Raw genomic sequence first — 115,343 nt, 5'->3', positions numbered from 1 at the left:
TGAAAATGGCACCTATCAAATTGATTTTGAAGATCTTGAAAAGAAAGCAGCACATCAAAAAGTGAAGCTCATGCTGCTTTGCAACCCGCAGAACCCGGGCGGCAGAGTGTGGACAAAAGAAGAACTCGAGAGAATCGGAGAAATATGCGCAAAGCATCATGTCATTGTTGTTTCGGACGAAATCCATTCAGACTTGATGCTGTTCGGCCATAAGCATGTCCCTTTTGCTTCCCTTTCCAAAGAGCATGCCCGAAACTCTATAATATGCATGGCACCAAGCAAGACATTCAATCTTGCAGGGCTGCAGTCTTCAGCCATTATCATTCCGAATAAAGAAATCCGGACAAAATATGAGGAATATCAAAAGCGGCAGGGGTTCTTTACCCTTAATACCTTTGGCATAGCCGGCTTAACTGCAGCCTACACACATGGTGAAAATTGGCTGGATGAGTTAAACAGCTACCTTGAAGAGAACGTGAACACAGTGATTTCATATATTCAAGAGCATTTGCCCAAGCTTAACGCGATCCGGCCTGACTCGACATACTTAATCTGGATTGACTGTACGCAATTGCAGAAAACAGATGCTGAAATAAAGGAATTGCTGCTTCAAAAAGGAAAGCTTGCGCTTGAGGATGGGACCAAATACGGCCCCGGCGGAGAGGGTTTTGTCCGCATGAATATCGGATGTCCCCGCTCACTAGTCCTTGAGGGACTGGAACGGTTAAGAAAGGCGTTCTCATAATCTGAAAAATCCGCGGTTCACAGCTGCGGATTTTTTTATTATTTAGAAAATTATAAAAGTAAAAGGCTGTGGATAACATAACAAAGTTATCCTCGGCAAGCGTAAGCGCCTAAATCCTCTGTCAGAACAAATCCGTCAAAAAAGGCGGGACCCGGACTTTTCCGCCGGATTCTTATCTGCCTATCGGAGCGGGCCTTGACGCTTGCGCTTTTGTTCTTGCACGCAAACAAAAATTGTCATTTCAGGAGTTTTTTGAATGTTCTGATGGTATAATGGACTCAGAATATAGCAAAGGTGAGAATCCGTTGATTATTCCTATAGAATCTGTAAAAGAACTGATACTTCATATAACCTTTCTTTTGTTTCCTGTTTTTCTCTATCAGACCGTTTGGCTCAGCAGGCCGTTCAAGTCCCCTCCAAGCAGGAACAAAATTCTTATTTCCCTTCTGTGCATCCCTTCTGCCCTGCTTTGCCTGACTTATCCGCTTCACACAATTGAAAGTGTAAGCTTTGATCTTCACGCCATACCTGTTATTGTCAGCATCCTTTATGGAGGACCTATTTCAGGTGCTGCGGTCATTGCCTCCGTGGTTGCCTACCGGTTTTATGCAGGAGGCTACTGGCTTCTTCTCAGTCTTGTGACCATTCCTTTTTACACCCTTTTATCCTTCTACTTTCAGCGTTCCTGGTTTTCCTTTAATAAACGGCGAAAAATGATGGTCATTCTTTTAATCGGCAATGCCAAAACAGCTATCACCTATGCTTCCCTGTATCTTTTTCATTCCTTTGGATGGGTCCCTGATGTTTTTTCAGGGGAAGACCGGAAGTTTTTAATTACCGGCTGGATTCTTCTGAACTTCGCTTTATTTCTAACCTACTATGCCACCGAATACATTCGTGAAAATGCCATCATGAGATATCAGATTATCCGAAATGAAAAGCTGTCCATACTGAGCGAGCTTGCTGCGAGCGTTGCCCACGAAGTCAGAAATCCGCTGACAGTTGTAAGGGGATTCATCCAGCTGATGGGCCAGGAAATGCGTGACAATGAACATAAAAACAAGGATTATCACGAATTAGTATTATCAGAGCTTGACCGGGCTCAGGATATTATTACCGATTATTTGAGTCTTGCAAAACAGCACTATATCGAAAAAGAGAATGTGTCCCTGACTTCTTTGCTTTATGAAGTGGATCAGCTGATGCGCTCCTATGCCAATTATAAAACAGTTGCGATTGAAACGAGCATTCAGGACGGGCTGATGATTGTGGGGGACCGCTCAAGACTGAAACAGGTATTTATTAATCTGCTTAAAAATGCAATTGAAGCCGTTCCTGATTTAGAGGGACAAGTGGAAATCAGGGCTTATTCGTCCCATGAATTTGTGAGAATCAAACTGACGGATAATGGCTGCGGAATGAGTGCAGACCAGCTTCAGAGGCTTGGTGAACCCTATTTTACTTTAAAAGAGAAAGGAACAGGTCTCGGACTTACGGTGACGTTTTCAATCATTCAGCATCATGGCGGGACGATCCGCTATCAGAGCACATTAGGCGGAGGAACAGCTGTGACCGTCTCTCTCCCTATCGAAGCTCTCAAATGAATAAAATCGAATGTTTCTCTTATTTTGTTAATAAACTGTTTATAGGACATGGACGAAATGAACGTAAGGAGGGGGTACTCCTGAAAAACCGATTTATGCTGATTTTTCTGCTGACCCTGTGCCTGTTGACTGCAGCTTTTTCCATCCCAAAACAAATGGGCAATGGTGCAAGCGCCATTCCAAACGAAACCATGCAGCAGGAAGCTTCCCTTGCAATTGATACGGTTTTGACCATTCATTTCAACTCTTTTCAGAGGGCGCTGACGCTGAATGAAGAAGTTTTGAGCATTAAGCCTGTTAAAGACAGCGGGCAAAAGTGCTATGAAACAACCATTCAGTTCTACACATTTTTTGGACTGCCCCTGTCAAAAGTGAAGGCTGACTGCAATGAGATTGAAGAAGTAAATTAGTACGACCAAAAACGGCCAGCTCGGCCGTTTTTCATTTTCAGGAAATGCCGGAGTCACATTGTAACCCGCAATGCCCAAAGCCTGCTAATAAAAAAACCAATCCCGAAAACAGCGGAATTGGATTCTGAAGTTACTTGTTCTTATCAGCTGCTTTTAGGCTTCTTTCAAACTCTTCTGCTTTCAATTCCTCTTTTCTGGATACCTTTTTAATCAGCATAAAGGCTGCAATGGCCAAAAGGAAGAAGATGAACATTGTGATGCCGGCAGGAAGGTACTCAGACTTGTCTTCCGGAAAATATAAAAAAAGCCCCATAATGAAAGCGTTTAACAATTTAATCACTCCTTGTCCCCTTTACTATAGCAAGAATTCATGGCTTCCTCTACTTTTGATAAAAATTTTTCTCAAGGACTTTGCTATAATGGACGTAAGAACGTTAAAAAAGAAAAAATGGGGATTTGCACCATTTTTTATGGGAGGCATAAACTTGAAAGAAGAACTTAGTACCGGAGAGATCGTGACAGGCATCTATAAAACCGGCAAATATATCGGCGTGATTACAAACGTGCGTCCTGAACATTACTTAGTGAAAGTAAAAGCCGTTCTTCGGCACCCCGCTCAAGGCGACCTGCACATGCCAAAAGAAGCGGACGTTCCTCTTTTTCATGAACGCAGAGCTCTTGCAGAAAACGAACAAACCAATATCCCGAAAAACATGGTGCGCAAATATGACGAGCCCGTACCTGCATACAAAGATTCCCTTGTTTCCGCAGTGGCTGCGATCGAAAACGAACTAAAAGAGGATGCTCGCCCCTGGGCAGTCAAGTCTCTTGAGAAAATACAGCTTCTTAAAGCGGATTATTTTAAAATCAAATGAGCCAAATCACTTGCTAGTGATTTGGCTCTAAGTTGCAAACTTGTTCATAACTTTTGAAAAATCAATTCTGTCTCCAATGGTTGGCGGGGCAGGCTTTTGCAAATATCGCTTGTCATTTTCTACCAGGTTGTAAATATTGCAGGTTGTAAGAGCATCATCGAGTGCACAATGATGTCTTCCTGTTCCTTTTTTGCCGTATTCTTCAACAGCCTTCCACAGACCTGTCTGGTTTCTGTCACCAAAAAACTTTTTGTATTCCATGGATAAGTCTCTGAACTTCGCATGAAACGGGAATTCCACATTGTTCTTAAGGCAGTTTTGGCGCAGTACCTTCATGTCCATATTTCCCCATGTAATGACTGTGGTGTTGGGATAATTTCCAAAATCTTTTAAAATGGCGATCAGGTCAAGAAACGAAATGCCTGAGTTGACTTGAGACTGGGATATGTTTAAAAAGGATTTGCAGCGGTTTGTTAAAAAGGGAAACTGTACGGGTCTTACATAAGAGGAAAATTGTCTGTGAGCAGTTTGATTGATGACGGAAACGATTCCTACTTCGATTATTTCAGGATAAAATCCGCGCGGGTTGGCTTTTCCTTCGGGCATAGTAAATTCAAAATCAACGAAAATTAATTGCTGAGGAGCTTCCATTTCTCCCCCCTCCTTTCTCCAAAAATTCATCATTTCCTTTTTATTACTATTATATCACCTTACGCGAAAATATAGCTTCATTTTTCGAAAAATAATGAATATGCCTCCATAAATATTTCAAAAAACGAAAGGATTGATTTATAATATTAAGGGACACGAAATAAATATGGGTATTCTACCAGAGAAGGTGTTTTTATTTCTATTCAGAAACGCAATTTTCTCATCATGTGGACGGCTAATTTCTTTGTTGCAGCAAGCGCGACAATGATTATGCCATTTTTGTCTTTGTTTTTGAGTACATTCGGTGATTTTTCAGATGACTATATTCGCAGATGGTCAGGATATGTGTTTGGTATTTCCTTTTTAATGGCCTTCCTTGTTTCCCCGCTGTGGGGCAGATTCGGCGATAAATACGGTTATAAAAAGATCCTGATCATGACCGGAGCAGGAATTGCCACAAGCATCTTTCTGATGGGGTTTGTTCAATCCGTGCATCAGCTGTTTGTTCTCCGTCTGGTGATGGGGGCAGTGACCGGGTTTATTCCTACATCTCTTGCCCTCATATCCGCCCAAACCAAAAAGGAAGAAGCCGGCCGCACCCTCGGCACTCTGCAGATGGGAACCGTGTCAGGGGGACTGTTCGGACCGCTGATTGGAGGTCTCCTCGCTGATCAATTTGGCTTTACCTACACATTCTTCATTACATCCGCCGTCATTTACATATCTGTTTTGCTTGTAGCCTTCGGCATCAAAGAAAAACCGCTCAGAACAAAAGAAGAAGGAAGAAAATCCTACTCGCGCAAACAGGTTCTGCAGCATATTTTCAAATCTCCGCTGCTTTTGACCATTATGTTTCTGACGCTGCTGATCCAAATTGGAAACTTCAGCATTCAGCCCCTCCTTGCCCTTTATGTAAGCGAACTTCACGGTCCTGTCAATCTAGCGTTTTTCTCAGGCCTGGCTTTTTCCGCAACAGGAGCAGGCAATTTGCTGGCTTCCCGAAAATGGGGCGCTCTCGGTGACCGCATCGGACATGAAAAAGTATTGATCGGCCTGCTGATTGCATCTGTTTTTTGCTTTATTCCCCAAGCCCTTGTAACCACACTTTGGCAGCTGATGATTTTCCGCTTCCTTTTCGGCCTGGTGATGGGCGGCATCATTCCCTGTATCACAGCCTTTATCAGGCAGACCGCGCCCGTTTCTATGCAGGGAGAAGTGCTCGGCTACAACACAAGCTTCAAATTCCTCGGGAATGTCGCCGGTCCTGTATTAGGAGGAACCATTGCAGGCGGGTTCGGCATTTCAGCCGTTTTTTACGTAACAGCAGGACTCTTTTTATCCGGAGCGATCCTCTTATGGAAAAGTGTCCGCACAGAACAAAAGCAGCTGGCAGAAGCCAGCTGAAAGCACGCTGTCCATGACAGCGTGCTTTTTTCGCAGGAAAAATATTCTAATATAAGAGGGGAAATGGTAATATGAAAAGAAAAGCGGAGCCGACCGTTTAGCCCTGACAGGCAGAAAAGAAATCACACGAAAAGTCCGGTTTTGACTTTTTGGGGGATTTTGTTCTGACGGAAGGGCTGGGAGGCGGAGCTGGACAACGTGAAAAGCCGAGCCGACCGTTCAGCCCTGACAGGCAGAAAGAGTCGGGCCATTTATCATACCAATAAACTTTAAAGGCGTGTGACATCATTGCGTTCAATTACAGGCTGGATATGTCTTCTGGCAATGTCCCCTCTCCTCATTTTCTTATTTATGCTCTCAGGGGAAGAAGTAAAACAAGTAAAAGCCGTTTCGACTGTTTTAGATGAACGGATTCCTTTAACAGACATTCCCATGATTCAAAACAGCTACATTCTTGACCAAAATGGAAGCATCGCTTCAGAAATTGTCAACTCACGGGAAAACAGAAGATTTGTTCCTTTAGAAGAGATACCTGAAGCAGTAAAAACGATTTTCATTGTTTCAGAGGATCAGCGTTTTTATGAGCATATCGGATTTGACCCGGCCGGCATGACGAGGGCAGTCCTTGTGAATGCCAAAAACCAGTCAGCCGATCAGGGCGGAAGCACCATTACACAGCAGCTTGCAAGGAATGTCTTTTTAACTCATGAAAAATCATATAACCGCAAACTGAGTGAACTTTTATACTCGTACCATCTTGAGCGGACCTTTTCAAAAGAGGATATCCTTGAAGGGTATTTGAATGCTGTTTATTTTCACAATGGTGTTTACGGCGTAGAAATGGCAAGCCAGTATTATTTCAGCAAGCCAATCGGGAAATTGACTCTTGCCCAGACAGCCTTTATCAGTGCCATCCCGAACAACCCTGCCCTGTATGATCCCATTACCAATTTTGAAAATACGAAAAAGCGGCAGGAACGGCTCCTTAACGAGCTTCTTGAAGGAAAGTACATAACGGACGAACAATACCTCGCTGCTGCAGAGGAAAAAATCCGGTTAAATACCCAGATGAGAACAGACCGCTATCCGGATTACATCACGTATGTTCATGATGAACTGAAGCAGCTGATCGCTGAAGAAGAAGGGTACACCATCAAGCTTTCAAAAGCGGACAGTGCAGAAAAAGAGCGTTTGAACGAGCAGCTTAAAACCCGCTTGCAGGATCTGCTGAAGAGCGGAGTGCGTATCCAAACTGCTCTCGATCCTACTCTTCAGATACAGGTTTCGGATGCTTTTAAAAATCATCTGACAGATCCGTCTGTACAGGGGGCAAGTGTGGTTATTGACCACCGGTCTCATGAAATTAAAGCGATGTACGGAGGAAAGGACTATAAAAAGTTCGACTTTAACCGCGCCTATCAGGCATACCGCCAGCCCGGATCGGCCATAAAGCCTCTGCTTGACTATGTGCCGTATCTTGAAACCACAGGGGCAGGCCCGGATTCCATGATCAGCGCAGAACCATTTTGCGACAAGGAGTATTGTCCAAAGAATTACGATGAAAAAACGTACGGCCGGGTAACGCTAGAGACAGCCTTTAAGCGCTCCTATAATACACCGGCCGTAAGAATGATGAATGAAGTCGGGGTTGAAAAGGCCTTTTCATACTTAGAGCCTTTCAAATTCAGCCGAATTGTCAAAGAGGATTACAGACTTCCTGTTTCAATCGGAGGATTCACATACGGCTTCTCCCCTCTTGAACTCACACAGGCCTATTCTGCTTTTGGAAATGACGGTGTTTTTTCTAAAAGCCGTGCTATTAAAAGTGTGACGGACCTTGAGGGAAACCTGTTATATGAATGGAAGGACGAGCCGGTTCGTGTTTGGCAAAGCGAAACGAACACGAAAATGCGGGCGCTTTTTACTTCAGTGACAGAGAGCGGAACTGGAACGAAAGCAAACCATTCAGCTGCCTATACAGGAGGCAAAACCGGCACGACGAATGATTACAATGATTTATGGTTCGCCGGATTAACGGATGCCTATACAGCTGCTGTCTGGATTGGAAAAGACAAAGCAGAAAGCATTGAGAGCCTTTCAACAGCAGCACCGCATCAGCTGATTTGGAGAGATATCACAAAGAACCGCTAGTTTTTTCGTTTTATGATTGGGGAATAGAAAAAGAAACAGCTAAAAGCAGGTGAGTAACATGACACACAGCAAAATTCTTTTATTTGACGGTGTCTGCAATTTTTGTGACGGAACCGTTCAATTCGTCTTAAAACACGACAAGAAAGAAGCCTTCTCCTTTGCTTCCCTCCAATCGGAAGCCGGCCAGAGCCTGCTCAGGAAACACGGACTCCCACTTGAAGATTACGACAGTTTTGTCTATCTGGATGAAGAGAAGGTTCATACAAAATCCACTGCAGCTCTGCGCGTTCTCAAAGAGCTCGGCGGAATATATAGAGCGCTTTATTTTTTGATTGCCGTTCCAAAACCGATAAGAGATGCCGTCTACATGATGATCGCAAAAAACAGATACAAATGGTTCGGAAAAAAAGACGCCTGCACATTGCCGTCTAAAGAAGTCAGAAAAAGATTTCTGTAAAATTTGCCCGAAGCAAACGAAAGCCCCTCAAAACTGAGGGGCTTTCGCTTTATATCGGCAGACTCGCCAAAAGGCTGTTATACAGCTTCATGCAAATAAAAAGAATACCGAACAAAAAAACCGACCAGAACAGTACGTGAAACAGAACAAGGCCAATCAGCGAAAAGGATGTCAGGAAAAAACTGAACTGATACACGGCAAAAATGAAGTAGCAGATCGTTGCCAATAGAAAAACCGCAATAATCGCTGCTCCAAATTGAACAAGCAGCAGGGATACCCCGCCTCCTGCAAGGTAAAAGGCAGAACCGAGCCTGATTTTCTTCAGGCTTTCCCCCTCAGCATCCTTTGAGAAAAACAGAAGTGAAAGCTCTGTCACGGTATCAGAAATCAGCTTAAGTGCAGAAAAAACCATAAAATAAATAAGGGCAAAAACCGTGAAAAGAGCTAGCTTGATGCCGCTCTCTGAAAAGAATTCCAGCATCCCGCCGTATACGCCAAGCCTCTTTAGAAGTCCTACAATTTCAGAAACAGTCGAAATTGAAAGCGATGTGCTGAACAGAAGAATAGCGATAAGGGGGAAGTAGCTGGTGAAATACGTATTTTTCATTCCATAATCTCCTAATCCGTCAGAATACTCATTTAGTATGAACGAATGAGGTCCGGGTGACAAGAAGGAAATGGAAAAAAGAGAAGAGGCGTCATTTTGGTGTCTGATTGATACATAGGTCAGCAGCGGAATACGGGGCTGGCAGTCATATTTCGGCTGTTGGGAGCAGAATAGTCGGTTGTAATTTCGCGATAGTTGGTTGTAATAAAAACAATGTTGGCTGTAAAACTGTAATAGTTGGTTGTAATCTCACAATTGTTGGTTGTAAAACTATGATTGCTGCCAGGTATCCCATAATAGGGGGCAGCAATACCACGAATGTTTGCCAGAGCAGATGAATTGATTCACCCATGAGCCAAATCCGCCCTACACACGCAAACGAAACCGCCTGATCCAGACGGTTTCGTTTACTTATTTACGATTCTGATATATTCTCTTGGTTTGAATTTTTCAAGCATCCATTTTTCTTCGTTGGATAAATAGAACGGCTCCTGTTTTTCAGACCATTCAGAATCGCTCTCGGATTGGTATCCTGGATTGTAAAAAGGCTGTTCTGCTGATTCGTTTGCAGCCCATGCGGCGGCAAAAAGAACGGAAAACAATGCGGATGCCGTGATGATCTTCTTTTTCAGCATATGGATCACCTCAGCAATAGGTTTCTCATTCTCTCCCCATGCTATACAAAAAAATCCCGTTATTTTTTGCCTGATTTAGCTTTCTCTTCTTATTTAATAGAACGATAAAAGCTGGTCAATACTAGATGTGTGAGAAATGCACGATCGAAATTTTTACGTTATAATTGCATTTAGGGTCTTATGACCGTGAAATTTTATTGTAAGGAGGTTCAAAAATGACGTTATTGCATGCGGCTATCATCTCACCATTTCTTCTGGCCATTCTGATACCCTTCCTTTATAAATATTTCAGAAACATACATACAGGCTGGTTCGTCCTTATTCTGCCTGTTGTTTTATTTGGCTATTTTCTAAGCTTTATCGGTGAGACAGTGACATCAACCGTGAAATGGATTCCGTCTCTTGGAATTAATTTTACGGCGTATGTGGACGGGCTTGGATTGCTTTTTGCTTTGCTGATTACAGGAATCGGAGCGCTCGTTGTCCTGTACTCCATTTATTATTTATCTAAAGAAAAAGAAAAATTAAATCATTTTTACGTATATTTGCTGATGTTTATGGGGGCCATGCTCGGTGTGGTTCTATCTGATAATGTCATCGTTCTTTATACGTTCTGGGAATTTACGAGCCTTTCTTCTTTCCTTTTGATCGGCTATTGGTACCACAGAGAAAAATCAAGGTATGGTGCACTGAAGTCGATGCTGATCACGGTATTCGGCGGTCTTGCCATGCTTGGAGGCTTTGTGCTGCTCTACTTAATGTCCGGCACATTCAGTATTCGCGGGATGATTGATGCTGTTCCTCAAATGATGGAGAATCCGCTTTTCATTCTGGCACTGGTTCTTGTGCTTCTCGGGGCGTTTACAAAATCGGCACAATTCCCGTTTTACATCTGGCTGCCTGATGCGATGGAAGCGCCGACTCCGGTCAGTGCTTATCTGCACTCAGCCACGATGGTAAAAGCGGGTATTTATCTTGTCGCAAGGTTCAGTCCCGTTTTTGCGCTTACTCCCGAATGGTTCTGGCTTGTTTCCCTGTTTGGAATCGTGACTCTTTTCTGGGGATCGCTGAACGCGGTCAAGCAGACAGATTTAAAGGCCATTCTTGCGTTTTCAACGGTCAGTCAGCTTGGATTAATTATGTCTCTGCTTGGAGTCGGTGCAGCGGCGCTGCATTATGACTCGCTTGATGATAATTACTTTACAATTGCAACGGTTGCGGCCATTTTCCACTTAATCAACCATGCCACGTTTAAAGGCAGTTTGTTCATGGTCGCAGGTATTGTTGACCATGAAACAGGCACCCGCGACATCCGGAAACTCGGCGGCTTGATGAGCTTTATGCCGATTACATTTACAATTGCGGTTATTGGTGCCTTCTCGATGGCCGGCCTGCCGCCGTTTAACGGGTTCCTGAGCAAAGAAATGTTCTTTACGGGCATGATTCATGTGACGAAGATGGATCTTTTCAATGTGGACACATGGGGCCTGCTATTCCCTGTCCTCGCCTGGGTTGCAAGCGTCTTTACATTCCTGTACAGCATGGTGCTTGTATTTAAGACGTTTACCGGTCCTGTTCAGCTTGAAAAACTTGAGCGAAAACCGCATGAAGCGCCGATCGGCATGCTGATACCGCCGATTATTCTAGCTTCACTCGTTGTTATCTTCGGTTTTTTCCCGAACCTGCTTTCCTACACGTTAATTGAGCCGGCAGTGGAATCCATTCTGCCTTCGCTTCTTCCGGAGGGAAAACAGTTTAAAGTGCATATTTACTTCTGGCACGGTCCTACGCCCGAGCTGTTCATGACTATCGGCGTGATTGTGATTGGAACCCTTCTCTATTTAACTCTTGGAAAATGGCGAAAAGTCTATGATCTGTTCCCGAAGAAGCTTGCACTCAACAAATTGTATGACGCGTCTTTAAACGGAATGGAACGCTTTTCAAACCGTTTCACCCGCTTTTATATGACCGGGTTTATCCGCGACTACCTTGCGTACATCTTTGTGTTCCTGATTGCGATTACACTTGGAACGATGGCTGTTAAAGACGGATTTGCGTTTACGCTTGACGGCACTGCTGAAATCGGAATCTACGAAGTTGTTCTTGCGCTTGCCATGGTGCTTGGAACCGTGACCATCCTATTTTCAAAATCAAGACTTACAGCGATTATTGCACTCGGTTCTGTCGGATACAGTCTGGCGTTATTCTTTGTGCTGTTCCGCGCACCTGATCTCGCACTGACTCAGCTTGTCATTGAAACGGTTTCTGTTGCTCTCTTCCTGCTTTGCTTCTATTTCCTTCCGAAATTTAAAAAGCAGGAGAAAAAGCTCAGCTTCAGACTGGTTAATTTCCTGATTTCGCTTGGTGTAGGCCTTACTGTCACACTGGTAGCTATTTCTGCAAACAGCAGCAGAGCAGGAGAAACGATTTCAACCTACTTTATTGAAAACAGCTACAAGCTTGCCGGCGGAAAAAACATGGTCAATGTTATCCTGGTGGATTTCCGCGGATTCGATACGCTGTTTGAAATAACCGTTCTCTGCATTGCAGCACTCGGAATCTATGGAATGGTAAAACTTCGCATGGCAAAGGGGGAAGAAGGATGAATTCAAAGCCAAAAACAAATGATGTGATCCTTCAGACCATCACAAAAGTCGTGTTTTTCATCATTGTCATCTTTGCGATTTACCTCTTTTTCGCAGGTCATTACACGCCTGGAGGAGGATTTGTGGGAGGACTCATGACATCCTCTGCGATTGTTCTCCTTCTGCTTGCGTATGATGTTAAAACCGTTTTAGGCATACTGCCGGTCAACTATATTCACATGGCGGCGGCAGGACTTCTGATTGCTGTTCTGACAGGTGTCGGCTCTTTCTTTTTCGGAGTGCCGTTTTTGTCCCATACGTACGGGCATGTTGACCTCCCGCTGCTCGGCGATACAGAGCTTGCCACTGCCGTTCTGTTTGACCTTGGAGTGTACCTCGTTGTTATCGGAGTGACTCTGACCATTATTCAGACGATTGGAGAGACGGAATAATGGAAATTTTAATGTCGATCGTCGCTGGCATATTGTTTATGGCTGCAACGTATTTAATGCTTTCAAAAAGTCTGCTGCGGATTATTATCGGCACAGGGCTGTTAAGCCACGGCGCCCATCTTCTGATCCTGACCATGGGCGGGCTGAAAAAAGGAGCAGCTCCTTTGCTCGGCGAAGAGGCATCCTCCTATGTCGATCCGCTGCCGCAGGCATTGATATTGACTGCAATTGTCATCAGTTTTGGTGTTACTTCCTTTTTCCTTACAATGGCGTACAGAGCCTATCAGGAGCTTGGAAGCGATAATATGGATCAGTTAAGGGGAAATGATCATAATGAATAATATCGTGATGCTGCCTCTGATTGTTCCATTATTGGCAGGCATTCTTTTAATCTTTTTCAACAAATATATCACCATACAAAAGTGGCTGAGCGTGATTGCTTCCGTTTTGGCAGTAGTCATATCCGCTCTGCTTGTTCAGGAAGTCAGAACGAACGGAATCCTCACAGTTGAGATTGGAAGCTGGGCTCCGCCTTACGGAATTGTTTTTGTTGCGGACATGTTCGCAAGCCTGCTGGTACTTGCGACAAGCATTATTGGACTCACTTCCATTCTGTTTGCATTCCGCTCAATTGGACCTGAGAGAGAACGCTTCTATTTTTACTCGGCGGTGCAGTTTCTTTTAACCGGAGTTACAGGCGCCTTTTTGACTGGCGACATTTTCAATCTGTTCGTTTTCTTTGAAGTGATGCTGATGAGTTCTTATGTTCTGATTGTGCTCGGAGGAACAAAGCCGCAGCTTAGAGAATCAATTAAATATATTCTGGTTAACATTGTTTCATCTGCTTTGTTTGTCATTACGGTGGCTTACCTTTATGCGGTGACAGGAACGCTTAATATGGCGGACCTCGGGCAGAAAATTGCAGAGAACGGGCAGACAGGGCTGCTGACAGTCATTGCGATTCTATTTTTAGTCGTTTTCGGAATAAAAGGCGCCATCTTCCCGCTCTACTTCTGGATGCCTGGGTCCTATAAAGCACCTCCGGCTGCCGTTACCGCTCTGTTTGGAGCGCTTTTGACGAAGGTTGGCGTATATTCCATTACAAGAGTCTATACCCTGATCTTTATTCACGATACAGGCTATACACACCAAATCCTGGCCTGGCTTTCCATCCTTACGATTCTGTTTGGCGTAATAGGAGCCATTGCCTATTGGGACGTAGATAAAATTGTCATTTACAATATTATCGTTGCCGTCGGCGTTATCCTGTTCGGTGTAGCTGTCTTCAATTCTCCAGGAATCGAAGGGGCCGTCTATTATCTTATTCACGACATGATTATCAAAGGCGCACTCTTTATGCTTGCAGGTGTCATGATTGTTATTACCGGCACGAGCGATCTGAGGAAGATGGGCGGACTGCTGAAACATCATCCCCTCCTTGGATGGCTGTTCTTCATCGGGGCTATTTCCCTGGCAGGCATTCCTCCGCTGAGCGGATTTGTCGGAAAGCTGAAAATTGTCCAGGGCGGATTTGAGGCCGGAGAATATGTCTTCGCTTTATTTGTTCTTCTGTCGAGTCTGCTTGTCCTCTACTCCGTCATGAAGATTTTCATTCATGGATTCTGGGGTGAAGTAAAGCTTTCCAAAGAAGAAGAGAAAGGGTCCACAAAAGGACTCCTCTATCCAATTGCCATCCTGATCGCTCTGTCCGCTGCATTCGGACTCGGTACAGAAGCTGCTGCACCTTATATCACTCAAGCTGCAGAAACGCTGCTTGATCCGTCAATCTATATTCAAGCCGTGCTGAAGGAGTAGATGATATGGCCTTTCAAATTTTGCTGAATTTTTTCGTAGCGTTTCTCTGGATGTTTTTAAAAGGGCAATATGCAGCACAGGACTTTTTCAACGGCTATTTCTTCGGTCTGCTTATGATTTTTGCGCTGCGGCGCTTTTTTTCCCGCCGTTTCTACTTATGGAACGTCGGTGCGGTTTTAAAGCTGATCTACATTTTCAACCGTGAGCTGATTATGTCCAACCTTGCTGTTTTAAAAGTGGTGCTGGCACCGAAAATAAATGCCCGTCCCGGCATTTTCAAGCTTGAAACAGAGCTGAAAAAGGACTGGGAAATTACCATTCTTGCAAATTTAATTACGCTGACTCCCGGAACACTCGTTGTAGAGATTTCAGATGATAACCGCTTCCTTTATATCCATGCAATGGATCTTGGAGATGCGGAAGAAGCAAGAAACGATATTAAGAATACGTTTGAAAAAGCGATACAGGAGGTGAGCCGCTGATGCTTGATATGGTGCTCAGAATATCCCTGCTCATCATTGCCGTTTCAACCATCCTGTATTTGTACAGGCTGATTAAAGGGCCGTCTGTGCCTGACAGGGTCATCGCCCTTGATGCAATCGGCATTAACCTGATCGGCATTACGGCCATCATCTCTGTCATGCTGCGTACAAATGCCTTCCTGGAAGTCATTCTGCTGCTCGGCATTTTGACCTTCATAGGCACTGTGGCTTTTGCCAAGTTCCTTGAGAAGGGAGAGATCATCGAAAATGACCGCAATCGTCATCGCTAAGTTCATTACAGGCTATTTTGTGCTGCAGGGTGCTCTATTAAGCCTGGTAGCTGCATACGGTGTTGTGCGCCTGCCTGATGCCTATACACGCAATCATGCCGCTTCCAAAAGCGCCACACTTGGAGTAATCAGCATTCTTCTTGGCGTGTTTTTCTACTTCTGGCTGATTGAAGGCCATATGAATGCCCGGATCATTCTCGGGATTATCTTTGTCTTTATGACAGCACCTGTTGCAGGCCATCTCATTATGCGGGCTGCCTACAATACGAAGGTGCCGCTTTGGGAAAAAAGCGTTCAGGATGACCTTGAAGCAGACAGAAAAAAAGAAGGGGTTAAAGGATGAGAAACTCTCATCCTTTTTCTATAGGGATACACGATGAAGTATGCTGAAGACCTGCGGAAACTCTTCCAGGAGCATGCCGACGCGGAAAAAGCTCTCATAATGTCAGCTTATATGCGCGGCCAATTTCAATTTTTTGGAATCAGGTCTCCTGAGAGGAAAGAACTGACGAAACAGTTTCTTAAAAAACACGGAAACCCAGCCTCTCTTGAAGATGCCATTTTAAAGCTTTGGGCATTTGAAGAGAGAGAACTCCAGTATGCAGCGGTGGATATTCTGGAGCGCAATAAAAAGCACCTATGCGAAAGAGACATGCTGTGGCTTAAAACGGCAATCACGACTGAACCATGGTGGGATACTGTGGATTTGATTGCATCAAACATCATCGGTCCCCTTGTAAAGAAAGAGCCTTCCTTACGTGCAAGATACTTAGATGAATGGGCCGAATCGGAAAACATCTGGCTGGTCAGAACCGCTATTCTGCATCAGCTGAAATATAAAACAAATACAGACGAAACCTGGCTCTATCATGTGATTGCACAAAACGCATCTTCGAAAGAATTTTTCATTCAAAAAGCAATCGGATGGGCGCTCAGAGAATATTCAAAAACAGCTCCCGAATCCGTAAAGGCTTTTGCGGAGAACCATCCTCTTGCCCCGCTCAGCAGGCGCGAAGGACTGAAATATGTGCAGTAATATAAAATGAGTACTCAGCAGCATAACACACAAAAAAACAGAGCCCTTTTACAAAAGGCTCTGTTTTTTCATATATTCATCCCTCAGCATGGAGCACACTGCCGCATCACAGAATACTCCTTTTTCATAGGCGGCCTGCCTCAAAACTCCTTCAAAAATGAAGCCGGCTTTTTCAAGGCAGGACTTTGATGCGAGATTGTCAGGATCATAAAATGCTTCAATGCGGTTTACATTCATTTCGTTAAATCCAAAGGCAATGACAGGCTTGAGCACTTCGCTCATCACGCCCTTTCTCCACCAGGCCGGATGCAGCTCAAAGCCGATTTCAGCTTTATAATGTTCTTTGTCCCAGTTGTGAAAGCCGCAGCTTCCTATAATTTTATCGGTTGCTGTTTCTGCAATACCCCATCTGTACCCCTCATTTTTACCGTATCTTTCAGCCCAGCGGCTGATGATTTCCAGCGCCTGATCAAGATCTGTAAAGCTTTCCAAATCGTAATACCTTGTGACTTCGTCCTTGGAAAAATACGAAAATACAGCTTCAGCATCCCGTTCTTCAAGTTTTCTTAATGTAAAACGGTCCGTGAACAAAACCGGAAACTCCGCCAGTGTTTTCATCTCTTTTTCCCCTTTGCCTGCCGCTTATGCTTTCTTTTTTAGAACAGCCATCGTACATCTCGAAATGCAGATCAGGCTTTCTCTTTCATCGACTATTTTAATTTCCCACACCATCGTTGTTTTCCCTCTGTGAACAGGAATAGCGTGTGCAGTCACTGTGCCGTCCTGCTTGCCTCTGATGTGGTTTGCATTAATCTCAAGTCCTACACACATTTCCGTTTCCTGATCGATCAAGTGATAAGCTCCAATGCTTGCAACGGTTTCTGCAAGCGCAACAGAAGCCCCGCCATGCAAGATACCAAATGGCTGTCTTGTCCGTTCATCCACCGGCATGGTTGCCACAACTCCGTCGTTTGTAATGCTTTTAATGTCGATTCCAAGTGAGTTAAGTAACGTGTTTTCAACATTGTATTCCATTCTGATTCCTCCTCTATTTCTTCACCAGAAGCTGATCGTCGCCAGGGCGCGGATTGCCTCTGCCATCGCGGTTGTTTGTTATGGCATACATATCGTTGCCTGCAGCCAGCACATCACGCATCCTTCCGAATCCTTCTATTTCATTTGCTGCTTTACGGGAATTTATATCCACTCTTTTTACAGCATTTCCGGATAATGCGGCCACGTACAAGCGGCCATCTTTATAGGCGATGCCGGAAGGTGCCCATGTCTCGTTTCCGGTATGGAAAAACGGTGTTTCCATTCCCTCCTGCTGCTCGTCCCCTTCAATCACGGGCCATCCATAGTTTCTGCCTGGCATAATGCGGTTAATTTCATCGTGAGCAGACTGCCCGTGCTCTGTGCTGAACATCTCCCCGTCATCGCTCCATGCGAGCCCCTGCGGATTTCTGTGTCCATATGAGTACACATAGGAGTCCGGGAACGGATTATCAGCAGGTATAGCGCCGTCCAGCTCGAGTCTTAAAATCTTCCCTGCAAGTGATTTTCTGTCCTGTGCAAGCTCGGGAGTTAAAGCATCACCAGCTGTTGCGTACAGCTTGTCGTCCGGGCCGATCTTCAGCCGGCCTCCATTGTGAAAGCGGGCACCGGGAATGTCTTCGAGCAGGACACGCACCTCTTCCCATCCCCCATTTCGCTCCTCAACGACAACAATCCTGTTCTTAATGCTTCCGCCATCCTTATATGTATGATACGCATAGGCTTGTCTGCTTTGTTCGAAGTCCGGGGCAAGCTGCAGCCCGAGAAATCCGCCTTCCCCTTCAAGGTGTACTTTTTTCTCAAAAGAAACATCCTGAACGTCTTTTTTGCCGGCTGTACTGTCCCATTTGACAATCTTCCCTTTTCGTTCGCTCAAATAAAAAGTCCCGCTGTGTTCATTAATTGACCACGGAACATCCATCTCTTTCAACACACTTTCTGTTCCCTCTTGCTGAACAACAGCTTCTGACTCTGGACTTTCCTGATCTGACTGACATCCGGCAAGAAAAATCAGCGCACCAACTGCAAACCATTTTCTCAGAACGATCACCTCTGATTTCCATTTACCTCTAGTTTAACTGAAAAGAAACAATCATTCACGCGTCACCCTTGTTTTATTTGCGAAGAGCTGCCAAAGCAAAGCAAAAATAAATCGCCATTAAACCAAGAATCGGTAAAACCGCCGCCACATCCATGCTGCAATCCCCCTAATTGAAAGCGCTTACTGACGCTCGTATTCGTAATTAAGGTCAATCATAGCGGATGGATGTGATGGAAATATTGAGAAAAAGTATAAAGTTTGTAAACTTGCTACTGATAGGAGAAAACAACCTCGAGTTCTGCAGTTACCTCAATTTGTCTGGCAAAAATGGGTGTCTGCCCGGCAGATTGCACTCCCAGACTTAATTCTTTGGAAAGAGGCGAAAACCCTCTTGATTCTTCTGTTATTTTTACAGGTGTGCGGTTTAAATTCAGCCGATACGACAGTGCGATAGCTTCTGCCTTTTCTAAAGCCTGCTTTGCTGCAAGATCAAGAGCCTGATTGATCCATTTCTGCTGATCAGAAAGAAAAAACTGCAGCGAATCAGACCGGTTGGCTCCATTTGCGAAGGCTGCATCATAAATGCTGCCGATTGTGTCTAAGTCCCTTGTTCTAACAGAGAGTGTGTTAACCGCTTCATAGCCCTTCAGGACGGGCTCAGATCCTGCAGTGTAGTCGTATTGCGGGAACACGGTATAGGAAATCGTTTCAATTTGTTTTTCATCAATTCCCATAGCCGCAAGTGCCCTGATAAGCTGATTGACCCGCCGCTTGTTTTCTTCTTGTGCGGCCGTTACATCCTTATCCATTGTTACAACGGCAAGCTGCAGCACTGCTGTATCAGGCGCCGCTTCCACCTTCCCCATCCCTCTTACAGACAGGGTGCTTCCGCCTTTTGCTTTTCTTTCACCCGCCTTTAAGGCATGACGATATACAGGATTGTAAGGCTGTCCGTACATTGGATACATACATTCATTCTCCCCTCTGCATACTCGCGTTCTTTTTAACTATATGCTGAGAAAAAAACGTATAATCACAAAAGCGCAAGCGCCTTGAACAGATCCGATAGGCAGATAAGAATCCGACAAAAAAGTCCGGTTTTGACTTTTATATCGGATTAGTTCTGACAGAGGATCTAGGCGCTGGAGCTGGACGATGATAACTCACTACTAATTTCACACTTTAAGCATTTAAATATCTATAAACCTGCAAAAAGTGTGCAGATCTACTCTGCACACTAATCAATAATGCCTTCGGATTTGGAAATCAGAACGGCTTCTGTTCTTGACCCGACATTTAATTTATTAAAAATGGAGGTGAGACTATATTCGATCGAGCGCTTGCTCAAGTGCAGCTTATCGGCAATTTCCTGGTTCGTTAAACCGCGTTCAACCTCCTGGAGAATGGCTTTTTCCCTTTCATTCAGCGTCTCGGTCTCTGAATGAGACGAACTGCTTTTATTTTTTTGCTGAAGAATGAGGGATTTCAAATAGGAATACGGGACAACAATATCCCCTGAAAGGGCATGCCGGATGGAAGAAAGAATTTTCTCTTTCGTTTCTGTTTTGCTGATTGCCCCGTGAATTCCAAGCCGGATGGCTTCTTCAAAATAATCCTCTACATCATAGCCTGTATATAAAATAATTTTGCAATCCTCTGAGTGTTTAATAATCTCAGTGGAAAGCTCCATGCCGTTTATATCTCCCAGATTCATATCCATAAGAATTACATCATACTCCTGAAAATTCAGGTGCTGAATCACATCTTTGGAATAAGGGGGATTCAGGTACGAAACCTTCACTTCTGAATCGGTTTCAAGTATGGCCTTTGTTCCTTCACGCACTGCCGGATGATCGTCCACAACTAAAATATGCAACATCGTATCAACCTCTCTGTCCACTGCCTCTGCTTACTATTCTATAAAAAAGACCTGGCATGTGCCAAGTCTAAAGATGCAACTTAAATCTCTACGACAACTTTAAACCCATTGCCCTTAGACGTCTCAATAGAGTGGGTTCCATTCAGCGCTTTAACCCGTTCAGCAATTCCAGAGAGCCCCATACTCTGATGATTGGTGTACAATTCGTTCTGATCAAAGCCAATTCCATCATCCTCATAATGCAGAACAATTTTATCCTTGATGCAGACAAGCATAATCAGCACATGCATGGCATTAGAATGCTTGCCGGCATTGGTAAGAAGCTCCTGGACAATGCGGTACAAGTTCAGCTGGGTATCAATATCAATCGATTTTGTGAAGTTGCCTGCATTGAGCCTGACATCAAACGGAGCCGTTTCATTGTACTGGGCAGCAAGCTTTTGAAGCGCCTTAACGAGGCCCAGATCATACAGCAGCTGGGGCCGGAGCTCCTGGCAGGTTTCACGGGTTGTTTTAATAATATTCGTCATCGAACTGTTCATATCCTGAAGCTGGTCAGTAAAAACAGTCGGGGCGGCTTCAAGCTCAGCCAGAGCCAGCTCACACTGGCGCTTCAGTGAAATCAAATCCTGAAGAACAGAATCATGCAGATCCTTAGCGAGATTAGAGCGCTGCTTTTCCTCGATGGAAAAGAGCACCTTTGTCAGCCAGGCCGGATTGCTGCCTTCACTTTTAATCTTCTGGAGATGGCTCATCAGTTCTTCAATCTTAAGGAAGTTTTCAAGAGATATATTCGTATAGAAAGAAAGAGTCTTCAGCCATGAAATTTCATCCCTGTTGAGCTTTGGCGTATTGAGCATGGACAGGCAGACCATCACAAAACTGCGCTCGTCTGTCTCCCCAACATTAATCACAAAACCCCTGTCCACTTCAACGATTTTCCCGATCTCAAGAGATGCTTTCCTTATCTCTTTTTCATACAGGAGATAATCAGACCCTTTCATCTGAATATCAACCGAAACAATATCCCCATCCTTATTTACCTCAACATAGCTTGCCCTGCTGACAAGCAGGACATCTGTAATAACCTCTTTCAGCTCGCTGATGACCTGATCCAGCTTGCTCGCTTTACGGATGCTCTGCGTATATTTAAAGATACTGTCCTGATAGTTGTACTTCTCCGAAAAACGCTTAAACCGGAAGCGGAAATCGAGAATTTCTTTGATGTAGAAAACAATCAGCATGGTTATATATATGAAGATTGAGAGTTTAACTGGGTAAAAGGTAGGGCTATTCTCTTTAATAATTAACATTATTCCCACACATATGATCGTTGGCAATACAGCCAGCAAAGCATAGTACCTTACTCTTCCTAAGATAAACTCTATATCATATATCTTTGTAGCTAAAAATTGATAGACTAGCGAAAACGGTATTAACAGAAGGAAAGCAGCTAGAATGTTAGGCGGGAATATATGCTTATTTAGAAAGATATAAGGAATTATATATAAAAGTACAAAGGGTGAAAATGCGATAATATTAGTGATAATTAACACTTTAACAATGTAACCTTGTGCTGAATATTTCACTTTCTTTAAGCCAACAAATTTCACAACAAATGTAAGAACAAATAAAATGGCAAAAGAAGCTAAGTTAAGATTTTTAACGAAAATATAGAAAAAGGCATATGAAAAATCAACAGTTTCTGTGCTCAATTCTGCAATGATATTGAGAGCCACAATGACGAATGATGCATACAGAAATTTCTCTGAAAAAAGTTTTTCGCCAAGTTCTTTGAAATAATAGTATAAAAATGAGATATAACTAACCGGTACTAACAAAAAACAGCTTAAATTTAAATATCTGCTTATTACATCTCCTCTTGAAGAACCAGTACCACTGAAGTAAGCAAGCGCAATCATTAATAGAAAGAAATTTAGAAGAAGTGCTGACTGAAGGTTAAGCTTTTTATTACTTTTATATATATAATAGCTGCAGAATAAACAAAGAATGTAGGTAATAGTTGGGATCACAACAAGAAACAGACTCTGATGACTGATAATTGAATCCTTTACTTCAAACAGAATTTGATTACCGTCTCTTAAAATAGAGAGCTCATCTACTTGTTCAAGCATTCCATATCTGACTGCGGGATAATGTTCATTTGCAGGCACACCATTTATTCCAGTGACGACATCTCCAATTTCAAGGCCTACTTTTGAGGCCCAAGTGTTAGGCTCAATAACAGTAATTTCCAGCTTGTCTGTGTCATTGAATCTAACACTTGCACCTACGTAAGGATATTTAATGCTGATTGTTAAGAAATAAGTCACTAAAACAAAACTAAAAATAATTGAAACTATATACAACTTGTTAAAATTAATAGAATGCATTTTGATAAGACCTACTTAGAATTTTGTAGAGACTAGTACCAGAATAAGTTAGTCGTTCTAGCTGTGTTTAAAAGCCCCTCAACTAATCCTAACACTTCATCTACATTTTTCACACCCAGTAAGCTTGCTTCTCCGTTTACTACTTTTTCAACGATTTCAGGGTTTTCCACTAAAAAATTGACGATTTCCTGCATAAATTAATCTCTCCTTTTATTTTCTGATTGATTTATGATCAAATGAGACTTAAGAAGCTCAATTTGATGCTGCGGCAAGGGCAGTTCGGCAAGTAAAGTTGAAGCTTTTTGAAGAGCAATTTGTTTGATGACATTGAGGTAGTGGACGACGCCGGATTGAAACAATTTCGATTTGAATGCTGCTGCATCCCCGTATTGCTCCTCATATGACTTGCCTTCTGCGATAAAACGGCTCAGTTCTTTTGAATGCTCATTAAACTCCCTGTTTATGTAAAGGAGAGCCAAAGATTTTTTCTTTGATGACAAATCATTTTTGTGCAGATGAAATAAGTCACGGTAATCGTTCTCAATTTGGGCAGCCAGTCCTATTTGATAGGAATATTTTTCGACAATTGCCTGCTCTTCTCCAGTTGCGAGCATAGCTCCGCTTACAGATGCGAGAGCAACGAGGGAACCCGACTTTTTCTCGATCATGGAGGTGCATTCTTCTTCGGTTTCAACCGTATTCTCCAAATCGGCGTGCTGTCCTTCCATTGCCTGAAGGGCTAATCGGTGAAACGCGCTGATGATCGTTCCTTTATAAGGGCTTTGCAGTTCATCAGCCATTTTCAGACTTACCGTATAGAGGGCGGTGGCAGCGTTAAGCGCAACCGAAGAATCAATCTTCATCCATGGTTCTTCAAAATTGTCTAGGTCTTCGAGATCATCCAGAATGTCAAATGAAAGAGCTAAAAGCTCAACTGCACCCGACAGCTGAACAATTTCGTCCTCTTTCCCTCCAAAAGCTGTATAGTGCAGGTTTGTCAATTGGGCAAAAGGGAAGGTCTTTTTCGCTTCTATGAACGAAAGGAGAAGGTGCAGCAAAGTTTTGTTCTCAATATGAGATGTTACTGCAGTGTTTAAACGGTGAATCAGAGATTTATAGTCCAAATGTAATCACCCCTTCGAAATTATATTACAATATTCGCGACAAATTGAGTAGCTTAAAAACAATCTTTTTACATAAATATAAAACATTTAACATTAAATTCCATTTAATGGGTAAAAAAAAGACCCGGCTGCATTCAGCCAAGTCTTATGACACGTTTATAAAGGAGTATTTATCATACTTATCAATGCTTTTATTGATCATTCTCAGCGACTGCTTCGTTTCTTGAATTTCTTTTTCAAGACGTTTCAATAATTGAGTAATCTCTTCAATGTTGTGCTTTTTCATCGTTTCCACACTCCTCTGTAAAAGATCAAATTCTGCATGGTGAACGAAACACGTGTTTTGATCTTTCCTTACTTTAAATTTTAAAGGATGTGAAAAGGATTTTCACCGAAAATAATGCGAAAGAATCAGTGCGTGATACCGCAACTTGCTTTGGTAGTCTTTTTTGTTCATGGTCCAATCTAATTCGTAAAAAAGGGCAGAAAAAAGCCCCATATGAATGGGGTGATTTATTTTACAGTATTTATTGACTGCAGATGATAGGACTCTGCTTCCCGAAGGGCCATTTTTGTCAGTTCTTCTCTCTTTTCGATTGGTCCGCTAAATTCCAAGGTGTAATCAAGAATTCCCTGTTCTGAGAGCAAACACTCCATTTTAACCTTACTGTCACCGATAACCACCGAAAACACCGCAACCGTTTTATCATCCAGCACATATACGGATGGCTGCACACGCATGAGAGAGCAGAACCTCCTTTAAAATAAAATGAACATTACCTTATTTCGACATTTACTTGGTAAATCCTTCATTTTCCATTTAAAAAGTCGGTTCATATTTCTCTGCAGCACTTACCCCAAGGAATGTGATATAAACGCTGCTGTCCGCAAATCAGATTTTGAATTTTTTCACAAGCTCCTGCAGATGATTTGCCGCTTCACTCAATTCTTCAGCTGAACTCGCCACTGTTGAAATCGCTCTTAACTGTTCATCTGTAGAAGCGCTGACCTCTTCTGATGCGGCCGCAGATTCTTCTGTAACGGCAGCAATACTCTCAATAGCAGCTGCGGCTTGGTTTTTCTGTATAGTCATGCTTTCCATTTCTCCGGCGACAGCCGAAATCGACTGTGATAACTCACTCATCAAAACAACGATATTCTGAAAAGCCTCTCCCGATTGATGAACCGCTTGCTGCTGTTCCAGATTCATTTCTTTCGTTCTGCCCATGGCATCTACCGCTCGCTTAGACTCATTTTGAATGCCTGCAATTGTAATGGAGATTTTGTCAGTTGCAGCAGCTGACTGTTCTGCAAGCTTTCTCACTTCTTCAGCGACAACCGCAAATCCCCTGCCGCTCTCTCCCGCTCTTGCGGCTTCTATGCTTGCGTTTAAAGCAAGCAGATTGGTCTGGTCTGAAATAGCAGATATGACCGTAACCACTTCTTCAATCTGTTTTACTTTCTCAGTCAGATCTGAAAGCACTTCTTCTACAGCGGAAAGCTCTGCGGTCGACTCTGCTGATTTTAATTGCAGGACGTTCAGTTTTTCAATACCTGCAAAACTCGCTTCTTCCGATTTGGAATTCAGAGACTGAATAATGGTCACTGTTTCATTGACCAGGTTTATTTTCTCGGCAAGATCACTCATGCGTTCATTCATCTTTTCAGCATCTGCTGTCTGTGCAGATGCACCTCTTGCAACATCCTCTATAGCACCGGCTACTTGTTCACTTGCAGCCATCGTCTCTTGTGATACTGCACTTAAATTCTCGGCTGATGCGGTCATAGCTGAAGCAGAATTTGATACTTCGCCAATCATTCTGCGCATATGGCTGATCATTCGGTTAAAGTGTTCTGCAAGTACAGCAACCTCATCTTTGCCTGATATGGAAACTTCTTTCGTCAAATCCCCGCCTGCCACTGCTTCAGCACTTTGTCCAATCATCTTTATCGGACGGGCAATTGATCTGGATACAAAAAACCCGCAAACAACTGCAGCAAGCAGGGCCCCTGCAGTTATGATTGTACTTGTAAGAGAAACCGCATCTGCTGTTTCCATCAGGTCATCGAGTTTGTAGACTGCCCCTATCTTCCAATTCAATGCAGGTATGGTTTCAAAGTACAGCATCCGTTTGTCAGACTCAAAGGTATAGTCAACAAGTCCTCTCTCTTTTTCTAATACGTCTTCCATAAAATCAAGCTTTGACAGATCTTTTCCCTGTTCAGTAGGATGAGACAGAGCCATGCCTTTTTGATCAAGCAAAAAGGAATAACCGCCAAAACCGACATCTACTGCCCCGACAATGTCATTAATTGCCTCCAAAGATAAGTCAAATGCAACAACACCTGTAACCTTGCCGTTCTGCAGAACTGCCTTGGCACCTGTTACGGTATAGGTTCCGTTTGTTGCATCCTCATAAGGCTCCGTCCAAATCACCTTGTCGGGATTTGCTTTAGCAGCCTTATACCACGGCCTTTCAGTAGGATCAAATCCATCAGGAAGGTCTGTTTTAGGCTGATTATAAAGAGACTTGTCTTCACTGCCGGCGTAAATTAAATGAACTCTTTTGTTGGTTTCAAGAAACGTTTGGAACTCTTCATCAATGTTTGCTTTGTTTTCTCCGGCGGATACTAAACCTGCAATCTGATTATTTTCTCCAAAACGAATGAGATTTTTTTCGTAATCTCTTAAACTTAATTCTATATTGCTTTTCAGCTGCTGAATAATGCCTTCACCGTTTCTTTTCGCATCTTCTCCTATTTTTTCCTGAAGATAAAAGTAGGAAAATACTTGAACGGATGAAAGGGCTGCCAGCAGAATAGCAGCAATAAAAAAGGTAATTCTCACTTGAAGTTTTTTGAACATAATGTTATTCCCCCAGACTCTGTCTATCTTGGGTAATATCGGCTATTGCTACATTCAAGTGAGGGTTTTCAAATAAAAAAAAGTCGCTCAGTCCAAACAGCCAATCATTTTTCTGACCGCATCTGCCAATTGCTCCTGAGGCATACCCGGAACATTGCCAAGTTCCGAGGCAAGCTCTTCTGATGCAGGAATATGTATAAATCCTGCCGGAACTTTTTGCTCTGCCAGTTCAAAGTGGCGGCACACACGGTACATAAGGTAGTTGCACAGATACGTGCCTGCTGTGTTGGATATCCCTGCAGGTATGCCGTCTTTTTCAAGTGCATTCACAAATTTTCTGATTGGGAGTGTGCTGAAGTAAGCAGCAGGGCCCTCCTTCTCTATATGTTCGTCCTGCTTTACAATTCCGTCGTTGTCTTTATCTCCATCCGCACAGTTGATGGCCACTCTTTCAGGTGTAATTTTATCTCTTCCGGCAGCTAAACCGAGCAGCATGACAGCATCCGGCTTTTCCTTTTCGATCTGCAGGAGGCATTGTTCCCACGTGCTTGAAAATGCAACAGGCAGTACAGTCCCTTCAACTTTCCAGCTGCCTATGATCTCGCCGTCAAGCTGCTTTGCAATTTCAGCTGTCAGATTAAGCGAGTAATCCAAGAATGGTTCAAATCCTGTCAGCAATAGTTTTTTCAACTTGATCATCTCCTTACCTGCGTATTATATCAGAAAATTCCGTCACAAAAGGAGATATTTCCATTTGAAAAAACCCCCGCCTGACAGGCAGAGGTTTTGTTTTCAATTAGATTACGCTACTTCATGTCCCATTGAAACCTGAAGAATGTCAAACCATTGCTCTCGCGTCAATTTGAGATCAAGAGCGCGGATCGCGGATTGAATTCTGTTCATTTTACCGGATCCGACAATCGGCATAATCCCTGCAGGGTGGCTGACCAGCCACGCATAAAGGACTTCATCGATTCCGTCTGCACCAATTTCTCCGGCAATCCGTTCAAGGGTGCTGCGGAGGTTTTCAGCTCTTTCATTTTCTGCTGAGAAAATGCTGCCCCCAGCAAGAGGCGACCACGCCATTGGCGCCATTCTCTCTTCCTGGCAAAGATCGAGAGTGCCGTCTTCGAAGTTTTCAAGCTGATAAGCCGACAGCTCGATCTGATTTGTCACAAGAGGAAAATCGAGATAAGACTGAAGCATCTTTAGCTGAGAGCGCTTAAAATTAGACACGCCAAAATGACGGACTTTGCCTTCTTCTTTCAATTGTTTAAACGCTTCTGCTACTTCGGCAGGGTTCATATATGGATCAGGGCGGTGAATCAGCAGAACATCTATGTAGTCTGTCCGGAAGTTTTCCAGGGATTTGTCCACTGATGCCAGGATATGCTCTTTACTTGTGTCGTATGATTTAATCCCATGATCCGGGCGGTTGTCAGAGACAAGTTTAATACCGCACTTCGTGACAATCTCCATTTTTTCCCGAAGCTCCGGTTTAAGAGCAAGCGCGTCGCCAAAGAGCTTTTCACATGTGTAATTCCCGTAAATATCAGCATGGTCGAATGTTGTAATTCCTGCTGCAAGGCAATCTTCGATCAGCTGAAGCACTTCCTCATTTGACATGTTCCAGTCAGAGAGTCTCCAAAGTCCATGAATAATTCTTGAAAATGATAAGTTTTCTGTCAGTTGTATACGCTGCATCATCATTCTCCTTTCTATCGTATTGTATCTTTCATTCGCATAAATTTAAAGCGATTGGCACTCAGCCGCTTTTCGCCGTTTCCCTGTCTGCATCCAGCAGGTGGGCTGACCAGGCAATTGCTTCTCTGTAGCATTCATCAATTTCATCAAGAGACAGCGGCAGGTCCTCCCAATTGAATGTTTCGATTTTAACAGCCGCATCCAAAACAATCCGGATTTCATTCTGTTTTCCCCGAATGGCATCACGTATGTCGTCAGATAAAGGGAGTTCATCAAGAACTTTATCAAGACTGCGGTGCAAGAGTGCATCAACAAGCGAAAACATGCCTGTCAGCATATAAAGAGATGGTTCTGATTTGCCCATTTTAACAGAAAGCTTTTCGCATAATTTTGCTCTCTGCAGAGAAAGGCGGATAACCTCTTCCTGAATAGGATCTTGACTTCCTTTAAGATTTTTGATGGATAGTATGTAAATCCATTTTTTTATTTCATTCAGCCCGAGTAGAACGATCGCCTGCTTTATGGACTTTATTTTGTTTCTTGGCCTGAATGCAGGAGAGTTAATGAGTTTAAGCAGTTTGTATGACAAAGACAGATCCTGCTCAATTTGTTCTGTTATGGTGTCGATGTCAGGCTCTGTTTTTGACAGCTCATGAAGAATCTGCAGATAGGCCTGAATATAAATCGGTATATCATAGCTTGACAAAACAACAGGCTTGCTGAAGAAGTACCCTTGGAAATAGTCATAGCCGTCGCGGACAGCCTGGTCATATTCATCATGTGTTTCCACTTTTTCAGCCAGAAATGAAACGCCGAATGGCTTGTATCTCTCTATAATTTCTTTCCTGGCTTCCAAACTTGTCTGCAGCAGGTCAACTTTAATGATGTCGATATACGCAAGCAGTCTGTTCAGCAGAAGGTTATTCTGCACAACATTAAAATCATCCAGGGCAATTGTATACCCCTGCTTCTTCAAGTCTCTGCAGATGCTGACAAGTTCTTCTGTCACAGGAACATCTTCCAGGATCTCCACTACAATCGAACTAGGATTGAAGTAGCTTGGGAGCTTCATTTTAAGCAGGCTCTCTGTAAAGTTAATAAAACATTTTTTCCCCTGTGACAGTTCCTCAAGACCAATATTAATAAAACTGTTCACAATCAAGTCTGTCGTTGCTTCGTCCCCGTCTATATTAGGGAATGCGTTACTTTTATCTCCATTGCGATAAAGTAATTCGTAGGCAATATTTTGACCGTTCCTGTCAAAAATCGGCTGCCTGGCCACGAATACCTTCATATGTTCAACCCCTTTGCCCTTTTACCAATCAGTACAATTGACCTATATCAATTGTACACAAAAGCAGCATTCAGGGCTGTCGAATTATGTAGATTGATTTTTAAAGTGCCAAGTATTTTTCCGTGACGTAAAACAGCATTTTTTCGTCGCGCCTGCCGCAGGCAATCGCAGCCACTTTTTTCAGTGCATCCTTTATGACAGAGCGGTCTTTTACAGCTCCCGATTCATCAAGGATCTCATGATAGCATTTTAAAGCATCCGTCAGTTCCCCGCGTGTTTGATGCATATCCCCAAGAAGATGAAGAAATTTAAATTTATAATCGGTAAAAGGCTCTGAATATGCTTCTTTAAATGATTTGTACAGGCTTAGAACGTGCTCCTCTTTTCCGGACTCCTGATACGTAACAGCAAGTTCAAATAATGTATTTAAGATCCCTTTGCTGTCTTCAAGCTGATTGTAAAGGTCATGAGCTGATTTTAAATACGAGACGGCACTTTCCGCATCTGATGTGTATCTGCTTAATATACCCAGGTTTGTATAAGTTCCTGCCAGGTTCAGCTGATCGTCTGTTCCCTCAAAAAACAAAAGTGCCTTTGAATAGGCCCCTTTCGCATCTTCATACTGGCTCATCCTTCTGTAGCATAAGCCAAGAACCATATAGACGATGCCTGTCTGATAATATATGGCTGTTTTACTGCTGATTGAAAGAGCCTGCTTAATAAAGCGGATGGCGGAGTAATACTCCCCTTTTTTAGCGTGGGCAAGTCCAAGATTGTTCAGCAGGGATATTTTTTCTACTCCCGATGCTTTGAAGGCAATGGAATCATCATACGCTTCATTCAAATATGTAAATGCTTGGGAAAACCGGTCTTCATTAATCAGCAGAGAAGAGAGCTCATTGCTCGTTCTCAGCCGTTCTTCGCAATACGGCAGATTACAGTACAGTTCATAGCTTTTTTCAAAAGCCGTGACTGCTCCATCAGTGTCCTGTCTGACACTCTGCAGGATACGCCCCTGACAGAAATAATATAGAGCAAGATCCCGCTGATTAAGGGCAGACAGATTCTTTTCGATGTCATTCAGATGCTCCTCAGCATCCGCAAAATCATCGTTTATAACAGTAAATTCCAGATTTGACAGCGCCTTTTTAATATCAAATGAAAGAAGTGCTTTATTTTCCTCTTCAAAGAAATCATGAATGTCACACTGAAGCCGTTCACTGAACTTTAAAAGCAGCTTATACGATGGCTGCACCATGCCTTTTTCAAGCTGGCTGATATAGCTTCTGTTCACAATGCCTGCTGCAAGCTCACTTTGGGTCAGTTTTTGTTTTTTTCTCAAATGCCTGAGTTTTAAGCCAACGGTATTCATTCTTACCCTCCTGAAAAAAGTCGATTATGTCTTGACAAGAAATTGAATAGTTGTATATATTTGAATTGTCAGTTAATTATAACAAAATGTTAGTTTTTTAAAAATGTTAAATAAATAAATCATTGGAGGTCATAACATGAAAAAAGGGAAAAAATATTTATTGTATCTCGCACTTGGTGCAGCCATCCTTACAGCAGGCTTTTCTGCATTAGATGATAAAGTCCATACGGCTGACGAAGAATGGCCGAGAATCATCAAGTCTGAAAAATACAGCTGAGCAGATTGTTTTATATTTATCTATTAAACCATATTTTTCAGAACGTGAACCAAGAAATTTTGGAAAATTCTTTAAAAAAGAAAGCTTTATAGGAACTGCTAAACCGCTAAAATAGGCCTTCAATCGTCCTGTTTCAGCGGTTTTTTCTGTATAAAAAGAGCTTCACGGAACTAACGTCCGGAAGCTCTTTTTATCGTATTATTGAACTCTTGCAAATCCGAAGCCTGATGCATGGTCGTCACCAGTCGCTGCTCCATATCCGCCTTTGATGTCATACAGTTTTGCACGTCGCTGAAGTTCCGCACGGACTTGTGCATTGCTTTGGCCTTTATTTGAAGACCAGATTTTCGCAGCAAGACCTGAAACGTGAGGCGTAGCCATAGAAGTTCCGCTGATTGTGTTGTAGCCTCCGTTAATCCAAGTAGACTCGATAGCAGCACCAGGGGCAGAGATTTCAACATCTCTTTCCTGAATCACATAGTCTCCGTCTGTCGCTGAATTTCCGCGGGATGAGAAGTTTGCTACACGGTATGTCCCGTTTTGCTGTACATTTTCAAGAGCTGCAACTGCAACTGCATTTGTCAAAGCACCCGGATAGCCGATTGTGTTATTTGCATAACCTGAGTTTCCTGCAGCTGCAATCACTAAAGCGCCTTTGCTGTATGCGTAATCAACTGCACTTGTAATAAGGCTGTCTTTTCCGCTTGAACCAAGTGACATTGAAATAATAACTTTTGAACCAGTTCTTGTTCCTTCATCAGCAGCATGTCTGATTGCCGCTGCAATATCATCAGAGTAGCCTGATCCGCTGTCAGTCAGCACTTTGTATGCCCAAAGCTCAGCCTGAGGTGCTACACCGTAAATGCCTTGTCCGTCTGAACCGCCGTTAGCAAGAGCTGAACCTGCCACGTGAGTTCCATGTCCGTTACGGTCTGTACAAGAGTTGTTCGTATACGTTGTGCCTACAGTGAAATCTTTGCACTGCTCGGCGTTTTGAGACAGGTCAATATGGCTTGTCTGTACTCCAGTGTCCAGAACAGCAATTTTAATGCCGTCACCGCCTGAAGTCTGAGTCAGCGAGCTGTTGTTGTAAATGGCCTTAATTCCCCACGGAGTCCGTGTGCTCGGCACTGCCATCGTTCCAATAGGCTTGCCTGCAGCCACTTTAAATGTTGCCACCTTTTCAACCTTCAGCTTGCTGTTTTTCTGAAGTTTATCAAGCTGCTCCTGAGTGACCGTTGCAGTATAGCCGGCAGCTCCAAAATCTCTGCGGACTTTATGATTCTTCTTTACCTTTTGTGCATCTGTTCCTTTAATGACAACACGGAATTGCTCCTGCTTCGCCTCCTGTAAAACCTGAGCCTCAGCAAAAGCAGCAGCTCCAAAGGATGAAAGACTTAAAGACAGACTAAGTGCAGCGGCTCCAAGCGTTTTTGAAAACTTCATCATATTTCCCCTCTCAAAATGTTAGTTTTTTATAACTTTGTACTTCGAAGTAAATTAAATATATAATACGTTAACAATTTTCACAATAATCCTAATTTACTAATAAGTACAAGTTTTAAACTGTGAGAATAGTCTGTCTTTTAAGCTTTAAAGAGTATCTTTTTCCTGATTTTCATAATATTGTAAAATTCCATTTCCCGGTTTTACGAATCTCTATTCGTATAAGGAGATTGAAGAGTTTAATCGACAAAATAAGACATTTTTTGTTGAATTTTTTTCTGTTCCAAAGATATAGTAGGGATATGACGCATCATCAAGGAGTAATTTATGAGGAATGATCAATCTTTTGCAAAAGGATGTTTCTACGGGATTATTCTTTCTATTCCTATATGGCTGTTTATTTTTTATATTTTGTATAGGGTATTTTAAAAAACCACTGGAGATCTCCAGTGGTTTTTCATTCTTTAAGAAAAAGATTTCTTATATATAGAGTCTTCAACAAAAATAAATTCTTTATCGATGGCATGTTCAGCAGCAACAATCAGGCCTATTTTTGTATCCTTCTGATCACTTACAATGGTAAATGGCTGTTCTGCTTCATTTGCAAGCTTAATATATTTTGAAAGGTCTGAATAAGCAATGGTTCCGTTTAAAAGCAGCTGATATCCTTTTCCGAGCCTGATGGCGGCTGCGGCTTCGCTGTATACTTTTTTCTGTCTAACCTGGCCATTTGTAAGAGCTAGTTCAATTCTTTCTCTCAGAGTGCCAAGAAATTTATTTCTTTCTTCCGGTTTCGTCTCAGGGGTACCGTAGATCCCCTGCTGTAAGTAGAGGTCAATCTGCTCGTCTGACATGATGAACGACTCCTTTTATGCTGGGTTATACATTTTACTTTAGCAGAGTTGCGTGTAAACGTGAAATCATGCGACCCGCTTACCATGAATAGGCCAGAAGAATTTTCATCCATCCGAAGAAAGACAGCCACAGCGGTATACTCAAAACGGCAGCCCAGATCATCCCTTTAAAAAAATCTGCTTCTTGCATGAGTAGTTCCCCCTCTAATTCATTCTGGTATTCATTTTTTCCTTACTCTTGCCTTTTTAAAACTCCCGCATCAAAGAAAACGCTTTCAAATACTATTCTTCTTTTTTTCTTCGTTTCCTCTGGGTCAAATTCTTCATTTCATCATGCACCAGCCTCTTTCCTTTTCCAAAAACACCCGCAGCACGGGGCCGGCATATAGTATCTGTATCAGTGTTTCAATTATTCGGATATATTTCACAAACACACACACTACTTCAAACCGCTGGGAGGAATAGGATGTCTGCGATATCAGGGAAAGATTACTTGCAGCGTATGGCGGCATTAAAACCAAATGTATGGCTAAAAGGACAGCCGATTGAGAAGCCTCTATTTATGCACCCTGTATATAAAGGTGCCATGCAGACAAAGGCTTCTCTATATGATTTACAGGTGCAGAAGGAAAACCTCGGCTTTATGACATTTCCTTCTCCGTTTACTGGAGAGCCGGCAGGGATGTCCTACCTGGAGCCGAAAACGGCTGAAGACTTAAAAAAAAGACGGCGGATGATTGAGACTTGGGCAAAAGCTACCTGCGGCATGATGGGAAGAAGTCCCGACTATATGAATACCGCCTTAATGTCGCTTTCCGCTGCTGCTTCCATTGCCGGCTCTCAGGATGAGGAGTTTGCTGAGAATTTAAGGAACATGTACCGCAAGGCGCTTGAGCAGGACTTATCTTTTACCCACAGCTTTATTAATCCGCAAGTGAACCGCTCTTTGTATTATACAGAAGAAACACGACAGCCGATTGCAGCTAAAATCGTCAAAAAAACGGCTGACGGCCTTGTCATAAAAGGGGCAAGACTGCTTGCAACTGAAGGCGGAATGACGGATGAGGTGCTGATATTCCCTTCAGGCGGAAACAATTTAAGCGATGATTATGCGTTTGCCTTCAGTATTCCTGCCAATACACCCGGACTGAAGTTTATTTGCCGCGAGCCATTTCACTCAGGAGAATCCTCCTTTAATTATCCTCTTTCATCCCGGTTTGATGAAATGGATACTCTGCTTGTGTTTGAGGATGTTCTCGTGCCGTGGGAACGGGTCTTTTTCTATCATAGACAGGACATTGCTTTTAAACTTTTCACTCAGAGCGGTTTTGCACCGCACGCGCTTCATCAAGTCGTCACAAGACAGATCGTGAAGCTGCAGTTTCTCATTGGGCTTGCCCAGGTGATGATCAATTCTCTTGAAGTGACTGCCTATGAACATATTCAGCTGAAAATGTCTGAAATGATTCTTGGGCTAGAGAGCATGGAGGCACTTCTTCTCCGTTCTGAAGCCGAAGCAAAAGTGGACACTTTCGGAACGATGACGCCAAGTTCACATTCACTCTACGCTGCCGTTACTCTTTTCTCAAAGCTCTATCCGCACTATATCAGCCTCCTTCAGCAGATTGGCGCCGGCGGACTGATGGTGCTGCCTTCAGAAGAAGATTTTGCATCTCCTATCGGAAAGGATATTGAGCAGTATCTTCAGGGGGCAGCAGTTGATGCAAAAACGAAAACAAAGCTGTTCCGCCTTGCATGGGAGCTGACGATGAGTTCATTTGGAACGAGGCAAACCCATTATGAACGGTATTTTTTCGGAGATCCTATAAGGCTTGCTAAAAATATCTACAGCAGCTATTCGAGAGAAAAGTATATGGACAGAGTAAAAGACTTTCTGGAAAAAGCGGAAGAACGCCCTTAAGACTAAGGACGTTCTTTCTTTTTTATGCCGACTCTTCCAGAGAAGAAGACAGCTCCTTTTCCCATATCAGACAGCCTGTCTGGCGTCAGGACATTCACAAGCTGTTTTTTTACCGGGTCCTCTGCCCACAGCCCTTGTGTGACTAAAACGCCCGGGAGGACATTCTCTCCGGCAGCAACTGTCAGCTCGCACTCTCCCCGCCCGTTCCAGATAACGGCCGTATCTCCATCAGAAAGCCCCGCCTCTTCTGCATCCTTTTTATTTATATGGACTACTGGCGTTTTTTCGAGCGACACGTGTTTTTGATTATTGGAGAATGTGGAATTCAGAAAATTATGATTCGGTCCGGGCACAAAAAGAAAGGGAAGTTCACTCTCTTTTACAAGCGGAGTATACACAGGCAGCGGCGGGTAGCCGGCTTTTTCCATTGCGTCTGAATAGAGCTCGATTTTCCCGCTTGGCGTATTCAGCTTCCCTGGAAATAAAGGTTTTACGCCGGCCTTTATCCATTTCTTTTCAGCCAGTTCATCAAATGTCACGTTTTCCAAGTAGGGGTTATGAGTATGGTTTAGCGCCTGATTGATCATCTCTGCATCTGTATCTTTAAACGCCTGTTCAGTGAATCCCATTTTTTCTGCAAGAAGACGGAACACTTCCGTATTTGACTTTGACTCTCCGAATTTCTCAATAACCGGTTCCTGCAAATGAATATAGTGATGCCAGTAGGAGGTATAGAAATCCGTATTTTCAAAAGCGGATGAAGCCGGCAGCACAATGTCTGCATAAGCAGCAGTCTCTGTGAGAAAAAGATCGTGGACGACAAGAAACAAGTTTTCCCGCATGAGTCCCTTTTTCACTTTTCCCGATTCCGGCGCCACAACCGCAGGGTTGCTTCCGTAGACAAACATTGATTGAATGGGCGGATCGGCGCTAAGAAGCTCTTCGCCTATAAGATTCATATTAATGGTTCTTGTCTGTTTATTTTTAAGAAGATCCGGTCTTTGGAGGGCATTTTTATTAAATGCCAGAAAGCCGGAATTGCCCTTAATGGCGCCTCCGCCCCTGTGCATCCACTGGCCGGTCAGCGCCGGCAAACAGGCGATGGTCCGAATACACATACCTCCATTATCGTGATGCTGCAGCCCGTTTCCGATGCGGATACAGGACGGGGACACTTCCCCGTACATTCTCGCCAGTTTTATGAGGTCCTCAGCAGGAACGCCTGTCAGTTCAGAAACCGTGTGCGGATCGTATTGTTTAACATGTTCCAGCAGAGCTTCATGGCCGACCGTATATTTTCTCAGAAAATCTTCATCTGTCAGCCCCTCTTTAAAGAGAATATGCATCATCCCCAGTGCCAGCGCGCTGTCTGTTCCCGGCAAAATGGGAATAAACCAGTCTGCCATTCTGCCTGTCTGGTTCTTATGAACATCGATGACAACGATTTTGGCGCCTTGTTTCCTGGCTTTCTGAGCCAGGGTCATCTGGTGCATGTTCGTGCTCACCGCATTGATCCCCCAGAAAATAAACAGCTTCGTATGAATCGTGTCTTCCGGGTCAATGCCGAAGCTTCCTCCCATGGTGTATTTATACCCTTCAGAACCCGCCGCCTGGCAGATTGTCCGGTCAAGCCTGCTCGCCCCAAGCCTGTTAAAAAAGCGCCGGTCCATCCCCTCAGCGCTTAAATTCCCCATATTGCCGTAGAAGCTGTATGGGAGAATACTCTCAGGACCATCCGTTTCGATCAGACTTTTCCATTTAGATGAAATGGTGTTCAATGCTTCTTCCCATGAAATGCGCTCAAATTGCTTTTCGCCTTTTTTTCCTGTTCGTTTAAGGGGATACTCGAGACGTTTCACATCATAAATTCGTTCAGCCATGTGCCTCACTTTATTGCAGATGCTGCCCATTGTGACAGGATGATTTGGATCACCGTCAATTTTCATAATTTTACCGTTCTTTTTGTGCACCAGGAGCCCGCACTGATCAGGGCAGTCAAGCGAACACACACTTGGAAAAACGCCATCCTTTTTTTCGACATAGGGATGCATTCGAACACCTCTTTTTTGGAAAATGATTGCATTTAGAATAAAACAGATTTGAATTTCCATGAACAAAAGTGCAAGCGCCTTGCTCAGATCCGATAGGCAGATAAGAATCCGGCGGAAAAGTCCGGTTCCCGCCTTTTTTGACGGATTTGTTCTGACAGAGGATCTAGGCGCTTCCGCTTGCCGTTGATATCTTTGTTATGTTATCCACAGCCTATTATTCTTTAGAATTTCGTAAACATCAAGAAAAAAGAAGGCCGGGATTTCGTCCGCAGCCTTCCTGATTTTCATTTTGATGCAGTAGATTCTCTCATTTTCATCGTTGCCGGAACAAGCACTTTTAACGGAGTATCCCTGTGATTTGTCATTTTTTCCGTGAGAAGTGACAAGGCAGCTTTCGCCATTTCCTCAGCAGAAACGTGAAGCGTTGTCAGGGATGGGGCAAAATAATGAGCTTCAGGCACATCATAAAAGCTGACAATCGACACTTCATCAGGTATCCTTTTTCCCTCTTCTCTCAGTGCCGTGATGGCTGCAAGCGACATGACGCTGCTTTGAACAATATAGGCGTCGGCCAGGTTTCCGCTCTGAGATGCCTCTTTCATAATCCGGTACCCTTCTGTTCCGTGCGGGTCTGTCAAATACAAATGTTCCTCAGAGAGCAGGCCTGCTTTCATAAGCTCATCTTTTAAGGTCTCTCCCCAGTTCGGTGCACCAATGTACCCGATTTTTTCATGCCCCATCTCCTTCAGATGGGCAATCACCAGTTCAGTCATTTGATGCAGGTCAATGCTGACAACATCACCGTCAGCCCCTCCATCCCAGTCAGTTAAAACAACTGACTGGCGGGACACATTTTCAATAGCGCCACTGTCGCCATTTTGTACCCTGCCAATCACAAGAACCCCATCAACATCTGCCATTCTTTTACTGTCAGATATATTTTCTCTGCGTATAATCTCTCGAATATGTATGCCCTGCTTGAGACAATAAACTTCCGCATACTTTCGCAGCGCTGAAAAGAAAGGATTTTCAAGTTCATCAGATGAATCATCTAAAACAGCCAAGGCAATGGAGTATTCTTTTTCCGAAGGTTTTGAGGAAAGCTTGGGAACTCTATACTGAAGAGTTTCAGCAGCCTGCATAATTCTCGCTTTGCTGATCTCAGATACGTTTGATTCATACTCATGCAGCACTTCTTCTGCTTCCTGCACTGAAACACCGGCAAGCTTTGCAATTTCATTTAACCGATTCATGTAAGCACCTCTTCCACTGTTCATACGGATTAATACCCAATTCCATCAACTATGAAAACCCTCTTTCTGCATGAAAGAGGGTGTTTCCTTATCCGTTAAATGCCTTTGTCTGATCGATTAAATCAAAATCAAAAAGATTTGTTGCATTTTTATCACTCGTTATCACATTGAAGTCTCCGGTATTCAAACCGCCTGCCCCGAAAAACACTTTATCCGTATGCTTTGGCGACAAAGCAAAAACATCTCCCACACTGACAGCCCCGCTGCTTCTTACATCGTGAATTAAAATCGGTCCCACAAATGCCGGCATGACATCTCCACCTTTACTGTATATAACTCTTATCTGCCTATGCCAATGTATGCAGGGATAATTTGTATTGACACCCGGGGCTAAACGAGCGATTCCGCTTTTCGTATTGTCCAGCTGCGCCTCCCAGTCCTTCTGTCAGAACAAAATCATCGAAAGAGGCGGGACCCGGACGTTTCCGGGGATTTCTTATCTTACTGAAAGAATTGAACAGTCGGCTCCGCTTTTCGTTATTCCGGAGGTCTCGTTTCATCTTCTACCGGCCCTGTGCCTGCCGTTTCCCGTTTGTACCGGTTTCTAAGCTTTATCAGCCTGATGACATTTAACAGCACGGCTTTCAAAACAGCATACGTCGGAACCGCAAGAATCATCCCCAGTATGCCGCCAAAGCTTCCTGCACCGATCAGCAGAAGAATAATCGTAAGCGGATGTGTATTCAGCCTCTTTCCAATGATCAGCGGAGAAAGAATGTTTCCATCGATTTGCTGAACTGCTGTTACAACAACCGCGGCAAGCAGCGCTTTTGTCGGGGAATCAAGCAGCGCAATGATAACAGCAGGGGCAGCACCAATAAACGGTCCGAGATATGGAATAATATTGGCAATTGCTACAACAATCCCGAGAATAAGTGCATAGTCGAGCCCAATCAGCGTATAGCCTATAAAACAGCCTGTCCCGACAAAAAGAGAAACGAGCACCTGACCCTGTATGTATGCAGCAAGAGTGTCATAGAGATCTTCGAAAATCTTCATTCCTTCCCGCCTGTAGGCAACCGGAAGGATCTTCACAGCCGTAACGGGAAACTTGTGCCCGTCCTTCAGCATATAAAACAAAATAAACGGGACGGTAATCACAGTAAGTGTGATATTCGTGACAACCCCCAGCACCTTTGTAACTGATGAGGTAATGCTCTCAGGAAGCGACGTTGTTAAATCGCCGAGCCATTTCTCTACTTTAGAGATCGTCTCCTCAATGGAGACATACTCCTGAGTCATGATCCAGGTGAACCATCTGGATTCAGACAGATTCATGATAAACTGCCGGAATTCAACAATATACCGGGGGAAATTTTTAAATAAATCTGTGATCTGCTGAGATACAACCGGTCCCGCTGTCGACATGACCAGCATGATGAGCCCGATAAACATGAGGTACAGGATCAGAATCGCAAGGCCCCGGGGCACTTTGTTTTTCTCAAGCAGCCTGACAACCGGACTGAAAATAAAAAAGAGAAAGCCCGCAATCAAAATGGGAAAAAACAGTGTAGATGCAAAAATAATCAGCGGCTGAAACAAAAAGGAAACCTTTGTACTTACATAAATGATCAGCAGCAGCAATAGTATTTCGATGGTCCAGAAATGAACCTTTGACCTGTTCAGTTTGCATCCTCCTTTTACTCATAAAAAGACCCTATTTGATTCAAACGTACTACGTGATGTACTGGGTGTCAAATAAAGATTTATAAAGATTATGAGTTACAATTAGTTTGATGAATTTTGAAGTTGCTCGATGTATTTTTTGTATCATTTTCTCATGATACAGAGGTTGAGTGGTAACCTCTCAAAAGATTCTCCGGTCGTCTGTTCTAATAAAATTGGCTGGGACAAAACCTGTATTTAGAAGCCGGAAGGTCAATGAAAGATTGGGTAAGTTGACAGCAGTTGGAGAATGACGCCACATATGAACGTTCATCACAGGCAAAAGTGGCGCCACTACGAACAATGACGCCACATATGAGCGTTCATCACAGGCAAAAGTGGCACCGATAATGGATAATTCCAGCTAAAAAAGCCCTTTTAAACAGAAAAAATCCGAACTAATTGAATCTTAGTCCGGATTTTCTATGGCTGTATCAGCTCTCTTTTGCAAGTAGTTCTTCTTCTTCTGCTTCTTCAAGCTTAAAGATTTCGATGACACGGATCAAGTGGCCATCCATTTCTTTTGTGAAGAATTCATAGCCATCGAGTATGATGCTTTCACCCTGTTTAATATCGATATTCTCAGTGAGCATCCAGCCGCCGATTGTATCAACATCTGCATCATCAATTTCAAGGCCAAGAAGATTATTAACTTCATAAATAAGAACTTTGCCGTCAAGAAGGTAATGTCCCTCGCCTTTTTTCTGCACTTCAGGGACTTCATCCTGGTCGAACTCATCACGGATTTCTCCAACGATTTCTTCAATGATGTCCTCAACCGTTACAAGACCTGCCGTTCCGCCGTATTCATCGACAAGGATTGCCATATGAACACGTTCTTTCTGCATCTTTATAAGCAAATCATGAATCGGAATCGACTCAATGACCTGAATGACAGGGCGGATATATTTCTCAATCGTGCTTTTCTTCCGTTCCTCTTCAGAAAGTGAAAAAATATCGGTAAAGATCTCCTTAAGGTTAATCATGCCAAGGACGTGATCTTTGTCTCCGTTAACGACCGGATAACGAGTGTATTTTTCCATACTCATCGTCTCCAGGTTTTCTTGGAACGATTTTTCTACTGAAGCAGCTACAATTTCTGTACGCGGCACCATAATTTCTTTTGCGACACGATCGTCAAATTCGAAAATTTTATTCATGTACTTCAGTTCAGATTGGTTGATTTCCCCGCTCTCATAACTTTCGGAAAGAATGATGCGCAGTTCTTCCTCAGTATGGGCAAGCTCATGCTCAGAGGCAGGCTTTAATCCAAAAAGTCCCGTAATGACACGAGCCGATCCGTTCAATACCCAGATAAACGGGAACATAATACGGTAAAACCAGATTAAAGGAACTGCAAACAGCAATGTGACCGCTTCAGCTTTCTGAATGGCTACCGTTTTAGGAGCAAGTTCTCCAATGACAACGTGAAGAAACGTAACGGAAGCAAAAGCAATACCAAACGTTAGAACGTGCGAGAGTGATTCGTTAATGCTGAAATTATCAAATACCGGTCTCAAAAGACGTTCTACCGTAGGTTCACCAAGCCAACCAAGTCCTAAAGCTGTAACCGTAATACCAAGCTGACAGGCTGAAAGGTACTCATCCAGATGCGTCGTTACCTTTTTGGCAGCAACTGCCCCTTTTTTGCCTTCTGCAATCAATTGATCCAATCGTGAACTGCGAATTTTAACAATCGCAAATTCTGATGCAACGAAAAAAGCTGTTAAAGCAATTAAAATCGCCACGAATATCAAGTTAACTATGTCCAAAACACCCTTACCCCCCGGTGGAGAATAAGGAGTCACCTCCTAAAATAGTAAGTTCATGCATGTTCAGCCGAATTCTTTAACTATTAATGAAGCAAAACCATTAAAGACTGTATGAGTGCCATTCTCTGCGGAGAAATACGGCTCGCGATCATCTCCTGGTTTTCGCCGTTTAATTTATCAAATATCGGCTTTAATTCTTTTATTTCATGGTCCAGCTGCTTCATATGAGAAGCAAGAATTTCAGCTTGTTTCAAAAGCTTATCTTCTTCATTTGTCTGGCTTCGTTTCAGCTCCAGTCTATCTTTAATATCCTGAAGGCACATATTGAAGAGCTTGCATTCTTCAATGAAGTGAATATCATCCAGCGCCTGTTCCGAATAGAGGCGATAATTGGACCCAGACGTACGGTCCGCATGGAGCAGTCCAATTTGAGTGTAGTAATCTATCGTTCTCTTAGAAACATTCGCAAGCCTTGCTACCTCGCCAATTCGATACAATGCCCCATCTTATCACCCCAATCTAAATAGTTACATCTATTATACTTTTAATCTAAGTGTACAGTCAAACGTTCTGGTTATCAGAAAAGCGGAATCGCCTTGGTCAGCTCCGAAGGGCAGAAAAGGATCCGCCGTAAAAAGCCGGGTTTGCTTTTTACGGCGGATCCGTTCTGACCGAGGAGTTAGGCGATGGAGCTGGACACCACGAAAAGCGGAGCCGACCGTTTAGCCCTGACAGGCAGAAAAGAAATCACCGGAAAAGTCCGGTTTTGACTTTTTCGGGGATTTTGTTCTGACGGAAGGACTGGGAGGCGGAGCTGGACAACACGAAATGCGGAATCGCCCGTTTAGCTCCGGGAGTCAGATAAGGAAACGGCGGTAAAGGCGCTTTTTGCCTTTGCCGACGCTTCCGTTCTGACAGATGAGTTGGGCGATGGAGCTAGACACCACGAAAAGCGGAGCCGACCGTTTAGCCCTGACAGGCAGAAAAGAAATCACCGGAAAAGTCCGGTTTTGACTTTTTCGGGGATTTTGTTCTGACGGAAGGACTGGGAGGCGGAGCTGGACAACACGAAATGCGGAATCAGCCGTTTAGCTCCGACAGGTAGATGAAAAATCACCAAAAACTGGATAAAACCGAATTACCCGCAATCCCTTTAAAAACCAGCCCATTTCCATTACACTTATTCTTTATAACCTTAAAAGACAGCGGTGAAATCATGAAAGATACTTTACTTGCCTGGCTTGAGGAAAGCGGTCCTTTCGCCTTTCTTATCAGCCTTCTTGCCAATACAGCAATCAGCCTCCTGGCCTTTGTTCCAAGTGTATTTGTTACGGCGGCAAACCTTTCTTTCTTCGGGCTGATCAACGGACTGATACTTTCCTTCTCGGGTGAAGTCATTGGTGTCATGGTAAGCTTTTATGTCTACAGGAAAGGTTTTCGCTTCTTAAGCAAGAAAACGTCTGTTCACAGCAGCTCCGTATTAAAAAAGCTATCCGGCATAACTGAGAAAGACGCTTTTTTTGTTATCCTTTCCCTGCGGATTTTTCCTTTTGTTCCTTCAGGCGCAATCACACTCGCAGCTGCCTGCAGCAGTGTCAGCGCAGGAACGTTTCTGGCGGCCAGCTTTCTTGGGAAAATACCGGCAATTCTGATAGAGGGCTTCGCAGTGCATCAGGTTTTGAATGCAGGATGGCGCGTGCAGCTCTTTCTTGTGATCTGCTCTCTGCTGATCCTTGCTGGAATTTGGATGAAGAAAAGAATGTACGATTAAGTAAAGCTGCGGGAATTTCCTGCAGCTTTTGTTTTTTATAAAAAATAAAAAAGGCCCTTAAAGGACCCAAGCTTAATCCGGCATAATTGTGACGATTTGCTGGGTGCGGATAAAGAATGTTGAATCTCCTGCCTGAAGCACGACATGATCCGGCTTTACATCTTTCAGCACGCCGCGGATGCTGTCTCTGACCGTTTGAATGACAAGGGTTTTTCCGAGCACGCTTTGGAGAGTCTGGAAAACATAAGGATCCACTATTGTAATCATTTGCGGTACCTGTGATTGGTTTTGCATCGTGTCACATCCTCTTCTGAAGTTCATTGTCACTATATGAAGGCATTTACCCATTTAACACAAAAACCTTCCCGCAATTAATAATCGGGACTTGCATCAAAATAGGCTGAATGGCCTTCTTCTTTTTTGAAAACAGCATCCATATATTTGTAAAGGTTTTCATAAAGAAGGAGGAGATGGAACTTGAAAAAGTGGATTCTGCTGTTTGCTGTTTTTCTGCTCATTTTGCCTGGAAGTACATATGCCGGCTCTTTTGGAGGAGATTATACAGGTACGCCTGGCCAGTGGTATGTTGGCGATGCACCGGCATCACAAAACACTTCTAAATCACCGGTCGTTTTTGTGCACGGACTCAACAGCTCTTCAAATACGTGGTGGAACGGAAATGATATGTACAGCACTGCCCTAGCAAATGGCTATCAGACAGCCTTTGTTGATTTATATCCCACTAAGAACATGTGGGACAACGGTGCACTTCTTTCACAGAAGCTGAGCGAAATCTACCAGTATTTTGGGGGTGAAAAACTTGTCCTGGTCACTCACAGCAAAGGCGGAATTGATGCGCAATCAGCTCTGGTTCATTACGGCGCCCATCAATATGTGAGCAATTTGATCACTTTGTCCACCCCTCACTCAGGTTCACAGCTTGCAGATCTTGCATACAGCAGCTGGGCGGGATGGCTCTCAGGCATTCTCGGCAGTAAAAACGATGCTGTCTATTCCCTTCAGACAGGATATATGAGTCAGTTCAGAACCCAGACAGATGCACATGCGAATGCAAGAAAAAATCCGATATATACGTTCGGCGGCACCAAATGGGGAAGCTTCGGATCTTCGCTATACTGGGGAGGGTTGTATTTAAGTTCTTATGGAAGCAATGACGGAGCTGTGACGGTACAATCTTCACGCCTCGGGTACGGCAGGGAGATTAAAATCGGCAGCTGGGATCACTACTCTGTAAATAAAGGAAGCTCCACGTTTCTTCTATTTGAACCGTATTTAAGAACGGCAGGAACAGCATCCTTCACAACAAGCAATGGCGAAGATGTATCTGCTTCAGATGCCTCTTCTGCCTTCTACATTAGAGGCGGCGAGTTCTCTGGAGTCAAGCAGGAGTCATTCTATGCAGAAGACGGTGTAAAGAAAGTAACCGTTGACTGGCTGAGCAGCTCACAACAAACAAAGCTCTCTCTTCACTCACCTGACGGAAAGAAGGTCATCACATCATTTAAAACAGCGGCAGCTGATGGGATTTTCAGTGGAGCCTATCATCATCAGGCTGTCTTGACGCTTCCTGTAAGCGGAAAATGGCAGCTCACTGCACAGAATCAGGATAAAGAAGCCTATTTGTTGCACGTCTCTTACAGCTCTGACAATCATGACGCCATTTCCATGCTGCCGCTCTCAAAGCAAAACCAGAAAATTTCTTTTAAAACAAATTCCGCAAAGGCTCTAAAAGAAACAGAAGCAACTATTACGATTGATCATTATAAAAATAAAACGAAAATCCGTTCACAGAAACTAACGAAAACAAAACAGCAAACTTCAGCAGGAATTCATTTAGTGCAGGAAGGTCTCTATAACATTACAGTAGAAGCTCGAGGGAAAACACAAAAAGGAGAAATCATTGAACGGACGTTTATTAAATCGGTGTATGTTGACACTGACGGCAAATGGTTTGTTCAGTAAGCAGCTGAAATCCACCAGTTTCATTGGTGGATTTTTTCTGCTGATGAAGACAGCAGGATAAATACACATTAAACGGATTCTTTTAATGAAGAATTCGGCAGCCGGTCTATTTTTTCATCCAGCATTTGAATGGTCTTGAGCGCTGTCACTTCATTTATTTTACGGTAGTGATGCCCTCCGCCCGGCTCTTCATCCATTTCATCCGCTAATCTGACAACTTTCTGAAGCGTGCTTTGGTTCAATGAACCTTCAGGAAGATAGGAATCTGTATGAAGCAGGATTGCAAGGGCAATCTCTTTTGCAGACTGGGGATTTTCTCCCAGGCGAATTAACAATTTATGGGCGCGTTCTGCCCCTTTAATGGCATGAATATCGTTTTCTTTGTACTTTTCATAATCCCATTCTCCGTCTGTATACCATTCATAATGTCCAATATCATGGAGAAGGGCTGCTTTCGTCGCTAAATCAGGATTCACCCCGTATTTTACCGCTAATTTATATGCATGACAGGTTACTGCAATTGCATGCGCTAAGCCTGAACGCTGCAGATATTTTTGAGCAATCGGATGGGAATAAACCTCTGTCAAAGTGACATTTCGCATGTAATCTCCTCCCTGAAAAATAATGATAATAACGGAACCGTTAAAAATATTTCTATATACATTATCATATTACTCATGCAGCCGCAACAATCCTGTTACATGGCATAACATAATCTTCCTCTTCCTGATAGATTTAGGCTGACTCTTCGTGTAGAATTACACTAAAAGATGAGCTGGGGAGGATCTATGAAAAAGCATGAACTGATTTCCGCACTATCAGGCAAAATTCTTTCCATCCGTACAGAAAGCGGTTATACACAAGAAGAAATGGCTGAAGTGCTCGGCCTATCCAAAAAAACACTTGTGCAAATTGAAAAAGGGCGGCAGGAAGCATCCTGGGCAACAATCGTCGTTCTCTGCACCCTTTTCAGAGACAACGCCGCACTTCATTCCGCAATCGGCGGGGATCCTCTGGATGTCGTTCAGCTGGTTGCCCACCAGAAAATTCATTCCCGCAAAGAGAAGACGATGGGAGGGAAAGTCTGGTGGAGGGATATTGCAAGCAGCAGCAAGTATAAAATGCAGCAAAACATTATCAGTTTTCACTACAGAATCATTGACCATGATGATTACCGCTGGTTTTCCTCTTTCGATAAAGACGAATTGGACAGAAAATGGGCCGAATTGACGGGTGATTCTCCCGGAAAAACGCGCCAATAAGTACAAGGCCGGCGTTTTATTAAGTATATGCGGCTGCAAACATTTTGGCATAGAAATAATCACTATTTTTGAAGAAAAAAGAGGGTTGCCAAAAAGCCTCCCTCTTTCCATTTAACGGGCAGGTTCGCTGTCTAGCACCTGCTTCATTTTTTCATTATGCTTTTTCATGTACTGAAATCTGGCATCGAGCAGTTCTTTTATTTTTGCCCCATCATTGCTTCTGACGGCAGCCTCCCATTGTTTTCGGGCTTGAGCTCTTTTGAGTTTGAATTGTTCTCTTTTCGCTTTGAACGAATTTATTTTTTCTTTCATTTGCGCTTCTGTCATTTCACCGTTCTTTACTTTCTCTTTCATTTCAGTGATTTCTTTTTGCCTATGAGCTTTGAAGTGATGATGTCTCTTGTGCAGACCCTGCTTTCCCATCCTATCTAATAATCGCTTTCTTTCACTGAGTACAGCCTCCCACTCTTTCTTTGTTTCGGGAGAGTATTTATCCGCAAGCTCCAGCAGCTGCTGATCCAGTTTTTCTCTTTCCGCAATCCACTCTTCCTTTTCGTGATGACGGCTTTCTGCTTTTTCTGCCTGAACATTTGGCGCTGCTGACAAGAGCAGCCCTGCGGCCGAGAAGATAAAAAGCCACTTTCTTTTTCCCATGGTTTACCACTCCTTTTTGCTGATTAGTCTTATCTTGTCCGACAGAAGGAAAACCATAAGAAAAGAATTGTGTGAAATCATGTGAAAATATGGTGTCCTGCAAGAGTTCAACATAAAAAAAAAGCACTCAATGAATGAGTGCCGAAGCTTCTTATAGAAATTCTTTGATATCATAAATTCTGCCGTTTTCAGGCTCTTCTCCAAGCAGATTCAGGAGGACGCCTGCAACAAAATCCGCTGACCTGAGCTTTCCTGTTTTATGATACTCCTGAAACCTTGCCACATCCGCAAAATCCTCAGGCTTTGTGCTTCGAATATTCCCCTGCATCTCTGTATCCATGATGCCCGGCGAGAAGGATAGAACGGTAATAGGATGGTTCTCCTGCTTCTGTTCAAGACCGAAAGATTTTGTAAACATGTCAAGGCCCGCTTTTGAGCTGGAGTAGGCACTCCATCCGAACAATGAATAATTCGCTGCACCGGAAGATATGTTTACAACTGTTTTTTTCACGGGAAGATCTTTTGTTTTCGCTGCGAAAGCATGGCTTAAAACCATCGGAGCTGTCAAATTAAGCTGAATGTGCGCTTCAATTTCAGACACTTCCGCTTTTCCTACAGGCTTCATTGGATGAACCGTTCCCGCATTGTTAATAAGCGTCAGCTGTTCGGCAGCATCCCAATTGATTTTTTCAAATACTTCCGTAATCGCTGCTTCAGTTTGATGAGCATTAGACAGATCGCACGGAACGAATTGAAGAACAGCGTCTTTTTCAAATGCAAGCTGCCGCAGGGAATGGTTTTCTGAACGCGAGAGATAAATGATGTGATGGCCGGGTGATAGAAGCTGTTTGACAATTGCTTCCCCGAGTCCTCTTGAAGCTCCTGTAATAATCGTAGTGTTCATTTTCCCGCTCCTTTCTTTCTACTTACATTCTATCAAAAAACTGCCGGGAACACCTCCCGGCAGCATGGATCTTATTTTTTCAGTTCGTTTACAACTTCTTCTCCTACAGCTTCTTTGCCGCCAAGGATTGTAAAGTCATCTGCTTTCAATGCTTCAATTGCATTTTTAGTTGCAGATGGAACAGCTGTTTTCTTCACTAAAAGCATAGAAGCTTCATGTTTTGAAGCAAGAACAGAGCCTGTAAGAGCATCTGCAAAAGTTGTGCCGGTTGCAATGAACACTTTGTTTGAAGGGTTCAGTTTCTTGGCAACTTCAGCTGCTGTCGCATAGCGGTCCTTCCCTGCAACACGCTCAGCATTTTTCAGCTTCTTGAATACATTTTCTGAAACTGCATTCTCTCCGCCGGCAACAATGGCACTGTCAATCTCTTTTAATGCTTTAGTGGATGCTGCTGGAAGATTTTCAGCATCTGTCAAAAGGATCGGATACTTCATTTTCGCTGCGTAAGAGGAAACAGCCAAAGCGTCAGGGAAGTTTCTTCCGTTAACCACTACCGCCTTTTCTGGGTCTCCGCCAAGATTCGCTGCAATGTTGGCAGCTGTTTCAAAGCGGTTTTCTCCTCCGATGCGCTGAACTTTTTCAACGTTATCAATACCTTGAAGCTGGTTTTTAACGTAATTGCTGATTGCTTCTTTGCCGCCGAGAATGATGACTTTTTCAGCTCCTAAACGCTTAATCTCAGCTTTAGCTGCAGCATTCAGTCCATCTTTTTGTGTTAAAAGAATTGGTGCATCAAATTTTTTGGCAAGCGGTGCTCCAGCTAGTGCATCAGGGAAAGAATCTCCGCGTGCAATAACGACTGTTTTTGCTGTTTCCCATCCTTTTTTCGAGATTTCAACAGCCGTTTTGTAACGGTCTTTGCCTTCAATGCGTGTTACCGGAGTTTCTTTTACTTCTTCTGCCTGAACAATTCTTCCTTCTACTTTAGGAGATACAGGATTGTTCTTAGCAAGGTAAGAAGTGAATACTTCGTAATCGACTACAAACAGCTCAGTCATGCGGCCGTCATCTTTTGCTTTCTTGAACATTGTGTATCCGTCTCCGCCGTCAGCTGTAAATGCATTTGTAGCCACGCGGTATGTTCCCTCCGGATCAATTGATTCAAAACCGCTGTCTGTTTTTGCTTCTGCAAACCAGACTCTGTCTCCGACAGGCTTGTTTATGTCGTACTTGAAGTTCAGGCCTGAAACTTGAAGGAAACGTCCTTCTCCTGTTTCCACTCCGCTGACGCTGTGCTCAAGTGCATCAAGGAGTTCCTGTCCTGTCAGATCAAGTGTTACTAGGTTATTTCCGAAAGGAAGTACTGTAAGAACTTCGCCAAGAGTAATTTCACCTTCGTTGATTGAATCACGTACACCGCCGCCGTTTTGAAGGGCAATATGCGTCTTAATAGATTCATTTGCTTTAGCAGCCATGCCGTCAGCAATCAGGTTTCCAAGGTTTGTTTCTTTCGTGCGGACATCAGCGCGAAGTCCGTTAAGGGCAACCGATGTATTTCCTACGACTTCATTCTTAATTTCTTCAAGAGGTGCTTTGTATTCCAAGACTTTCGCTTCAGCTGCTGCATCCTTTTCATAGTTTGCAAGCGTTTCTAAGTGACCGTTGTGTCCTGTCACAACACCTTCATTATTGAAGGTAACATCAAGCATTCCAAGGAAATTCAGGTATTCACCAGCCTGTACGATGACCGTCGGTTCTTCTTTTTCAATTAAAACAGGAGCTTCAAGCTTCGTGTGGGAGTGTCCGCCGACAATCACGTCAATTCCGTCCACTTCCTCAGCAAGTTTAAGGTCTGGTGCGTATCCTAAGTGAGAAAGAACAACAATCTTATTAACGCCTTCCTCTTTCAGTCTGCTGATTGTTTCATTTGATTTTTGGACAACGTCTTCAAATACAACATTTTCTCCAGGACTTGCAAGGAAAGCCGTATCCGGAGTCGTTAAACCGTAAATCCCTACTTTTTCCCCGCCGATTTCTTTAATAATGGCAGGGTAGATGTTGCCGCCTTCACCAGATGCTGCCACTTCATCTTTGAAAAGAGGTCCAAGATCTGCATCATCTTTAACGTTTACGTTAGATGAAACCATTGGGAATTCCATGTCTTTAATAAAGTTTGCAAGCGTTTTTGAGTCTTTGTCAAACTCATGGTTTCCAAGAGTCATCGCATCAAAGTTCAGCTGATTCATAAAATGAAGATCCGCTAAACCAAGGTATTGACGGAAATACAATGTACCTGAGAAAACATCTCCCGCATCAACAAGAAGGCTGTTGTCCTTTTCTCCGCGGAACTTGTTCACAGCTGTGAAAAGCTGTGGGTATTTCTCTACATGTGCATGAGTATCGTTCGTGTGCATAATAGAAAGATTGTATTCATCTTTCGTTTCTGCTGCTAAATCAAATTGTCCAACAAGTGCATCGTGGTCGCTTGCACGGCCATGCTCTTCCATATATGGAGAGTTGAAGTTCACAATGTCAAATTCAGCTTTTGAAGCTAAGCGGTTTGACACGAGCATGTGATCAAGAACCTGTGCGTTTCCTTGATAAGAGTACGTATAGCGCTCAGATAAAGGAAGTGTTTCTACAAGGTTTGTAAGCTCAGTGCCCTTTAATGTCTGAAGAGGAGCTGAGAATTCAAAGTCGTTCAAGTCACCTGTTACGATGACATTTGCATTTTCGTTTTTAGCATGAATATCAGCTACAAACTCATTAACAATTTTGGCAATTTCCATGCGCTGAGCTTCACTGCCAAGAACCGGAGGCTGTTTTTTGCCGAATAACGGCTCGTCTCCGCCTTTAGAGTTGAAGTGATTATTGATGACAACAACATCTTCGCCTTTAAAAGTAAACTCTGCAGCAAGAGGCTTGCGACTGTCTGTGAACGCAGGATCCTGAGGAGCAATGCGTCCCGGGTTAAGTGTCAAAGAGCCATTTTCATAGCCGGCTGCTTCTGTTGCCGTTCCTTTTGTGCCTTCTTTCAAAGTGACTCTTTCAGGGTTGTAAAGGAATCCGACACGGATGTTTCCGCCAGGAACTCCGCCGTCCTTTTTATCTTCAGGAGCGATTTCTGTCCATGCGTAAGCAGGACCGCCGAAGCCTTTAACAGCATCGCTTAATGCTTTATAGTTTGCATCTGCTTTAACCGTTCCGTCATCTGTCGTTCCGCTTTCGTCAAGTACTTCTACAAGTCCGATAATATCCGGAGACTTCAGGTTATCAACAATCGATCTAGAAAGTTTGTCGCGCTTTTCAGCATCTGAAGCTGCAAAGTTTTCAATGTTATAGCCTGCAACCGTAAGCTTGTCCTCAGCCTTTTCAATTGTCGTAACTTCCGGTGTAAATGCACGCTCATTCAATGCTGGAAGATTTGCTTCTTTTACAAGAATTTTAAAGTTGCTGAAACCATAGCTGACAACGCCTGTTACTGTGCCGTCAAACTTATCTCCCGCTTTCGCAACATAATTGCGGTTATCAAGAAGCAGGAACATTCTTTCAGGATTCTGGTTTTCCTTTGTCAGAAGCGGAGCTCCCTCTTTCGTATACGCTTTTCCTTCTGTTTTGCCTGTAATAACCGTTACCTCACCGTAGTTCTGGGGTCCTGTTACTGTAGGGCTTTCAAGAGAAACACGCATGCCTTCAAGACTTTCGTAAAAATCGATTCCGTCTTCCTCAGGGTCAAATTTGCTGAACTGGTCGTTATCGATGACTTCAGTCGGAGGGATGGCATCTTTGCCGATCACAACAGCAGCAGGAAGTGCCTGTCCGCCTGACTTGACTGTTACATTGCCGTTTTGGGCATTGATTTCAGTCATGGCAAGGTCTGTCTGAAGTTTTTCGGAGTAACCGTCAAGCACCCATTCTTTTACCTGACCGTCCACAGAGACGAGGTCGCCTTCTTTAGCGCCATGGGAAGGTTTGTAAACAAGAACAGCTTCGGACGTATTCGGGTTGTCATCGGGAGAAGCATCCTGCATGTAGAAATTGCTTGCATCCTTGACGTGAGTAACAATTCCTTCAACTGCTTTCACGTTTTGAGTGTCATAAGGAGATTTATGGCCTGCGCCTTGAATATCATGGATACGCAGTCCTTCAACACCTTCAAATGGTTTTGGCTCTTCAGGTGTTTCGCCGTCAAATACCATGGCTGTAGGATTTCTAAGGCCCGGCTTTGAAAAATATGCTTCAAGTGAGCCTGTAACGACTACTTTCTTGCCAACATTATCGGGATTTGTTAACAGCCCGAATTTGCTGCGGAAAGTTGTTGGAAGCTGCACAGGAAGAAGTTTTGATACATCTTTTTCATCTGCGCTGTCAGCAATTGCAAAGTTTGTATCAGCTGAAAAAGGCGCTTCAAAATCAACACTTGATGTACTGCTTGTATATCCTACAATATAACCTTCAACTGTCCCGTTTCCGGTATTATTCGCGATGGCTTCCGCAACAGTCATATTGCCTTCTGCCTGCGCGGGTGCACCAAACGGCACCATCAGCGAAACAAGCAAAGCAAAAATCGTTGTCAGAGCGATCAGCTGTTTTTTCATGATCTTCAAACTGGTTCCCCCTCAAAATAACTAAAATAATGAAATAAGCGTATGTAACCTTGGCCGGCTTATTTTAACCACAATAATGTAAGCGTTTACTTACATAGACATGTTTAATAAGCAACTAAATGTTATCCCCTTTGGAATTATTGTCTTCACATACACCTCCGGTCGAATCATGTAATTTAGCACCCTTTTAATATATCACTTTTTTGTCAAATATTAAGGAATTTACAGATGATTTGCAAAAAAACCACAATTCATTTACACAATGTAAATAATTTTTACCTGTTACATTCAAATGAATGAACAAATTGACCTAAAAAAAAACGCGGACCCAATTGTCCGCGTTTTTTTTTCTTAACTGGCTTTCTTGTATTCTGCCATTTTATAGTGATTTTCAAAATAATCATTTGTTTCATTTACGATTACTTTCCATAGTAAGATTAAGGCAATTAAGTTAGGAATCATCATAAGCGCATTCGCCATATCAGCAAATGCCCATACTACTGTAAGCTGCGCAACAGCTCCGTATCCGCAGGCAAAGATGTAGATCAGCCTGTAGCCGAGAATACCCTTTGTGCCAACCAGGTATTCAAAGCATTTTTCACCGTAAACATACCAGCCGACGATTGTTGAAAATCCAAAGAAGATAACAGAAAATGCTACGATATATTCTCCAACTGCCCCAAGTGCAGATGCAAAAGCTGCTGATGTCAGCGCGCCGCCGTCAAGTGCTGCATTGTGTTCCACACCTGAAATCAAACCGCCTGATGGATCCCAGAAGCCTGTGATAACAAGGACAAGACCAGTCATTGTACAAACAATGATCGTCACAATAAATGTGCCGGTCATAGCCACAAGCGCCTGTTTAACCGGATGATCTGATTTAGCATTACCGGCAATCAATGCTGCCGTACCAAGACCAGCTTCGTTTGAGAAGATTCCTCTGGAAACTCCGCTTCGAATCGCTTCCACCACTGCAACCCCGACAAATCCGCCGGCAGCGGCAACAGGGTTAAAGGCATAGTGGAAAATGGTTCCGAAAGCAGGAAGGATCTGATCGTAATTTACAGCAAGAATCATCAGGGCACCTCCGATGTACAGAAATGCCATAATCGGAACAAAGAAACTTGCAACTGTACTGATTCTCTGAATACCGCCGAAAATAATCAAGCTTGTGAGAGCTGCCAGAATGATGCCTGTTGTCAATCCGCCAATTCCAAAGCTGTCATCCATGACCTGTGCAATGGTATTGGATTGCACACTGTTTCCAATGCCCAGAGCTGCGAATGCTCCGAACAGGGCAAATGCAAGTGCAAGGAATTTCCATTTTTTCCCGAGTCCTTTTTCTACATAGTACATCGGTCCTCCGGAATATTCTCCGTTATCATTTTTAACCCGGTATTTCATGGCAAGAAGCGCCTCTGAATATTTCGTCGCCATTCCGAGCAGTCCGACAACCCACATCCAGAAAATTGCACCGGGTCCTCCAAGCGTAATGGCTGTTGCTACCCCGGCTATATTTCCGTTTCCGATGGTAGCGGCAAGAGCTGTCATCAGCGCTTTAAAGTTGCTGACATCCCCTTCGGCCCCATCATCTTCCTGATGTTTTTTTGAGAAGCCAAGCTGAAACGCATAAATCAGTCTTCTAAACTGCAAACCTTTTAACACAAATGTTAAAAATAAGCCTGTCCCAAATAATAGAATTAAACTTGGAGTTCCCCAAAGGATCCCGTTAATCTTTGAAAGTATATCCATCATGTGCCGTCACCCCTGTGCTGTGTCATTTTGTTAACGCTTTCACACCATATCACTATAATAAATTTTAAGATACTACTATGTAATTGTTGAATTCCATAAAACAAGTACATCCTTTTTGTTGATTTTTACAAAGGCTAGTTACATAATATCCATAAGGGTCTCCGTTGTCAAAACTAAAAAAGTACCAATTTTTTTCGCTTAAATTAAACTCTTCAGAAAGATAAGATAGAATAATATTTCATTGTTCATTTTATAAACGTAAAAAAAGCAGGTGATTTTCAGATGAACCGTTCAATAGATCCTTTTCACCACCATTCAGACAGACTTGAAGATGTAGCGGACCGCATCAGTGAGGTTCTGCAGTGCCCGATTACAATAGAAGATGTGAACCACAGGCTTTTAGCCTACAGTACACATGATGACTGCACAGACCAGGCCCGGATCTCCACCATTATCGGCAGACGGGTTCCGGAGAAGGTCATCAACAGCCTCTGGAAGGACGGCACGATCCCTATGCTTCTCCAGACTGATGATCCAATCCGCGTCAAAAACATTGATGAAGTAGGACTCGGGAACCGGATAGCCATTTCCATCTGGAAAAACGAAGAAGTGCTTGGGTTTATTTGGGCGCTTGAAATTGATAAAAAGCTTACGGACGAAGAACTTGGCCTTTTAAAAAAGGCAGCTCAGGTTGTAAAAGGGAAGCTGCTGAACTTTCATAACCGCACATCCAAAAAAGAAGAAAGAAACCAGGAGTTCTTCTGGAAACTGCTGACGGGGCATATTCAGCAAAAAGATGAGATCCTTAATGGCTTTCATGAAATTGGCGTCACGCCTCCTTCACAGCATTCTGTCGTTCTTTTCCGCTTCAGCGAGGAGATCAAAGAGCCGACCGAAAAACAGATCAACTATCTGCTTCAGACGACTCAGCAGGTACACGTGCTGCTTTCTACCCTTGACCAAAACGAGCTGATTGTTTTGCTTTCGCCAAAAAGCGATCAGCCTCTCTATGACATCAAGCAGTTTGTCGACTGGACCATTCTTCAGCTAAGCGAACGGTTCAAAATTGACCGTGTGAAAGCAGCGATCGGAAGCATTTACCGCGAAATTGATCAAATTGAACTCAGCTACAAAGAGGCCCTTTCTGTCCAAAACATAAAAAAGCGGTTTACTGAAGAAACAGACGGCTTGAACAGTTTTTCAGAGCTTGGCATCTATCAGTATTTAGATCTGCTTCATGAAAAACAGCAAAAAGAGGGGTTTGTTCACTATTCCCTGAGAAGGCTGAAGGAATATGATCAGGTTCATCACACGGATCTGGTTGAGACGCTTGAAACCTATTTGGATAAAGACAGCAATGTGAATGAAGCAGCAAAAGCCTTGAATGTTCATGTCAATACACTTGGCTACAGAATGAAGCGGATTTCTCAAATCGCAGAGCTTGATCTGCGGAATCCAAATCAGAAAATCACGATTTATCTCAGCCTGAAGCTCGATAAAATGAATTTGTGAAATTTCACAAATGATCTGAAATCCTTTCTCTTTTTTAAACAAACAAATGTGTGAGAAAACGCTTTATACTGATGTCAGGAAATCAACACATTTGAGAGAAAAGCCAGTTTAAGGCTTCTTCAAAAGGAGGAAGGATTTCAATGATTATTGGAGTTCCCGGAGAAATTAAAAACAACGAAAACCGAGTAGCGTTAACTCCTGGCGGGGTTACACAATTTACAGCTGCTGGACATAAAGTGATTGTACAAAAGGACGCTGGAATTGGAAGCGGTTTCACTGACGTTGACTATGCGGCTGCCGGTGCAGTCATTGCAGAAGACGTGAAAGACGTCTGGGCTGCTGAAATGGTGATGAAAGTAAAAGAGCCGCTGCCATCTGAATACGGCTTCTTCCGCGAGGGACTTATTCTTTTCACATACTTGCATTTAGCTGCTGAGCCTGCTCTTGCAGAAGCGCTTAAAAACAAAGGGGTTACAGCTATTGCGTACGAAACGGTATCAGCAGGACGCACACTGCCTCTTCTTACACCAATGAGTGAAGTGGCTGGACGAATGGCTGCACAAATCGGTGCGCAGTTCCTTGAAAAACCTAAAGGCGGAAAAGGCATTCTGCTTGCCGGCGTCCCTGGCGTTAGCCGCGGAAAAGTAACAATCATCGGCGGCGGAGTTGTAGGAACAAACGCTGCGAAAATGGCAATCGGCCTTGGCGCAGACGTAACAATCATCGACCTTAGCGCAGACAGACTGCGTGAACTTGACGACATCTTCGGAAACCAGATCAAAACCCTGATGTCAAACCCTGTGAACATCGCAAACGCAGTTGCAGAAGCTGATCTACTAATCTGCGCGGTGCTGATCCCTGGTGCAAAAGCTCCTACTCTAGTATCTGAAGCGATGGTTCAATCCATGAAACCAGGCTCAGTCATCGTTGATGTTGCCATCGACCAGGGCGGTATCGTAGAAACTGTTGACCACATCACAACTCATGACAATCCAACATACGTAAAACACGGTGTTGTGCACTATGCAGTTGCTAACATGCCAGGTGCTGTGCCAAGAACATCTACGCTAGCTCTTACAAACGTAACCGTGCCTTACGCGCTGCAAATTGCAAACAAAGGCGTCAACAAAGCGATTGCAGAAAACACAGCTTTGAAAGCCGGCGTGAACGCTGCGAAAGGCGACATCACGTATGAAGCCGTAGCACGCGACCTTGGATACACATATGTGCCAGTTGACGTAGCTCTTGATAAAGAGATTGCGGTTAAGTAATGGTTTATAAATGATAAAGATGAAACCGGCCTTTTGGGCCGGTTTTTTCGTTGTTCCATATTTTCGGGTATGCGTTGGGATCATATATTCTTGGTGTTCTTTTTTATAGGGCAGCATTTTCGGGTTTTACTAACCCATATTTCCGGAGTCCGTTTTTATGGGGCAGCATTTTCGGGTTTTACTATCCCATATTTCCGCATTCCATTTTCATAAGGATGCATTTAGATAACAAAAAAACGACCCGCTTCCACTACGAGTCGTTCACCTCTTATTTTTCTCCTGCAATGTCACAGCCATCATCGCCGCATACATCGCCCTCTCCGCCGGAAAGGTCCTGCAGCTTTGAAGCAGCCTGTTCTTCGGCCCACACCTTTTCAAGGGCGCCTGAGAAGGTTTCTGTTCGCTGTGCACCTGAAATCGCATATTTATTGTTAATGATAAAATACGGGACCCCGCTTATGCCGTACTGGCGCGCAGCCGCTTCATCTCCGCGGACTTCACCGCCAAAAGCTGCTTTTTCGCTCAGAATTTCAAGAACTTTCGCCCGCTCCATTCCCGATGCCTCAGCGAGATCTGCGAGCACTCCGTGGTCGGAAATGTCCTTTGATTCCGTGAAGTAAGCTTGGAGCAGCTTCTCTGAGATCATTTTCTCTTTTCCTTCTGAAGCAGCGTACTTCGCCAGGCGATGGGCATCGAATGTGTTTGCCGGTTTCATATTCTCAAACCGGAAATTCAGGCCTGCACTTTTCGCCTGCAGGGCGACATTGGCACTTGCCTCTTTTGCCTGTTCAACCGTCATGCCGTATTTGGCAGCAAGCTGTTCGTGAATCGTCTGATCCGTTTTCAGCGGAGTATTCGGATCAAGTTCAAATGCTTTAAACTCGACATCCACGTGTTCTTTATGCGGAAAAGATTCAAGAGCCTCTTCCAGCCTTCTTTTTCCTATATAGCAGAATGGGCAGACGTAGTCAGACCAAATCTCGATTTTCATCACAGCACCTCATTTCAAAGATAGTCCTATAGTAGCATAATCATCAGAAAAGAGCAGAACAGAAGCATTGACTTTTATCCTTCCATTGGATATCTTACCCAAACTGTCCGGAAACATGGTATGGTGAAGAATGAAAGGGGTGCAAAAGATGAACAAAAAAATACTCCTGCCTTATTTGGCGGCAATTCTGAATGCCTCCATTGTGGGGCTGACCTTCCTATTTACAAAACTTGCGCTCGAGGATGCCTCCCCGTCCGATACGCTGTCTTACCGTTTTACCCTTGGTTTTATTGTTCTTATTCTGATCCAGATCATCTTTAAAGTGAAGCTTCCGGCAATCAAAAGCAAAAAATCCCTAGGCTATTTATTGCTGCTTGCCCTGTTTTACCCAACAATGTTTTTTAGTTTTCAAGCTTTTGGCCTTCTTTATACCACTTCAGCTGAAGGCGGTATTCTGATGGCGTTTGCTCCAATTTTAACTGCTCTTCTTGCTGCCTTATTTTTAAAAGAACGTACAAACTTCGTTCAGGTACTGTTTATTTTTATGTCCATTTCCGGGGTTGTCTCCATTTTTTACATGAAAGGTGCGAGCATTGATATGGGCAGCTATCTCGGCTATCTGCTGCTGTTTATAGCCTGCCTTTCTATTGCCGGTTATACGGTGCTCGCAAGGTTTCTTTCAGTCTCTTATTCTCCCCTGCAGCTGAGCTTTATTATGGTTACGTTCGGCTTTATCTTTTTTAATGCCTATGCCATTATTCAGCATGCCGCAGCAGGTGATTTGATGAGCTATGCATCTCTGTGGACAAATGTTCCATTCTTGCTATACACCTGCTTTTTAGGGGTTTTTGCTACTCTTTTGACCTCTTTTCTGTCTAACTATATTCTTTCGAAGCTGCCTGCTTCCCAAATGAGTGTATTTGCGAATCTTTCTACTGTTATTTCCATTGCAGCCGGGGCAATTGTGCTGAATGAAACGATTTACCTGTACCATTGGATCGGCGCTTTCCTTATTATTGCAGGAGTAATCGGCACAAATGCCAGTAAAAAAACAGGATCAAAAAGCCGCAGCCTTTAATCCTGTTTTTCCGGAAGGGTAACATGAACCACGGTTCCCTGCCCTTCCTCACTTTCAAACTGAATGTCTCCCTGATGCTCTTCCCTGATAATCTTATAGCACACTGTCAGCCCGAGCCCTGTGCCCTTCTCCTTAGTCGTATAAAAAGGCTCGCCAAGCTTTTCGAGCCGCGCTCTGCTTAAACCGGTGCCTTCGTCTGCTATAGATAGTTGAATCCGGCCGTCGGGCAGTCTTTTAATAGATGCAGAGACTGTGCCTCCGCCCGGCATGGATTCGATTGCATTTTTAATCAGATTAATGAACACTTGTTTTAAGTGATTTTTGTAGCCTTGTATCCAGAAAGGTTCGCTTGCAGCAAGCTTAAAGCGAATATCCTTTGTTTCGGCACTGCCTCTCATAAGCATCATGACATCTTCAATCACCGTCTTCATCTCAACAGAAGTCATCGTCTGCATTTGCGGCTTTGCAATCAGCAGCAATTCTCCGACAACTTCATTGATTCTGTCGATTTCTTCTGACATGACTCTTAAATGATCCCGCCTTGCACGCAGACTCTCATCCTCCTGAAGAATCTGGACAAAACCTTTAATAGAAGTAAGGGGATTTCGGATTTCATGGGCAATGCTTGCCGCAAGTTCTCCTATGACACTCATCTTTTCTGATTTTAAAATAAGCTCGGCATCCCGCTTCTTTTGAGTGACATCGTTCCCTATGCAGAGTATGTACGTTTCGCCTTCAAGCCTTACCGGTATTTTCGTGACTTCGATCCATCTCGTGCCTCCGGTCGAGTCAATTGCAAGCTCAGGCTCTGCCCATTTTTCGGTTTCCCACGACAGGATGCGAAGCTCCTCATCCCGGATTTTTTTTATTTGATCCGGCTGGTCATTTAAATCGGAGTCTTCTTTTCCGATCAGATCACTTACTTCCCTGCCGTAAAGCTCAGACATCGCTTTATTGGCCAATACGAACTTCAGCTGCTGATTTTTCACGTAAATGTAGCTTGGATTCAAGTCCATTACTTTCATGAGAAAGTCCTTCTGATCGTTTAAATCCCTGTTCATCCGCTGAATCCGCCTGGAGTGCATAATAAAATATGCCATAAAAATGATAAGCGTCGACAGAACTGAACCAAAGCTTGATAAAAACAAGGGAAGAACATGGTAGCCTGCAAGCATCCCATTCATGAAAACAAACAAAATTGATGTGCAGAAAAAGATACTGAAGAAACGCACGTCTCTGTCAGCAAGGTGCATGGAAACCCTGATCAGCATGAGGATGGTGAAAAAAACAGCCGCAATGTTCAGAAAAAACGTCCAGTTCAGCCCTCCGAACACAGGATAGTAGTGGTCAGGGAAAAAATCATCCTGAATCATTCTCATGCCTGAGATTCCGTAAGACGTAAGGTTGACAGTAAAAACAAGGGTGCTCCAAAGCATAAAGATACGGAATGTTTTTACGTTAATGACACTGAACCAGTTTTTTTTGGAAACAAAGTTCTCGTCTTTTAAAAGCAGGTACATGAAATAAAAAACCACAGGCAGGATAAAAATGGAGCCAAAGCGCCCGATTTTAAATAACCATTCGGCTGTTCCGGCTGAAAAGATATCCGTTCCGTACAGGACCGCAACATCAATCTGCCAAATAAACAGCATCATTAAAAAGGAAACGATCGCCTTTGAGAGAATGGTTTTTTCGTTTATATAAATAATCATCCCAAGAAGCATTGGAATGAGGGACACTAGTCCAAGAATGGTGAAATACATAATGGCGTTCACTCCGGTTTAATTGTGTAAGCAATCCCCATTATAGACGATAATCTGCCGGTGCGCTCATTCAATTTATCATTGTCTTACTTAAGAAAACAAAAAAACACCTGCAGCAGGTGTTTTTCTAGTCCCATGTAAACCGTTCTTCTTTCCACGGATTCCCGTACATATGATACCCGTTCTTTTCCCAAAAACCAGGGTGATTATGCTCAGTAAACTGGATTGCGCGCAGCCACTTGGCGCTTTTCCAAAAATACAGATGAGGAAAAACGGCCCTGAACGGATATCCGTGCTCTGGTGTGAGCGGTTCTCCGTTATGGGAGTGGGCAAGCAGACTCGATTCTTTCAGGAAGTCCTCTATTGGGAGGTTTGTCGTCCATCCCTCTTCTGCATGAAGGATGCAGTATTTTGCGTTCTCAAACAGACCGCATTCTTCAATAAGTTCCCTCATCCGAATTCCTTTCCATACGTTATCAAGCTTCGACCAGCCGGTTACACAGTGAATATCATTTCCCTGCTCTGATTGAGGCAAGCTCATGAGCTCTTCATATGTAAACCGCTTCGGTTGTTTGACAAGCCCGAAAATCTGAAGATCCCATTTGCTGATGTCTTCATAATACGGTACATTCCCTGCATGCAGGACAGGAAATGTCGTAGTGACATGCTGATTTGGCGGCACTCGGTCCGGGTCGCCTTTCGATCTTACCTTGCCAAAATACATCTAAACACCACCTTTGTTAACTAAATAAAAATGAAGTTGACATATTTGCGCTTTTTCAGTTACTCTTTAATGGAACATACATAGCATCTATGGGGGATGAGAATATGAAAACAAAATTAAAAGCTTATGACCTGGCGCTTGTCGGGATGTTTGCAGCACTGATGGCCATCGGCGCAAATCTTACTTCCTTTTTAACCGTGGGAACCGTTCCATTATCCATGCAGCCCTTTTTTGCTATTTTAGCAGGTTTGCTTCTTGGAAGCAGGCTTGGGGCACTCTCCATGATCGTTTATGCACTGATTGGAATTGCCGGCGCACCTGTGTTTGCCCAATTCAGCGGCGGGATCGGCGTCATGTTCGGCAGCACGGGCGGATTTATTCTTTCCTATATTGCAGCGGCATATGCAGCAGGTAAAATTCTGGAGGCAAACAAAAAACCTGCTCTGCCAGTTTTCATGCTGGCATCCTTTGCAGGCATTGCTCTCATCTATATAATAGGAACCACCTACATGTATGCGGCTCTGAACTACTGGCTGAATGTAGATATGAGCTACATAGGGGCATGGGCAGTCATGACATGGTTTATGGTTAAAGATGTTATCTTTACCTTGATTGGTGCGCTTATCGCGCCAAGAATCTATTACGCTGTTCACAGAAAAGCCGGCGCTGGAAGACACAGTGCGGCCTGATTCTTTCTCTTTAAAAGCAGACGGTATTCATTCCGTCTGCTTTTATGTCGTGCATGCCCATAACCCTGCACACTGCTTATAAACAGATTCGGATATCATCCGGCAGAAGGAAAAATGCTTATGGACTGAAGAGATGATGAACATGATTATAAATTGTCAATCTTCTAATAATCCATCATTATTAAACTAAGAAAAATTCGTTTTTCAGAAGGGGATGTGGCCATTTGAGAGAACGATTATTAAAATGGATTCTGCTGGTGCAATTTTCAGTACCAGCTGCAGCATGGGCTGTGACTAAAAGCTTTGATGCAGGATTCATCACTTTTTTTCTTTTACTGGCAGTCTTTATGTCATTCGGGCTGTTCATAATCAAAAGAGACTTAACAAGGCAGAGTCAATCTGAAATCTGGAAAACAGATAAGATGTCAGACGGGGAACTTGAGCAATTTGTCGCTGATCTCCTCGTAAAGCAGGGCTATCATGCTGACAATTCAGCTGAGCATGAGGGAATCAGCTTTTTATTGAGTGCACCTTCAGGAAAAACAGCTGCTGTTAAGGTAAAGTGCCATAAACGGTTGGTCGGAATCAGGCTCGTGCAAAAAGCCTCCAAAGAATCCCTCACACTTAAAACGGAGGAGTGCTGGATTATTTCCAATAATGATTTCACTTTACAGGCAAAGGAATTCGCCAGGGAGAATAACATCAGGCTTTATGGCCGGGATCAGCTTATTTCGTGGATATTAAAGGTTAATAAGGGAAAAGCCTCTACTGAAATGTGAATGCAGGCTGATCTTCTCAGTCGACCTCCATACCAATTAAAGGGCATCCTGCTCTAAACATTTTAACCATTGATCTACTTTAGCACATAAAAAAGCATATCAGACAGCATAGCTGCCGATATGCTTTTTATTGATTTTCAAAAGGTTTGTATTGTATCTGTATACAGCAGCACAGCAATCGCTAACTTCTTTGATATTAATTTCTTAATTGAGCAAGTAATTCGTTTTGAAATATCAAATCGTTTCTTTTGTCAGAATTTTTACTTAATTTTTCTTCCCAATCTCCCAGTTTATAAAAGGATCTCTGATTTCCGTCAGGATCTTTTTCAAACTCTATTAAACTTTTTCTCAAACCGGATTGATATTTCTCTTCAGTCAGAAATGTAAATACATCCTCAGCTTTTTTTGCCGCCCTTTTCTCTTTGCCGGATAAACCTTTTACACTGTTGGTGAGTTCTTTCGTTATGATCAAAAAATTTTCTCTGGCATCGATTTGAATATGTAAATGCTTATATTGAAGCTCTGTAAACTCTTTCATAAGAGCTCTGACATTCTTTAAGACGTTTTCATCTAATACCCCTGTATCAACTACTTCTCCGTGAATCTTCAAGGCTTCCGGACGAATCTCTCTTATTCTTTGAAAGCCTCTATCCAGCTCTCTTATTTGGGATGCAGCAAGATCAGCCTCACGTTTGCTTGATTGAACGAAGGGCTTTATTTGTTCCAAAAGGTTTATCGTATCCTGAAAGACAGCAGTCGGTTTCCTGCTTTCGGCTTGAGCTTGTTCATCAATCCCAAACATAAAAGAATTAAATTCTATAAACATTCGGTAAGGAGGAATGGCCTCCTCTCTCGGAGGTATTTCTCCGTTTTCGCGCACTATCAGGTATCCTTTGGTACTGCCCAGTCTGTTGTAGGCAGATGCCCTGAAGCGGGATTGATCACAGAGGACAGCATATTTTGCTGTGTCGATTTTTTCCAGAAAACGTTTGTACTTTTTAAATGCCAATTCAGCCGACATCATTCATCTCCTTCACATCTTATTTCCTTTTATGTAACCATATAAAAGAAGCGCACCTCATCACTTCTTCCATTAAATACCCAGATTGATGAATAAGTTAACATACCGATTAAATTTCACAAAATAAAACACACCTCATATACTGATTGGTGTGTTCGTGGGCTATATTTGGGACTTCTGAACCGACCCAGTCAGCCAATTGAGCGCAGTCTGCCGTTTAGGAACTAATCATTTCCTATCTTCCTTATTCTCCTCCAGATACTGAGCCTCTTCAGCATCCGTCAGCACACCAGTTGCTTTGCCTATTGTTCCCCCCTGAAGATTCCACACTGCATTATGGTCCCGGTCCGCTTCTGAGTAATCCCCCTCGAGCCACCTGCTTAACATGTCAAGATACAGATCTGCATGGCCGAATGCAGTTTTGTTGCTTTCAATCTGCTTCATTAAGTAGAGAATCCGTTCTTCCGTTATTTCAAAATGGATCCATTTATCTTTTGCCTCAACCTTCTGGTGGGACATGCCGTGCAGGTACTTCTGAATTTGATCTTCTGTTACCGTTTCGCCGCCGACCGGAAACGGATTGCTGCTCAAGTCTACTTTTGCAAGCTTGTCTGCATGTTTATCAATCTTGCTGTCTACCTGTTCAGCACTCTGCACAGGTGTTGGATTCAAATCGGTAAAAACATAAGCCGCCGCTCCTCCGCACACGAGAACAATAAAAAGAACGCCAGCAAATATCCGCTTTTGCTTCGTCCACTTCATGACAGCACCCCTCTCATTTTTTCTTGTCTAGTTCGATTTCTTTTCTTCAATCTCCTGCCGCAGATTGAATCCTTGCACAACTAGACAAAATTCGATAAAATCTTACAGTATCATAGATTTCATGTATAGTAGATTCCTATTATGGAAAAAATTATATTGAAATTTAATGAAAGAGGTGAACGTCATGACCGTTCTTCAAATGAAGCGCTACTTTTTGAATGAGCTTGAGCGCGAAACATATGAAAGCAAACTGGCTGCCGAAAAGCCTGAGCTAGAAGACGTTATTCTTGAAATGGATGACGAAGAGCTTGTTCAGCGGATAAACAACTTATCTGAAAAATAGTCAAAAGCCTCCTGCATGAGCAGGAGGCTTTTTCATGTTTATAAAACCATTGCCGCAATCCATCCGAAAATAATAAGCGGAATGTTATAGTGAAGGAAAGTAGGTACAACGGTATCCCAAATATGGTTATGCTCACCGTCGGCATTTAATCCTGAAGTTGGCCCAAGCGTGCTGTCAGACGCAGGAGAACCTGCATCCCCCAATGCTCCCGCGGTACCGACTAAAGCGATTGTCGCCATCGGGCTGAAACCGAGCTCCAGACAAAGCGGTACAAAAATGGTAGCGATAATCGGAACAGTAGAGAACGAAGATCCGATCCCCATTGTTACAAGCAGACCAACAAGAAGCATCAGCAATGCAGCAAGCGACTGGTTTCCGTTAATCAGATCGGCTGACGTTTTTACAAGAGATTCAATATGTCCCGTTTCCTGCATAACAGCTGCAAATCCTCCTGCAGAAAGCATGACAAATCCGATAAACGCCATCATTCTCATACCCGTTGTAAGCAGTTCATCTGCTTCATTCCATTTCATCGAACCTGTTGCATAAAGGACGATGATTCCTGCTAGCGCACCGAAGATCATTCCCTCTACCTCAAGTTTTTGAGACAGGATCAATTGAACAGTTAACGAAACTGCAATGGCAAGCACAGCAAATCCGACACTCTTTTTCGTGTAAACAGCCATTTGCTGATCAGCAACGTTTTTCGTTTGATAGGTACGTTTTTTCCTGTACGTGAAGAAACCCGCAACCAGACCTACCACCATACCTGCAGATGGAAGCAGCATCGCCTCAGGAATATCTTTCAGGCTTACAGTTAATCCGCCGGATGCCATGTTTTTTTGAAGAATATCATGAAAAATTGCACCGAATCCCACCGGAAGCAGCATATAAGGTGTAATCAATCCGAATGCAATGACTACTGCAATTAAGCGGCGGTCTACTTCTAGCTGATTAAGAACCTTAAGCAGCGGCGGAATTAATACCGGTATAAACGCGATATGAACCGGAACCACGTTTTGTGAAAAGATTGAAATAATCAGTATGACTAGAATAATAAGTACTTTGGATAGAGATTTCTTTCTCTCTTCTCCTTCTTTGCCAACCAGTTTAATCGCTCCGTCGACCATTGCATCAGGCAATCCTGTTTTTGAAAGAGCGACAGCAAACGCACCGAGCAAAGCGTAGCTCAGGGCAACTGTGGCATTGCTGCCAAGACCGCCCGTAAATGTTTCAATTGTTGCTTTTAAATCAAGACCTCCTGTCAATCCGCCGACAAGAGCTCCAGTAACAAGGGCAAAGACAACATTTACCCGCAGCAGGCTCAAAATCAGCATCACAATGACAGCCAAAATTACTGCATTCATCTATAAAACCTCCGAAATCTTTCGCTTTAGTTTGGTAATGTATTAGAGAAATAAATTCAATAGAGATAAAATAACATACTTTTAATTTTGGTGTCAATGTTAAAATTTTATTATATTAGCAGACTAAAGGATTTGTTGAATAGATGGGTTTAGATCCATGATTTTCTGGGGGGCAATATTGCAATTCTCTTGATTTCTTATGCTATCTTCATACACGGACCCGTTTTTAACGTACGATTCATTCGCTTCCTTACGCCATCTTCACACTCGGACCCGCTTTTACCGTACGGTTCCATCCCTTCCTTATGCTATCTTCATACACTACCCCATTTTTACCGTACGATTCTTCCGCTTCCTTACGCCATCTTCACACACGGACCCGCTTTTACCGTACGATTCTTCCGCTTCCTTACGCCATCTTCACACACGGACCCGCTTTTACCGTACGATTCTTCCGCTTCCCTATGCTATCTTCCAGCTCGCTTCCCCTGTATTCAATTTCCAGCGAGCTTCACCATTAGTCCGGCAGGCAAAAAAAAATGCCCGGCAGCTTGTTTCTGCCGGACATTCTTATCAATTATGCTTCAAACCGTTCAACTAAAGCTGCCAGTGTACGCGCCATAACACCTGTGGCGCCTGCAGGACCAAATTCGTCCCCTTTGGATGATGTTGCTGTTCCTGCGATATCAAGGTGAACCCAAGGCGTGCCTTCTGCAAATTCACCGATGAATGTGCCGGCCATAATGGCGTGCCCTTCGCGTCCCGGAGAATTGTTCAAGTCCGCCATTTTGCTTCCGCGCACTTTTTCAATGTCCTTCTTTGTGATCGGCAGTCTCCAGATTGGCTCGCCGCATTCATGCGAAGCCTCAAGAACCTGCTCAAACAGGGCTTCATCGTTTGTCATGGCTCCAGTAGTATGAGTGCCGAGCGCGATGATGACTCCTCCTGTAAGAGTCGCTACGTCCACTAAATAGTCTGCTCCGTGGTGCTTGGCATACGTGATGCCATCCGCAAGGACCAGCCTGCCTTCTGCATCTGTATTCAGCACCTCGATTGTTTTTCCGCTTAGTGATACGATGACATCGTCCGGCTTAAATGCATTGCCGCTGATCATGTTGTCTGTTGATGGAATCACTGCCAGTACATTTTGCTCTGGCTTCAGCTTTCCGATGATTTCCATTGCTCCAAGAACGGCAGCCGCTCCGCCCATATCTGTTTTCATGCCGACAATGCCGTCCTTTGGCTTAATCGAGTAGCCTCCGGTATCAAATGTGATGCCCTTGCCGACCAGGCCAATGACATCTTTCCATTCTTCTTTTCCCTGATATTTCAGGACGATCATCTTCGGCGGTTCCTCAGAGCCTTTGTTTACAGCAAGAAGCGCTCCCATTCCAAGCTTCTCCATATCTTCCTTTTCAAGCACTTCATACTCAAATCCGTATTTCCCCGCAAGATCTACAGAATACTTGGCAAGCTCTGTTGCTGTTAAAATGTTCCCAGGCATGTTGACCAGCGTTCTTGCAGCATTTGTTCCTTCTCCAAATGCAGATCCTACTGTCAGACTTGAACGTATTTCATCTTCATCTGCCTGTGAAATGACTGTGACCTGATGAATGTTCCGCTCGGGTTCGTTTGAACGCTGTTTATAATCCTGAACTTTATATGTAGAAAGCGGCAGCACCTCGGCAAGCGCATGTGCGGCCTCATTCCCGTCGACGTTTTCGTTTGTAAACGTATCAAGGCATACAGCTATAGACTGAATTTTAGCGTCCTGAACCGTTCTGAAAAGCTTGGCAAAAGCTTCTCTTGATGCATCAAAATCATATTCTTTTTCCTTGCCGAGCCCGACAAAGTAGATTCGCTTTACTGCCAGTTTTCCAAGTGTATGTACTTTGGTAATGGCTTTCTTTTTCGCTGGCAGGTCTCCGTCTTTGCTAAGCTCTGCAAGCTGTCCGTCAAGCTTGCGGTCAAGTTCTTCAAGAACGCCTGAAAACGGACCGTTTTTATGGAAAAGACCGATTACGATTGTTTCTTCTTCCCAGGATGCATGTGATTTAATATGAAACATCCAAGCACACCTCCATCATATATTATGTTTTCATTCCTGCTCTTTCAGGTAAAGAAAAAGAGCTGGCAGTTTTGGGAGCCGTCCCGCTTCCTCAAAAGGCACCGACTGTACGTCAGATGGAATGATCTCAAGCGAACGTTCCATAAACTCATTTATCTCTTCAAGGTCGACGCCCCAGTAAGAAGGACGGTAAGGCTGTATGTAGGAGTGCCCTGCTTGCATCATAAGCCTTGCTCCTTTAATATTGCCATATTCGTAATGATAAATAGCGACCGTCATCTGAAGCAGCCCTTTTAAAAAAAGGTTATCTTTTTCAGTCAGCCAGATCCATTCGAGCAGATCATGGCACGTATAATAATCGCCTTCATTAAATGAGATAAAAAACTGATAATATTCCATCGGATAAAGAGTCATGAAGCAGGCACACTCCCCTCTGTCCCTATTGTATCAAAGCACAAAAAGTTTTTATACTATTTGAACAAATGACAAAGGATAAGGGCATGAATACATGGAACTATAATTGAGAGCGATACCAGCATACCATCACGAAACCGAAAGGATGTAAGACTTCATGGAGACATTTCTTAACTTCCCTTTACTGGCTTCACTTGCAGCCATCTTTTTTGCACAATTTGTAAAAGTGCCCATCACCTACATAGCCACCCGCAAGATTGACTGGTCGCTTATCACAAGCACAGGCGGAATGCCGAGCTCTCACTCTGCAGCCGTAACGGCCCTTGCAACAGGGGTAGCGATTGACAACGGCCTTGCTTCCTCCCTTTTCGCTATTTCAGCCGTCTTTGCAATCATTACGATGTTTGATGCAACTGGAGTACGAAGACATGCCGGTGAACAGGCAACCGTTCTCAATAAGCTTGTCACCGACTTTAATACATTTGTAGGCGAAGCCAAAAACTGGCCAAAACAGGAAGAACAAAAAAAGCAGGAAAAATTAAAAGAGCTCCTCGGACATCAGCCAATCGAGGTGTTCTTCGGAGGACTGACAGGTATTCTTCTGACTCTGTTCCTCCATTATCTGATCATCTTATAAAGGAGAGATTGCGTGCGCCTGATTTCAATCTGCCCAAGCAATACAGAACTTGCTGCCTATCTTGGGCTTGCAGATTCTCTTGTAGCTATAGACGACTTTTCAGACTGGCCAAAACGGGTAACTGAACTCCCAAAGCTTGGCCCTGACTTGTCCATAAATATGGATCTTGTTGAACAGCATCAGCCAGACCTGGTTCTTGCCTCATTGAGTGTGCCGGGAATGGAAAAAAACATTGAAGAGCTAAAAAAACGAAACATCCCGCATCTTGTTCTTAATCCGCAGTCTTTTAAAGACATTGGCGATGATTTGCTTGCAGTCGGAAGAGCAGCAGGAGCGGAAAAAAGAGCTGAAGACATTGTTTCCCGGTATCATCAGTTCCTGGATGAATACCGGGAAATTTCAAAGAAGCTGAACGTACGCCCGACCGTCTATTTTGAATGGTGGCCGAATCCGATTTTCACACCGGGCGGAGTCAACTGGCTCACAGAAATGTGTGAACTTGCAGGCGGTACGAATCTATTTAAAGATGTCGATTTAGTGAGCGTTCAAACGGACTGGAGCGATGTAGCGGAGAGAGACCCTGACCATATCTGCCTTGCCTGGGTCGGAGTGAAACAAAGCCGGATGAAAATCTCACATGTTTTAAAGAGACAGCATGCAGAGAGCGTTGCAGCTGTAAGAGAGAACCGTATACATCTGCTCGAAGAACAGCTTTATTGCCGTCCTTCCCCCCGCCTGCTGCACGGGCTTGCGAAGCTTGCTGACATCTTGCATCCTGGCGTTTATCCAAAACCGAAAGCAATGGATGATTTACAATTGCGCATATAACATTTAGTCTCTGGCCGCGGCCAGGACTTTTTTTATTTGTTCAGCTTTCGCCTGAGGACAATTTCAATCGTTTGATAGAAATTTGTTCATATAGGAATCGTGTAAAAGGGGCTGTCTTTTTTGTGTGTCTCCAGAGTTTGGATTTGCGGTGTTGGTAAGACAGAATAGAGCCATCAATCGAAGATGGACTGGTGTGAAAGGTCATAAACACAACAGATATGACCCTTTAGTGTGAAGGAAACTGTCTGAGGGGTTATAAGTGCATATGATAAAACCCTTCAGCATGAAAATAACTCTGTGAAGGGTCATAAGGGCACTTGATTTAACCCTTCAGCATGAAGATAACTCTGTGAAGGGTCATAAGGGCATATGATTGAACCCTTCAGCATGAATATAACTCTGTGAAGGGTCATAAGGGCACTTGATTTAACCCCTCAGCCTGAAAATAACTCTGCGAAGGGTCATAAGGGCACTTGATTTAACCCCTCAGCATGAAAATAACTCTCTGAAGGGTCATAAGGGCACTTGATTTAACCCTTCAGCATGAAAATAACTCTGTGAAGGGTCATAAGGGCATATAACCCTCAGGTAACAACCACCAGTCTCTAACTCTTTGTTTTAGGCTTCATGTATTTTTGACGGAACGCCTGCATGGAACTGTTTTCATTAAGCTCCGTCAGCTGTTTTTCAGTTAACCGTCCGTTTCCTTTCTGGACGATGTATATGTCTAATGTCTTTTTGCCCCAGAGCTCATAGACTTCATCTACGGTGTCGTAGTAGAGATCGAGCTCATTTCCCTTGATGGCTCCGCCTTTGTCCGCTACGACGCCGAAGCCGTAGTCTGGTATAAAAAGAATGGTGCCGATAGGAAAGACGTTAAGGTCAGCTGCAATTGTAGAATATAAATCTCTTTTCACTTTTACGCCGGAATAAGTGATGCCGTATTCCGGATGTTCGGGATGTTTACCCGTTGATTCGAAGCCTGCAGTGTATCCGGTAGCCGTGACTTCTTTTTTGGGGTAGTGCGCCATTTGGTCTTCCAGCGATTCTGATGTTTCACCTGTGGCTGAAATCGCAAGCGCCGTTTCTTTGCTTTTTAATGACTTGAATGTAAGTCCTGACAGTTTGTAGGGGTGATTTTCTGCCTTTAATCTACCTTCTGCTAATCCGGTCCAGCCCGTTATATCTGTCGCTTCTGCACCTGAAAAAGCCTTGAACGTCGTGCCAAGCGCAAGCAGAAGCATAATAGCCATCAGCAGGCGCCTTATCATTTTTTTCATCTTATGTGTCACTCCTCTCACACTCATAATCGTTTCCAATCAGGAAGCGAAATATTCAGAATGAAGAGGAATCCAATTTCTTCTAGATCTTATAAAAAAGAGTATAAACATACTAAAAAGACCTGCACGCATCGTACAGATCAGGACTAAAACATTTGATATCCTCTTTTTCGCAGCATGTTAATGACGATTCCGGACACGATGGCTCCGGCGAGTCCGCTTACTAATATCAGGATATCTGCAAGGGCCAATGACGCAAAACGCTGTCCAAGCGAAGATATAGATGAACCGGGAGCTGTGAAGTAGGCCGTAAATTTAACTGAATCTACGATAAAGATGCAGACAATCGGATAAATAATAGCCATGATCCATGACATTCTGAGCAGCATGTTCAGCAAGAAACCGATTCCAAAAAACAAAACAAAAAATAAAAGCATTGAAATGATTAATACAGGCAAAAACAAGTTATCCCCTCCAATACACCTCTTTTAGTGTACTGAACAAGGGATAACCCGTCAATCTTAAAATCTATGCTGATTTCTTCCCTGTTCCGTTGCAGCAGTCGCACGTTTCGGAACCTCCAAGAAGCAGCTGGAAATATCCTTTACCCGAACAATAAGGACACTCTTTCTTTTCGATAACAGATCCATTGATCATCTATATTTCCCTCCCGGTAAAAATCTCTTTTTAGATATTGAAGATACTATATCAGGTTCTTTGTAAAGGATAAAGGAAGAAAATCTGACGAGATTCCTGATGTAAGCGAATACATCAACTTCTTCCTCTCGTTTCCTTAACTTTTCTTATTATTTTGAAAATTATAAAAATAAACGGTAAGCTGTGTATCCGAACTGATTTCCGGGATTCGCCCCGTCCACTTTGTTCAGCATTTTTTCAAACGTTTCATCTGCGAATGATTTTAGAAGCAAAGACGAATCACTATGCTCCCTTAGTAGATTGGGGTGCATAAAGGCTGCTTCAAACAGTTCATTTTCCTGAACGGTAATGTCTGAAGAGATGGCTTTAAGCCTGAAAATAATCATGTTATCGCTGATTTTTTCATGGATGACACCTGACCTGATCCCAATCACACCAAGTACAGCCGTTTCTATCCCTGTCTCTTCTAAGATCTCCCTTGAAACAGCTTCATCCACTGTTTCTCCCTCGTTTACAAAGCCGGCAGGAAATGACCATTTGCCCTTTAAACCTCCATAACGCTTTTTAACGACAAGCCATTCACCATTCTCATTTTCAACAAGCCCTGAAACGGCAATCCACACATTTCCCCGTTTGGATGACATTTAAAACTCCCCTTCCTTTTGAAAATCCTTTATGTAAATATCAATTTTTGCGTAAAAAAAAAGACAAAAGCATATAGCTCTTGTCTTTAGTTTAATCGATTTCTCAGAAAAACTTAAATTTTCCTTTTTTCACTACAAGACCTGCTCCGCCAACCATCATAAGAGCACGGTTATCAATCATTTTCTTCATGAATGAAGCTTTTGTACCCATTACTTTTTTGCCGAATACCATGCCTACTGCATCGTCTTCGCCAAGAGAAGCTACTGTACCTTTAATGTCAGGCTTGAACTCTTCCATTTCGCCCTGGTCACGGACTGCAACTGAAATGTTCTTAGCAGCTGTGATACCTTGCTGCATAGCGATTTGAGCTGTAGGAGGGTATGGACGGTTGATTTCTTCGTTGATCACAAGAGAGCAGTCCCCGATGATAAAGACATCATCATGGCCTGGAGCTCTAAGGTAAGAGTCAACTTTTACGCGGCCGCGCATGTTTTCAAATCCGGCTTCTTCTACAATGCTGTTTCCGCGTACGCCTGCTGCCCAAACAACTGTGTCAGCTTTAATTTCTTCCATTACATCGTCTTTTGCAACGATAATGCCGTCTTCAACACATTCTTTAATCGCAGTGCCGATTTTAAATTCAACACCTTTGCGCTCAAGATGATTTACAGCATACTCAACCAGCTCAGGATCAAATCCAGGAAGCGCTGTTGGTGCAGCCTCTACACAGATGATGCGCACTTTCTTATGATCAACATCGTACTCGCGGCAAAGCTCAGGAACACGGTTTGCAAGCTCTCCAAGGAACTCGATGCCGGTGAAGCCTGCTCCGCCCACAACAATTGCAAGACGCTGGTCGCGTTTTACTTCTTCTGTGTTGTAAGTAGCAAATTGATATTCGATGTGCTCGCGCAATTGACGTGCAGCATTAATATTTGTAATGCCGAATGCATATTCTTTAAGACCTTTAATTCCAAATGTCTCAGGATGAGAACCAAGAGAAATAACAAGATAGTCATACTCAAGCTCACCATTTGAAAGGACGATTTTCTTCTCATCTTTGTTGATCGATACAACAGTATCTTTCACAAATTTCACGCGGCTGTTATCGATGACATCTTTTACTTGGTATCTTGCTTTGTCATGATGCAGCGTACCAGCTGATGCCTCGTGAAGCCATGTTGTTTCATAATGATAATCATTTTTGTTCACAAGTGTAAGATCTGCTTCATTTACACCGATCATTTTTTGAAGACGCGTAACTGCCATTAATCCGCCGTAACCTGCACCTAGTACTACTATTTTGGGCTTTCTCAACCGAATCACATCCACCTTTTTTGATTTTTTTGCTGTGAAGGATAGAATAATGTCTATATTCCTTATCTTCCTCCGCTTTACAGCTTTTTATTTTGTTTTCCGCAAAAAAGTTTGTGAAAATGTTCACTTAACTTTTCAGAAAGAAGCAAATAATTAAATATGATAGAAATAATGCCTATATTCCATAATAGCACCTGTACTGATTTTTTCAAGACCAAATTAAAGGATTAAAAACGTTAAGAATTTTACAAAAATAAAAACATTCTCTATAATAATCATAATCAAACAGTGAATGACTCTTTCGCACTGCAGGCGGCTGCCGGCTGAAATGACGAACGAGTGACAATATGTTAACATTAAGAATCATTATCAATTACAATTGGGGGTTATCTTTGTGAAGGAAGACACAAAAGTATACGACATCACGATTATCGGAGGCGGACCGGTAGGATTGTTCACGGCATTCTACGGCGGCATGCGCCAGGCATCTGTTAAAATTATTGAGAGCCTTCCGCAGCTTGGGGGACAGCTCTCTGCCCTTTATCCTGAAAAATACATATATGATGTAGCGGGATTCCCAAAAGTCCTCGCTCAGGAGCTTGTCAACAACTTAAAAGAACAAATGGCTCAATTTGAACCAACGGTTTGTCTTGAACAGGCAGTTGCCGATGTTGAAAAACAGGCAGACGGCGTTTTCAAACTGACAACCGATCAAGAAGTCCATTACTCTAAAACCATCATCATTACTGCCGGAAACGGTGCTTTTCAGCCGCGTAAAATCGAGCTTGAAGAAGCGGCTTCATTTGAAAAATCAAATCTTCACTATTTCATCGATGACCTGAATCAGTTTGCAGGACAGCGCGTACTCGTATGCGGAGGCGGAGACTCAGCAGTAGACTGGTCACTTATGCTTGAACCGATTGCAGAAAAAGTGACCCTTGTCCACAGAAGAGATAAATTCCGCGCCCACGAGCACAGTGTAGAAAATTTAAACAACTCGAAAGTTCAAATCCTGACTCCTTTCATCCCAACTGAACTGACCGGATCAGACAAGATTGAACAGGTCGTATTAGAAGAAGTAAAAGGCGACCGCAAAGAAGTATTGGACGTTGATGCTGTCATCGTAAACTTCGGATTTGTTTCCTCTCTCGGCCCAATTAAAAACTGGGGACTTGAAATCGAAAAGAACTCCATCCTCGTCAACAGCAAAATGGAGACAAATGTTGAGGGCATTTATGCGGCAGGAGATATCTGCACATACGAAGGAAAAGTCAAGCTGATTGCGAGCGGATTTGGAGAAGCCCCAACTGCCGTTAACAATGCAAAAGCCTATATGGATCCAAAAGCAAGAGTGCAGCCTCTTCACAGCACAAGCCTGTTTGAAAAATAAGGGAAATAATGAAGATTGCAGAGAAATTTTTTATTTCTCTGCAATCTTTTTTTATTTGCGTTAATTTTTTGGTTTAATCCAGAAAAAAATGATGAGAGCGGCAAGTTTTACATGCTCACTGCATGATAAGTCAGTTTTTCTGCCAACACTTGAATTTTGCTGCCAGGATTGCCGTTTTATAACCAACTTTTCCCGCTTTACTACCAACTCTTTCTTTTTACTGCCAACTTCCCTTTTTTTACTGCCAACTCTTCCTTTTTAGCAACCAACCACTTAGTTTTTCTCTATCTTTATTTACTGCCAGTTTTGGTTGTAGGGGTTATAAAAATACGGTTGCGGCTGCTGATACCGCTGGCCGTCAAACTGCATCATCCCCTGATCTGATCCGGGCATCTGGCCAAACGGACTTCCCTGGCCTCCCTGCATGCCTCCGCCCTGGCCCATTCCAGGCATCTGGCCGAACGGACTCTGCTGACCTCCCTGCATGCCTCCACCTTGACCCATTCCGGGCATTTGGCCGAACGGACTCTGCTGGCCTCCCTGCATGCCTCCACCTTGACTCATTCCAGGCATCTGACCAGGTGACCCTCCTTGACCGCCTTGTGAGCCTCCGCCCTGACCCATGCCAGGCATCTGTCCAGACGATCCCCCTTGACCGCCTTGTGAGCCTCCGCCCTGACCCATGCCAGGCATCTGTCCAGGCGATCCCCCTTGACCGCCTTGTGAGCCTCCGTTCTGACCCATTCCCGGCATCTCGCCAAATGGGCTCTGTCCGCTTCCGGAACCGCCATTTTGGCCTCCTGTTCCGCCGTTCTGACCCCCTTCAGTTCCGCCTTGCCCTCCGGATCCGCCATTTTGACCGCCGGATCCGCCTTGTCCGCCGTTCTGTCCGCCTTCTGAAGAGCCGCCTTGCTGCCCCTGCTCTGACTGACCGCCTCCATTTTGCCCTTCGCCTTCAGCCTTGGGAGGTTTCTCCATTACTTTAAATGATTTTATATCGCTAACGTTTACTCTGCTTGTAGTTAAAGCAGGAAAAGACAGGATATACGCATCTCCCGACTCTTTGTCTAAGTAAAAAATAAAGGCCTCTTTTTCAGCATCATTTGAAAATGTGAACTTGCCCCATTTATACAGACCTTCATTTAATTCGTCTGTTGAATTCAGACGGTAAGAATAATAGCCGTGATACGGCGTATATGGATGATAATACATACTTTGCTCTGCCCCCTTATCGTTTTCACACCCATACTATATGCTGGGTTTTTGTCCAGTGTCAGAGAAAAGAATCAGGGGTTATTATGTAAAACAAGCAAAAAAAAACATTCCCCTGTCGTTACAGGGAAATGTCCTTTTATCAGCACTCCTCAGGAGTACCAGTATTTGTTGCTGTTCTGAAAGAAGAACCGCAGCCGCATGAAGCAATGGCATTCGGATTGTCGATTGTAAAGCCGCCGCCCATCAGGGACTCTTTAAAGTCAATAATCGTGCCTTTCAGGATAGCCGTACTCTCTTTATCCACTACAACTTTAATGCCGTGAAGCTCAAATTGCGTGTCATCTTCGTTCGGCTCCTGTTCAAAACCCATTCCGTAAGAAAGCCCGCTGCATCCGCCGCCTTTTACGCCTACACGCAGATATGCCTGCTCCTCGCCGTTTTCTTTCATCATGTCTTTTATTTGAAAAGCTGCTGCTTCCGTAATTGTTACTAAATCGCTCATCTTTATTCCTCCTTTGCCGATTATCCAAAGGCTATGCTACCAGTATACCCAATCCGGAAAGAAGTCTCAAATGATTCAGCCTGTCAGCTGCTGTAGTAATAGACTCCTGTACAGATTACCTCAGCTGGTCCTGTCATAAAAACATTTCCTTCTTCAGACCAATTAATAAGCAAATCTCCGCCTGCTAAATGAACCGTCGTATCTTCTCCTCTTTTAGTGAACCCATTTAAAACAGAAGAAACAACGGCGGCACATGCTCCTGTACCGCAAGCCATCGTTACGCCTGAACCGCGCTCCCACACTCTGAAGTGAAGCTCGTTTTCAGATACGACTTCTACAAATTCGACATTCACACTTTCAGGAAATAGAGGGGCTTTTTCAACAACCGGACCAAGGGTTAAAACAGGTGCCGTCTCAATATCATCCACATAAAAGACCAGATGAGGATTCCCCATTGAAACAGCAGTGCCCATATACTGTTTTCCGTTAAATTCAAGAGGTGCGTTTACCGCTCTTTCATCCGGATTTCCCTGCATCGGAATTTCGCTGCGGGTAAGCAGAGGTTCTCCCATGTCAATTGTCACTTTGCTGATAACGGAACCTTCGCCTTCAAGTTTTGCATAGACAAGGCCTGAGAGGGTTTCAATTGAAAACTCTCTTTCTTCTGTCAGTTTATTCTCATACGCGTATTTCGCCACGCAGCGAAGTCCGTTTCCGCAGTTTTTCCCTTCAGAGCCGTCACTGTTGAAAATTCTCATCTTTACGGCTGCTTTATCTGAAGGACAAATGAGGATCATGCCGTCTGATCCTATCCCTGTATAGACATTCGATACCTTTACGGCGATTTCGGATATACGTGATTCTTCAATCTTTTCTTCGAACATATTTACATATATATAGTTATTTCCAAGTGCGTGCATTTTGGTAAAGTTAAATTGGTTCATAAGAGTCTCCCGTTTTTTTTCTTTTTATAAGTATAAAATGCTGGAAACCGGAGCACAATAGAAATATCCCCCGTTTGTTATAGATAATAAAAGCTCCCTGCTTCATGCAGGGAGCTTTTATTCGTTACGGCAGTCTTAAAACATAAACATTCCTGCAATTGCAGCACTCAACAGGTTTGCAAAGCCGCAATCGCAAAAAGCACGGCAACCCCCATTATTCCCCATAAAAAATTCGTCATTTCTTCATCTTAGACAATAAACTTTGATGTGTCTAAATTAACAGCCGATTTCAGCAGTGTCCATATACTTTTGACAAAAAACGATATTCACTACTTGCTACATTTTAGAGCGCTACTGATTAGTTGCCATTATGCAAGAAAGGATACTTAATCTCCTGCACTACTCCGTTTGATGGTCCTGAACTGAGAGATAAGTGCCATCAAAATAGAAAATCCTCCGCTTGATGGTTCCGAACTCACAGATAAGTGACATCAAAATAGAAATTCCTCCGCTTGATGGTTCCGAACCCAGAAATAAGTGACATCAAAATAGAAAATCCTCCGCTTGATGGTTCCGAACTCAGTGATAAGTACCATCAAAATAGAAATTCCTCCGCTTGATGGTTCCGAACTTAGTGATAAGTGAAATCAAAATAGAAAATCCTCCGCTTAATGGTTCCGAACTCACAGATAAGTGCCATCAAAATAAAAAATCCTCCGCTTAATGGTTCCGAACCCACAGATAAGTGACATCAAAATAGAAATTCCTCCGCTTGATGGTTCCGAACTCAGTGATAGGTGCCATCAAAATAGAAAATCCTCCGCTTGATGGTTCCGAACCCACAGATAAGTGACATCAAAATAGAAAATCCTCCGCTTGATGGTTCCGAACTCAGTGATAAGTGCCATCAAAATAAAAAATCCTCCGCTTAATGGTTCCGAACCCACAGATAAGTGACATCAAAATAGAATATCCTCCGCTTGATGGTTCCGAACCCACAGATAAGTGCCATCAAACATAAAAAAACACGCACCGAAGTACGTGTTTTTTAAAAATGCATCTATTAAAACATAGGATTTTCTTCCAGATACTCATAAACGTTCTTTACGAGTTCGTCTGATGTCTCCCCTGTTACAATCTCTCCGTTGACAAGGGCATAGAGTGACGAATAGCATTTGCCGCAGTACCCTAAACACCCGTATTCAATAATATCCAGATTCGGATCTTTTTCGAGCTGTTCTAAAGCAGCTTGGGACCCGTTCGCCAGATTGCTTATGCAAAATTCAATTATTGGTTTCAACCTTATCACCTCGCACCTGCAACCAATGCTACTCTTTTCATGCCCCATCGTCAATATTTAACGTTTTATGATATACTTTTCAGTAAATAACAACACATATTTATAAAAGTGATTTACTATTGGCGGACTTTGCAGATTATTAGATGACTTTTTCATAACATATTGTGGTTTATCTGCAAATTCGTTATACTTTTATATGGCATATTGCAAAGGTTTTCTTATGAATCATCCATAAAATAGATTAGAATATACTCGCTTAATGAGGAGAAAAAGGGGAATCTGCAATGAAGAACTTAGTTATTCTTGGCGGCGGATACGGCGGAATGCGCATCCTTCACAGGCTGCTTCCTGGACAGCTGCCTGATGATGTGCAAATTACACTCATAGATAAAAATCCCTATCACTGCTTAAAAACGGAATATTACGCGCTTGCTGCGGGAACGATTTCAGACCATCACATTCGCGTCGATTTTCCTGAGCATGAGCGTCTGAACACAGCTTACGGGGAAATCACTTCCATTGACCTTCAGGAAAAAAAGGTTTATCTGTCCAATCAGGAACCGATTTCATACGATGATCTGATTATCGGCCTGGGCTGTGAGGACAAGTATCACAATGTTCCGGGAGCAAAAGAATATACACACAGCATCCAGACCATTGACCAGTCACGGGAAACATATCAGCTGCTTAACAACCTGAGCGGCGGAGCATCTGTTGCAATCGTTGGCGCAGGCCTAAGCGGAGTTGAACTTGCCAGTGAGCTCAGAGAAAGCCGCAAAGATTTGAAAATCACATTATATGACCGCGGCAAGAATATTCTCTCAAGCTTCCCTGAACGTTTGAGCAAATATGTACAAGGCTGGTTTGAAGACCATGGCGTGACAATCGTGAACAGCGCGAATGTGACAAAAGTAGAGCAAAACGTTCTCTACAATCATGATGAGCCGCTTACATATGATGCCATCGTATGGACAGCAGGCATTCAGCCAAACAAAGTAGTCAGAGACCTTCCGGTTGAAAAAGACCCGCAGGGAAGGGTCATCCTGACGAAGCAGCATTTTCTTCCTGATTATGAGGATGCTTTCGTTGTCGGCGACTGCGCGAGTCTCCCTCATGCTCCAAGTGCCCAGCTTGCTGAAGCACAGGCCGAGCAGATTGTTCAGGTTCTGCTGAAAAAATGGAATGGTGAAGAACTTCCGCAAAACTTCCCTGCCTTCAAATTAAAAGGCGTGCTCGGATCACTTGGAAAAAAACATGGCTTTGGCCTTGTAAATGACCGTCCTCTGATTGGACGTGTCCCTAGACTATTAAAATCAGGGATTCTTTGGATGTACAAGTATCATAATGGGTAAAGGACAGGATGCAATTCCTGACTGTCCTCAACTAAAAAAAACGCAAGGCAGTCTGCAGCCTTGCGTTTTCTTTGTCTTTTTCACGATGCGGAAACGTAGCCGTGCTTTTCCAATTCTGCATAAATCACTTTTAATTTCGGGCTGCCTTCCCCTACCACTTCTCCATTAATGACGACAAGCGGATAGAAGTATTCATCATTCGCAATCTTTTCTGCAAATTCCTTTTTCTCCGCATCTTCGTGCTCCTGATAAATATCCACATATTCAATATGAAAGGGCTGCTGCGGGAATTTGCGTGAAAGAGCCGCTTCGAGCCATTCGCATGTATCTTTTGTTGAAGGGAGGTTTACACAGCTCGGACAGAGCACTTCAGCACCGTACACAAAAACCTTCAGTCGTTTTTCCATCGTTCTCCCCCTGTTCTTTTCTTTCATTGTAAGGGACAGCGTTCATTTTTGCCACGAAAAATACAGGCTGCTTTCCATTTTTATTCCCGCCGGAATGTGATAAAATGAAACTAATTACAGAATTTGCACCAGTCAAAACAATAGATTTTCACACGTATTTTGAATATAATAGCAAGATAAGGAAGGAGTCGATTTCAAATGACAACAGAAACTCAAATGGTTGAACAAGTTCAGGAAGTACTAGATAAACTACGTCCGTTCCTTCTTCGCGACGGCGGAGACTGCGAATTGGTTGATGTGGAGGACGGTATTGTCAAGTTGCGTCTTCTTGGAGCATGCGGAAGCTGCCCGAGTTCAACTATTACACTTAAAGCCGGTATCGAACGCGCTCTCTTAGAAGAAGTTCCTGGCGTTGTTGAGGTAGAGCAAGTATTTTAATGCAAAAGCGGAAGCGCCTTGATTAGATCCGATAGGCAGATAAGAATCCGTCAGAAAAGTCCGGTTTTGACTTTTTTGGCGGATTTGTTCTGACAGAGGATCTAGGCGCTGGAGCTGGACGTGGATGACTTATGTTGTCCACAAATTTCCATAATAGTGCAAAAAAGATGGTGAGCCCGCTCACCATCTTTTTTTTATTTACAGGTATTTATCAAACCATTCCTTAATATGATTCAGGCGGTCAATTCTGAGCTTTGGATGCCCGCTTCTTGACAGTTCATGGTTCGCTTCAGGGAAACGGACGAGCTTAGTCTCTTTTTTCAGTTGCTTCAGAGCGATGTAAAGCTGTTCTGCCTGCTCAACAGGACAGCGGTAGTCCTTTTCGCCGTGAAGAATAAGAAGAGGAGTCTCGACGTTCTTTACGTATTTTAACGGCGAATGGTGCCACAGCTTCTCGAAATCATCAATCAAATTCCCGCCAAGCTCCCATTCAGTGAAGTAGTATCCGATGTCGCTCACTCCGTAAAAGCTGATCCAGTTGGAGATTGAACGCTGTGTCACTGCTGCTTTAAAACGGTTTGTATGGCCGACAATCCAGTTTGTCATAAAGCCGCCGTAGCTTCCTCCAGTTACACCGAGCCTGTCCGCATCAATAAAATCATACGTGTTCAGCGCATAATCTACAGCACTCATCAAGTCGGTATAATCGCTTCCGCCATAATCTCCCCGGACCTGGTCAACGAAATGCTGGCCGTATCCGTGGCTTCCGCGCGGATTTGTATAAAGAACCGCTTTTCCGCTTGCAGCGAGCAATTGGAATTCATGGAAATAGGTGTTGGCGTACATCGCGTGCGGACCCCCGTGAATTTCAAGAACAAGCGGGTACTTCACGCCTTCCGCGTAGCCTGCCGGTTTCATGATCCATCCGTGAATCTCAAGTCCGTCCTCCGCTTTATATGCAATTGCTTCCGGAACAGAGAGCTCCACTTCGTTTAAAAAAGCTTCATTAATGCTTGTCAGCTGCCTGTTTTCACCTGTGCTGAAATCGAAAAAGTACAGGTCGCTCGGATGATCCGGACGGCTGATGCCAAGGACAGCCGTATGGCTTTGAACATGAACGGACAACCCATAGACGTGCTCGTTTTCAAAGCGGACAGGAACTGTCTGGCCTTCAAGCGAACCGTAGTAAACGCCTGTATTTCCCTGATCCGTCACAATGAAATAAAAGCCCTGGCTGTCTTCCGTCCAGATAAGTCCCGGATAGACACTTCCCGAAATAAAATCTGCCACCGCCGCATCGCTGATATGAACATCCCAGTCTGCAGAATAGCAGGAAAGCTCCCCAGTTTCACGATTAGACAGCCATATTTTTGAAAACGTAGCCCCAAGATATTCTTTTTCATGTCCTAAAAAGGCTACATACCTGCCGTCAGGCGACCAGGATGGATTGCCGTAAAATCCATTGCTGTTTGTCAGTTTTGTCAGGTCCTGCCCGTCAAGAGACAGAATATAGACATCTGAGATCAGGTTTTGGTCAGGATCATCCGTCATATTTGATGTAAAAGCTACGGCCTTTCCATCGGGCGACCAAGCTGCGTCGCTGCAGTCATATTCTCTGAACCCAAGCAGTTTGAGTTCTCCGGTTTCCGCATCTGCAACAGCAAGCTGTCTTTTTTTGTTTCTGACGAAGCCTGAAGCATCCGACTTATATCTCATGTCTTCAACAACGAGCGGTTCCGGCTGCTTTTCCTCTTCTTTCGCTTTTTCCAATGTATCTTCAGGAGCAAGTGCAAGAGAAACAAGGATACTCGCACTATCCGGGCTCCACACAGGCTGGGAAACGGCAAGATGCTCTTCTGTCAGTGCTTTTGCTTCTCCACCTCCTGCTGACATAACGTAAAGCTGATTTTTCCCGCTTCTGTTGGACAAAAAGGCAAGCCTGCTGCCATCGGGGGACCATCGTGGCGATGTGTTTCTGTGTTCACCAAATGTCCATTGAACCTTCTCGCCTGTTTTTAAATCAAGCAAAAACAGGTTTGATATGTAGTGATGTTTTTCTTCCTGAATCGATGTCTCAACGTATACAGCTTTCGTTCCGCAGGGTGACATTTGCGGATCGTTGACAGACTTCAGTTTGTATAAATCTTCTGCAGCAATGACCCTTTTTTCCATTTTCACTCACACCATTCTTTCTCTTAAATTTGCTCTTATTCTATTTATTTCGACAAGCTAAATAGTTTTCCTTCTCCGCCTTTGATTTTAAACTAAAAAAAGCATCCTCATCCTGAGAATGCTTTCAGCCGATCGAGTCATGAACTTGTCCCGCACCTTTTTCATAGTAAACGTTTGCTCCTTCAAGAACGGGTTCAAGCACATCCACTTCACATTTGGGAAATTTCATTTTGAGCACATCTGCAAGGGCCTTCCCTTTGCCTTTTGCAGCAAACGCAAGAACGGTCGGGCCTGCACCGCTTAGGGCAGCACCGTAAGCACCTGCTTCGAGAACAGCTTCCTGCACTCGGGAAAGTTCTTTAATGAGCGTTCCTCTGTAAGGCTGATGAAACAAATCCTTCTGCATCATTTTCCCTGCAAGCGTCCAATTGTTAGAAAGCACGGCTGCGACGAGAACGTTGCTTACTGCACTTGCTTCAACTGCCCCGCTGTATTCAAGGTACCCTGGAAGTACATCCCTCGCATCCTTTGTATAAAGTTTATACGGGGGGACAACCGCAACCAGTTCAACATCCACCTGCTGCACAGACACGAGCTCTGTTTCCTGCTCCTGATGAATACCTACAACCAGACCCCCGTACAGCGAAGCACCTGCATTATCGGGATGACCTTCGATCAGGCTTGCAAAATGAAGCTTTTCTTTCATCGTAAGCTCCAGTCTGCACAGCTCATTTGCAAGCTCTACGCCTGCAACGATGGCCGCGGCGCTGCTGCCGAGCCCCCTTGCCATCGGAATATCGCTCCATACTTCAACTCTGCAGGGTGGAAGCTTTGCATTACAGGTGCCGGCAACCTGCTCAGCCACCTGATAGATCAAATTTTCCTTGCCTTCCGGAATATCCGCCATTTCATCATTCAGGGGAACAAATGTCCAGCTGCGGTCCCTTGTGACATTCAGTTCAAGATATCTGCTGACTGCAAGGCCGACAGAATCAAAGCCGGGGCCGAGGTTCGCCGTGCTGCCAGGCACCCTTATTTTAAGCATGTCACCTTCATTCACCATGCACCGACTCCTTTAAGCTGCTCCATGACAGCACGCTCGTCATTCGGCAGTACGGCAGGCTTTATAGATGAAACATCAATGGCCGTATTCGGATCCTTCAAGCCGTTTCCGGTCAGAACCGCTACTGCCTTTGCTCCTTTTTTATAAACTCCTTTTTTAGCATTTTTAATCAGCCCTGCAATGGAAGCACAGGATGCCGGTTCGGCAAAAATGCCTTCCGTTCTGGCAAGAAGCTGGTAGGCTTCCACGATTTCTGCATCTGTTACTTCATCAATAAAACCGCCTGACTGCTCCGCTGCCTGTACGGCTTTGTCCCAGCTTGCAGGATTTCCGATCCGGATAGCCGTTGCAATCGTTTCAGGCTCTTCAATGATCTGATTCCGTACGATTGCCGCAGCACCTTCCGCCTCAAAGCCATGCATCTGGGGAAGACCTGACTGATGATGCTCGTGATATTCTTTGAAACCTTTCCAGTAAGCTGAGATGTTGCCTGCATTGCCGACTGGAATTGCCAGAACATCCGGAGCTGATCCCAAAGCATCACAAAGCTCGAATGCCGCTGTTTTCTGGCCTTCAAGTCTATAAGGGTTTACAGAGTTTACAAGGGTAATAGGGAGCTTTTCTGACATGCTGCGGACCATTGTAAGTGCCTGGTCAAAGTTGCCCTTGATGGCAATAATTTCAGCACCGTACATAACCGCCTGGGCAAGCTTGCCGAACGCAATTTTGCCGTCAGGAATAACGATGATGCAGCGCATCTTCGCACGCGCTGCATAAGCTGCCGCAGCAGCTGATGTATTCCCCGTTGAAGCACAGATGACTGTATCGCTGCCTTCTTCTTTTGCTTTGGCAACAGCCATGACCATTCCCCGGTCCTTAAACGAACCGGTCGGATTGGCGCCTTCCGTTTTTGCATAGAGTTCAAGACCCAGCTTTTCTGAAAGCACCGGCAGAAACAGAAGAGGCGTGTTGCCCTCGTTCAACGTGAGCAAAGGAGTCTGGTCGTTCACAGGCAGGTAATTGCGGTATTGATTTAAAAGACCTTTCCACATCATGAATATCCGTTCCCTTCTACGCGGTATGAACTCTTAATGCCCTGCACAACTTCAAGGTCAAGCAGGTTTCCGAGAATTTCATCAAAATCTTTATTTGAAGCCTGATGCGTCACAATGACAATTTCAGCAAGACTGCTGTTTTTAAGCGGCAGCTGAAGAATTTTTTCAAAGCTGACCCCGCGTTCTGAAAACAGGGATGTAATTGTTGAAAAAGCTCCGACCTGGTCTTTTACATGAATGCGCAGGAAATGCTGCGCATAAATTTCATCACTCTTCTTGAGCGCCTTTTCATATTGAGGAAGTACGGCACTGCGGCCGTTTACTCCAAGTCTCATGTTCTTCATTACACCGACAAGATCTGAAACAACGGCCGTTGCGGTCGGCAGGCTGCCTGCCCCCGGACCGTAAAACATCGTTTCACCGACTGCCTCACCGTACACATATACAGCATTGTATTCATTGTTTACAGATGCAAGCGGATGGAAGTCAGGAAGAAGTGTCGGCTGAACGCTGACCTCAACTTTGTCACGCGTTCTGTTTGCAATCCCGATCAGCTTCATTGTGTAGCCGAGGCGTTTGCTGTAGCTGATATCCTCATCCGTCACTTCGCTGATGCCTTTTACGCTGACATCCTCTAAATCTACGTGCATAGAAAAACCGAGGCGTGCCAGAATGGCCATTTTGCGGGCAGCATCAAGCCCTTCTACATCTGCAGTCGGATCAGATTCCGCATAGCCGAGCTCCTGCGCTTCTTTCAGCACTTCCCCGTACGGACTGCCCTGCTTGCTCATTTTTGTTAAAATAAAGTTCGTCGTGCCGTTTACGATCCCCATCATTTTCGTAATCCGGTCTGATGCAAGCCCGTCTACTAAACTTCTTAAAATAGGAATGCCGCCCGCGACACTTGCTTCATAGAATAAGTCGCACCCATTCTCAGTCGCAGCATCCAGCAGCTCCGTGCCGTAAACCGCCATCAGATCTTTGTTGGCCGTCACTACGTGCTTTTTCGCCTTCAGAGCCTGAAGGATATATTCTTTCGTATGCTCAACGCCGCCCATCACTTCTATTACAACATCAATGTCAGGGTCCTGGATGACCTCATCTGCATTTTTCGTCAAAAGATCTTTTCCAAACTCAATTTGCCGTTTCTTATCTATATCCTGAACAAGAACTTTTTTCACTTTAACAGGACAGCCTACCTGATGCATCAGCTTATCCTGGTGATCTTCAATAATTTTCACAACGCCGCTTCCGACTGTCCCGAGTCCCAATAATCCAACGTGAATCGCATTCATGATTTCTTCCACTCCCTTGATGTCTTTCTTAGAAATACATTTGTTTATGTATGATAGACATTTTCTATTATTGTCATTATAAACAGTGTGCCATTGCTTATCAATAGAGAATTTTCAGTAATTTTATTGTAATCGCTTTCTTTCCTACTGGACCGCTGTTTATATTTTTTGTAAATCTGGTTGGATTGTCCTCCATTAAAAAAAGCGTGCTGGGAAATTCCCGCACGCCGTTTTTATTCGCGGTCAAGCTGAATGTCGTTCTCGCTTTCGACAACCACATCCATGTGACCCTTCATTTCGAGTTTTTCTTTTTCCCTCATCGCTTCTTCCTCTGTAGGAAAAACAGGGCCGTCGAAAACCCGCTCCATCGTTTCTTTATCCGTATACTGCACTAAAAAACTGTTCACGTCAGATCCCTCCCGTTTTGGAGGTCATATACCCTTTTTCTCTATCGGCTAATCTTAACGGACAGGTGTAAGCGGCTCATTTCCTTCAAGAACCTTTTTAATATTCTCTATGCAGCATGCCATCATGGCAAATCTCGTTTCCCTTGTAGCACTTCCGATATGGGGCAGCGCCACAGCATTCTCAAGCTGCAAAATAGGATGATCTGCACGGATCGGTTCGTTTTCGAATACATCCAGCCCCGCTCCTGCAATCACACCGTTCTGAAGTGCCGCAATCAGGTCTTCCTCGACAACAGTGCCTCCGCGCGAGGTGTTGACGAAAATGGCCTCCTGCTTCATTTTTTGGAAAGCGCCGGCATCAAACATCCCTTTTGTTTCGCTCGTTAATGGCGTCATGCAGACGACAAAATCAGACGCTTGCAGCAGGTCCTCAAATGACCTGTATTCTGCTCCGAGACTTTCTTCAGCCTCCATATCTCTTGAACGGTTATGATACAGAATGTCCATATCAAATCCTTTTGCCCTCTTGGCAACAGCCCGTCCTATATTCCCCATCCCGACAATGCCGATTGTTTTATGATGGACATCTGCCCCAGCAAGCAGCATCGGGCTCCAGCTTGTCCATTTTCCTTCTTTTATGTAAGCTGCCGCTTCAGTCACTCTTCTTGCAGCAGACATGAGCAGCAAAAAGGTTAAATCAGCTGTTGTTTCCGTCAGAACATCCGGCGTATTGGTTATGATGATGCCTTTTTCCTTCGCATATTCCACATCCACATTGTCATAGCCGACAGCAAGATTGGCGATTACCTTTACCCCTTCACACGCATCAAGCAGCTCCTTGTCGACCTGGTCGGAAAGCATGGTCAGCAGAGCATCAGAGGTTTTTGCTTTTTGGAGCAGCAGATCCCTCGGGCATACTTCATCTTCTCTATCCCACATCTCGACATCAGCGAATGTTCTAAGCGCTTTCAAAACTTCTTCCGGAAGCTTTCTCGCAACAAATACAGCCGGCATTTCCATCCTCTCACCCTTTACCATTTTCTTTTATCTTATCATATCAGGGATGAGAGGAAGGAAATAAGCCTACAGCCAGTGAATGGAGGGCAAATAAATTTTTTTCGTTCTCATAGACAAAAGCTGTTCATATGATTTCAAAAATCCTTCGTATCTTGAAGAGTTTTTCAGCATATCTGCAAGCTTCGCCTCATAATAAGGCTTATCCGTTTCAGCAGATAAGTAATAATCTTCAATGCACTCGAAATAATGAATCGGAAGCAGCAGCCTGCTGTAGATCAGCCTCCAGGAAAAAGGCGAAAGCGGCGTTGTCCTGTCATAGTCCTCTAAAAACTGAAAACCATCCTGCCGGAGCAACTCTGGCTCCTCAAAAAACTGGTTTCTCAAGTATTCCGCAATATCCCTGCTGCAATGATCAAACACCCAGTCTGTAGGAACCTTCACCAGACCTGACGACCTCCACGTATGGGAATAAAAGCGATTGTGGCATACTGTCGCAGAATCGATCGGCTGCGGCTCATCATCAAGCTCTGTGTCGACCAAATACTGAATGGCATTCTCTGCAATCCCCATATAATATGGAAACGATTCAGCAAACATCTTCTCAAATGAATCAAGCGGCTGGGAATTCACCTTTCCCCTCCAGAAGCCTTCCAGCTGATCTGTCCGCTTTTCCCAAAGATTTTTCCACTGCCCGATCCGGCTGATTTTAGAAACCTGATACGGATAGCTTCTTGCCTTCTGATGAAAACGCGCAAGCTCTCTGCCCACCTGAAACACCCGCTCGCCCTGAACATATGATGTCTTCAGAATGCCAAATTTCCGTTTTTCCCATTCTATATACAAATTCCCCTGTTTTGTCAGCAAAAAGACGGCCACGAAAGGATCTCCCCGCTCAAGCAGGTACTGGCTCATATGGTAAAGCTCATAAAGCTCTTCATCTTCATAGTGGGAAACCGGCACAATTAAATACACATGCTGATGATGCGAAAACGCATCGTAGTGACCTACCCGGAATGTCTCTCCAATTCTAAGCCCGTACTGTTCCCGAATCAATTTTTCCACCAGATTCTCCCCCCATGTATAAAAAGTCCTTATCCTATCGTAATCGCAACTTAGCCGATTTATGTATAATTTGGCCCTGCGGTTAAACACTTTTTAATGATTGTCAATTTCGTTACACACTAAGAGAGCCATTTGCGTAAAATGGTAAAAAAGATTGGGTGAAATGGATGAAAGATAAAGAACAGATGGACATAGTCGAAAAAACAGCACGTCAATGGCTAACAGACCGCGGAGTAACACTAAATGACATCGCAGAACTCGTATATTTCCTGCAAGTCAAATATCATCCTTCATTAACAATCGATCAATGTTTGGAAAATATAGATCGAGTCCTTGCAAAACGCGAAGTTCAAAATGCCATCCTTACCGGCATTCAATTAGATATCCTGGCTGAAAAGAAAATGCTTGAAGAACCCCTCCAAGCCATCATCGAAAGTGACGAAAGCCTGTACGGGGTTGATGAAATCATCGCGCTCTCAATCGTCAATATCTACGGGTCAATAGGATTCACCAACTACGGATACATTGATAAAGAAAAACCGGGCATCCTTAAATTCCTGAACGATAAATCATCCGGCATGGTCCATACCTACCTTGATGACATCGTTGGAGCCATCGCGGCCGCTGCTTCAAGCCGATTGGCGCATAGGGCAAAGAATACCGAGTAAAAAGAAATGCGGAATCAGCCGGTTAGCTCCGAAAGTCAGATAAGAAATCCCCCGAAAAGTCCGGTTTTGACTTTTTGGGGGATTTTGTTCTGACAGAGGAGTTGGCTGATGGAGCTGGACACCACGAAAAGCGGAATCAGCCGGTTAGCTCCGAAAGTCAGATAAGAAATCCCTCGAAAAGTCCTGTTTTGACTTTTTGGGGGATTTTGTTCTGACAGAGGAGTTGGCTGATGGAGCTGGACACCACGAAAAGCGGAATCAGACAGCCTAAAAAAATGAATTTGCAAAAAAAGCACGCCTAATTAAAGACGTGCTTTTCACATTATATTTTATCAAACCACTCAGAAAGAGATTCAACCGTATACGTAGGCTTTTCATTATAGTTCACAAGGTGCTCCCGCAGAGTTACGCCAGTATGGACAAGCAGGGTATCTAGGCCTGTATTCATCCCCGCTTTAATGTCAGTATCGTAATTATCCCCTACCATCAGCGTTTCCTCAGGTTTTGTGCCGAGCACTTTCAAAGCCTGCTCCATAATAATGCTTTCAGGCTTGCCGATAAAGATTGGATCTACAGTTGTGCTGACAGCGATGACAGACGTGAGAGAACCGTTGCCAGGCAAAAGGCCGCGTTCTGTCGGAATCGCAATGTCCCCGTTTGTAGAGATGAACGTCGCACCATTGCGGACGGCAATGCAGCCGAGAGCAAGTTTCTCATAAGTGATTTCCCTGTCAATTCCCGATACTACAAAATCAGGGTTTTCATCTACAAGCTGCAGACCGCGTTCGATGAGAGCTTTTTGAATTCCCTCTTCGCCGATGACATACACGGATGCATCCGGTTTTTTCTCCCAGATAAAATTGGCAGTTGCCTGGCTTGTTGTAAACACTTTATCTTCACTTGCAGGAATGTCAAACGTGTTGAGTTTTTCTGCTACCTGCTGGGGTGTTCTTGATGAATTATTGGTCACAAACAGATAGGGAATCTTTTTCTCAATCAGCAATTTGACAAAGTCGCTTGCTTCTTCAATCCGCTCTTTGCCGCGGTACATCGTGCCGTCGAGGTCAATTAAGTAGCCGTTGTATGTTTTCAAAGTGTGTGCACTCCCTGTATATAAAAATAAGACGCAATATCATCATTGCGTCTCTTCATTATAATCCGCCCGTTTGTTAATGTCTAAAAGCAGAGACGGGTCCGAGTTCATTTTCCAGATAGGTTCTTACGCGGGCCGGAAACGAAGCTAGCACGTCTGCATGCTCCTTTAGGCAGTGTGTTAATTCCCCATGGTTAATCCCCAGGTATTCCTGCACCAGCTGCTTGCGGAAACCGATCACTGCTTTGAGACCGTCTGCTTCATCAGCCCCGATTACTTTTTCATCGAGCATAATGTCGATTATATCTTCATAGCTCCCGGGGTCACGCATGATAAATCCGTCAATGATGGCATTGCCTGTATCCAAAATGGCTTCAATCAGCATGTGGGCAAGCCGTTCAAGCGCTTTCAATTCAAGGTCAGTGTTCCAGTTCTTCTGCTCAGAAAAAAGAGTCAGGTTTTTTTCATAATAAACAAGCGTTTCTTCTATCTTTTCACGGTCGACAAAATACATCCCATTACACTCCCAGCACAGTTGAATGCTTTTATTTTACCACATTCACAGCACTTTGTTTCAGGATTGGATGACGTCTGCTATTATTAAGGGACAAAGATACATGAGAGGGGATTTACGGATGTCTGAACGATTTTTTTTATATGATGATACGGTTGAAACAAAGACACGATTTGTCAGCTTTATGGGAGAGAACAGCCGGTTTGACCTGGCGATTGTCAGATCCGACCGTTATTACGGGAAGCACCTTGTCCTCAACCTGCTCAGCAGCCGCTTTGCCATTATCGGCGAAGATGATTTGAATGAGCCGGGTTATATTGAACATGCTTACGGCCTTGATGAAAATGAGGCAAATGAACTTAGAGAATTTTTGTATGAAATTGTCTGATTAAGATGTGTCCTGCTTTTGCACAATAAGAAAAAAAGCAGGTGATCTGAATGGATGATAAAGAAAAACGGGAGTATACGGATTTTTCGAATGTGGAAAGCATGCGGAATTTCATCCTGCCGGAAATTACGCCGGAAGGCCCTTACGGCGCTCCAAGAGGAAAGAATACGCCGGTAGAGAATAAAAGCACGGAGTGGAAAGAAGGCCAGCGCTATTACAGCGCGTTTAACTATGAGTTCAAATCTCTTCATCAGAATCTGCCAAGGCAGTATCCCGGAGCACATCCGACTCATGATGATCCGGAGAAAAATGAAGTGCCTCCCTATACAGCCAAATAGAAAAAATACAAGCCGCTGTTATACGCAGCGGCTTATTTCTTTATTCGTTTCAAAACGAAATGCGCACAGCCGAAATTACAGTACTCAAATATGTACTCGTCAAGCGTGCTGATTTTCGTGTCATAGGAAGCTTTTTGGTTCTGATCATCAAAAAAGCCTTTCAGCCTGAGCTGATTATAGCCCCAATCCCCCACGATGTAATCGTACTTGTTCAGGATCTCAGAGTAGCGCGCTTTGAATGCTTCTTCATTAAAGCCGTTTCGCTCGTCCTTAATCAATTCAAAAGTATGATTTTGAACAGTTATCACAACTATCACCTCTCAACCGCATTATTTACTATCATAATCGATTTCCCCATCAATTGCTAAGAAAGTTTGGATATGTTTTGGCAAACCTAAGGTTACGGAGGTGTTTGCGATGAAGAAAATCGCGTTCACGGCATCCATAATCGGGATGGCCATCATCACGGGATGCCAGAATACAGCTAGTGAAAACGACCTTTTTGAAGAAAGCGGAAATACGGTCAATGTCAACGACCGCAACGAATTGTACAACGAAGACGGGATGAAAAAAGGAGAGAAGAACACAACTTCAAACTTTGGGTATGTCCGTCACGAAAAAAGCAACCTCGCCAGAGATATTGACTACAATAAAGTTCCCGGCATCGACCATGAGCAGCTGGCAAATGTGATATCAGATCTTGTGATCCAGCTGCCTGGTGTAGAGGACGCTGCAACCCTTGTGACAGATGAAGAAGTATTAATTGCCTATGAGGCGGAGAAAAACAGAGACCGATTTGAAACCGCAGATATGGTAAAAAAAGCAGCAATATCCGCCATACCAAGGTATTATCATGTCTATGTCTCAGACCAGCCGGGGATGATCAAGCAAATTGAAGGCTATTCGGGCCTTGACGCCAACAGCCGTGACATTGACGAAATCATCAACAGCACAATCAAAGAAATGCTCAAATCCCCTCAGGGACGCAAGCTCAACACCGGCGAAAACCCTAATGGTGAAGGCTACGGGGAAACAAACGAAGAGCTTGACCAAGACATGAAGGATAAGTATCAGGAGACTAGATATAAATAAACGCAAAAACCCGCAGCTATGCGGGTTTTTCTCATAAAAAGCTATTAAGCCTGAGCCTGTCTCGCTTTCGTTGCAGCGTTGACCTGCTCATCTGCATGATAAGAAGACCTTACAAGCGGTCCTGCCTCACAGTGGCTGAAGCCTTTGCTCATGGCGATTTCGCGGAGTTCTGCGAATTCTTCCGGCGTGTAGTATTTGATGACTTTAAGATGCTTTTTGGATGGCTGGAGATACTGGCCGATTGTCATAATATCTACATTGTTAGCGCGAAGATCATCCATTGTTTCAATAATCTCTTCTTTTGTTTCTCCAAGGCCGATCATCAGACTTGATTTAGACGGGATATCAGGCTGCATTTCTTTTGCACGGCGGAGAAATTCCAGGGAGCGGTCGTACTTGGCGCGGGCTCTGACTCTTGGAGTAAGGCGTTTAACCGTCTCAATGTTATGGTTTAGAATATCAGGTCTTGCGTCCATAAGAATTTTAAGATTTTCTTCAACTCCGCCCATATCTGATGGAAGAACTTCAATTGAAGTGAACGGATTTTTGCGGCGGACAGCGCGGACCGTCTCAGCGAATACATTGGCACCGCCATCGCGGAGGTCATCTCGTGCAACCGCTGTAATGACTGCGTGCTTCAAATTCATAAGGGCAACTGAATCAGCTACTCGTTCTGGCTCTTTAAGATCAAGCTCGTTTGGAAGACCTGTTTTGACCGCACAGAATCGGCATGCACGCGTACAAACGTCCCCGAGGATCATGAACGTCGCCGTTCTTCTCACAGCCCAGCATTCGTGGATGTTCGGGCATTTTGCCTCTTCACAAACGGTGTGAAGATTATTTTCGCGCATCATTTTTTTAAGGCCTGTGTAATTTTCATTGGTGTTCAGTTTTATTTTTAGCCAGTCAGGCTTTCTCAGGTATTCTTCTTTCTTAGCCATCTGAATCATCTCCAGTATGTATAGTCAGGTTTCTCTAGGCAAAATAATCAGGAAAAAAGGAATATTCGCTTAAAACGTACACTTGTCACTTTAACATAACAGAGTACGGTTCTACAAGGATAGAGATTGGATCAATTACTAACATTTTCTACATATGAATTCTTCCTGAAACACCAAACTAAGGTTATGAAATTGGGTAAAGGAGACCGGTAATGTGAGAAAAATGTTGACCCTGTTTAGTGTATGTTTTCTTTGCTTTATTCAGCCGCATTCTGTCCTTGGATCAGAGAAAAGCACAGAACAAATCAATCAGGAGAGAATGATTCTGTTTAAAAATGCAGAGACCATTACTCAGATTCCCTGGTATGTGCTGGCCTCTGTTGATCAATATGAGCGCAATGTAAGAAGAACACGCAGTGATATTCCGAAAGCGAAGGGCGTAATTGGCATTTATATTCGTCCAGAATTATGGGCCGGCATCCAAAATCCAAATCAGTCTGACACAAACCCGGCAAGCATTGCCCTGTTTGGCGGGCTTGGCATTGACGGAAATGGAGACGGAAGAGCAGATCCCGAAAATGATGAAGATGTTCTTTTATCCTTTGCCGATTATCTCCTTTCGTATGGAACTGATTTTGAAAACATTAAAATCGGGCTTTGGGATTATTACCAGCGTGATAAATCCATCGGTTTAATTTCAGGTCATATGAAGCTTTTCAAAAAATACGGCAGGCTGGATCTGGATCAGCATGCGTTCCCGGTTCCCATCAGATTTAATTACAGCTACAAAAACACTTGGGGAGATGCCCGCGGATGGGGCGGCAGAAGGATCCATGAAGGAACCGACATTTTTGCAAATTATGGTGTTCCTGTTCGTTCCACCTGCTATGGCATCATTGAAATGAAAGGGTGGAACATGTTTGGCGGCTGGAGACTCGGCATTCGTGACAGCACCAATACGTATCACTATTTTGCTCATTTAAATGGGTTTGCAGACGGTCTTGAAGTGGGGCAGATTGTTGAGCCCGGCCAGCTCATCGGCTCTGTAGGAAGCTCAGGCTACGGCCCTCCAGGCACATCCGGCAAGTTTCCCCCGCACCTTCACTACGGAATGTACAAGGACAATGGACGAACAGAATGGTCGTATGATCCTTTTCCGCAGCTCAAGGTTTGGGAACGCGCCGAGTACAGAAAGCGTAAATAAGAAACGGGCCAGCCCTTTTAAGGACTGGCCCGAACACTTTATGACTTTTTGGCCTTCACAACTGCATGTGCAATGCTCGCTGCAAGACCTCCCCAAATCACAACAATACCGATTACCATCATTGTAATAGCTCCACCGCTCATCAGCGTGATACCTCCTTATCAGCCGGCAGCTCAATTGTATCCTTCTTCCATGAAATAAAGGAGAACAGAATGCCTACGATTAATGCTCCAGCTGCAACGAGCCAGCCTGAGTATAGAAGGAATTCGCCGGAGTAAGCTCCTCCGCCGTATGGCTCAGCTCTGAGTTTGTCAATCATCATGTAGCCAAGGACGATTGGAGTGATGACTCCTAAACAGACCTTCCACCAGGAACCTAACTGAATGTCAGAAATCTGATTGGCATGCTGCTGCAGATCTGTTGCCTGTTTAAGAATCCAGATGACTACAATAACTTCCACAAATCCTGCAAGTGTAACACCAAAGCTGTTGATAAACTCATCCGCTACATCAAGGAAGTTGATGCCGCCTCTTGTTGCGAAAAGCAGAGAAATAACAGCTGAAATTCCTCCCCCAATCGCAACAGCTTTCGTTCTTGAAATCTTAAATTTGTCCTGTACCCCTGCTACAAATGTCTCAACAATAGAAATCAGTGAGGTTAATCCCGCAAGTGTTAATGAAGCGAAGAACAAGAAACCAAACAGTCCGTTGAATGCCGGGAATTCATTGATAATTTGCGGGAAAACCACAAATGCAAGACCGATTCCTTTTGAAACGACTTCATTTACCGGAACCCCCTGCTGCATCGCCATAAACCCAAGTGCACTGAAAACCCCGATTCCTGCAAGAAGCTCAAATGCAGAGTTCCCGAAGCCGGTGATGAACGCATTGTTTGTTATATCCGATTTCTTAGGAAGATAGCTCGAGTACGTAACCATAATGGCAAATCCAATCGATAAACTGAAGAAAATCTGTCCGTATGCTGCGATCCAGACCTTTCCGTTTAACATCATGTCCCAGTTAGGCTTAAAGAATGCTTCAAGACCCTGAGCTGCGCCATCAAGCGTTAATGCACGGATTACGATAATTAAGAATAAGACCACTAGTGTAGGAATGAAAATTTTATTTGCCAGTTCAATTCCTTTTTTAACGCCGGCAAACAAAACACCGAGAGTTACAACCCACGTGATCAGCAGCGGCAGAAGCACGCCTGGAGCGAAACCGCCGAGTTCACCTGGAGCTGCTGCCTGAAGATAGTCACCAAACAGGAAACCTTCCGTATCATCTCCCCAGGCGAGATTCAATGAAAAACCGCTGTATGAAATGGCCCATGCGATTATAACAGAATAGTAAGTAGAAATGACAAATGCTATACCGACCTGCCACCATCCGAGCCATTCAAACTTCTTGCTTAATCGTGCATACGTTAAAGGTGCAGAACCGCGGTACTTGTGACCGAGAGTAAATTCCATTACAAGCAGGGGAATACCTGCTGTCAGCAACGCGAAAAGGTACGGGATGAAAAAGGATCCTCCACCGTTTTCGTATGCTACTCCAGGAAAACGCCAGATGTTTCCAAGTCCGATTGCTGATCCGACAGCCGCTAAAATAAAGCCTGCCCTTGTTCCCCACTGTGGACGATTATCCATTCGTGTAAAGCCCCCTTTAGCCTCTCCTTCCGTATTCGGAAGAATAATAATTTTTATTATTTTCTGATATTTCAGTATAACTATACATAGTATAATCGGACATTATGCCTAAGTCAAAATGATTTTTAAAATTTATTATTGTAAGATGATAAACCTGTCATATTTTCTCTCAAAAAAAAGCAGAGTCCGCATGAACTCTGCCTTTTACCATATATTTATACATGTTTTTCCTTTTAAATAAAAATAAGGATAAAGTCTATTAAAAGTACAATGAATGTAAAAGGTCCCAATACGGTGATTCCGGAGAGAACAGAGGAGACTGCGGTTTTTAGCTTTTGAAGAGAATTTGGATAATGCTTCACCGTCAGCAACAGCCTCAATTTCCGCTGGATTCAACCGGCACATCAAGCGCAGGAGGAGAGCTTCCGCCGCCCCCGTTGTAATAGCTTGGCACCTGTCCCTGGACAGCTTTAATCGCAATCGGGATGTTGTTTCTAACTGTGGCTGTTCTTGTGGAAAACGGAATGACAACCTCGACATTCACCTCGATTTCAACGGCTATTTCAATCAGGGCATTGTTAATGCCATACTGCTGAATCGTTTCTTTCACATCTGTCTGCACCTCGCCGACAACATAAAAGCGGACAGGCACTTTCGGACCGAGGTTTCCAATCAGGGCATTATTCGTTGCCTGGCCAAGCGGAATTGAGTAGATGATTCCCTCGCCCTGTTTATCTTTAGTAAGAAGCTCACCTTCCGGAAGTTCTAATGCGTCAATATTCCCTTTGGATGCTTCTCTTAAATTCGCCTGAATTTTATCGGTTGTCTTGGCAAGCACGCTTCTGACAAACTTGGCGTTAAAATCGATCGTCGTAACATTTCCCTTTTCATCTGTATCTACGACAAACATTTCTTCTGCGTCCACATCTTCTTTAATATCTTTATTAATCGCATTCTGAATGACAAGTGTCGCAATCCGTTTTGTTTCGGTTTCAGCTACCGTCATTAAGGTCGGTTCAATTCCCTTATTAACAATCCACAGCCCTGCAGCTGTAGATAAGATAAAAAAGACCAGTGAAAGCAGGAAAACATATCTGAAAGGAAGCGGCCCCTTTTTATGAGGACGGCTGCGGAATCTGGCCAAAAATAAATCCCCCCTTTACAAGCTATATTTATGCATGCAAGGCGGGATGTACGCTATTTTTTTGAAGTTATCATTTAGAACCATGCTGTTTATACAGTTCGTCTCAGATCATTCTCAATAATGCATCTCTTCCGCTCATTCCTACGTGGATACCGCGGTTTTCGGCTTCAAAAGTGATGGATTCAAGCGGAGCATCAAGAAGCTGTTCGATCGTCCGGACGCCGACTGCTCTGCCTGCAATAATTCCCCGCTCTTTCAGTTTTTCATTCAGCAGCGCTACATCGAGTGCGCCGCACATAATGTACCCTTTGTCGCTTGTAACAGCCATGAAATTTGTTTTAGGCAAAGCAACCGTAATAGCTGTAAATTGATGACTTCCAATCATAATAGGTGTCATGGATACCATCGTTCTTTCACACTCCCTTCCTTCTGTAATTTATGAAGGCAGAAGGCATTGAGTGTGAAAACTAGGCATTCTTGTACGAATGTCCCTGTTTCAGCTTCCAGGCAAGGACATCACGCAGCATTTCAGGCATATAATAGGTTTTCTTTTCTGCATGGTAAATGGAAGGGTACAGCACACCCAGAGTGAACATATCCACTGTCGCAACCTCATATGTGCGGTCGGGATCAAGCGGTTCTCCTTGTATAAGGATGCCCGTAATGTGCTTTAAACCGTCTGATTTCTGCTCACTGCGGACCTCGATTCCGTCAAAAATCATCCGTCCCATTACTTTCCCCCTGAATCCAAGCCCCTTCAATCTTAGCTGTTCGATTTTTTCCGTCCGTGATTCTGCAATCACTTCTTTCAGGACATCTCCCTTTAACTGCACTTTGCAGGGATTGATTGGATGCGGGCAGATCCTATGCAGGTCTTTTCTCGTCACTGAGCCTGCTTGTAAAGGTTCAAGCAGCAGCCCGGCGTTAACCATGCTCACATCGCCTTTGCACCACTCCTTAACGGCTGTTGCCAGGAGGGCTGTAAAATCAGATGGGCCAAACCAATCAAGCGTGAGATCCCGCTTCAGCATAGTTATTTCCTCTGACAGAATGCTGTCGCTTTTTACTCTCTGCTCGTCTAGAAACGTTTTCACCACTTCACATTCCGGCTCTGCTTCAACCGGAATGACAGTTGCTGTTTTTGATAAAAGCGTGTCTCCGTCAACTGATAATGCCACATGACCGATCAAGCTGCAGTTTTTTCCTGCACCAGTGAGCAGCACACTGTTCACCAGTTTCCCTTTTTCCAGAACATGATGGGTGTGGGCACCCAAAATGACGTCAATTTCAGGGAATTCCGCAGCCAGGAGTTCATCGTCATTAATCCCTAAATGAGAAAGCAAAATGATGACATCCGCCTGGTCTTTGATCAATTCCATCGTTTCGCGAAGGCTCTGAAACGGATCGGTCACTTTCCATCCGAGAAGCTGATAAAACTTTTCATAAAAGACGCTGACACCAAGAACGGCAGCTCTAGTTCCGTTTGCAAAAGAGAAGATTTTAAAAGGCTCCACCCAGCGGGGACGCTCCCCTGACTCTGTATAAAGATTTGAAAGAATGACCGGAAAAGCTGCCCGGTCATATAAAGTATCCAGAGCATCATGCGGCAACGTAATCCCCTCATTATTGCCGATGGTCACAGCGTCATACTCCAAGTCATTCATAAGCTCTACATTTGACTTCCCATTCGTAGCTTCCGTGATTGGATGTACCCGGTCAAGATGGTCTCCGACATCAACAAGCAGCATTTCTTCTCCATGTTCTGCATGCTCTTTTTTCATCCGCTTCAAGTAATGAGCAACCTTAGGCCAGTTCTCAAAATAACTGTGCAAATCGTTTGTATGATATAAATGAATGGTCTCAGCCATTAATAGTCCCCTTTTCAAAAAGGTGTGTCAATTCTAGAAAACACCTTCATAAATCAGTTTAAGTCCCGCAAGGATCAAGACAATCCGCAGCAGACTGATGAGCGCTTTTCCAGAAAGCTTTGAGGCAATCAGCGCACCGGCTTTTCCCCCTGCCCAGGCGCCCGGTATTAAAGCAAGTGCAAACAGCCAGTTTATATTTCCAAGTGCCGCATGCATAACCGAGCTTGATAGGCCAGAGAGAAAAATAATAAACATAGACGTTGCAACAGCAATATGGGCCGGGAAGAAAAAGAGAAGAATCATCGCAGGCACCATCAGGGCACCGCCGCCAATGCCAAAAAGACCGGACAAAAAACCAACGCCAAATGAAATGATGATGGCTGGAACAGGTTTATAAAAATAGACTCCGTCTGCACCTTGCTCATCTTTATATGTACGGACAATTTCTTTTTCCGAGGGCTGTCTCGCACTCGGCTTGAGTCTGTCCCTGAACATCAGCAAAACAGAAACGAAAATCATAAATAAACCAAAATACAGGGAAAAAGAATCCGCGTTTAAATATTGATTCACATATGCTCCAATGATTCCACCGGGCCCGCTCCCGATAAAGAAAATCAGTCCGCTCCTGTAATCCACTTTTTTCTTTTTCATATAAGCGAGTGTAGAGGAAAGGCCTGTGAAAATCACAACAAGGAGAGAAGTCCCGACCGCTGTCTGGGGGGAAACTCCTTCAAAAATCGTAAAAAAGCCTGATGAAAACAGCATGGCCGGAACGACAATAATGCCTCCCCCAAGACCGACAAGACTGCCGATTGTACCTGCTATAAAGCCTATGAAAATAAGGAAAATCCATTCCATCTAAGCAACCCGCCTCTTTCTATTCTCCGCTGAACAAGTCCAGCTGCCTTGGCGCGAGACCCTCATAGTCAATCTCCATCAGCTTTTGCATCTGCTTCGCATTGTCAGCTGCATCTCCGCCGGAATTATTATTAAAGAGGAGAAAAATATCTTCTGTTTCCTCCTTGAGTTTTTCAATGGATTCAGCCCATTGATTCAGCTCAGCCTCATTGTACCTGTATAAGTATCTCACTTCCCGCCACTCTTCCCCTTTGGCAGGCTTCGTCCAGCCATGAACATTTCTGCCGTGCATCCGGATCAGGGTTTTACCTGAGTCCGTTGCCTTAACGACTGCCGGAACAGATCCGCTGCCGGCCTGCGGCTCATCGCATATACTGTGGATCCACTTTTCATTCCGCATAAAAGAGAGCGTTTTTTCTCGTGTTTCCGGAGTGAACCATGACTGATGCCTGAACTCAAGAGCAACCGGAACGTCTCCCATTTGCTCGCGGCACCATCTTAAATAGGTCACATTCTCCTTTTTGCAGTCAAACCACGGCGGAAACTGAAAAAGCACCATTGCAAGCTTTCCCGCTCGTATGTAGGGTTCAATAGAACGGAGAAAAGCCGCGAACATCTCTTCTTTTGAATCAAAGGGAATGTCCCCGCGCTGATGGCCAGTCATCCCCTGATAAGCTTTTACTATAAATTTGAATGACTCAGGAGTATCACTCACCCATTTTTCTGCATTTCTTACAGGCTGAACCGCATAAAAGCTGGCATCCACTTCAACTGCCGGAAAATGGGCCGAGTACTCCTTCAGTTTCTCTCCTGCTGCAATTCCGTTAGGGTACAGAGCATCATGGTCTCCCCAGCCCGTCAGTCCAATATAGATCAAACTGCGTTCAGCCTCCTTTTCGTACGTATCAGTTCTTTTATGATACTACATGGAGGAGAAATTTTCATGCTGGATGGTCTTTGCTGCTTATTGGTAGAGCTGATTAGGGGTTGGAATACTGTGAAATATGCGTGAGCTGGTTTTAGAACACTTTCATGGGTTCAGCACTTCGCTTAAGTGCGCTTGTCCTGGTTTTAGAACACTTTCACGGGTGCTTCACTTCGCCTATGTGCGCTTGTCCTGGTTTAAGAACACTTTCACGGGTGCTTCACTTCGCCTATGTGCGCTTAGCCTGGTTTAAGAACACTTTCACGGGTGCTTCACTTCGCCTATGTGCGCTTGTCCTGGTTTTAGAACACTTTCACGGGTGCTTCACTTCGCCTAAGTGCGTTTAGCCTGGTTTAAGAACACTTTCTCGAACGCTGTGCTTGACCTAAGTGCGCTTAGCCTGGTTTAAGAACACTTTCTCGGACGCTGTGCTTCGCCTAAGTGCGCTTACCCTGGTTTAAGAACACTTTCACGGATGATGCGCTTCGCCTAAGTGCGCTTATCACGGTTTTAGAACACTTTCTCGGATGATGCGCTTCGCCTAATTGCGCTTATACTGGTTTAAGAACACTTTCTCGGACGCTGTGCTTCGCCTATGTGCGCTTAGCCTGGTTTAAGAACACTTTCTCGAACGCTGTGCTTGACCTAATTGCGCTTATACTGGTTTAAGAACACTTTCTCGGACGCTCTGCTTCGCCTAAGTGCGCTTGTCCTGGTTTAAGAACACTTTTACGGATGCCGCACCTCGCCTAAGTGCGCTTATCACGGTTTTAGAACACTTTCTCGAACGCTGTGCTTCGCCTAAGTGCGCTTACTCTGGTTTAAGAACACTTTCTCGGACGCTGTGCTTCGCTTAAGTGCGCTTAGCCTGGTTTAAGAACACTTTCACAGATGCTGTGCTTCGCCTAAGTGCGCTTATACTGGTTTAAGAACACTTTCACGGGTGCTTCACTTCGCCTAAGTGCGCTTACCCTGGTTTAAGAACACTTTCTCGGATACCGCACCTCGCCTAAGTGCGCTTGTCCTGGTTTAAGAACACTTTCTCGGACGCTGCGTTTCGCCTAAGTGCGCTTATCACGATTCTAGAACAACTTTCTCTGATGCCGCACCTCGCCCAAGTGCGCTTAGCCCAGTTATAGAACACTTGTACCTTCAGTTCCATCCAAAAAGCTAAACAAAAAGCCCGCCTTTAAAAGGCGAGCTTTTTTCGTTTCTATTAACCGATTGAACCTTCCATCTCGAACTTAATCAGACGGTTCATTTCAACGGCATATTCCATTGGAAGTTCTTTTGTGAATGGCTCGATGAAGCCCATAACGATCATTTCAGTTGCTTCTTCTTCTGAAATTCCGCGGCTCATCAAGTAGAATAATTGTTCTTCTGATACTTTTGAAACCTTCGCTTCATGCTCAAGCGAGATGTTATCGTTGAAGATTTCGTTGTAAGGAATCGTATCAGATGTTGACTGGTTATCCATGATCAGTGTATCGCACTCAATGTTGGAGCGTGCGCCTTCAGCTTTGCGGCCGAAGTGGACGATTCCGCGGTATGTTACTTTACCGCCTTGTTTTGAGATTGATTTTGACACGATCGTAGAAGATGTGTTTGGTGCAAGGTGAATCATTTTTGCACCGGCATCCTGATGCTGGCCTTTTCCTGCAAGAGCGATTGACAGCGTCATGCCGCGTGCGCCTTCGCCTTTTAGGATGACCGCAGGGTATTTCATTGTCAGTTTAGAACCGATGTTTCCGTCGATCCATTCCATCGTTGCGTTCTTTTCGCAGACTGCACGCTTTGTTACAAGGTTGAAAACGTTGTTTGCCCAGTTTTGAATCGTTGTATAACGGCAGTAGCCGCCGTCTTTAACGATAATTTCAACAACGGCACTGTGAAGTGAGTTCGTTGTGTAAACTGGTGCTGTACAGCCTTCAACATAGTGAACGTGTGCACCCTCATCAACAACGATCAGTGTACGCTCAAACTGACCCATGTTTTCAGAGTTGATGCGGAAGTACGCTTGAAGCGGAGTATCCACTTTCACGCCTTTAGGAACGTAGATGAACGATCCGCCGGACCAGACAGCCGAGTTCAAAGCTGAGAACTTGTTGTCTGTTGGAGGAATGACTTTTCCAAAGTGCTCTCTGAAGATGTCTTCATTTTCTTTAAGTGCTGTATCTGTATCTTTAAAGACGATGCCAAGATCTTCAAGGTCTTCTTTCATGTTGTGGTAAACAACCTCAGATTCGTACTGGGCTGATACACCTGCAAGGTATTTTTGCTCAGCTTCAGGAATTCCAAGTTTGTCAAACGTACGCTTGATTTCTTCAGGAACCTCATCCCATGAGCGCTCTGACTTCTCAGACGGCTTTACGTAATACGTAATTTCATCAAAGTTAAGAGCTGCCATGTCTCCTCCCCACTGAGGCATTGGCATGCTGTAAAAATGCTCAAGAGATTTCAGGCGGAAATCAAGCATCCATTGAGGCTCGCTTTTCATACGTGAAATTTCTTCAACGATTTCTTTTGTCAATCCGCGTTTTGAACGGAAAATTGAGACGTCTTTGTCTGCGAATCCATATTTATAATCGCCGATATCCGGCATTTTTTTAGCCATCCGTATTCAACTCCAATCATAGTTGATGGAAGTTTCTCCATCATTGTAAGCAGGAGCGGGCAAGCTCTGAGCTGCCCGTTTTCCTGTTCAGCTGTTTTGAACGCCTTTTTCCATGGCCTTCCACGCAAGAGTTGCACATTTAATGCGGGCAGGGAATTTCGCAACACCCTGAAGCGCCTCAATGTCCTCAAGTTCAATGTCATCATCGTATTCTTTCCCCTGCATCATATCAGAGAAAATTTTTGACAGTTTAAGCGCGGTTTCAACAGACTGGCCTTTAATGGCCTGTGTCATCATAGAAGCAGAGGACATGGAAATGGAACAGCCTTCCCCGTCAAACTTGGCATCTTTTATCTCGCCGTCTTCAATTTGAAGGGTAAGGCGGATACGGTCGCCGCATGTAGGGTTGTTCATATCGATTGTTAAGCTATCTTCGAGTACACCTTTGTTCCGCGGGTTTTTGTAATGGTCCATGATGACCTGGCGGTACAAGGTGTCCAGGTTGTTAAAAGACATTTGTAAAGTACTCCTTTGTTTTAACAATTCCTGCAACAAGCTTATCGATTTCTTCTTCTGTATTGTACAGGTAAAAACTTGCACGTGCAGTAGAAGAAACATTCAGCCATTTCATAAGCGGCTGTGCACAATGATGTCCGGCACGCACTGCGATGCCTTCTGCATCAAGCACTGTAGCCACATCGTGAGGATGAACATCCTCTATATTGAACGTTACAAGTCCTGCGCGGTGCTTTGGACCGTAAATCGTAATGCCTTCAACTTCTGAAAGCTGCTCGAGTGCATAGTCTGCAAGCCTGTGCTCGTATGCTTCGATGGTATCAAGGCCAATATCCTGAAGGAAATCAATCGCAGCACCAAGCCCGATCGCTCCGGCAATAATCGGTGTTCCGGCTTCGAACTTCCACGGAAGCTCTTTCCACGTTGATTCGTACAGGCCGACAAAATCAATCATCTCGCCGCCGAATTCGACCGGCTCCATCACTTCAAGAAGCGCTTTTTTCCCGTAAAGTACGCCGATGCCGGTAGGACCGCACATTTTATGGGCAGAAAAAGCAAAGAAATCACAATCCAGATCCTGCACGTCAATTTTCATATGAGGAGCACTTTGTGCACCGTCAACGACCATGACTGCACCTTTGCTGTGTGCAATTTCTGCAAGTTCTTTGATAGGGTTAATGGTTCCAAGCACATTTGAGACCTGCATCACAGATACAATTTTAGCGGCATCTGTAATGGTGGCTTTTGCATCCTCTAAAGAAATGGTTCCGTCTTCTTGAAGAGGGATGTATTTAAGGACAGCTCCCGTTTCTTTGGCAAGCTGCTGCCATGGAATCACATTCGCATGATGCTCCATGTGGGTGATGACAATCTCATCCCCGGCCTTAAGATTAGCACGCCCATAGCTCGCTGCAACTGTATTTAAAGCTGTCGTAGCTCCGCGCGTGAAGATAATTTCTTCCATCGATGAAGCGCCAATGAATTTCCGGACCTTTTCACGGGCTCCTTCATATCCATCTGTCGCCTTCGTTCCAAGCGTATGAACGCCGCGGTGCACATTTGAATTGTACTCCCGGTAATAGCGGTCAAGCGCTTCAATGACGGGCAGCGGCTTCTGTGAAGTCGCTGCACTGTCAAGATATACAAGATCCTGTCCATTTACCTGCTGATCCAAAATCGGAAAAAGTGAACGGATATCTTGAATATTCATTACTTAACTTTCCTTTCGATAACCTCAACAAGCTGTTTCTTAACGCCTTCAATTGGAAGGACGTTGACTACCGGCGCTAAGAATCCATGAATGACAAGGCGCTCTGCCTCAACCTTCGGAATTCCGCGGCTCATCAGGTAGTAAAGCTGAAGAGGATCTACACGGCCAACAGAAGCCGCATGTCCTGCTGTAACATCATCTTCATCGATCAGAAGAATCGGGTTAGCGTCACCGCGCGCTTTTTCACTCAGCATAAGCACTCTTGATTCCTGCTCAGCGTTTGATTTTGAAGCACCGTGCTCGATTTTCCCGATGCCGTTGAAGACAGATGAAGCACTGTCTTTCATCACACCGTGTTTTAAGATATATCCTTCAGAGTTTCTACCGAAGTGAATGACTTTAGTCGTAAAGTTCTGAGTTTGCGATCCGCGGCCGACTACAACTGATTTAGTGTCGCCGTAAGATCCGTCACCCATCAGGTTTGTCGTATTCTCAGAGATTGTGTTTCCGTCGTTCATCAAGCCAAGAGCCCACTCGATGCGGCCGTCGCGTCCTGCAGTACCGCGGCGGTTTACATAGGTTGTAACACCTTTATTCAAGTGATCAACAGCACCGTACGTTACTTTTGCGTTTGAGTTTGCGAAAACTTCTGTCACGATGTTGAAAACGGCTCCTTCAGTCTCTGTTACAGAGATATAGTTCTCAACATACGTTACTGAACTGTTGTTGTCTGCTACGACGATTACATGGTTGAAAAGAGTCGTAGCCGGATTCTCGTGAACATACACAGCTTGAAGTGGTGCAGCAACTTCGACATTTTCAGGCACATATACGAACACTCCGCCGTTCATTAGGGCAGCATTCAATGCTGTCAGGCGGTGCTCATCGACTTTTACGCCGTCTGTCATAAAGTATTTTTTCACAAGCTCTGAATGCTCGCGTGCAGCTGTATGAATGTCTGTAAAGATTACGCCCTGGTCTTTCAGCTCCTGTGACAGAGATGAATAAGCAGGTGTTGTATCAAGCTGGACGTACAGATTTTTGTTCTCTTCTTCAAGGTCGATAAGAGATTTTACTTCTTCATGCAGACTGTTAAGTGACGCAAGCTTTTCGCTTTTCACTGCATGAGTTTTAAACTCAGTGAAGTTCCATTTGTCAATCTTTGTTTTATCCGGCTTTGGCATAGAAAGGTCTTCAGCTTTTGCAAGAGCCTGTAAGCGCAGTTCTGTTAGCCATTCCGGTTCGCCAAGTTCTTTTGAAAAACCGGCGACATAGTCATGGTTGAATGTTGTCTCTACTGTCATCTTAATCCCCCTAACGCTTACGCTTCTTGACCAACAGTTTCGTCTTCGATGCCAAGCTCTTGTTTAATCCAGTCATATCCTTCTGCTTCAAGGCGCTGAGAAAGCTCAGGTCCGCCTGATTTTACGATTCGTCCCTGCATCATAACGTGTACATGATCAGGTGTGATGTAGTTAAGCAGGCGCTGATAGTGAGTGATGATCAGGCAGCCGAACTCTTCAGAACGCATTTGGTTGATGCCTTTTGAAACGACTTTAAGTGCGTCGATATCAAGTCCTGAGTCGATTTCATCAAGAATGGCGATCTTAGGCTCGATCATCATTAATTGAAGAATTTCGTTGCGTTTTTTCTCACCGCCGGAAAAACCTTCGTTCAGGTAGCGCTGTGCCATATCAGGATCCATTTCAAGGAACTCCATGTTCGAATCCATTTTGCGGATGAATTTCATTAATGAAATTTCTTCGCCTTCTTCTTTGCGCGCATTGATAGATGAACGAAGGAAGTCCGCGTTCGTTACGCCGCTGATTTCGCTTGGATACTGCATTGCAAGGAACAGACCTGCGCGTGCGCGCTCATCAACTTCCATTTCAAGTACATCTTCACCGTCAAGTGTGATGCTGCCTTTTGTTACTTCGTACTTAGGGTGCCCCATAATTGCTGATGAAAGCGTTGATTTACCAGTACCATTCGGTCCCATGATTGCGTGGAACTCTCCGCCTTTTATTTCAAGGTTTACACCTTTCAAAATCTCTTTTCCGTCAATTTCCACGTGTAAATCTTTAATCACTAATGTTGATCCTGCCATAACTGCTTATACCTCCAATAATCTATAAGATCTGAATTTAATCATTCTCAATTTATTCTCATTCTAATTTTATAACAAATGAAAAGTGAATACAACTTTTTCGGAGGCTGAGCCAATTCGCTGCAACCCAAAAGGAACCAGCCTGCGGCTGATTCCTTTTATCCATAGTCTATCCATTCATTTTCCGGTCAAGTTCCGCAAACAGCTGTTTGCTTTTCTGATAGTCCTCTTCACGATTCTTTTCTACTTCCATACGCTTCTCATGGTTTCTGCTGTACACTGCGTACCCCATTTTGTGGGACTGCATAAGAGCCTTTTCCATTTCAGTCGTGTAATTCAAATCAAGCTTCTGCTGACTTGCGTAGATAATGAATCATCCTCTCAGGTTTTGTAAAAACGATACTACTATCGTAATACCCTCTGTAAAAAAGTTCAAACCGGCTGAGAAAGGATATGAATGAGTGACATACATACAGAGCTCTTCACTGCGTGATGCAGGCAGAATTTAAATAGATGCTCTTATTTCCTGCTGTTTGCTACTGTTTCAGCTGATTGAGCTCTGTGATGCACTCCTGTACAAGCGTAACAGACTGGCTCATGGCGGCTCCTCCGCCGAATGCGGCAGTCACGCCTACTGTTTCAAGAATTTCCTGTTCGCTCGCACCCTGATCAAGGCATCCCTTTGTATGATAAATGATGCAGTATTCATCCTGGGAGTAAATACTGATCCCAAGGGCAATCAGCTGTTTTTCTTTTTGGGAGAGAGTCCCTTCCTTAAAGCATTCCTGTGTAAATTCATTATAAAGGTGAGCAAGTTCCGGCATTTTTTCTGTAAAGATGCCAAGGCCTTCTTTGTAATCGTGCAAAGCTGCTTCGCTTGAGTTTCTCGGTTCAAAATGCTGCATGATGTTCAGCTCCATTCCTAAGATTCAACACAGTTAGTATGCAGAAAACAGGTCCAGAGTATGCGGAAAAATAAAGGATGCAGCAGCTTCATATTTGGTTTGGAGTGACTGTTTTCTTCTATATAATATTGATCGTTGTTTAAGGAGGAATTTTCTTTTCTAATTTAGTTTGCAGTAGTACCCGTTCCCTCCGCTGCAGTGCACTGGAGTTTTAGAGTACTCTTAGGGTGACTCCACAAGCTAAAGTAGCTCCGTTCCTTATGACCCTTTATTTATATCTTTTTTACATGGGGGATGCTCGGAACCAGCATCCCCCATGTTTGCTTACTTTGATCCAGTTTAGCGGAGGAATTTCCGATCTACTGAATCCATACTTTCCTGCAATCCATCAATACGGTGTGTTAGCAGCACAAACTCGGTCTGAGGCCACGCCGAAAGTGTTCCAAACATGTGTTAGCAGCACAAACTCAGTGCGGGGAAACGACGAAAGTGTTCCTCACACTGCTGTTGATTGTTCCGAACCTCTGCAATATGTGACATCAAATTAACGGAATGAAGGGTCTTATCTCCTCTGCTCATCTCCTTATAACCTTATAACCCTTCATCTCCCGCCCTGAAATGTTGCAGCACAAGAAAAAATCCGAACTGATTTCCCAGTTCGGATTTCCCAATGGCTGTGCAACTTATTTTCCGTCTACAGGTACAACGGCACCTTCGTATTTTTCTTCAATGAACTTCTGGATTTCTTCTGAGTGAAGAACGTCCACAAGCGCTTTGATCTCTTCTTTGTTTTCGTCACCTTTACGGACAGTAATGATGTTTACATATGGAGAATCAGATCCTTCAAGTGCAATTGCATCTTTTTGAGGATTCAGACCGGCTCCGATGGCATAGTTCGTGTTGATCAGAACTGCATCTCCCTCGTCATTGTTATAAGCCTGAGGAAGGATGCTTGCTTCAACGTCAGCTTTAAATTTCAGGTTCTTTTTGTTTTCGCCGATGTCGTCAACCGTAGCTGTTGTTTTATCGACACCTTCTTTAATTGTAATCAGGCCTTCATTTTCAAGAAGGGAAAGCATGCGTCCGTGATCAGCAACAGAGTTGCTCATAATAATCGTTCCGCCTTCAGGAATATCTTCAAGTGTTTTATGCTTTTTAGAATAAACACCGATCGGCTCGATGTGAATTCCGCCTGCATTCACAAAATCGTAGTCCTTGTTTTCAGCCATCTGTGACTCAAGGTACGGGATGTGCTGGAAGTAGTTTGCATCAATTTCTTCGCTTGCAAGAGATTTGTTCGGCAAGATGTAGTCCTGGAAAGGAACGATATCAAGCTCGATGCCTTTTTCTTCAAGTAAAGGCTGGGCTTCTTCTAAAATTTCAGCGTGAGGAACATTAGATGCTCCGATTTTCAGTGTTTTAGATTCCTCGCCGCCCCCATCACCGCCGCCGCAGGCAGCAAGAGCAAAAGCAGATGTAGCAAAAACAGCACTTAAGAGTAATTTTTTCATAGTGATAATCCTCCCTAACGTTTGTCTAATTTTGATGTTATAAAATCTCCAATAAATTGGATAATGAAAACAATGACAAGTATTAAAATGGTTGCAATCATCGTTACAGCATTATTGTTTCTCTGGAAGCCTTCCAAAAAGGCAAGGTTTCCAAGGCCGCCTGCACCAACTACTCCAGCCATGGCTGTGTAGCCGACAAGAGCAATCGCTGTTACTGTAATCCCGGAAATTAAAGCAGGAGATGATTCTGGAATCAGGACCTTCCAGATAATCGTAGATGTTTTAGCGCCCATTGATCTGGCCGCTTCAATAACTCCTTTATCAATTTCACGAAGTGCAATTTCAACCATACGGCCATAGAACGGAGCAGCTCCGATAATTAATGCCGGCAGTGCCGCCTTTGCACCAAGAAACGTATCAAGAATGGCCTTGGTAAAAGGAATAAGCAAAATAATCAGCAGGATAAACGGAATTGATCTAAAAATGTTTACAAATGCAGATATGATGACATTAACCGGCTTGTTTTCCCAGATACCGCCTCTGGATGTAAGGAAGAGCAGCAAGCCGAGGATAATACCCAGCACAAATGTTGCTGCCACAGAAAATGCAGTCATGAACAGGGTTTCACTGGTTGCTTCCCATACATTTTCCCATCTCACGTTCTCAAACATTTGAAATCACCTCCGCCTCGACCTCTTGGCTGCGGATGTAGGCCATCGCTCTTTCAAGTTCAGCCTGTTCGCCGTCTATATGGATAAACAGTGTGCCGTAAGATCCGCTTTGCGTTTGTGAAATTTTCCCCTGAAGAATATTCACCTGAATCGGATGGTTACGAATCAGGTTCGTAATTAGAGGATTTTCAGTAGAATCACCTACAAATGTCAGCTGAATAACCATGCCGTGCTTATATTTTTCAAGGATCAGTTCCATTGTTTCCTGCGTGTCATCCGGCTCTGTAATTTGTTTCACAAAGCGCTTTGTGATTGCCTGCTGAGGCTTTCTGAATACGTCAAGCACTTCTCCCTGCTCGACAATCTTTCCGCTTTCCATTACTGCTACACGGTGGCAGATTTTTCGGATAACATGCATTTCGTGGGTAATCAGAACAATCGTCAGCCCTAACCTTTCATTAATGTCAACAAGCAGGTCAAGAATGGAATCGGTTGTCTGCGGGTCAAGTGCTGATGTCGCCTCGTCACATAGAAGCACTTTTGGATTGTTGGCAAGGGCTCTCGCAATTCCGACCCTCTGCTTTTGTCCTCCGCTCAGCTGGGAAGGATATGAATCTTCCCGTCCTTCAAGTCCGACAAGCTTGATCAGCTCTTCTACTCGTTTAGCCCGCTGCTCGCTTTTTATTCCGGCAATCTCAAGCGGAAACGCAATGTTTTCACGGACCGTTCTTGACCAAAGCAGGTTAAAATGCTGGAAGATCATGCTGATTTCCTGCCGTGCCTTTCGAAGTTCGCTGCCGCTGATTTTATCGATGCCCCGGCCGGCTACCTGAATGGAGCCGTCTGTTGGTTTTTCAAGTCCGTTCAGCAGGCGGATAAGTGAACTTTTTCCGGCGCCGCTATAACCGATAATTCCGAAAATTTCACCTTTGTTTATGTCCAGATTGACTGAATCAACAGCCGTAACACGGCCATTCTTCGTCTGAAAGACTTTTCGTACGTCCTTTAGCGTAATCATGAATTCACCTTCTTCCAAAATTCCACTCACTAACATTTTGCTCTATATCGCCTTGCTTCATGTTTTTTCTCAAAAAACAAAAAGCCTTTCTGCAGAAATGAGCAGAAAGGCATATGTGAAAAAACCTTTCTCTCATCTTTCAAAGCTGCAAGCTTTGAGTGAATTGGCACCTTTTCAACGATGTTGACGGTTGCCGGGCTTCATAGGGCACTTCCCTCCACCTCTCTGGATAAGAGACTGACAAATTTATTAAATTGACTGTATATTTAGTGAGTTTATAGTACGAGAGTGATTCTATCATGCATCAAAAGTACGTGTCAAGAACAAAACTTCAGGAGCATGCTTATCGTGCTGTAGATTCTGTCAGTGACCTTATGCCGATGGCCTTCTCAATTGCCTGTTCCAAGTCTTCGAGCAGGTCGTCTATATGTTCAATACCAACAGAGAGTCTGATTAGATCTTCCGTTACGCCTGATTTCCTCAGGCCGTCAGCGTCGAGCTGCTGGTGTGTTGTGCTCGCAGGATGGATGATGAGGCTCTTTGCATCCCCAACATTGGCAACGTGTGACCACAGCTCTGCAGAGTTGATCACTTTAGCCCCTGCTTCGCGTCCGCCTTCAATGCCGAATACCACGACTGCACCGGCTCCCTCCGGTAAGTATTTCTCAGCAAGTGCCCGGTCCGGATGCTTTGAATCTTCAGGATAGAGAACCCATTTAACTGCAGGATGTCCGTTCAGATAGTCTACAACCTTCCTAGTATTCGAGATATGCTCTTTCATTCTGACATGCAGCGTTTCAAGACCGAGGTTAAATTGAAAAGCATTAAACGGGCTGAGTGCAGGCCCAAGATCTCTCAGCAGCTGCACTCTTGCTTTAACAATATAAGCCGCTTCCGGAAGGGCTTCTGCGTAAACCAGGTTATGATAGCTTGGATCAGGTGTGGTGAAACCCGGGAACTTTCTGCTGTTCCAGTCAAATTTCCCTCCATCTACAATAACGCCGCCAAGCGTTGTGCCATTTCCAAGCAGCCACTTCGTCGCTGAATGAACAACGATATCAGCCCCGTGTTCGAGCGGACGGCACAAATACGGGGTGGCGAATGTATTATCTACAATCAGCGGAATCCCGGCTTCATGGGCAATTTTTGCAACGGCTTCTATATCCAGCACTTGAAGACTCGGG

At 44.0% G+C, this 115,343-nt stretch carries 115 protein-coding genes, 1 pseudogene and 1 riboswitch (2 of these 117 cut by a window edge); of the genes and pseudogenes, 36 read left to right on the top strand and 80 right to left on the bottom strand.

Going from position 1 to position 115,343, the window contains the following annotated elements; all coding sequences use genetic code 11:
• From MHB63_12705 to MHB63_12695, 3 genes are all read left to right on the top strand, one after another.
• A protein-coding gene (locus MHB63_12705; GenBank protein ID MEK3807396.1) for a MalY/PatB family protein crosses the window boundary here: on the top strand, positions 1-745 show its 3' portion. The gene continues 422 nt to the left of window position 1, outside the view; the window shows 745 of its 1,167 coding nt (coding positions 423-1,167); its start codon lies off the left edge, out of view; the stop codon is at positions 743-745.
• Between the two features lie 305 nt (positions 746-1,050).
• The gene (locus MHB63_12700; GenBank protein ID MEK3807395.1) at positions 1,051-2,349 is read left to right on the top strand and encodes an ATP-binding protein; all 1,299 of its coding nucleotides are present in this window, start codon (positions 1,051-1,053) and stop codon (positions 2,347-2,349) included.
• Entirely contained in the window at positions 2,346-2,759 is a 414-nt protein-coding gene (locus MHB63_12695) for a hypothetical protein (GenBank protein MEK3807394.1), read from the top strand. The genes MHB63_12700 and MHB63_12695 overlap by 4 nt, the downstream gene beginning before the upstream one ends.
• Before the next feature lie 130 nt (positions 2,760-2,889).
• Here the strand turns inward: MHB63_12695 and MHB63_12690 are convergent, their stop codons facing one another.
• Positions 2,890-3,099 carry a hypothetical protein gene (locus tag MHB63_12690; GenBank protein ID MEK3807393.1) on the bottom strand — a complete coding sequence of 70 codons (210 nt, stop codon included), beginning with the start codon at positions 3,097-3,099 and terminating at the stop codon, positions 2,890-2,892.
• Between the two features lie 145 nt (positions 3,100-3,244).
• Between MHB63_12690 and MHB63_12685 the strand changes: the two genes are divergently transcribed.
• A complete protein-coding gene (locus MHB63_12685) occupies positions 3,245-3,634 on the top strand; it encodes a kinase-associated lipoprotein B (protein ID MEK3807392.1) in 390 nt (129 codons plus the stop codon).
• 27 nt (positions 3,635-3,661) lie between these two features.
• Here the strand turns inward: MHB63_12685 and kapD are convergent, their stop codons facing one another.
• Entirely contained in the window at positions 3,662-4,285 is a 624-nt protein-coding gene (kapD, locus tag MHB63_12680; protein MEK3807391.1) for a 3'-5' exonuclease KapD, read from the bottom strand.
• Between the two features lie 225 nt (positions 4,286-4,510).
• On the opposite strand from kapD, the gene MHB63_12675 reads away from it, so the two are divergent.
• From MHB63_12675 to MHB63_12665, 3 genes are all read left to right on the top strand, one after another.
• Entirely contained in the window at positions 4,511-5,689 is a 1,179-nt protein-coding gene (locus MHB63_12675; GenBank protein MEK3807390.1) for an MFS transporter, read from the top strand.
• Positions 5,690-6,013: 324 nt separating this feature from the next.
• Positions 6,014-7,840, top strand: a complete 1,827-nt coding sequence (locus tag MHB63_12670; GenBank protein MEK3807389.1) for a transglycosylase domain-containing protein — start codon at positions 6,014-6,016, stop codon at positions 7,838-7,840.
• 58 nt (positions 7,841-7,898) lie between these two features.
• Entirely contained in the window at positions 7,899-8,297 is a 399-nt protein-coding gene (locus tag MHB63_12665; protein ID MEK3807388.1) for a thiol-disulfide oxidoreductase DCC family protein, read from the top strand.
• A gap of 49 nt (positions 8,298-8,346) precedes the next feature.
• Here MHB63_12665 and MHB63_12660 read toward each other — a convergent pair whose 3' ends face one another.
• A complete protein-coding gene (locus tag MHB63_12660; protein MEK3807387.1) occupies positions 8,347-8,904 on the bottom strand; it encodes a DUF5366 family protein in 558 nt (185 codons plus the stop codon).
• Positions 8,905-9,311: 407 nt separating this feature from the next.
• Positions 9,312-9,539, bottom strand: a complete 228-nt coding sequence (locus MHB63_12655; protein MEK3807386.1) for a hypothetical protein — start codon at positions 9,537-9,539, stop codon at positions 9,312-9,314.
• Positions 9,540-9,754: 215 nt separating this feature from the next.
• Here MHB63_12655 and MHB63_12650 point away from each other — a divergent pair, with 215 nt between their 5' ends.
• From MHB63_12650 to MHB63_12615, 8 genes are read left to right on the top strand one after another with little or no spacing between them, the layout of a single operon-like run.
• Positions 9,755-12,145, top strand: a complete 2,391-nt coding sequence (locus MHB63_12650; GenBank protein MEK3807385.1) for a Na+/H+ antiporter subunit A — start codon at positions 9,755-9,757, stop codon at positions 12,143-12,145.
• Entirely contained in the window at positions 12,142-12,576 is a 435-nt protein-coding gene (locus tag MHB63_12645) for a Na(+)/H(+) antiporter subunit B (GenBank protein ID MEK3807384.1), read from the top strand. The genes MHB63_12650 and MHB63_12645 overlap by 4 nt, the downstream gene beginning before the upstream one ends.
• Positions 12,576-12,917 carry a Na(+)/H(+) antiporter subunit C gene (locus MHB63_12640; GenBank protein ID MEK3807383.1) on the top strand — a complete coding sequence of 114 codons (342 nt, stop codon included), beginning with the start codon at positions 12,576-12,578 and terminating at the stop codon, positions 12,915-12,917. The genes MHB63_12645 and MHB63_12640 overlap by 1 nt, the downstream gene beginning before the upstream one ends.
• Complete coding sequence (locus MHB63_12635; GenBank protein ID MEK3807382.1) at positions 12,910-14,391, top strand: Na+/H+ antiporter subunit D; 1,482 nt, start codon at positions 12,910-12,912, stop codon at positions 14,389-14,391. The genes MHB63_12640 and MHB63_12635 overlap by 8 nt, the downstream gene beginning before the upstream one ends.
• A 5-nt stretch (positions 14,392-14,396) precedes the next feature.
• Positions 14,397-14,873 (top strand): Na+/H+ antiporter subunit E, encoded by a 477-nt coding sequence (locus MHB63_12630; GenBank protein MEK3807381.1) that lies wholly within the window; start codon positions 14,397-14,399, stop codon positions 14,871-14,873.
• Complete coding sequence (locus tag MHB63_12625) at positions 14,873-15,163, top strand: Na(+)/H(+) antiporter subunit F1 (GenBank protein MEK3807380.1); 291 nt, start codon at positions 14,873-14,875, stop codon at positions 15,161-15,163. Before MHB63_12630 ends, MHB63_12625 begins: the two co-directional genes overlap by 1 nt.
• Positions 15,141-15,506 (top strand): monovalent cation/H(+) antiporter subunit G, encoded by a 366-nt coding sequence (gene mnhG, locus MHB63_12620; protein ID MEK3807379.1) that lies wholly within the window; start codon positions 15,141-15,143, stop codon positions 15,504-15,506. Before MHB63_12625 ends, mnhG begins: the two co-directional genes overlap by 23 nt.
• A gap of 33 nt (positions 15,507-15,539) precedes the next feature.
• Entirely contained in the window at positions 15,540-16,199 is a 660-nt protein-coding gene (locus MHB63_12615) for a DNA alkylation repair protein (GenBank protein ID MEK3807378.1), read from the top strand.
• Between the two features lie 48 nt (positions 16,200-16,247).
• On the opposite strand, the gene MHB63_12610 is transcribed toward MHB63_12615, so the two are convergent.
• From MHB63_12610 to MHB63_12540, 15 genes are all read right to left on the bottom strand, one after another.
• Complete coding sequence (locus tag MHB63_12610; GenBank protein MEK3807377.1) at positions 16,248-16,817, bottom strand: GNAT family protein; 570 nt, start codon at positions 16,815-16,817, stop codon at positions 16,248-16,250.
• A gap of 24 nt (positions 16,818-16,841) precedes the next feature.
• Entirely contained in the window at positions 16,842-17,234 is a 393-nt protein-coding gene (locus MHB63_12605; protein ID MEK3807376.1) for a hotdog fold thioesterase, read from the bottom strand.
• A gap of 13 nt (positions 17,235-17,247) precedes the next feature.
• Positions 17,248-18,303, bottom strand: coding sequence for a PQQ-dependent sugar dehydrogenase (locus tag MHB63_12600; GenBank protein ID MEK3807375.1), 1,056 nt, complete (start codon positions 18,301-18,303; stop codon positions 17,248-17,250).
• A gap of 260 nt (positions 18,304-18,563) precedes the next feature.
• Positions 18,564-19,262, bottom strand: coding sequence for an SIMPL domain-containing protein (locus MHB63_12595; GenBank protein MEK3807374.1), 699 nt, complete (start codon positions 19,260-19,262; stop codon positions 18,564-18,566).
• Positions 19,263-19,531: 269 nt separating this feature from the next.
• Complete coding sequence (locus MHB63_12590; protein ID MEK3807373.1) at positions 19,532-20,173, bottom strand: response regulator transcription factor; 642 nt, start codon at positions 20,171-20,173, stop codon at positions 19,532-19,534.
• Positions 20,174-20,253: 80 nt separating this feature from the next.
• The gene (locus tag MHB63_12585; GenBank protein ID MEK3807372.1) at positions 20,254-21,486 is read right to left on the bottom strand and encodes a sensor histidine kinase; all 1,233 of its coding nucleotides are present in this window, start codon (positions 21,484-21,486) and stop codon (positions 20,254-20,256) included.
• A 1,112-nt stretch (positions 21,487-22,598) separates the two neighbouring features.
• Entirely contained in the window at positions 22,599-22,760 is a 162-nt protein-coding gene (gene comX, locus MHB63_12580; GenBank protein ID MEK3807371.1) for a competence pheromone ComX, read from the bottom strand.
• 3 nt (positions 22,761-22,763) lie between these two features.
• Entirely contained in the window at positions 22,764-23,690 is a 927-nt protein-coding gene (locus tag MHB63_12575; GenBank protein MEK3807370.1) for a polyprenyl synthetase family protein, read from the bottom strand.
• A gap of 145 nt (positions 23,691-23,835) precedes the next feature.
• Positions 23,836-23,976: a degradation enzyme regulation protein DegQ gene (gene degQ, locus MHB63_12570; GenBank protein MEK3807369.1), complete on the bottom strand. Its 141-nt coding sequence runs from the start codon at positions 23,974-23,976 to the stop codon at positions 23,836-23,838.
• 227 nt (positions 23,977-24,203) lie between these two features.
• Positions 24,204-24,431, bottom strand: a complete 228-nt coding sequence (locus MHB63_12565; protein ID MEK3807368.1) for a hypothetical protein — start codon at positions 24,429-24,431, stop codon at positions 24,204-24,206.
• 151 nt (positions 24,432-24,582) lie between these two features.
• Entirely contained in the window at positions 24,583-26,556 is a 1,974-nt protein-coding gene (locus MHB63_12560; GenBank protein MEK3807367.1) for a methyl-accepting chemotaxis protein, read from the bottom strand.
• 87 nt (positions 26,557-26,643) lie between these two features.
• The gene (locus tag MHB63_12555; protein MEK3807366.1) at positions 26,644-27,255 is read right to left on the bottom strand and encodes a pyroglutamyl-peptidase I; all 612 of its coding nucleotides are present in this window, start codon (positions 27,253-27,255) and stop codon (positions 26,644-26,646) included.
• 102 nt (positions 27,256-27,357) lie between these two features.
• Positions 27,358-28,260, bottom strand: a complete 903-nt coding sequence (locus tag MHB63_12550) for an aldo/keto reductase family oxidoreductase (GenBank protein ID MEK3807365.1) — start codon at positions 28,258-28,260, stop codon at positions 27,358-27,360.
• 61 nt (positions 28,261-28,321) lie between these two features.
• Complete coding sequence (locus tag MHB63_12545) at positions 28,322-29,554, bottom strand: HDOD domain-containing protein (protein MEK3807364.1); 1,233 nt, start codon at positions 29,552-29,554, stop codon at positions 28,322-28,324.
• Between the two features lie 100 nt (positions 29,555-29,654).
• Complete coding sequence (locus MHB63_12540) at positions 29,655-30,926, bottom strand: tetratricopeptide repeat protein (GenBank protein ID MEK3807363.1); 1,272 nt, start codon at positions 30,924-30,926, stop codon at positions 29,655-29,657.
• Between the two features lie 136 nt (positions 30,927-31,062).
• On the opposite strand from MHB63_12540, the gene MHB63_12535 reads away from it, so the two are divergent.
• Positions 31,063-31,203, top strand: coding sequence for a hypothetical protein (locus MHB63_12535; protein MEK3807362.1), 141 nt, complete (start codon positions 31,063-31,065; stop codon positions 31,201-31,203).
• A 198-nt stretch (positions 31,204-31,401) separates the two neighbouring features.
• Here MHB63_12535 and MHB63_12530 read toward each other — a convergent pair whose 3' ends face one another.
• Both MHB63_12530 and MHB63_12525 read right to left on the bottom strand, forming a co-directional pair.
• A complete protein-coding gene (locus tag MHB63_12530; GenBank protein MEK3807361.1) occupies positions 31,402-32,649 on the bottom strand; it encodes a S8 family serine peptidase in 1,248 nt (415 codons plus the stop codon).
• A 464-nt stretch (positions 32,650-33,113) separates the two neighbouring features.
• Positions 33,114-33,503: a YueI family protein gene (locus tag MHB63_12525; GenBank protein ID MEK3807360.1), complete on the bottom strand. Its 390-nt coding sequence runs from the start codon at positions 33,501-33,503 to the stop codon at positions 33,114-33,116.
• Between the two features lie 466 nt (positions 33,504-33,969).
• On the opposite strand from MHB63_12525, the gene hpaB reads away from it, so the two are divergent.
• Entirely contained in the window at positions 33,970-35,424 is a 1,455-nt protein-coding gene (gene hpaB / locus MHB63_12520; GenBank protein ID MEK3807359.1) for a 4-hydroxyphenylacetate 3-monooxygenase, oxygenase component, read from the top strand.
• Positions 35,425-35,426: 2 nt separating this feature from the next.
• Here the strand turns inward: hpaB and MHB63_12515 are convergent, their stop codons facing one another.
• From MHB63_12515 to MHB63_12490, 6 genes are all read right to left on the bottom strand, one after another.
• A complete protein-coding gene (locus MHB63_12515) occupies positions 35,427-37,475 on the bottom strand; it encodes a molybdopterin-dependent oxidoreductase (protein ID MEK3807358.1) in 2,049 nt (682 codons plus the stop codon).
• Positions 37,476-37,759: 284 nt separating this feature from the next.
• Positions 37,760-38,728 (bottom strand): LacI family DNA-binding transcriptional regulator, encoded by a 969-nt coding sequence (locus MHB63_12510; protein ID MEK3807357.1) that lies wholly within the window; start codon positions 38,726-38,728, stop codon positions 37,760-37,762.
• 88 nt (positions 38,729-38,816) lie between these two features.
• Positions 38,817-39,038 carry a spore germination protein gene (locus MHB63_12505; protein MEK3807356.1) on the bottom strand — a complete coding sequence of 74 codons (222 nt, stop codon included), beginning with the start codon at positions 39,036-39,038 and terminating at the stop codon, positions 38,817-38,819.
• A gap of 227 nt (positions 39,039-39,265) precedes the next feature.
• The gene (locus MHB63_12500; GenBank protein ID MEK3807355.1) at positions 39,266-40,414 is read right to left on the bottom strand and encodes an AI-2E family transporter; all 1,149 of its coding nucleotides are present in this window, start codon (positions 40,412-40,414) and stop codon (positions 39,266-39,268) included.
• A 473-nt stretch (positions 40,415-40,887) separates the two neighbouring features.
• Positions 40,888-42,225, bottom strand: coding sequence for a hemolysin family protein (locus MHB63_12495; GenBank protein ID MEK3807354.1), 1,338 nt, complete (start codon positions 42,223-42,225; stop codon positions 40,888-40,890).
• Positions 42,226-42,308: 83 nt separating this feature from the next.
• A complete protein-coding gene (locus MHB63_12490) occupies positions 42,309-42,722 on the bottom strand; it encodes a MerR family transcriptional regulator (protein ID MEK3807353.1) in 414 nt (137 codons plus the stop codon).
• A 719-nt stretch (positions 42,723-43,441) separates the two neighbouring features.
• Here MHB63_12490 and MHB63_12485 point away from each other — a divergent pair.
• Positions 43,442-43,996, top strand: a complete 555-nt coding sequence (locus MHB63_12485) for a VTT domain-containing protein (GenBank protein ID MEK3807352.1) — start codon at positions 43,442-43,444, stop codon at positions 43,994-43,996.
• Positions 43,997-44,068: 72 nt separating this feature from the next.
• Here MHB63_12485 and MHB63_12480 read toward each other — a convergent pair whose 3' ends face one another.
• The gene (locus MHB63_12480; protein ID MEK3807351.1) at positions 44,069-44,290 is read right to left on the bottom strand and encodes a YuzF family protein; all 222 of its coding nucleotides are present in this window, start codon (positions 44,288-44,290) and stop codon (positions 44,069-44,071) included.
• Between the two features lie 183 nt (positions 44,291-44,473).
• On the opposite strand from MHB63_12480, the gene MHB63_12475 reads away from it, so the two are divergent.
• Positions 44,474-45,979 carry a hypothetical protein gene (locus tag MHB63_12475; protein MEK3807350.1) on the top strand — a complete coding sequence of 502 codons (1,506 nt, stop codon included), beginning with the start codon at positions 44,474-44,476 and terminating at the stop codon, positions 45,977-45,979.
• A 68-nt stretch (positions 45,980-46,047) separates the two neighbouring features.
• Here MHB63_12475 and MHB63_12470 read toward each other — a convergent pair whose 3' ends face one another.
• Positions 46,048-46,581, bottom strand: a complete 534-nt coding sequence (locus tag MHB63_12470) for an HD domain-containing protein (protein MEK3807349.1) — start codon at positions 46,579-46,581, stop codon at positions 46,048-46,050.
• Between the two features lie 186 nt (positions 46,582-46,767).
• Between MHB63_12470 and MHB63_12465 the strand changes: the two genes are divergently transcribed.
• On the top strand, positions 46,768-47,241 hold the full coding sequence (locus MHB63_12465; GenBank protein ID MEK3807348.1) for a helix-turn-helix domain-containing protein: 474 nt from the start codon (positions 46,768-46,770) through the stop codon (positions 47,239-47,241).
• A 111-nt stretch (positions 47,242-47,352) separates the two neighbouring features.
• Here the strand turns inward: MHB63_12465 and MHB63_12460 are convergent, their stop codons facing one another.
• The 4 genes from MHB63_12460 to MHB63_12445 all read right to left on the bottom strand — a co-directional run bounded on the left by MHB63_12460 (position 47,353) and on the right by MHB63_12445 (position 55,158).
• Positions 47,353-47,895 (bottom strand): hypothetical protein, encoded by a 543-nt coding sequence (locus tag MHB63_12460; protein ID MEK3807347.1) that lies wholly within the window; start codon positions 47,893-47,895, stop codon positions 47,353-47,355.
• Positions 47,896-48,046: 151 nt separating this feature from the next.
• Positions 48,047-48,799, bottom strand: a complete 753-nt coding sequence (locus MHB63_12455; protein MEK3807346.1) for a (S)-benzoin forming benzil reductase — start codon at positions 48,797-48,799, stop codon at positions 48,047-48,049.
• 71 nt (positions 48,800-48,870) lie between these two features.
• A complete protein-coding gene (locus tag MHB63_12450; protein ID MEK3807345.1) occupies positions 48,871-53,397 on the bottom strand; it encodes a cell wall-binding repeat-containing protein in 4,527 nt (1,508 codons plus the stop codon).
• A 360-nt stretch (positions 53,398-53,757) separates the two neighbouring features.
• A complete protein-coding gene (locus MHB63_12445; GenBank protein ID MEK3807344.1) occupies positions 53,758-55,158 on the bottom strand; it encodes a sodium:alanine symporter family protein in 1,401 nt (466 codons plus the stop codon).
• Positions 55,159-55,443: 285 nt separating this feature from the next.
• Between MHB63_12445 and MHB63_12440 the strand changes: the two genes are divergently transcribed.
• Positions 55,444-56,673 carry a PucR family transcriptional regulator gene (locus tag MHB63_12440; protein MEK3807343.1) on the top strand — a complete coding sequence of 410 codons (1,230 nt, stop codon included), beginning with the start codon at positions 55,444-55,446 and terminating at the stop codon, positions 56,671-56,673.
• Between the two features lie 140 nt (positions 56,674-56,813).
• On the top strand, positions 56,814-57,944 hold the full coding sequence (gene ald / locus MHB63_12435; GenBank protein ID MEK3807342.1) for an alanine dehydrogenase: 1,131 nt from the start codon (positions 56,814-56,816) through the stop codon (positions 57,942-57,944).
• A gap of 268 nt (positions 57,945-58,212) precedes the next feature.
• Here ald and MHB63_12430 read toward each other — a convergent pair whose 3' ends face one another.
• The gene (locus MHB63_12430) at positions 58,213-58,935 is read right to left on the bottom strand and encodes a DsbA family oxidoreductase (GenBank protein ID MEK3807341.1); all 723 of its coding nucleotides are present in this window, start codon (positions 58,933-58,935) and stop codon (positions 58,213-58,215) included.
• Between the two features lie 148 nt (positions 58,936-59,083).
• Between MHB63_12430 and MHB63_12425 the strand changes: the two genes are divergently transcribed.
• Positions 59,084-60,013, top strand: coding sequence for a DMT family transporter (locus MHB63_12425; protein ID MEK3807340.1), 930 nt, complete (start codon positions 59,084-59,086; stop codon positions 60,011-60,013).
• Here the strand turns inward: MHB63_12425 and MHB63_12420 are convergent.
• Together MHB63_12420 and MHB63_12415 are read right to left on the bottom strand one after the other, a co-directional pair.
• Positions 60,010-61,776 (bottom strand): ATP-binding protein, encoded by a 1,767-nt coding sequence (locus MHB63_12420; GenBank protein ID MEK3807339.1) that lies wholly within the window; start codon positions 61,774-61,776, stop codon positions 60,010-60,012. The genes MHB63_12425 and MHB63_12420 overlap by 4 nt on opposite strands.
• 127 nt (positions 61,777-61,903) lie before the next feature.
• Positions 61,904-62,500, bottom strand: a complete 597-nt coding sequence (locus tag MHB63_12415) for a sulfite oxidase-like oxidoreductase (protein MEK3807338.1) — start codon at positions 62,498-62,500, stop codon at positions 61,904-61,906.
• A 104-nt stretch (positions 62,501-62,604) separates the two neighbouring features.
• Here MHB63_12415 and MHB63_12410 point away from each other — a divergent pair, with 104 nt between their 5' ends.
• A complete protein-coding gene (locus MHB63_12410; protein ID MEK3807337.1) occupies positions 62,605-63,189 on the top strand; it encodes a biotin transporter BioY in 585 nt (194 codons plus the stop codon).
• Between the two features lie 224 nt (positions 63,190-63,413).
• Positions 63,414-63,968, top strand: coding sequence for a restriction endonuclease (locus tag MHB63_12405; protein ID MEK3807336.1), 555 nt, complete (start codon positions 63,414-63,416; stop codon positions 63,966-63,968).
• A 196-nt stretch (positions 63,969-64,164) separates the two neighbouring features.
• Here MHB63_12405 and MHB63_12400 read toward each other — a convergent pair whose 3' ends face one another.
• Positions 64,165-64,989 (bottom strand): hypothetical protein, encoded by an 825-nt coding sequence (locus MHB63_12400; GenBank protein MEK3807335.1) that lies wholly within the window; start codon positions 64,987-64,989, stop codon positions 64,165-64,167.
• Positions 64,990-65,217: 228 nt separating this feature from the next.
• A complete protein-coding gene (locus MHB63_12395; protein ID MEK3807334.1) occupies positions 65,218-65,751 on the bottom strand; it encodes a DUF6241 domain-containing protein in 534 nt (177 codons plus the stop codon).
• Positions 65,752-65,935: 184 nt separating this feature from the next.
• Here MHB63_12395 and MHB63_12390 point away from each other — a divergent pair, with 184 nt between their 5' ends.
• Complete coding sequence (locus MHB63_12390; GenBank protein MEK3807333.1) at positions 65,936-66,094, top strand: hypothetical protein; 159 nt, start codon at positions 65,936-65,938, stop codon at positions 66,092-66,094.
• Between the two features lie 38 nt (positions 66,095-66,132).
• Here the strand turns inward: MHB63_12390 and MHB63_12385 are convergent, their stop codons facing one another.
• The 3 genes from MHB63_12385 to MHB63_12375 form a co-directional block, all read right to left on the bottom strand.
• Positions 66,133-67,461 (bottom strand): Na+/H+ antiporter family protein, encoded by a 1,329-nt coding sequence (locus tag MHB63_12385; GenBank protein ID MEK3807332.1) that lies wholly within the window; start codon positions 67,459-67,461, stop codon positions 66,133-66,135.
• A gap of 577 nt (positions 67,462-68,038) precedes the next feature.
• Complete coding sequence (locus MHB63_12380; protein MEK3807331.1) at positions 68,039-69,529, bottom strand: leucyl aminopeptidase; 1,491 nt, start codon at positions 69,527-69,529, stop codon at positions 68,039-68,041.
• 30 nt (positions 69,530-69,559) lie between these two features.
• Positions 69,560-69,943 (bottom strand): DUF309 domain-containing protein, encoded by a 384-nt coding sequence (locus MHB63_12375; protein ID MEK3807330.1) that lies wholly within the window; start codon positions 69,941-69,943, stop codon positions 69,560-69,562.
• A 157-nt stretch (positions 69,944-70,100) separates the two neighbouring features.
• Between MHB63_12375 and MHB63_12370 the strand changes: the two genes are divergently transcribed.
• A complete protein-coding gene (locus tag MHB63_12370; protein ID MEK3807329.1) occupies positions 70,101-70,580 on the top strand; it encodes a divergent PAP2 family protein in 480 nt (159 codons plus the stop codon).
• A gap of 12 nt (positions 70,581-70,592) precedes the next feature.
• Positions 70,593-71,408 carry a cobalamin-binding protein gene (locus MHB63_12365; protein MEK3807328.1) on the top strand — a complete coding sequence of 272 codons (816 nt, stop codon included), beginning with the start codon at positions 70,593-70,595 and terminating at the stop codon, positions 71,406-71,408.
• 605 nt (positions 71,409-72,013) lie between these two features.
• On the opposite strand, the gene MHB63_12360 is transcribed toward MHB63_12365, so the two are convergent.
• The 5 genes from MHB63_12360 to MHB63_12340 all read right to left on the bottom strand — a co-directional run bounded on the left by MHB63_12360 (position 72,014) and on the right by MHB63_12340 (position 75,316).
• Positions 72,014-72,688 carry a 3D domain-containing protein gene (locus MHB63_12360; GenBank protein ID MEK3807327.1) on the bottom strand — a complete coding sequence of 225 codons (675 nt, stop codon included), beginning with the start codon at positions 72,686-72,688 and terminating at the stop codon, positions 72,014-72,016.
• Positions 72,689-72,834: 146 nt separating this feature from the next.
• On the bottom strand, positions 72,835-73,125 hold the full coding sequence (locus MHB63_12355; GenBank protein MEK3807326.1) for a YuiB family protein: 291 nt from the start codon (positions 73,123-73,125) through the stop codon (positions 72,835-72,837).
• A gap of 91 nt (positions 73,126-73,216) precedes the next feature.
• The gene (locus tag MHB63_12350) at positions 73,217-73,345 is read right to left on the bottom strand and encodes a YuiA family protein (protein MEK3807325.1); all 129 of its coding nucleotides are present in this window, start codon (positions 73,343-73,345) and stop codon (positions 73,217-73,219) included.
• Between the two features lie 161 nt (positions 73,346-73,506).
• Positions 73,507-73,989, bottom strand: coding sequence for an NUDIX domain-containing protein (locus tag MHB63_12345; protein MEK3807324.1), 483 nt, complete (start codon positions 73,987-73,989; stop codon positions 73,507-73,509).
• A gap of 103 nt (positions 73,990-74,092) precedes the next feature.
• Positions 74,093-75,316 carry an NAD(P)/FAD-dependent oxidoreductase gene (locus MHB63_12340; GenBank protein MEK3807323.1) on the bottom strand — a complete coding sequence of 408 codons (1,224 nt, stop codon included), beginning with the start codon at positions 75,314-75,316 and terminating at the stop codon, positions 74,093-74,095.
• A 385-nt stretch (positions 75,317-75,701) separates the two neighbouring features.
• Here MHB63_12340 and yumC point away from each other — a divergent pair, with 385 nt between their 5' ends.
• Complete coding sequence (gene yumC, locus MHB63_12335) at positions 75,702-76,697, top strand: ferredoxin--NADP reductase 2 (GenBank protein MEK3807322.1); 996 nt, start codon at positions 75,702-75,704, stop codon at positions 76,695-76,697.
• Between the two features lie 294 nt (positions 76,698-76,991).
• On the opposite strand, the gene MHB63_12330 is transcribed toward yumC, so the two are convergent.
• The 4 genes from MHB63_12330 to MHB63_12315 all read right to left on the bottom strand — a co-directional run bounded on the left by MHB63_12330 (position 76,992) and on the right by MHB63_12315 (position 80,706).
• Positions 76,992-77,909, bottom strand: coding sequence for a hypothetical protein (locus MHB63_12330; protein ID MEK3807321.1), 918 nt, complete (start codon positions 77,907-77,909; stop codon positions 76,992-76,994).
• A 142-nt stretch (positions 77,910-78,051) separates the two neighbouring features.
• Entirely contained in the window at positions 78,052-78,414 is a 363-nt protein-coding gene (locus MHB63_12325; GenBank protein MEK3807320.1) for an iron-sulfur cluster assembly accessory protein, read from the bottom strand.
• An 83-nt stretch (positions 78,415-78,497) separates the two neighbouring features.
• Positions 78,498-79,358, bottom strand: coding sequence for a diaminopimelate epimerase (dapF, locus tag MHB63_12320; protein MEK3807319.1), 861 nt, complete (start codon positions 79,356-79,358; stop codon positions 78,498-78,500).
• A 1,063-nt stretch (positions 79,359-80,421) separates the two neighbouring features.
• Positions 80,422-80,706: a YuzB family protein gene (locus MHB63_12315; protein MEK3807318.1), complete on the bottom strand. Its 285-nt coding sequence runs from the start codon at positions 80,704-80,706 to the stop codon at positions 80,422-80,424.
• Positions 80,707-80,942: 236 nt separating this feature from the next.
• On the opposite strand from MHB63_12315, the gene MHB63_12310 reads away from it, so the two are divergent.
• The gene (locus MHB63_12310; GenBank protein ID MEK3807317.1) at positions 80,943-82,010 is read left to right on the top strand and encodes an NAD(P)/FAD-dependent oxidoreductase; all 1,068 of its coding nucleotides are present in this window, start codon (positions 80,943-80,945) and stop codon (positions 82,008-82,010) included.
• An 80-nt stretch (positions 82,011-82,090) separates the two neighbouring features.
• Here MHB63_12310 and MHB63_12305 read toward each other — a convergent pair whose 3' ends face one another.
• Positions 82,091-82,417, bottom strand: coding sequence for a YuzD family protein (locus MHB63_12305; GenBank protein MEK3807316.1), 327 nt, complete (start codon positions 82,415-82,417; stop codon positions 82,091-82,093).
• A gap of 104 nt (positions 82,418-82,521) precedes the next feature.
• On the opposite strand from MHB63_12305, the pseudogene MHB63_12300 reads away from it, so the two are divergent.
• Positions 82,522-82,855 (top strand): annotated as a pseudogene (locus tag MHB63_12300) (NifU family protein).
• A 198-nt stretch (positions 82,856-83,053) separates the two neighbouring features.
• On the opposite strand, the gene MHB63_12295 reads toward MHB63_12300, so the two are convergent.
• From MHB63_12295 to yutH, 7 genes are all read right to left on the bottom strand, one after another.
• Positions 83,054-85,027: a S9 family peptidase gene (locus MHB63_12295; GenBank protein MEK3807315.1), complete on the bottom strand. Its 1,974-nt coding sequence runs from the start codon at positions 85,025-85,027 to the stop codon at positions 83,054-83,056.
• Positions 85,028-85,151: 124 nt separating this feature from the next.
• The gene (thrB, locus tag MHB63_12290) at positions 85,152-86,087 is read right to left on the bottom strand and encodes a homoserine kinase (protein ID MEK3807314.1); all 936 of its coding nucleotides are present in this window, start codon (positions 86,085-86,087) and stop codon (positions 85,152-85,154) included.
• Entirely contained in the window at positions 86,084-87,142 is a 1,059-nt protein-coding gene (gene thrC / locus MHB63_12285; GenBank protein ID MEK3807313.1) for a threonine synthase, read from the bottom strand. The genes thrB and thrC overlap by 4 nt, the downstream gene beginning before the upstream one ends.
• Positions 87,142-88,440, bottom strand: a complete 1,299-nt coding sequence (locus tag MHB63_12280; GenBank protein MEK3807312.1) for a homoserine dehydrogenase — start codon at positions 88,438-88,440, stop codon at positions 87,142-87,144. Before MHB63_12280 ends, thrC begins: the two co-directional genes overlap by 1 nt.
• Positions 88,441-88,673: 233 nt before the next feature.
• Entirely contained in the window at positions 88,674-88,847 is a 174-nt protein-coding gene (locus MHB63_12275) for a hypothetical protein (GenBank protein ID MEK3807311.1), read from the bottom strand.
• A gap of 54 nt (positions 88,848-88,901) precedes the next feature.
• Positions 88,902-89,867, bottom strand: a complete 966-nt coding sequence (locus tag MHB63_12270) for a D-glycerate dehydrogenase (GenBank protein ID MEK3807310.1) — start codon at positions 89,865-89,867, stop codon at positions 88,902-88,904.
• Between the two features lie 63 nt (positions 89,868-89,930).
• On the bottom strand, positions 89,931-90,929 hold the full coding sequence (gene yutH, locus MHB63_12265) for a spore coat putative kinase YutH (protein MEK3807309.1): 999 nt from the start codon (positions 90,927-90,929) through the stop codon (positions 89,931-89,933).
• A 164-nt stretch (positions 90,930-91,093) separates the two neighbouring features.
• Between yutH and MHB63_12260 the strand changes: the two genes are divergently transcribed.
• Positions 91,094-91,594, top strand: a complete 501-nt coding sequence (locus tag MHB63_12260; protein ID MEK3807308.1) for a phosphatidylglycerophosphatase A — start codon at positions 91,094-91,096, stop codon at positions 91,592-91,594.
• 322 nt (positions 91,595-91,916) lie between these two features.
• Here MHB63_12260 and MHB63_12255 read toward each other — a convergent pair whose 3' ends face one another.
• Positions 91,917-92,687: a TIGR01457 family HAD-type hydrolase gene (locus tag MHB63_12255; protein ID MEK3807307.1), complete on the bottom strand. Its 771-nt coding sequence runs from the start codon at positions 92,685-92,687 to the stop codon at positions 91,917-91,919.
• A 76-nt stretch (positions 92,688-92,763) separates the two neighbouring features.
• On the bottom strand, positions 92,764-93,201 hold the full coding sequence (locus MHB63_12250) for a DUF86 domain-containing protein (protein ID MEK3807306.1): 438 nt from the start codon (positions 93,199-93,201) through the stop codon (positions 92,764-92,766).
• Positions 93,202-93,322: 121 nt separating this feature from the next.
• On the opposite strand from MHB63_12250, the gene MHB63_12245 reads away from it, so the two are divergent.
• Both MHB63_12245 and MHB63_12240 read left to right on the top strand, forming a co-directional pair.
• Positions 93,323-93,589 (top strand): DUF3055 domain-containing protein, encoded by a 267-nt coding sequence (locus MHB63_12245; protein MEK3807305.1) that lies wholly within the window; start codon positions 93,323-93,325, stop codon positions 93,587-93,589.
• A 50-nt stretch (positions 93,590-93,639) separates the two neighbouring features.
• Positions 93,640-93,927, top strand: a complete 288-nt coding sequence (locus MHB63_12240) for a cytosolic protein (GenBank protein ID MEK3807304.1) — start codon at positions 93,640-93,642, stop codon at positions 93,925-93,927.
• Between the two features lie 32 nt (positions 93,928-93,959).
• Here MHB63_12240 and MHB63_12235 read toward each other — a convergent pair whose 3' ends face one another.
• On the bottom strand, positions 93,960-94,235 hold the full coding sequence (locus tag MHB63_12235; protein ID MEK3807303.1) for a YutD-like domain-containing protein: 276 nt from the start codon (positions 94,233-94,235) through the stop codon (positions 93,960-93,962).
• Between the two features lie 109 nt (positions 94,236-94,344).
• Between MHB63_12235 and MHB63_12230 the strand changes: the two genes are divergently transcribed.
• Entirely contained in the window at positions 94,345-95,019 is a 675-nt protein-coding gene (locus MHB63_12230; GenBank protein MEK3807302.1) for a YhcN/YlaJ family sporulation lipoprotein, read from the top strand.
• A 44-nt stretch (positions 95,020-95,063) separates the two neighbouring features.
• On the opposite strand, the gene lipA is transcribed toward MHB63_12230, so the two are convergent.
• Positions 95,064-95,960, bottom strand: a complete 897-nt coding sequence (lipA, locus tag MHB63_12225; GenBank protein ID MEK3807301.1) for a lipoyl synthase — start codon at positions 95,958-95,960, stop codon at positions 95,064-95,066.
• A gap of 223 nt (positions 95,961-96,183) precedes the next feature.
• On the opposite strand from lipA, the gene MHB63_12220 reads away from it, so the two are divergent.
• A complete protein-coding gene (locus tag MHB63_12220; protein ID MEK3807300.1) occupies positions 96,184-97,164 on the top strand; it encodes a M23 family metallopeptidase in 981 nt (326 codons plus the stop codon).
• Between the two features lie 38 nt (positions 97,165-97,202).
• Here MHB63_12220 and MHB63_12215 read toward each other — a convergent pair whose 3' ends face one another.
• From MHB63_12215 to MHB63_12130, 18 genes are all read right to left on the bottom strand, one after another.
• The gene (locus MHB63_12215; GenBank protein MEK3807299.1) at positions 97,203-97,307 is read right to left on the bottom strand and encodes a methionine/alanine import family NSS transporter small subunit; all 105 of its coding nucleotides are present in this window, start codon (positions 97,305-97,307) and stop codon (positions 97,203-97,205) included.
• Positions 97,307-98,812, bottom strand: a complete 1,506-nt coding sequence (locus MHB63_12210) for a sodium-dependent transporter (protein ID MEK3807298.1) — start codon at positions 98,810-98,812, stop codon at positions 97,307-97,309. Before MHB63_12210 ends, MHB63_12215 begins: the two co-directional genes overlap by 1 nt.
• 376 nt (positions 98,813-99,188) lie before the next feature.
• On the bottom strand, positions 99,189-99,956 hold the full coding sequence (gene yunB, locus MHB63_12205) for a sporulation protein YunB (protein MEK3807297.1): 768 nt from the start codon (positions 99,954-99,956) through the stop codon (positions 99,189-99,191).
• A 103-nt stretch (positions 99,957-100,059) separates the two neighbouring features.
• Positions 100,060-100,362, bottom strand: a complete 303-nt coding sequence (locus MHB63_12200) for a DUF1805 domain-containing protein (protein MEK3807296.1) — start codon at positions 100,360-100,362, stop codon at positions 100,060-100,062.
• Between the two features lie 61 nt (positions 100,363-100,423).
• Positions 100,424-101,824 (bottom strand): bifunctional UDP-sugar hydrolase/5'-nucleotidase, encoded by a 1,401-nt coding sequence (locus MHB63_12195; GenBank protein MEK3807295.1) that lies wholly within the window; start codon positions 101,822-101,824, stop codon positions 100,424-100,426.
• A gap of 33 nt (positions 101,825-101,857) precedes the next feature.
• The gene (locus MHB63_12190) at positions 101,858-102,682 is read right to left on the bottom strand and encodes a sulfite exporter TauE/SafE family protein (protein MEK3807294.1); all 825 of its coding nucleotides are present in this window, start codon (positions 102,680-102,682) and stop codon (positions 101,858-101,860) included.
• 19 nt (positions 102,683-102,701) lie between these two features.
• Positions 102,702-103,559, bottom strand: a complete 858-nt coding sequence (locus MHB63_12185) for a DUF72 domain-containing protein (protein ID MEK3807293.1) — start codon at positions 103,557-103,559, stop codon at positions 102,702-102,704.
• A gap of 1,264 nt (positions 103,560-104,823) precedes the next feature.
• Positions 104,824-106,221: a Fe-S cluster assembly protein SufB gene (sufB, locus tag MHB63_12180; GenBank protein ID MEK3807292.1), complete on the bottom strand. Its 1,398-nt coding sequence runs from the start codon at positions 106,219-106,221 to the stop codon at positions 104,824-104,826.
• Positions 106,222-106,308: 87 nt separating this feature from the next.
• A complete protein-coding gene (sufU, locus tag MHB63_12175; protein MEK3807291.1) occupies positions 106,309-106,737 on the bottom strand; it encodes a Fe-S cluster assembly sulfur transfer protein SufU in 429 nt (142 codons plus the stop codon).
• Positions 106,727-107,947, bottom strand: coding sequence for a cysteine desulfurase (locus tag MHB63_12170; GenBank protein MEK3807290.1), 1,221 nt, complete (start codon positions 107,945-107,947; stop codon positions 106,727-106,729). Before MHB63_12170 ends, sufU begins: the two co-directional genes overlap by 11 nt.
• Positions 107,947-109,251 carry a Fe-S cluster assembly protein SufD gene (sufD, locus tag MHB63_12165; protein MEK3807289.1) on the bottom strand — a complete coding sequence of 435 codons (1,305 nt, stop codon included), beginning with the start codon at positions 109,249-109,251 and terminating at the stop codon, positions 107,947-107,949. The genes MHB63_12170 and sufD overlap by 1 nt, the downstream gene beginning before the upstream one ends.
• Before the next feature lie 17 nt (positions 109,252-109,268).
• The gene (gene sufC / locus MHB63_12160) at positions 109,269-110,054 is read right to left on the bottom strand and encodes a Fe-S cluster assembly ATPase SufC (GenBank protein MEK3807288.1); all 786 of its coding nucleotides are present in this window, start codon (positions 110,052-110,054) and stop codon (positions 109,269-109,271) included.
• 169 nt (positions 110,055-110,223) lie between these two features.
• Entirely contained in the window at positions 110,224-110,394 is a 171-nt protein-coding gene (locus tag MHB63_12155; GenBank protein MEK3807287.1) for a hypothetical protein, read from the bottom strand.
• A 196-nt stretch (positions 110,395-110,590) separates the two neighbouring features.
• Complete coding sequence (locus MHB63_12150) at positions 110,591-110,959, bottom strand: carboxymuconolactone decarboxylase family protein (protein MEK3807286.1); 369 nt, start codon at positions 110,957-110,959, stop codon at positions 110,591-110,593.
• 683 nt (positions 110,960-111,642) lie between these two features.
• A complete protein-coding gene (locus tag MHB63_12145) occupies positions 111,643-112,470 on the bottom strand; it encodes a MetQ/NlpA family ABC transporter substrate-binding protein (GenBank protein ID MEK3807285.1) in 828 nt (275 codons plus the stop codon).
• A gap of 14 nt (positions 112,471-112,484) precedes the next feature.
• The gene (locus MHB63_12140; GenBank protein ID MEK3807284.1) at positions 112,485-113,141 is read right to left on the bottom strand and encodes a methionine ABC transporter permease; all 657 of its coding nucleotides are present in this window, start codon (positions 113,139-113,141) and stop codon (positions 112,485-112,487) included.
• Positions 113,134-114,159 carry a methionine ABC transporter ATP-binding protein gene (locus tag MHB63_12135; GenBank protein MEK3807283.1) on the bottom strand — a complete coding sequence of 342 codons (1,026 nt, stop codon included), beginning with the start codon at positions 114,157-114,159 and terminating at the stop codon, positions 113,134-113,136. Before MHB63_12135 ends, MHB63_12140 begins: the two co-directional genes overlap by 8 nt.
• Before the next feature lie 129 nt (positions 114,160-114,288).
• Positions 114,289-114,395, bottom strand: a riboswitch (SAM riboswitch).
• Between the two features lie 107 nt (positions 114,396-114,502).
• Positions 114,503-115,343: the 3' portion of an O-acetylhomoserine aminocarboxypropyltransferase/cysteine synthase family protein gene (locus tag MHB63_12130; protein ID MEK3807282.1), read on the bottom strand. The gene runs 476 nt beyond the window's last position; 841 of the gene's 1,317 nt are visible here — the last part of the coding sequence; its start codon lies beyond the right edge, outside the window; the stop codon is at positions 114,503-114,505.

The organism is Bacillus sp. FSL H8-0547 (genome assembly GCA_038002745.1).
In the GTDB taxonomy this organism is placed as follows: domain Bacteria; phylum Bacillota; class Bacilli; order Bacillales; family Bacillaceae; genus Bacillus_P.
Note: the sequence above shows the minus strand (reverse complement) of the source record. Positions and strands in the feature narration are given on the sequence as shown.

Coding starts and splice junctions, on each gene's coding strand:
- MHB63_12695 (MEK3807394.1), top strand. CDS start 2,346: ATGAATAAAATCGAATGTTTCTCTTATTTTGTTAATAAACTGTTTATA.
- kapD (MEK3807391.1), bottom strand. CDS start 4,285: ATGGAAGCTCCTCAGCAATTAATTTTCGTTGATTTTGAATTTACTATG.
- MHB63_12675 (MEK3807390.1), top strand. CDS start 4,511: ATGTGGACGGCTAATTTCTTTGTTGCAGCAAGCGCGACAATGATTATG.
- MHB63_12670 (MEK3807389.1), top strand. CDS start 6,014: ATGTCCCCTCTCCTCATTTTCTTATTTATGCTCTCAGGGGAAGAAGTA.
- MHB63_12665 (MEK3807388.1), top strand. CDS start 7,899: ATGACACACAGCAAAATTCTTTTATTTGACGGTGTCTGCAATTTTTGT.
- MHB63_12660 (MEK3807387.1), bottom strand. CDS start 8,904: ATGAAAAATACGTATTTCACCAGCTACTTCCCCCTTATCGCTATTCTT.
- MHB63_12655 (MEK3807386.1), bottom strand. CDS start 9,539: ATGCTGAAAAAGAAGATCATCACGGCATCCGCATTGTTTTCCGTTCTT.
- MHB63_12650 (MEK3807385.1), top strand. CDS start 9,755: ATGACGTTATTGCATGCGGCTATCATCTCACCATTTCTTCTGGCCATT.
- MHB63_12645 (MEK3807384.1), top strand. CDS start 12,142: ATGAATTCAAAGCCAAAAACAAATGATGTGATCCTTCAGACCATCACA.
- MHB63_12640 (MEK3807383.1), top strand. CDS start 12,576: ATGGAAATTTTAATGTCGATCGTCGCTGGCATATTGTTTATGGCTGCA.
- MHB63_12635 (MEK3807382.1), top strand. CDS start 12,910: ATGAATAATATCGTGATGCTGCCTCTGATTGTTCCATTATTGGCAGGC.
- MHB63_12630 (MEK3807381.1), top strand. CDS start 14,397: ATGGCCTTTCAAATTTTGCTGAATTTTTTCGTAGCGTTTCTCTGGATG.
- MHB63_12625 (MEK3807380.1), top strand. CDS start 14,873: ATGCTTGATATGGTGCTCAGAATATCCCTGCTCATCATTGCCGTTTCA.
- mnhG (MEK3807379.1), top strand. CDS start 15,141: ATGACCGCAATCGTCATCGCTAAGTTCATTACAGGCTATTTTGTGCTG.
- MHB63_12615 (MEK3807378.1), top strand. CDS start 15,540: ATGAAGTATGCTGAAGACCTGCGGAAACTCTTCCAGGAGCATGCCGAC.
- MHB63_12610 (MEK3807377.1), bottom strand. CDS start 16,817: ATGAAAACACTGGCGGAGTTTCCGGTTTTGTTCACGGACCGTTTTACA.
- MHB63_12605 (MEK3807376.1), bottom strand. CDS start 17,234: ATGGAATACAATGTTGAAAACACGTTACTTAACTCACTTGGAATCGAC.
- MHB63_12595 (MEK3807374.1), bottom strand. CDS start 19,262: ATGTATCCAATGTACGGACAGCCTTACAATCCTGTATATCGTCATGCC.
- MHB63_12590 (MEK3807373.1), bottom strand. CDS start 20,173: ATGTTGCATATTTTAGTTGTGGACGATCATCCGGCAGTGCGTGAAGGA.
- MHB63_12585 (MEK3807372.1), bottom strand. CDS start 21,486: ATGTTAATTATTAAAGAGAATAGCCCTACCTTTTACCCAGTTAAACTC.
- comX (MEK3807371.1), bottom strand. CDS start 22,760: ATGCAGGAAATCGTCAATTTTTTAGTGGAAAACCCTGAAATCGTTGAA.
- degQ (MEK3807369.1), bottom strand. CDS start 23,976: ATGAAAAAGCACAACATTGAAGAGATTACTCAATTATTGAAACGTCTT.
- MHB63_12565 (MEK3807368.1), bottom strand. CDS start 24,431: ATGCGTGTGCAGCCATCCGTATATGTGCTGGATGATAAAACGGTTGCG.
- MHB63_12560 (MEK3807367.1), bottom strand. CDS start 26,556: ATGTTCAAAAAACTTCAAGTGAGAATTACCTTTTTTATTGCTGCTATT.
- MHB63_12555 (MEK3807366.1), bottom strand. CDS start 27,255: ATGATCAAGTTGAAAAAACTATTGCTGACAGGATTTGAACCATTCTTG.
- MHB63_12550 (MEK3807365.1), bottom strand. CDS start 28,260: ATGCAGCGTATACAACTGACAGAAAACTTATCATTTTCAAGAATTATT.
- MHB63_12545 (MEK3807364.1), bottom strand. CDS start 29,554: ATGAAGGTATTCGTGGCCAGGCAGCCGATTTTTGACAGGAACGGTCAA.
- MHB63_12540 (MEK3807363.1), bottom strand. CDS start 30,926: ATGAATACCGTTGGCTTAAAACTCAGGCATTTGAGAAAAAAACAAAAA.
- MHB63_12535 (MEK3807362.1), top strand. CDS start 31,063: ATGAAAAAAGGGAAAAAATATTTATTGTATCTCGCACTTGGTGCAGCC.
- MHB63_12530 (MEK3807361.1), bottom strand. CDS start 32,649: ATGAAGTTTTCAAAAACGCTTGGAGCCGCTGCACTTAGTCTGTCTTTA.
- MHB63_12525 (MEK3807360.1), bottom strand. CDS start 33,503: ATGTCAGACGAGCAGATTGACCTCTACTTACAGCAGGGGATCTACGGT.
- hpaB (MEK3807359.1), top strand. CDS start 33,970: ATGTCTGCGATATCAGGGAAAGATTACTTGCAGCGTATGGCGGCATTA.
- MHB63_12515 (MEK3807358.1), bottom strand. CDS start 37,475: ATGCATCCCTATGTCGAAAAAAAGGATGGCGTTTTTCCAAGTGTGTGT.
- MHB63_12510 (MEK3807357.1), bottom strand. CDS start 38,728: ATGAATCGGTTAAATGAAATTGCAAAGCTTGCCGGTGTTTCAGTGCAG.
- MHB63_12505 (MEK3807356.1), bottom strand. CDS start 39,038: ATGCCGGCATTTGTGGGACCGATTTTAATTCACGATGTAAGAAGCAGC.
- MHB63_12485 (MEK3807352.1), top strand. CDS start 43,442: ATGAAAGATACTTTACTTGCCTGGCTTGAGGAAAGCGGTCCTTTCGCC.
- MHB63_12480 (MEK3807351.1), bottom strand. CDS start 44,290: ATGCAAAACCAATCACAGGTACCGCAAATGATTACAATAGTGGATCCT.
- MHB63_12470 (MEK3807349.1), bottom strand. CDS start 46,581: ATGCGAAATGTCACTTTGACAGAGGTTTATTCCCATCCGATTGCTCAA.
- MHB63_12465 (MEK3807348.1), top strand. CDS start 46,768: ATGAAAAAGCATGAACTGATTTCCGCACTATCAGGCAAAATTCTTTCC.
- MHB63_12460 (MEK3807347.1), bottom strand. CDS start 47,895: ATGGGAAAAAGAAAGTGGCTTTTTATCTTCTCGGCCGCAGGGCTGCTC.
- MHB63_12455 (MEK3807346.1), bottom strand. CDS start 48,799: ATGAACACTACGATTATTACAGGAGCTTCAAGAGGACTCGGGGAAGCA.
- MHB63_12450 (MEK3807345.1), bottom strand. CDS start 53,397: ATGAAAAAACAGCTGATCGCTCTGACAACGATTTTTGCTTTGCTTGTT.
- MHB63_12445 (MEK3807344.1), bottom strand. CDS start 55,158: ATGGATATACTTTCAAAGATTAACGGGATCCTTTGGGGAACTCCAAGT.
- MHB63_12440 (MEK3807343.1), top strand. CDS start 55,444: ATGAACCGTTCAATAGATCCTTTTCACCACCATTCAGACAGACTTGAA.
- ald (MEK3807342.1), top strand. CDS start 56,814: ATGATTATTGGAGTTCCCGGAGAAATTAAAAACAACGAAAACCGAGTA.
- MHB63_12430 (MEK3807341.1), bottom strand. CDS start 58,935: ATGAAAATCGAGATTTGGTCTGACTACGTCTGCCCATTCTGCTATATA.
- MHB63_12425 (MEK3807340.1), top strand. CDS start 59,084: ATGAACAAAAAAATACTCCTGCCTTATTTGGCGGCAATTCTGAATGCC.
- MHB63_12420 (MEK3807339.1), bottom strand. CDS start 61,776: ATGTATTTCACCATTCTTGGACTAGTGTCCCTCATTCCAATGCTTCTT.
- MHB63_12415 (MEK3807338.1), bottom strand. CDS start 62,500: ATGTATTTTGGCAAGGTAAGATCGAAAGGCGACCCGGACCGAGTGCCG.
- MHB63_12410 (MEK3807337.1), top strand. CDS start 62,605: ATGAAAACAAAATTAAAAGCTTATGACCTGGCGCTTGTCGGGATGTTT.
- MHB63_12400 (MEK3807335.1), bottom strand. CDS start 64,989: ATGTCGGCTGAATTGGCATTTAAAAAGTACAAACGTTTTCTGGAAAAA.
- MHB63_12395 (MEK3807334.1), bottom strand. CDS start 65,751: ATGAAGTGGACGAAGCAAAAGCGGATATTTGCTGGCGTTCTTTTTATT.
- MHB63_12390 (MEK3807333.1), top strand. CDS start 65,936: ATGACCGTTCTTCAAATGAAGCGCTACTTTTTGAATGAGCTTGAGCGC.
- MHB63_12385 (MEK3807332.1), bottom strand. CDS start 67,461: ATGAATGCAGTAATTTTGGCTGTCATTGTGATGCTGATTTTGAGCCTG.
- MHB63_12380 (MEK3807331.1), bottom strand. CDS start 69,529: ATGTTTCATATTAAATCACATGCATCCTGGGAAGAAGAAACAATCGTA.
- MHB63_12375 (MEK3807330.1), bottom strand. CDS start 69,943: ATGACTCTTTATCCGATGGAATATTATCAGTTTTTTATCTCATTTAAT.
- MHB63_12370 (MEK3807329.1), top strand. CDS start 70,101: ATGGAGACATTTCTTAACTTCCCTTTACTGGCTTCACTTGCAGCCATC.
- MHB63_12360 (MEK3807327.1), bottom strand. CDS start 72,688: ATGAAAAAAATGATAAGGCGCCTGCTGATGGCTATTATGCTTCTGCTT.
- MHB63_12355 (MEK3807326.1), bottom strand. CDS start 73,125: ATGCTTTTATTTTTTGTTTTGTTTTTTGGAATCGGTTTCTTGCTGAAC.
- MHB63_12350 (MEK3807325.1), bottom strand. CDS start 73,345: ATGATCAATGGATCTGTTATCGAAAAGAAAGAGTGTCCTTATTGTTCG.
- MHB63_12345 (MEK3807324.1), bottom strand. CDS start 73,989: ATGTCATCCAAACGGGGAAATGTGTGGATTGCCGTTTCAGGGCTTGTT.
- MHB63_12330 (MEK3807321.1), bottom strand. CDS start 77,909: ATGTATTATCATCCATATACGCCGTATCACGGCTATTATTCTTACCGT.
- MHB63_12325 (MEK3807320.1), bottom strand. CDS start 78,414: ATGAGCGATTTAGTAACAATTACGGAAGCAGCAGCTTTTCAAATAAAA.
- dapF (MEK3807319.1), bottom strand. CDS start 79,358: ATGAACCAATTTAACTTTACCAAAATGCACGCACTTGGAAATAACTAT.
- MHB63_12315 (MEK3807318.1), bottom strand. CDS start 80,706: ATGGGGCATGAAAAGAGTAGCATTGGTTGCAGGTGCGAGGTGATAAGG.
- MHB63_12310 (MEK3807317.1), top strand. CDS start 80,943: ATGAAGAACTTAGTTATTCTTGGCGGCGGATACGGCGGAATGCGCATC.
- MHB63_12305 (MEK3807316.1), bottom strand. CDS start 82,417: ATGGAAAAACGACTGAAGGTTTTTGTGTACGGTGCTGAAGTGCTCTGT.
- MHB63_12295 (MEK3807315.1), bottom strand. CDS start 85,027: ATGGAAAAAAGGGTCATTGCTGCAGAAGATTTATACAAACTGAAGTCT.
- thrC (MEK3807313.1), bottom strand. CDS start 87,142: ATGTGGAAAGGTCTTTTAAATCAATACCGCAATTACCTGCCTGTGAAC.
- MHB63_12280 (MEK3807312.1), bottom strand. CDS start 88,440: ATGAATGCGATTCACGTTGGATTATTGGGACTCGGGACAGTCGGAAGC.
- MHB63_12270 (MEK3807310.1), bottom strand. CDS start 89,867: ATGGAAATGCCGGCTGTATTTGTTGCGAGAAAGCTTCCGGAAGAAGTT.
- MHB63_12260 (MEK3807308.1), top strand. CDS start 91,094: ATGAAAGATAAAGAACAGATGGACATAGTCGAAAAAACAGCACGTCAA.
- MHB63_12250 (MEK3807306.1), bottom strand. CDS start 93,201: ATGTATTTTGTCGACCGTGAAAAGATAGAAGAAACGCTTGTTTATTAT.
- MHB63_12245 (MEK3807305.1), top strand. CDS start 93,323: ATGTCTGAACGATTTTTTTTATATGATGATACGGTTGAAACAAAGACA.
- MHB63_12240 (MEK3807304.1), top strand. CDS start 93,640: ATGGATGATAAAGAAAAACGGGAGTATACGGATTTTTCGAATGTGGAA.
- MHB63_12230 (MEK3807302.1), top strand. CDS start 94,345: ATGAAGAAAATCGCGTTCACGGCATCCATAATCGGGATGGCCATCATC.
- lipA (MEK3807301.1), bottom strand. CDS start 95,960: ATGGCTAAGAAAGAAGAATACCTGAGAAAGCCTGACTGGCTAAAAATA.
- MHB63_12220 (MEK3807300.1), top strand. CDS start 96,184: ATGTTGACCCTGTTTAGTGTATGTTTTCTTTGCTTTATTCAGCCGCAT.
- MHB63_12215 (MEK3807299.1), bottom strand. CDS start 97,307: ATGAGCGGTGGAGCTATTACAATGATGGTAATCGGTATTGTTGTGATT.
- MHB63_12210 (MEK3807298.1), bottom strand. CDS start 98,812: ATGGATAATCGTCCACAGTGGGGAACAAGGGCAGGCTTTATTTTAGCG.
- MHB63_12200 (MEK3807296.1), bottom strand. CDS start 100,362: ATGGTATCCATGACACCTATTATGATTGGAAGTCATCAATTTACAGCT.
- MHB63_12195 (MEK3807295.1), bottom strand. CDS start 101,824: ATGGCTGAGACCATTCATTTATATCATACAAACGATTTGCACAGTTAT.
- MHB63_12190 (MEK3807294.1), bottom strand. CDS start 102,682: ATGGAATGGATTTTCCTTATTTTCATAGGCTTTATAGCAGGTACAATC.
- sufB (MEK3807292.1), bottom strand. CDS start 106,221: ATGGCTAAAAAAATGCCGGATATCGGCGATTATAAATATGGATTCGCA.
- sufU (MEK3807291.1), bottom strand. CDS start 106,737: ATGTCTTTTAACAACCTGGACACCTTGTACCGCCAGGTCATCATGGAC.
- MHB63_12170 (MEK3807290.1), bottom strand. CDS start 107,947: ATGAATATTCAAGATATCCGTTCACTTTTTCCGATTTTGGATCAGCAG.
- sufD (MEK3807289.1), bottom strand. CDS start 109,251: ATGACAGTAGAGACAACATTCAACCATGACTATGTCGCCGGTTTTTCA.
- sufC (MEK3807288.1), bottom strand. CDS start 110,054: ATGGCAGGATCAACATTAGTGATTAAAGATTTACACGTGGAAATTGAC.
- MHB63_12150 (MEK3807286.1), bottom strand. CDS start 110,959: ATGCAGCATTTTGAACCGAGAAACTCAAGCGAAGCAGCTTTGCACGAT.
- MHB63_12145 (MEK3807285.1), bottom strand. CDS start 112,470: ATGAAAAAATTACTCTTAAGTGCTGTTTTTGCTACATCTGCTTTTGCT.
- MHB63_12140 (MEK3807284.1), bottom strand. CDS start 113,141: ATGTTTGAGAACGTGAGATGGGAAAATGTATGGGAAGCAACCAGTGAA.
- MHB63_12135 (MEK3807283.1), bottom strand. CDS start 114,159: ATGATTACGCTAAAGGACGTACGAAAAGTCTTTCAGACGAAGAATGGC.